Consider the following 102,397-nt stretch of genomic DNA (forward strand, 5'->3'; position numbering starts at 1 on the left):
GGTTTACGTTTTGCGATTCGTGAAGGTGGTCGTACTGTTGGTGCAGGTGTTGTTGCTAAAGTTATTAAGTAATCAAACTTACCGTAATAAAGAGCAACTATTGATGCTCTTTATAATCAGTAAAAAAGGTGCATTTAGGTGTGCCTTTTTTATTTTTTAATCAATAATTTCATATATACTTAAAGTTAACTAACCGCAGTAACCTTATATTTTCTACAGCATTATAAAACGTCAAGCCTCGAACATATTTCCGTTAAAAGAAAGCCTTTAGCCAATTATTCTAAATGTCTATTAATACTTTTACTAATTTATCTAGCATGTTTTTAGTACTTCATTGATATTAAAAATAAATTTCACTATTTACAGTTATACATAAGGTTGTTATTAGTGAATTTAATTCATGATACTATCAATTAGAAACTTATTTATTTCAATAAATATAAGGGTTAGAATAATTTATCGAAAATATATTATTCGCTTATTGTTAGATGGATAAAATTTATTCAAATTAATTTTTACAAGGGAGGATTTTATGGAATATTTACAACTTGGCAACTCTGATATTAAAGTGTCTCGTCTTTGTTTAGGATGTATGAGTTTTGGTGATCCTGCCAGTAAAATGCATGCATGGACACTTAATCCCGATCAAAGCGAAACAATTATTAAACATGCACTAGATTTAGGAATTAATTTTATTGACACTGCCAACACTTATTCTGCCGGTACAAGCGAAGAATATTTAGGACGAGCAATCAAAAAAAATATCGCTCGCGACAAAGTCATATTGGCAACGAAAGTCTATTTTAACGAAGGACACCTATCAAAATCCGCAATTGAAAGGGAAATCGATGGATCGCTTAAACGACTTGGCACTGACTATGTCGATTTATACATCATTCATCGCTTTGACTATACAACACCAATGGAAGAAACAATGCAAGCTTTACACAATCTTGTCAAGGCAGGAAAAGTCAGAGCTTTAGGAGCTTCGGCTATGTATGGATACCAATTTTATAACATGCAACTTGTGGCAAAGCAAAATGGTTGGACGCCTTTTATTTCTATGCAAAATCACTATAACCTACTGTATCGTGAGGATGAGCGTGAATTAATTCCTATCTGCCATCAATTCAATGTTTCACTAACCCCATATAGTCCTTTGGCTGCTGGTAGACTTGCTCGTTTAGAGTGGCAAACCGATACACTACGCAGTAAAACTGATCAGACCTCTATTGCCAAATATGATGGTACGCAAAAATTGGATGCCAATATTGTACAAAGAGTCCATCAACTTTCGGAGAAATACGGTGTGACTATGACACAAATAGCATTAGCTTGGCAATTTGCTAAAGGAGTCACTTCACCAATTATTGGTGCAACTAAAACCAAATATCTCGATGATGCTGTTGGTTCGCTTAAAGTATCTTTATTAAAGGACGATATTGCATATTTAGAAGAACAATACACGCCACATCGTGTTGTTGGTGCGCTTTGATTTGTGATATGGAAGGTTATTTTTAATAAAACAAAGCATTAATAAAATAATTATAACATTTAGCCTTTCTAAAAGGCTATTTAGGGTTTAGTTAGGTTAGGATGCTTTGTCATTTTGATGAAAAATACTTACCATGATAATTTCAGAGTGTGAGAGGGGGTGTAAAATCCTCTCGTTTCGCTAATTAGTATTTAGTGGAAAGTATTGGAATGTATTTCCCTGTACATCAAAGGCTTATTAATCTTTCCGCCAAATGTTCTATACCATATTAACTTGCCCAGCAAAACTTAGAAAGAAAAAAGTTAGGCTAAGGTTACGTGAAACCCTAAAAATATCATATTAATCTAATTATATTTTTTGCTTTATCATTATTTAATGAAAAATAAAAGAGTGCTAGTTTTTAAAAAGGGAAAAATATTGGCACTAAAGCAATATCCACCGCCATTACTAAAAAAGTTAACGGTACGCCAATTTTGACAAAATCGCCAAAGTTGTATCCTCCTGGTGCTACCACCATGGTTTTAATCGGTGAGGATACGGGCGTAATAAATGACGCTGATGTGGCAATTGCCACCGTCATGGCAAATGGATAAGGTGAATAACCAAATTTTAGTCCTAAATCAATAGCGATTGGCGCAATTAAAATTGCTGTTGCAGTATTGGATATAAATAATCCAATTGTTGAGCATAATAAGAAAACAAATGTTAACACCATGTATGGGCCGAAAGAGCGTAAGTGGACTTCAAGCCAAGCTGATATGAGCGAAATCCCCCCCGTTTTATTGAGTGCTAGTGCAAAAGGCATCATACCTATAATTAGAATTAAGGTTGGCCAATGTATGGATTTATAGGCATTGGCCATGTCAATGCATCGTGTTGCCCCCATCAGTAAGCAGGCGACTAATGCCGCAACCACATTAGGCACAATACCTGTCACCATTAAAATAATCATAATGGCTAGGTTAATTAAAGCCGCTGGTGCTTGTGAGCTTGCTGGTGCAATGTCGTCGATATCTGCCGGAAAGTCTAATACAACAAAGTCATTGGTTCGAGTTTGTAGTTTTTGGATCGAACCCCAGTCACCACAAACTAATAATGTATCACTCATTTCTAAACGTTCTTGGAATAAGTTGTTTGTTTCAACCGGTGCATGATTACGCCAAATACCAATTACAGTCAGGAAATATTTTCCTCTAAAATCAATTTCATTAAGTGTTTTTCCACACAGTGTCGATTCTGGGAGCAGGGCAACTTCGGCCATGCCGACTTGTTTAACCTGTTCTGAAAAATATTCACCTCGTAATACTTTCGGTTCAAGGTTGTTGGTGTTTAAAAAGGTTCGATAATCGGCTTCGGAGTGTGACATATCGAGTAATAAAATATCATTTTCACGAAATTCGGTTGAGCCATTAACGGGGATTAGTACTTTGTGGAATTTGCGCCAACGTTCAATACCAATAACATTTACACCATGTTCACTACGCAAATGTAAGCCATCAATTGTGCGCCCAACAAAAGGTGAGCCAGCTAGTATTTGTGCTCGATGGGCTCGGCCAATTAATTTATAGTCTCGAATTAAATCGGTGATTTTTCGTCTTTGTGGTTGGGTATTAGTTGGGGTAACTTGTTCTGCTGTGAGTAACCAATTGCGTGTTAATATGCAATATATAACCCCGACAATTAAAACACCAATACCAATTGGGGTGATCGAGAAAAAACTGAATTCAGTCAAAGCGGCACGGTTTAATTCACTGTTTACCACAAGGTTTGGTGCGGTGGCAACCAGTGTCATCATGCCACTTATTAATGCCGCAATACAAAGTGGCATCATTAATTTTTTTACATGAATACCGGTATGGTTAGCAATGCTAATGGCAACGGGTATAAAAATTGCAACTACGCCAGTTGAGCTCATCACTGAGCCAAGCAAAGCAACGCCTAACATGATACAGGTGATAATGCGAATATCGTTTTTGCCTGCGACTTTTAATATGTATTCGCTCATTTTGTATGAAATACCTGTTCTAACCAAGCTTTCACCAATAATAAATAGAAGGGCAATTAAGATAATATTAGGATCGCTAAATCCAGCGAGGGCTTCAGCTGGTGTTAATACGCCTGTGATGGTGATTGCCGCGATTGTGAGCAATGCAATAATGTCCATTCTTAATTTGCTGAACGAAAACATTAAAATTGCTATTAATAATAATATGCAGACAGTAATAAGTGGGTAATATTCAATAAAATAGTTAGGTAAGAATTTAGCGATTGATGATACTAAACTATCCTCAGATGACAAATGTTCCACAAAAAGTAGCTCTATGATACAGATTACATTTTGTACATAATACCTTGATTTATTGTAATAGGGAATATCTCTAAATGAAGTTTATATGACTATAATTACTTTGTTGTTAATTTTCTTTAACATTATTTTACATTTTTTAACATTTTTTGCTGTTTTCTTTATGACCTATTCGCATTATCGAAAAGTAGGTGTAATTTAAGCAACTAAACCTATTTAATCGTTAACTCTTTAGGAGAGAATATGTCATCAAAAAAATCTGTTGCACAAATTATAGTTGATGTTTTGTCTGAAGCAGGTGTTAAGCATTGTTATGGTATTGTTGGGGATACTTTAAATCATATTACTTCTTCTATTAAAAAAAGTAATATTGAATGGGTACACGTTCGTCATGAGGAAGTCGGTGCTTTTGCCGCAGGGGCAGAAGCTTATTTAACAGACCAAATTACAGCTTGTGCTGGATCTTGTGGTCCAGGAAGTTTGCATTTTATTAACGGTATTTATGAAGCACACCGTAATAAAGTACCTGTTGTTTTATTGGCAAGCCAATTGGTGACTTCGCAACAAGGTACCGATTTTCCGCAAGAAGTTGATTTTGAATCTATTTATAAAAATTGTTCTGTATTTTGTCAGCAAATTAATGATCCAACCCAAGCAAGACAAATAACAACCGCAGCAGTTCAAACTGCAATTAATCAACGAGGTGTAGCTGTTTTAGTGATACCTTATAATATTAGTTTAATTAAGGTTGAAGATAATAGTGGGCATAAGATTTATCACCCTAAACCTATTATTCGTCCGTCAAATGAAGAACTGAACCAAATCGCAGAAATACTTAATAATAATCATAAAATAGCTATCTTTGCTGGGCAAGGAGTGTGTGAGGCTCACGATGAGCTTATTGCCTTTGCTGAAAAATTAAAATCACCTATTGTGCATACATCAAGGGGTAAAGATTTTGTTGAGTATGATAATCTTTATAACGTTGGTATGACTGGTATGTTTGGTATGGAGTCAGGAACAACAGCGATTAAAGAGTGTGATGTGTTAATTATGTTAGGTGCTGATTTTGCGTGGTCACAATTTTATCCTGATAAAGCGATTATTATTCAAGTTGATATTGATGCAACTCATCTTGGACGGCGTCATCCAGTGAGTGTGGGGGTTGTTGGTAGTAGTAAGCCAACGTTAGCTGCTTTAATTCCTTTAGTTGATAAAAAACAAGATTCTAAGTTTTTAGAAAAATGTCGCCAATTGTATATAAAAGCAATGGATAAATTGAATAAGAAAGCTGTACCTTCTCAAACAATGATTCATCCTCAATATTTAACCGAGCTTGTTGATAAATATGCGACACAAGATGCTGTGCTTTGTGCTGATGTTGGCTCAGCTATGGTTTGGGCTTGTAGGCATTTTAATACCAATGGAAAAAGACGTACGGTAATTAGTTTGAAACATGGCACAATGGCAAATGCAATGCCGCAAGCGTTAGGTGTGCAAAAAGCATTTCCTAATCGTCAGGTAATTACTTTATCAGGTGATGGTGGTATTAGTATGTTATTAGGCGATTTGTTAACTACAATTCAAGAAAATTTGCCAATTAAAATTATTGTGCTTAATAATAGTTCACTTAATTTTGTTGAATTGGAACAAAAATCAGAAGGTTTAGTTGATCACTATACCGATTTACAGAATCCTAATTTTGCAAAAGTTGCTGAGTCGATGGGATTATTTGCGATAAGAGTCGATAATTCTGATTCTCTTGATGAAGCAATGCAATCATTTTTATCACATCAAGGTCCTGCATTATTAGATGTTAAAACCAGCTCTAATGAATTAGTTATGCCGCCTGAAATTCAAGCATCGCAGGTTATGGGGATGGCGCTTTACAGTGTAAAAGCTTCTTTGCAAGGGAAAATGGGCGATGTAGTAAATCTATTGGTGGATAATTTTATCAAGAAATAGTTTATATTATTTTTTATATTTATTTTAAATGACAAGTTTACAGAGAGTTTTTGTTAAAAACTTTCAGAAAATAGGGGTGTTTCAGTATAATTTGGGGGGGGAGCTGCCGCTGATTTGCGGCAGAATAAATGAATTAAAAACTAACGGCGCCTTCTTCTGCGGAAGTTAAATTTTCTCGGATAACGGTAAATAGTTCACGCCCATAACCTAGATGTGAATCCGTTAAGTCGAAAGAATAAGGTTCACGTTTGGCTAATTCTGCTTCGTCTACTAATAATGTTATTTCGCCAGTTTGACCATTAACACGGATCATGTCGCCTTCTTGAACTTTACTTAGTAAACCGCCATCATAAGCTTCTGGTGTGACATGAATAGCAGCAGGAACTTTGCCTGAAGCCCCCGATAATCGACCATCAGTTAATAACGCAACTTTGTAACCTTTATCTTGCAGAACACCTAGCGGTGTTATTAGTTTGTGCAATTCTGGCATGCCAATTGCTTTTGGTCCTTGATAACGGACAACAACTACGCAGTCTTTATCTAGTTTGCCAGCTTTATATTCAGCATCTAAATCATATTGGCTATTAAAGATGACTGCTGGTGCTTCAATAATTTGATGTTCAGGTGCAACGGCTGATGTTTTCATAATTGCACGACCAAGATTTCCTGACATCACTTTTAATCCACCATGAGAATTAAATGGTTTTTTGATTGATGCAATGACGCTGTCATCTAATGATTTTGTTGGACCTTCACGGAAAGTGAGTTTGCCATTTTCTAAAATAGGTTCTTGAGTATAACGACTAAGTCCACGCCCTACTACAGTTTCAACATCTTCATGTAATAAACCACCATATAATAGTTCGCGAACCAACAAAGATGTACCTCCAGCTGCTTGAAAGTAGTTTATATCGGCTGGACCATTCGGGTAAATTCGGCAAAGTAGTGGTACTGCCGTTGATAGGTCTGAAATATCATCCCAATTAATAATTATGCCGGCTGCTTTAGCCATCGCCACAATATGCATGGTTAAATTAGTTGAACCACCAGTTGCGAGTAGTGCAACTAGACCATTGACAATCACCTTTTCATCTACCATTTTACCAATAGGCATATAGTTGCCTGATTGGTTGGTTATTCGGGTAATTTGTTTAGCAGCAGCATTAGTTAATTCAAAACGTAGTGCCGTTTCAGGATGAACAAAAGCTGCTCCAGGCAAATGTAGTCCCATTAATTCAATAACCATTTGATTAGTATTTGCTGTACCATAAAAAGTACAAGTACCACTAGTGTGATAAGATGCCGATTCTGATTCAAGTAAATCTTCACGTGAAGCTTTACCTTCCGAGTAAAGCTGTCGGATACGCACCTTTTCTTTATTGGATAAGCCTGATGGCATTGGTCCTGCAGGTACAAAAATAGCAGGTAAGTGACCAAACGTTAATGCGCCAATAAATAAACCTGGTACAATTTTATCGCATATTCCAAGATATAGAGCACCATCAAACATATTATGCGAAAGTCCGACAGCAACCGACATCGCAATCACATCACGGCTTGTTAATGACAGCTCCATTCCAGGTTCTCCTTGAGTTACACCGTCGCACATAGCTGGTACTCCGCTAGCCATTTGCCCAACAGCACCAATTTTGTGAAGTGCTTTTCGGATTTGTTCAGGATAAAACTCATACGGTTTATGGGCTGATAACATATCATTATAAGAACTAATAATCCCTATATTACTTTTTAAGATATTTTTTAGATCTTTCTTATCATTGGTACAACAAGCCGCAAAACCATGAGCTAAATTACTACATGGTAAACTAGATCGAGTTACTTTATTATGCATAGCACGTTCTATTTTTTGCAGATAAGTGGTACGAGATACCCTAGAACGCTCAATAATTCGTTGAGTTATAGCCTGAATAGTCGGATTCACATTGACCTCGTTTATTTTTTCTATTTTTTAACAATGACATATTGTGCGTATTACTTGTTCAGCATCTTGCACAACCTTTCTTAGTGGTTGTTCAATATTAATATTGTAGACATCTTTTTCATCGGTAGTTGGTTCTTCTAGAGTATCAAATTGCGATTGAAGCATACCTGTCTTTTGGTAGTGTCCTTTACGTTTAGCTAACCTTTCTGCGATTACATCGAAACTTCCTTTCAAATAAATAAAATGTACATTTTCATTTTCACCGCGAATAATATCTCGATATTTTCGTTTTAATGCCGAGCAGATAATAATTGAGACATCGTTAACATTACTCATAGCAAATGCCGCATTACTTATTAAGCTAAGCCAAGGCATTCGATCTTCATCGTTTAATGGCGTACCGCTCCGCATTTTTAAAATATTAGCTTTTGGATGTAGAAAATCGCCATCTAAAAAAGCAGCATCTAGATTGTAAGCAACTTGTTTGGCAACTGCTGATTTACCACATCCTGATACTCCCATTAATACAAAAACTTGTTTGTTTTTTTTAGTCATTATTTATCCTTCGTACATCCAACTAGTTACGGGTAACATTTTGACATGTTAACCCCTATTTGCAATATAAAAAAATTTTTTTTGTGATCTGGATCGGGTTTTACTTTTAATTCTTCAATTAATAGTAAGTTACCTATTGGTTAATCTTTATTATTGAAAATTAGATTCCGATCACAAATATATAAAATCTTATTTGCTTTTTAATTCGAAAGTAAATAATCTTTCGTTATTATTTTGTTTTCGAAAGTTAAATTCGAAAAGTAAACTATAAAAAATAGTGGAGAATAAATATGAATAAATTTCAGCTTTTTTTCGAAAACAATCTTAAATTTGATAATGAATTAGAAGCATTAACTTATATTAGTGAGCAATTACAACAAAAGGGCATTGTTAAAAAAAGTCATTTAAAAGCCTTAATCGAAAGGGAAGCATTATTCCCAACGGGTATTGCTTTCGATGGTTATGCTGTGGCTATTCCTCATTGTGAAGCAAAGCATGCAAATACTCCTGCAATCTTTATTATTCGCACTCAATCCCCAGTTGCTTTTAATCGAGCTGATGATGATAGCAATATTGATATTTCATTAATTATTTCACTTGTTGTGACTTCACCAGAAGATCAAATTGAGTTATTAAAAGCGCTTTTTTCAAATTTACAAAATAAAGACTTCTATCAATTTTTATTAAACGCTCCGCAAAATGAAATTGTGGGTCATTTTAATAACGTGATATTTAATCAATAAGTTTCAGGAGGCATTATGAAAAAGAAGATTATTGTTGCTTGTGGTGGTGCTGTTGCAACCTCCACTTTGGCTGCTGAAGAAATAAAAGAATTGTGCAACGAGAATAATATTCAATTTGATCTTATTCAATGTCGCATTAATGAAATTAATACTTTTATTGATGATGTTGATTTGATCTGTACTACAGCCAGAATAGATCAGAATTTTGGTGATATTCCAATTGTTCATGGAATGCCTTTTGTATCAGGGGTTGGTATTGATCAACTAAAAGAAAAAATATTATCTATTTTAAAAGGATAAATCTATGTTTACTGAAATTATGCAGTACATTCTCGATCTTGGTCCATCGGTGATGCTACCCATTATGATTATCTTGTTTTCATTAGCTTTAAGAATGAAGTTGGGTGATGCACTAAAAGCTGGAATTCATATAGGAATAGGGTTTGTTGGTATAGGACTAGTTGTTGGTTTGTTAACCAGTTCTGTTGGGCCTGCTGCTCAAGCGATGGCTGAAAGATTTGATATTAGTCTAAATGTTATCGATGTTGGTTGGCCTGGTGCAGCGCCTATGACTTGGGCTTCACAAATTGCTTTAGTAGCCATTCCCATCGCTATTGCAGTAAATATTATTATGTTAGTTTTAAGATTAACTAGGGTTGTTAATGTTGATATTTGGAATATATGGCACATGACATTTACTGGTGCGCTTGTTTACATTGCAACAGGCTCTTACTGGCTTGGTATTGTAGGGGTTATTGTTCATGCCATTATTGCTTATAAACTGGGTGATTGGTTTGCCAAAGATACCAAAGATTTTTTTGAGTTTGACGGTATTGCGGTTCCTCATGGTACGTCTGCATATTGTGGTCCAATTGCTGTTTTTGTTGACGCTGTCATTGAAAAAATCCCAGGCATTAATAAGATTAATTTTAATGCTGTTGATATGCAAAAGCGGTTTGGTGCGTTTGGTGAGCCTGTTACCGTTGGCTTACTCATGGGCATCATATTAGGTTTATTAGCAGGGTATGGTGTGAAAGAAACGCTACAACTAGCGATTCAAACTGCAGCGGTAATGTTATTAATGCCACGCGTAATTAAACCTATTATGGATGGATTAACACCGATCTCTAAACAAGCTCGTAAACATTTGCAATCAAAATTTGGTGGGCAAGATTTTCTTATTGGTTTAGATCCAGCATTGTTATTAGGGCATTCAACGGTAGTATCGGCGAGTTTAATTTTTATTCCATTAAGTATTTTTATCGCCATCATCCTACCTGGTAATGAAGTTTTACCTTTTGGTGATCTGGCAACTATTGGCTTTTTTATCGCAATGGGGGTAGCGATTCATCAAGGTAACTTGTTTAGAATCATTATTTCTGGTTCTATCATTATCGCCATTACGCTTTGGCTTGCCACCCAAATGGTTCCATTGACTACTCAACTAGCCATTAATGCAGGCACGATGACTACGAATAATGGCGTTTCAGTTGGTGCAATGGATCAAGGTGGGTCACCCATAACTTATCTTATGGTTCAGTTGGTCAACTTGAAACAACCTATTGGTTTTGCCCTTATTGGATTGTTTTACCTTTTCTGCTTATTTTTGACATGGAGACGTGCCCAAAATACCAGTTATTTATGAAAAATTAACCATTAGATCAAGAAGATGGAGTAATAAAATAATCCCAAAACAGTCATCACCAAAATCAATCAAAAAGCTTTTACTCAGTAACGAGTGAAAGCAATACATCAACGTAATTTGTTTACCAATAAAGGAAAATAACATGAAAGCGGTTGTTGTCAATGAAGGGGGAGCTTTATCTATACAAAATATAGAAATACCCAAAATAACATCTCCAGATCAAATCTTAGTAAAAGTTGCTTATTGTGGTTTATGTGGTTCAGATATTCCGCGTATATTTCACCATAGTGCTCATTTTTATCCCATTACATTGGGACATGAATTTAGTGGTACAGTTGTTGAAATTGGGTGTGGTGTGACTGAATTTGAGATTGATGATTTAATATCTTGCGTGCCATTGTTACCATGTTTTAAATGTGATGAATGCCAAAATCATTATTATTCACTTTGTAAGAATTATACTTTTGTTGGTTCAAGGATAACAGGCGGTTTTGCTGAGTATATTGTGTTAGATAAGAAAAATGCGTTTAAATTACCTAAAGGTATCAGCCCGCTTGAAGGTGCATTTTTTGAACCAATGACTGTTGGAATGCATGCTTTGTTATTGGCTGATGGATGTGAGGGCAAAAATGTTGTCATCGTTGGCGGTGGTACAATCGGATTACTTGCTATGCAATGTGCCAAGGCAATGGGGGCAAAATCAGTTGCGGTGCTTGATATTAACCAGCACCGCCTCGATCTAGCCAAACAACTAGGCGCTGATGCGGTATATCATTCTCAAGATCTTAGCACCGACGCGATTTACCAAGCTTTATCTTCATCTCGTTTTAATCAAATTGTATTAGAAACGGCGGGTTCACACGTTACGGTCAACTTAGCCATTGAAATTGCAGGCTCTAGAGCGAAGGTAGCCTTAGTGGGTACATTTCATCATGATATTACAATTCCAGAAAAAACATTTGGACTGATTTTACGAAAAGAGTTACAAATTTTAGGCAGTTGGATGAACTATTCAGCGCCATGGCCAGGTAAAGAGTGGCAATTAGTGAGTCAGTACTTTATGGATGGAAAAATTAAACTTGATGAGCTGATTGCTGGCATAGAGGACTTTGATTCATTTATTAAACAAGTGACTGCCTTAAATGGTCGTCCTATGAATGGCAAAATTTTATTAAATTGCATGTAATTATTTTGATTTAAGTCAGCGATTGAAAATGAAATCTTATCTTTTGTTTCTGTTTGTTATACACTGCTAAAAAATTTTCGAAAAAGGAAATATTATGAATGCAAGTGAAAGACGCCAACAGATAGTAGAACTTCTTAATATGAAAGGAACTGTGTTAGTTTCTGATTTGTCGGAACAGTTCAATGTTTCTGAGGTCACAACCAGAACCGATCTGAGATTGCTAGAAAAACAAGGAGTGCTAACACGATTTCATGGCGGAGCAACCAGAATCATGAATAACGGTGACTTAAAATCATTTAAAGAGCTGCAATTAGAAGAACGTTATCAGCGATTTATAGAAGCTAAAAAACGTATTGCAATTGAAGCGGTTAAACATGTTAAAGAAGGTGACACTATTATTTTAGATAGTGGTAGTACTACCATGTTGATAGCTGAAGAACTCGTAAAATTGAAGCATATTACTGTGATTACCAATAGTCTTACTTCTGCATTTATATTATCAGACAATAGTGACATTATGCTATTTATGTGTGGTGGTACACTTAGACATAAAACGCGTTCTTTTCATGGAAAAATTGCTGAGCAATCGTTAACTGGCATCTCTGCTGATATTTTGTTTGTTGGTGCAGATGGAATTGATGCCAAAAGAGGAATAACAACGTTTAACGAAGGTTACACTATCAGCAGTATTATGGCTAATGCCGCTAAGAATGTGATTGCCGTACTCGATTCATCAAAATTTGGTCGTAATGGGATTAATGTTGTGTTACCACTTAACCAACTCAATACCATTATTACCGATATTGATGTTGACAGTAGCTGTAAACAAGAATTTGTGGCAAAGGGTATTAAATTAATAACGGTTTAATATTTGCGCTTACACTCGTATGTTTTTTTATATCTTAATTGGTCATAAATATTAAACACCATTACTCGTTTAGGTTGAATATCCTAAACGATAAAAGTTTTTGCTTCTAGCCAAGCCGATTTAATGATAGTGATCATTTAAGCTTGTTATTTCTCCCAACGATATCAATGCGTAGGTGAGAATATGATATTAACAATTACGATGAACCCTTCGGTGGATATATCTTATCCATTAAATAAATTAGCGATTAATGATATTAATCGAGTCTCAGAGGTAAAAAAAACCGCAGGAGGTAAAGGTCTTAATGTAACTCGAGGCATTAAATATTCAGGTATTCCCGTTCTTGCATCAGGCATTATTGGTGGAACAACGGGTGAGTATATTCAAAAACAATTAGATAAAGATAATATTAATTACAACTTTTATATCACCCAACATGAATCAAGAAACTGCATTGCCATTTTACATGAGGGAAATCAAACTGAAATCCTAGAGTCAGGCCCAGTATTAGATAATCATGATGTCAATGTTTTTTTGGAACACTACCAGAATTTGCTTAACCAAGCGCAGGTTATTGTTATTTCAGGGTCATTGCCACAAGGATTTCCAGTCGGTTTTTATACTCAATTAATTGAAAAAGCAAATAAGTATCAGATCCCAGTATTGCTAGACTCATCAGGTAAAATGTTATTAGAAACGCTCGTTTCTAAAAATAAACCTTTTTTAATCAAACCGAATAAAGATGAACTACAGCAGATTATTCAAATGGATATCGATCCAAATGATGTAACTTCATTAGTTAAAGCCGTCAATCATCCTTTACTGAATGATATTGCTTTTATCATCATCTCATTAGGTAAAAATGGCGCTTTTGCTCGTTGCCATCACAACTATTACCAAGTTTCAATTCCTAAAATTAATGTGGTGAATCCTGTTGGATCGGGGGATGTTACGTTAGCTGGGCTTGCTATTAGTATCCATGAAAATGAAACTGTAGATGTAATGTTTAAACGTGCGATGACTATGGGAATGCTAAATGCAATGGAATCGCAAACTGGTTTTGTCAATATGGATAATTATGACAAGTATTATCAATACGTTAAAGTGAAAAAAATCGTTGCAAAATAATAGATTAATGAGGATTAAATTATGTATCTTATTTCTAGTCAGGAGATGTTAAAAAAAGCTCAACGTGAATGTTATGCTGTGCCCGCATTTAATATACACAACCTTGAAACTATTCAAGTTGTTATTGATACCGCTAAACAGATGCAATCCCCCGTGATACTTGCAGCAACGCCAGCAACTTATAGTTACGCAGGAATACAGTATTTAATCGGTATTTGTGAAACAGCAGCAAGCATTCACCATTTTCCTTTTGTGTTACATTTGGATCATCATGAAAATATCAGTGATATTCAAACAAAAATAGGGGCAGGAATTCGCTCGATTATGATTGATGCCTCGCATCACCCCTTTGAGGAAAACATTGACATAGTTAGTAAAATGGTTGCTTTTAGTCATAAATATAATGCTAGTGTTGAAGCCGAATTAGGGCGGCTTGGTGGGCAAGAAGACGATCTTATTGTCGATAACAAAGATAGTGCTTTTACAGATCCCAATGCGGCAAAAGAGTATGTCGAACGCACAGGAATAGATTCACTTGCGGTAGCTATTGGTTCAGCTCATGGTATGTACAAAGGTGAGCCTAAACTCGATTTTGAACGATTAGCCAAAATTCGAAATAAAGTTGATATTCCACTAGTGTTACATGGTGCATCGGGTATACCTGAGGCGATGGTAAAAAAATCGATTTCATTGGGTATTTGCAAAGTAAATGTGGCAACTGAATTAAAAATTGCCTTTTCAGATGCTTTAAAACAAGATTTTAAACTCCATCCTGACGTCAACGATCCAAGGCACTATATGCAGCCAGCAAAAGCCGCCATGAAAAAAATTGTTGAAGATAAAATTCGTATTTGCGGTAGTGCAGGTAAATTATAATATGAAAGATTAAGGCGTTATTTTGAATTAGCAAGAACGTACAATTTATTACCAGCAGTTGAACGCTGCTGGTTAAAATGTGTTAAGTGACAGCACATTAAGTATTTGTAGGAATGACTTGCGTTGTTTACCGTAATTTGAAAAACGATTGAAATGCATAGACATAATGCTGTATCACAAACAGATAAATCATAAAGAAAAATCACCGTCACTGATTTTGGCTAAACGCTTTATGGTCAGTCGGCCTACGATTTATAATGTACTAAAGAAAGCCCGAATGAAGCTTTTTGTGCCTTTAACCAGTAAAAATGAATGTTATAAAACTATTTGTTATGGTATTAAACGTCTGGTTAAAGTCGAAAAATCGATTGAAGATAAATTAAGGCGGCAAGCTAAATGCTATAACAAAACCTATCCGCGTGAAATTCTACACGTTGATACCAAACGTTTACCTTTACTTAAAATTAAACAAAACAAAAAACTAGAGAATATTTATTTGTCGGCATTGATGATTTTTCACGTGAGCTTTATGCGGGTATTTACCCTGATAAATCCCAATTTAGCTCGGCACAGTTTTTACAAAACGATGTGTTAGTCCAATGTCCTTATATCATTGAATGTATTTATTCCGATAATGGACGTGAATATCAAGGTACCAGCGAACACTTATTTGTTAAAACGTGTAATAACCATCGTATTAATCAAAAATTCACCAAACCCGCCAGCCCACAAACGAATGGGAAAGCCGAAAAGAGTGACACGAACTTTGAATTGAGATGTGGCATAATCAGCAAATATTTAGCAATTTAAAAAATAGAAAATAAAAATTTAAACGCTTTATTAATTTTTATAATACCGTTAAACCGCATAAAGCGATTTCAAGGAAAACGCTTTATGAGTTTTTATAGGATTATTTTAATTATGAAGTGTAAACAACTCGGCGTTTTTTACAAATTAGAATTATTTTTACAATAATGCTTAAAATGCTCGAAATTAAAACTACCAATGAATTATGATGCATTAACTGCCTTTTTTGCTCGTTCAACAAACATCATCACAACAAAAGCAATGATCGTTAAGTAGATAATGAAAGCGCCATAAGTCGCAAACATATCAATTAGTGAACGCCCTCGCATGGCAAAATCGCGGAAAAATTTAAATAACCAAACTAATGGGAAAGCATGGCTAACATAGTAAGTCCAAATTGGCATTATTCCCACAGCCATTGTTGAACCGCCCATGATAAACCCTGGAGGTACTAAGAAAATCATTCGACCAGCGCCTTCTCCTGGGTTGTTAGTTTTCCAAGACAGTAACAATCCTAGCCAACCAAATGCTAATCCTGTCATAAATATGCTTGGTACAAAAGCAAAATAGTTACCGTCAAAACGCAGTTGTCCAAATATAACAAGTATGGCTGTGATAAGCGTTAATGCTGTTGTAAAAAATAGTGCATAAGGGATTGTTTTTGCTAATAAAGGTAAGAGTCCTCTTTCTATTGTTTGTTCCCACATGCCAGTTACTTTCAAGCGGCCAATAATCATTAATGAGGTTAGGCCGTAAGTCAGTGACGAGAAAAAGTAGACAAAATATATAATCGTCGATATGGTGGACGAGCTTGCTGGATTAAACATATATCGTGTTTTAAGTTGCATTGGTGATAAAGTTGCTTCAATGCCTTCTTTACCAAGTCCTAATGCTGCAACTTTACCAACACTAAGTTCAGCCCCCAATTCTGGAATATATTCATTAAGGCTTTGTAGTACTTTGGCATTTTGTGCATCGTTTGTATCATCAGCAAAATAGCCTAGGCGTACGGTTTGATCGCCTTTTTTTAAGCTTTTTTCTAGACCTTTAGGAATATATAAAACACCTAAATTACGGTCGTGTGAAACCAATGTTATTGGATTTACTGGCGATCTTATTACTTCTGTCACTTCAATATAAGGCGATGTATTGACTTTGCTAATTAATTCAGTCGAATAATGAGAACCATCAAGATCAATAACCGCAATTTTTCCTTCAAACACAGCTCCATGACTTAATACAATTGAAAAAACAAGCGAAACAATAGCAGCTAAGCCAAGCGAAACTTTATAATAAGGTATAAAATGGCCAGACAACATGGCGTCAAGCTCTTCAAGCATGGATTTAATGATGTTTTGCATCATTTTTCAACCTCAAGTGTCATTCCAGTTAATAGTTTAGGAATTGATTTTATGTAAATTCTGACTTGATAAGAGGTTAAATCAGCTTGACCTCGTTCTCGTGTCATGCGTAAGTCAGCAAATGATGGTGCAGCGGTGGCAAAGCGAACTTTTCCTTTTACTTCTTTGTTAAGTGCAATTACATTTGCTGTAACCGTTGTGCCTGGTTGATAATCATTAACCATTTTTTCATTCACATAAATGTCGATATATTTACGATCGGTTTCTAATAAGACTGCTGGCGCACCGTTTGGTACCATTTCGCCATCTTCAAACATAAGTTTTAATACTTTTCCATCTTCAGGTGCTCTTAATGTTAGTCGATCATAATTAAGCTGTAGTTGTTTTAATTCAGCTTCGCCTTGCGCGAGTTGTGATTGAAGCTGTGTTAATTGATTTTGGCGGTTTTGCAGTTTTTGTCGTGCAATTAAGATTGATTGTATTGTCATTCCTGTTGCATTTTTTGTTTGTTCAAATTGGCTAATTTGTTCAGGCGTCGCACCAATCATTAAGGTAGAAAGTTGACTTTCAATTTGAATAACTTGCATTTTTGCATTAATAAAAACATTACGAGCATTATCAAGTTGTGACTGCGAGTTTCCCCCCGATTTACGTAATTGGGTTTGGCGATCAAATTCAGTATTAGCTAGGTATCGAGCCGATTTCGCTGCTTCTAAATTGGCTTGCACTTCTTCTATTTTTCGCCAAGTTGATAATTCTGAAAGGTTGGTTTCACTTTCAGTGATTTCAATATTTTTTTGTTCTTGGTTTACTGCCGCCTTTTGGCTATCAACTAAAGCTTGTAGTTGATCGATAGCTAGTTTGGTATCGATATCTTCTAATTGCATTAAAGGATCACCTTTTTTTACTATTTGTGATTCTTCTACAAATCGCTTGGTGACTTTTCCGCCGACATTTTGAAAGGCAATATTAATCTCATCGGCAGTTAATACACCAGATTTGATGCTTTTGGCAACCGAGACCGCATCATTTCTTGAACCTAAAAAGATTAAAAATGAGCCAAAGATTAGCAGGAGTAAAAAGATAACAGGAATTTTGACATTTTTTTTCATATATAGCTTATTTTCCATTTATTTAGTCAGCTAACTATTTAAGTGAAATGAAGAACTTTAATGATTAAAGTCCGTTATTTTCGTAATAATTTACGTAACATCAATATTAAAGACTCTTGTTCTTGCGAATTGAGTACTTGTGCAAAAGCGCGAATTGATTTTAGGTGATTGGGTAATGCATTTTGAATCAGCTTTTCGCCTGTATGTGTTAAAGTGATTAATCGAGAACGACCATCATCACCACTTTTTGACATCGAGATTAAAGGCTCTGGCGCTGCCAGCATTCGTTTAACCATTACTGATACTGTTGCTGGTGTTACACCAATGCGCAAAGCAAGATCACTGGCACAGGTTTCACCTTCTGAAAACAATGACATCAATAAGGCAAACTTACCTTCAGAAACGCCGTAATCTTTATCTAATTGCGCATAGATATTAGCACGAATTAGATCGGCCGTTGTTATTAAGCTCAAAACCAGATCAACACCAGAAACATCAACGATGTCATTATTAAATCTTTGTGCTCGAGCTAAGGTTTCACGTGAAGGCAGCTTTCTTGAATTGTAATTCAATTATCATTACTCAATTTATTTAGTCGGCTAATTATAAACATTTAATTATGGTTGGCAACTTTTTTAGCTGTTTTTATCGATTTGCAGGGTAATTAAGTAATTTTTTTGAGAGGTATTTTCGATCCTCGCCAAAAATTCGCCTCTATGATATAAACAAAAATCATAGGAGACAAATATTATGGTCAAAAAATTTAGTATCGAATTCAAACAACAATCAGTGGATTATGCGTTATCTAATGCACACCTTTCTATCAGCGAACTTGCCAATCATCTAGGTGTGGGTAAATCAACCCTAGATAAATGGATTAGGCAACTTTCCCCGAATAAACTGTAACTATCCCCCTAAAATAGTACAGCAAAAAAGTAGAAAATTCTCTATGATAAAAGAAAAGGGGATTTAATTATGAAAAAAATGACTGAACATCAAATCGTCGATATTTTAAAAGAAGCTGAAGCGGGTATTCCCGTTAAAGAACTGTGCCGTAAATATGGCGTGTAGGAAAACGCCGAGTTGTTTATACTTCATGGTTAAAATAATCCTCTAAAAACTCATAAGGCGTTTTCCCTGAAATCGCTTTATGCGGTTTAACGGTATTATAAAAATTAATAAAGCGTTTAAGCTTTAGTATAAGGACATTGGGCTAACACATCGTTTTGTAAAAATTGTGCTGCGCTAAATTGGGATTTATCAGGGTAAATACCCGCATAAAGCTCACGTGAAAAATCATCAATACCGACAAATAAATATTCTCTAGTTTGCTGTTTCGTTTCATTTTTAAGTAAAGGTAAACGTTTGGTATCAACGTGTAGCATTTCTCCCGGATAGGCTTTGTTATAGCGTTTAGCTTGCCGTCTTAATTTATCTTCAATCGATTTTTCGACTTTAACCAGACGTTTAATTCCATAACGAATGGTTTTATAACGTTCATTCTTACTGGTTAAAGGCACAAAAAGCTTCAATCGGGCTTTCTTTAGTACATTATAAATGGTAGGCCGACTGACCATAAAGCATTTTGCCAAATCAGTGACCGTTATTTTTTCTTTATGATATAAGCGCCATATTTCTTGTTTGTGATAAGGCGTTAGTTTTGTTTTTTATGTATATTCATTACAGTAGTTTCTCAAATTACTGTAAACAACGCTAGTAAATCCTACATCTTATACAACTTAATTCAATTCTTATCTACATCAAAATATCTTAATAAGCTCTCAACCTTTGATTTATTTTCAAAAAAACGAGGAATCATGATACTTGCATCAAATTTTTCTTCTATATAACTTATTATTTTATCTAACGTTTCTACATATGCATCATTTACAGCACATTCATCTATTTTTATTAGTTCTGAGTCTATTTTCATGTTTGACAAAAATTTATTCAATAATATAGCAGTGATTACTCTATTGCTATGCGTTAATATTCTTTCTTTTTTGGGTTCTTGAATATCAGTTTTTCGAGCCAATAAATTTATTTTAACTGATTCAATTTGACGATATAAAAGCACAAGATTAATAGTTTTTATTCCTGAAACTCTATCATTAAAAATTGAAGTGTATGTTGTGCTTGTAAAGTTCTCAAAAAATTTACCTCTCCCCTTTTTTAAAGTTGTTATTGCTGTAGCCTTTTTGCTAAAACACACTAAAGCATCTAATGCTTCATCCAAATCAATAGTCTTATCTTCTGGGATAGATTCTTCTTTATTGGATCTAAGCAATTTATACTTATACCCTTCAATTAAAATTTCTTTTTGTAATCTTTGTTGATTTTCTTCTTGAGAAGCAAAATCTCTACCAGAAACTGCATTTTGATGGTTAGTTGCTCTAGTAATTTTATAAATTAAATCATTGATTGCATCAGTCTGAATAACTTTTATATATACTTTAATTTTACTCAATGCGTCCTTATCAGTAATTTTACCAATAGTACTGACTGTTTGAGCACCATTCACAATAGTAATATTTTCAAGAGTAAACAAACCATTAGGGTTATTATTAGCATTACGTTTATGAGGACCAATACTTTCAACTAAAACAGTTATGCCATTATTAAAATACCAAAACAATTCTGGTTCAGTTAAAATTGTATCTTTGATAGATTGATTGACAGGTGTATCGCCTAGTAATCCCCTAATATTCTTCTCAAATAAAGATATATTATGCAAATCCCACCATTCCTTTAGTTGGATACCATCAATATACCCATATATCGAAGTATAAGGCTCATCAAGTCTTCCATATGAAAATAATTGCGCATCTTTGATAGTTATTGCTGTTCTTGAAGCTCCGGATAACCCTTCGACAATATTTTCTCTAGAAAATAGATGAACTTGAAAAGGAAGTGAATTACTATCAGAAATATCATCAATACACGCACTCTTATTAAGTTCATTTTGCCAATCTTTCATCAACTCAAGAATATCAGATGCTCCACCTACTTTACCCGTGTGAGACATAATAAATAGACATTTGTAATCCATTTCACCGAATGCGAATTCAATATCAGAGATTTTAGGTTGTAGCTTACTAGACAAACGTTCATATTTTCCAGACAAAAGATTTTCACATGCTAGTTTAAAATTTAAAAACTCATCTTTTTTCCATGTAGCAGTTCCAGATTTATTATATTTTGACTGAACAACGATTAAAATTTTAACTGAATGAGAAACATAAATAGCATCAATACCTCCATCATCGCTGCCGTCACATACAGAATAGGAAGCTTCTTCATCACTTGCTCCAGTAAAAAAAGATACCGTGTATGCCGCAATAGATCTACTGATTAATTCATCTTCAGAATTAGTTCTTGTTAAATACTGCTCAAATCTGTCTTTCAATCGATTACCAATTCTGGTAGCTGTTCTATTAGCAGTAGTGTCTTGAAAAGAATCACCGTCACTATTATATAACTCTGAAACTAATGTCATAAACCCTCTTTACTAATAAAAAATTAAAATTTAATTAATATTAATATTACACACACCTATCAATAGACGCCTACTGTTCTTTACAACCAATTAGATTTATTCACTTAATTATTTAATTATATCAAATGTTCTAAATTATAAAAAATTTTAATTAAAATAAAGAGGTATTTTATAGTTTTTTTCGAATATTTATTTACGTGATCCTCAACAAAATATTAGATAGTGCGTACCTCTATCATTTTGTTGTTTCAGTAATATTATTGTTCATATTGTTCAGGTGATATCCAGCCGTTGGCTGAATGAATTTCTTTTTCTAAAACCATAATCCGTTGTACTCAACCGTTACTCCTCAACGGCTGGTTTTATTCGGAGCTAGTTGTCTAATTCTCTTACCTAGGATTGATTTACCTATGCTTAGATGGTTGGCAAGTTTACTTATAGAAAGGTGTACATGAGATAACGCATAATCGACTGATTGTTGTTTGAATTCGACGCTAAATTTTCTGATCATGATATTTTTCTCCTATGATTTGTATTTATATCATAGAGGTGACTTCTTCCAATTTTTTGGGTGAGGATCATTTTTAAACAAGCCTTATCTTGAAATTATGACTTAAACAATCACTCCTACCACTAAAGTAGTAATCCTTGAGGGTAGTTATATTCTATGCACAGTTTCATACAATGTTATTAAATTAAAATTTTTTAGCAATTTAATTAAATTAAAATTGGAGTTATGTATGAGTAAAACCAACCTCGTTATTATTGGTAATGGGATGGTTGGGCATCGTTTTATTGAAGAGTTAATTGATAAAATGCAGCCCAATCAATTCAATATTACTATTTTTTGTGAAGAACCTCGTCTTGCCTATGATCGGGTACACCTTTCTTCTTATTTTTCTGGTCACACAGCAGAAGCGCTTTCTCTAGTTCGCGAAGGTTTATACGAAGAGAATAATATTAAAGTCTTACTTAATGAACGGGCTATTTTAATTAACCGTCAGCGTAAGGAGATTCACTCTCAACAAGGGCGAATTGTTGCTTATGATAAATTGATTATTGCGACAGGATCTTATCCTTGGGTACCACCGATTAAAGGTGCTGATGGTTCGGATTGTTTTGTTTATCGTACGATTGAAGATCTTGATGCTATTCAAGAATGTGCAAAGCGTTGTCAAAAAGGCGCTGTTGTGGGTGGTGGATTGCTTGGACTTGAGGCTGCTGGAGCTTTAAAAAACTTAGGTATGGAAACGCATGTGGTTGAGTTTGCTCCAGTGCTTATGGCTGAACAGCTGGATGTGCAGGGTGGAGAACAACTACGTCGTAAAATTGAGGAGATGGGGGTAGGTGTTCATACCAGTAAAAATACTCAAGAAATTATTCACACACCTGCTGGGAAAATCATGCAATTTGCGGATGGCTCGGCACTTGAAGTCGATTTTATTGTTTTTTCAACTGGCATTAGAGCAAATGATAAATTAGCTCAAGAATGTGAGTTAGAAATCGGTCCTCGCGGGGGCATTGTTATTAATGATTATTGCCAAACTTCGGATCCTGATATCTATGCTATTGGTGAATGTGCTTGTTGGCAAAACAAGGTGTTTGGTTTAGTTGCACCAGGCTACAAAATGGCTCAGATTGCCTTAGCGCATTTAATGGGACAAGCAGATAAATTTGAAGGCGCCGATATGAGCGCTAAGCTAAAGCTTATGGGAGTCGATGTCGGTAGTATTGGCGATGCTAAAGCAAAAACAATAGGGTGTCATAGTTATGTTTATTTAGATGAAACAACGCCAGTTTATAAAAAATTGGTTGTTTCGAATGATAATAAAAAGCTTTTGGGTGCGGTATTGGTTGGCGATACGTCAGATTATAGTAATTTATTGCAATTAATGCTTAATGATATGGATCTACCTGAACATCCAGATACGTTGATACTGCCTGCACATGCAGGAGCAAAACCAGCTATGGGGGTTGATGCGCTTCCCGATTCAGCACAAATCTGCTCTTGTTTTGATGTGACTAAAGAAAAAATTATTAATGCCATTAATGCTGGTTGTCATACGGTTGCAGCAATCAAAGCTGAAACTAAAGCTGGGACTGGGTGTGGAGGCTGTATCCCACTTGTTACACAAATTCTTAATTTAGAGTTAGCTAAACAAGGCATTGAGGTCAGCCATGCATTATGCGGACATTTTAAATATTCGCGTCAGGAGTTATATCATCTTATCCGTGTTGAGGGCTTAACGTCTTTTGAGCAAGTAATTAAGAAACATGGTAAAGGCTATGGCTGTGAAATTTGTAAACCTACCGTCGGATCTTTATTAGCTTCATGTTGGAATGATTATATTCTTAAAGATAATTTGATTCCTCTACAAGATAGTAATGATATTTTCTTAGGTAATATTCAAAAAAATGGTACTTATTCGATAATTCCGCGTAGTGCTGGTGGTGAAATTACTCCAGAAGGATTAATTGCTGTTGGTCAAATAGCTAAAAAATATCAGCTCTATTCTAAAATTACCGGTTCACAGCGCATTGGCTTATTTGGAGCTCAAAAAGACGATCTTCCAGCTATTTGGAAGGAGCTTATTGAGGCTGGTTTTGATAGTGGTCATGCTTATGCCAAAGCATTAAGAATGGCAAAAACTTGTGTAGGTAGCACTTGGTGTCGATTCGGTGTCGGAGATAGTGTTGGTTTAGGCGTTGAGCTAGAAAACCGTTATAAAGGCATTCGTGCACCACATAAATTTAAACTAGGCGTATCAGGTTGTACGCGTGAATGTGCCGAAGCGCAAGGTAAAGATATCGGTGTTATTGCTACTGAAAAGGGATGGAATCTTTATGTGTGTGGTAATGGTGGTATGAAGCCTCGTCATGCTGATTTACTTGCTGCTGATCTCGATAAAAATACACTAATTCGATATATTGATCGTTTCCTTATGTTTTATATTCGTACCGCAGATAAATTACAACGGACGTCAGTCTGGCTTGAAAATTTAGATGGCGGTATTGATTATTTACGTAGTGTTATTATTGGCGATAAATTAGGCATAAATGCTGAGTTAGAAAGTGAAATGACACGCTTACGTAAATTAATGGTATGTGAATGGAAGGAAGCTGTTGAAAATACAGAAGGCCAAATTCGATTTTCTCATTTTATTAATAGTAACAAACGTGATGAGAATGTCCAAATCGTACCTGAGCGTGATCAGCATCGCCCAGCAACAGCAGAAGAACGTAAAGTAATGTTAGGGGAATAATATGAGTCAATGGATAACTATTTGTAAACTTGATGAGATTTTACCAGGCACAGGAGTTTGTGCTCTTGTTGGTAATGATCATGTGGCTATTTTTCGCCCTTATAATAATGCTGAGCTTTATGCGATTAGTAATATTGATCCATTTGCTAAAGCAAGTGTTTTATCCCGAGGCATTATAGCAGAACATGAAAATGAGTTATGGGTGGCAAGCCCGCTTAAAAAGCAACGCTTTCGTTTAAAAGATGGTTATTGTTTTGAAGATGAACAATATTCAATCCTCCATTATGAAGTAGATGTTAATGACGGTGGGATCGTACAAGTAAAGTCGCGCTAAATGTATTTTTAAAAGGATAAATTCATTATGTATACAGAGACAATTAATAAATGTGCAGCAAATGCTGCGCGTATTGTTCGTTTGACAAAAACGAATCCATTTGGTTTTTGGCTAAGTTCTGCTATGGCTGGGGCTTATGTAGGAATAGGTATTATTTTGATTTTTACTTTAGGAAACCTTGTTGATCCATCAATAAGACCTTTACTTATGGGGGCAACATTTGGTATTGCTTTAACGTTGGTTGTAATTGCAGGTTCTGAATTATTTACAGGGCATACCATGTTTTTAACCCTAGGAGTAAAATGCAAAAAAATTACTCATACCCAAATGTGGACAGTATTGCCACAAACATGGTTAGGAAATTTATTAGGTTCAATTTTTGTTACTGCATTGTATTTTTATGCTGCAACACCGCTATTATCAACGGATACTAGTTTGGTTCATGCAGCGGCTTTAGCAAAAACATCTGCTTCAGCTTCGGCATTATTTTCTAGAGGTATTTTATGTAACTGGTTAGTTTGTTTAGCGATTTGGATGGCTAATCGAGTTGAAGGTTTGGCAAAGTTTATCGCTATTTGGTGGTGTTTGTTAGCATTTATTGCTTGTGGTTATGAACACTCCGTTGCGAACATGACACTTTTTTCACTTTCATGGTTTGGTCATCATAGTGATGCTTACACATTAACTGGAATTGGTCATAATCTATTATGGGTTTCATTAGGAAATATTGTTTCTGGCGCATTATTTATGGGGCTGGGATACTGGTATTCAACACCCAAAGAAGATCGACCTTAATAGCTGTTTAATTCAGAAAATGTGGTTAAAATAACCTAATATAAGGAGAGAGCATGGTAAGCAATCCCCCAAAAGGTGTTAAATTAATGAGGATTATATTTTGTTTTAATCGTAATTAGTAATAAAAAATAACGAAGCAATTAAAAATAGGATAATTAATAAATTTCTATTATTAGAGGTTAGTTGTTAATAAATTTTTAAACAGATAATGTTTTATTTTGAGGTATTATGGATTATTTCCCCTTATTTTGTAAGCTAGAAAACCGTGATTGCTTATTAGTCGGTGGCGGTGAAGTTGCTGAGCGTAAAGCTCGATTATTACTTGAAGCTGGTGCACGCTTAACTGTCAATGCGCATGAATTTAACGAGCAATTCATATGTTGGAATGAACAAAAACAACTAGTTTTAGTTCAAGGGGAGTTTAATGCCGAATTACTGAATGATAAATGGTTAGTTATTGCGGCAACAGACTGTCAGGAAACTAATCAAAGGGTGAGTGTTGAGACGGAAAAAAAGCGTATTTTTTGTAATGTGGTTGATTCTCCAAAAGATGCGAGTTTTATTATGCCCTCAATTATTGATCGTTCGCCTATTATGGTTGCAATATCTTCAGAAGGGCATGCTCCTGTTTTGGCTAGATTATTGCGTGAAAAACTAGAGTCCATTTTACCCCAACATTTAGGAAAATTAGCTAAATATGCCGGTTATTTACGTAATAAAGTTAAAACAACCTATCAAACAGTGACGGAACGTCGTCGTTTTTGGGAAAGGTTATTTTCTCATGATAGGTTAGCTCAAGCGATTGCTAATAGCGATTCAGATCATGTTGAAAAACTCACTAATGAGTTATTTGATACTTCACTTGATTCGCGTGGAGAGGTTGTATTAGTTGGCGCTGGTCCGGGTGATGCAGGCTTGTTGACTTTAAAGGGATTACAACAAATCCAACAAGCAGATATTATTGTCTATGATAGATTAGTATCGGATGAAATTATGAATTTAGCCCGTCGAGATGCTCAACGTATTTTTGTTGGTAAGCGAGCAGGATTTCATTGTGTACCTCAAGAACAAATAAATCAGATTCTTTTACAACAAGCTAAAAAAGGTAAACGTGTTGTACGTTTAAAAGGTGGAGATCCTTTTATTTTTGGTCGAGGTGGTGAAGAGCTCGAAACATTATTTAATGCTGATATTCCATTTTCTGTTGTGCCAGGAATTACTGCAGCTTCAGGTTGTTCTGCTTATAGTGGAATTCCATTAACGCATCGAGATTATGCTCATAGCGTACGTTTAATTACTGGTCATTTGAAAGATGGTAGTCATCTTGATTGGAAAAGTTTAGCCGCTGAAAAACAAACATTAGTTTTTTATATGGGATTATCTCAAGCTAGTAACATCGAAAAACAATTAATTAAATACGGTATGAATGCAAATACGCCAGTTGCAATTGTTGAAGAAGGTACAACAACAAAGCAAAAAGTAATATCAGGTCTGTTATGTGATTTAGCACAATTGTCTTTGCAGGCTTATAGTCCTAGTTTAATTATTATCGGGCCTGTTGTAGCATTCCGCGAAAAGCTGAATTGGTTTTCTGAGTATTAATAGAAATAAATAGATGAATTTTCGTGAACACCATCCTATATTTTGTGTTATAAATTGTTTTACCTATTTAAGGTAATGCGTTATGATTTATCTATTTTTAAGTAAATAACATTATTCCTTACTTTGTAAATACCATACTGTCATTTCCATTCGTGATTTAAAATTAAGTTTTTTGAATATACTTTTGATATGTACTTTGACGGTGCTTTCTACGATACCTAAATCTCTTGCAATTAGCTTATTTGATAGTCCTTGTACTAATAAATTAAAAATTTCATTTTCTCTTAGTGTCAACAAGCTGACATCATGCATCTGTTTTGCAATTGGTTGTTTGTTATGACGCATGTAATTGAGGATAATATGCGAAATAGCATTATCCATAACTAGTTTTCCAATCGAGATTTCTTGTAGTGATTTTAGAAAATCTTCAGGCTCCATATCTTTTAATAAATAGCCATCAGCACCTGTTTTTAGTGCGGTGATTATATCTTCTTTTGCATCTGATACTGTAAACATAATAATTCGACTCGATATGTTTTTTTGGCGCAAATAGTGTAATATTTCTAATCCATTAACGTCTTGCATATTGATATCAAGTAAAATAATATCAGGATCAAGCTCTTCGGCTAATTTAACGCCTTCTATTCCAGAGCCAGTTTCTCCTACAATGTCAAAATGGTTGACTGTATTTATCAGCTGTTTTACGCCATTTCTTAACATTGGATGATCATCAATAAGAAGTATTGAGCAATTTATTTGTTCCATTTTTACTCTTCTGTTGTTTTGAATGAAATGGTTTTATTAACCTTAAATGCTATCATAACTTGTGTTCCTTGGAGAGGTTTGCTATTTATTGTTAAATTACCATTTAGTATTTCAACTCTATCACGCATAATGATTAGACCATAGCTATTATCTAGTCTAATATTGTTTTGTAAACCAATTCCATTATCCTCAATACAAACAGAAATAATTTGATGGTCATCAATTTTTAAACTAACAATAATCTGTGTAGCTTTAGCATGTTTGTATATGTTATTTAGTCCTTCTCGAATTATTTGCAATAAATGAAATGCATATTTACTATTGATAATATTCAGCGGTAATAAATATTCAAACTGAATATTGAATTGTAATTTTTGATTAAATTCCTCAATTAATTCCAGTAAATTTGCATAAAAACCCGTTTGGTTAAGGCGTAAGCGAAAAGAGGTAATTAGTTCTCTTAGTTGTGAGTAGGTTATATTGACTTCTTTACGCATTGTTGACAATAAATCAATACTGCTTTGTGATGTTAAATCTGATTGCATTTGTAAGCAGTTGAGGTGTATTTTTAAACAAGATAGAGATTGAGCAATGGAATCATGCAGCTCTCTGGCCATTGCTGAGCGTTCTTTTATTAATAAATATTGTTTTTGTTGTTCAATTTGTCTATCGAGCTTCATTGCGGTAGTCATTTGCTTGATGACTCCTATAATTAAGTTTTCTTGTTCATTGGTTAATATGATATTTTCTGGCTGTAAAGCAAATAATATCCCATATTTTTCTCCATTTTCTTGAAGGTGCCAATGGCGTTGAAAGTTATTTTTTTGAGAAGTTTTTGATGAGATTAAACAAGCGTTGCATTTAGGACCTTGGCAATAAGGTAATTTTTGTTCATTATTGTAACTAATTTGTTGATAATGATCAGTATTATTTGATTCATAAAAACGAATTTTAAATTGAGTTAATGGTACTAAATCTTCTAATTTGTGTAGTATTTTTAGAAAACGTTCACACAATGGTTCTGAAGTATGCAGTTGCTTAATTGTTTGATATTGAAATGAAACGATTTTATTGGTTTGTTGTAATTTATCTGTTTTTTCTGCGACTTGTTTTTCTAACAATAAATATTGTGATTCGATTTGCTCGGACATTTTGTTAAAAGCAAGCCCTAATAGATCAAATTCATTTTTTCTACCTTTAATATTAAAACGCGCTTTAAAATTGTGGTTAGAAATTGCTTCAGCCATACTAATTAGTTTCTGCCATGGCGCAAGGAGGTAGTAGCGTAAGTAATAAATTTGAACAGCTAAAAAAATTACGATAATAACAATAAATAATTGTTGTAATTGAGAAATATAATAAATTTTGTTTTCGGTTTTTTGATCAATCTTATCTACTAAATTGTTGATACGAGCAACATAGTTTTCAATATCAATTTTTATTTCATCGATTTTTTGTGCTTGCTGTATTTTAGTAATAAGTCGAGTATTCCAATCGGTTTCTAACTGATTAAATTCATTAATTAAATCGTAACGTTTTAAAAGCGTTAAATGTTTTTGTGATGAAGAAATATTAATAAAAATATTTAAATTATCATAATCTTCCTTATTGAGTGGAACCATTGTTAGTATTTGGTAGTTCTTCATTCTTAGTAAGCCTAATTGATTAACCATATACGCTCCACCTTTTGTATCATTGGCAATCTGGATTGAAAACGATAATGCAACTAAAGCAATAGCGCCTAAACAGAGCAGCAATAGTGTTAAACGATTAATAATTGATTCGGTGTAGCGAATTTTTATTTTCGACATATAAACACTTAACGTTATTTTTAAATTTTATTCTGGCTAAATAGTAATTTATGATTATTGTAGCTTGAAAAGAGTATCTCGCTGATCTTTTTTATAACTTTTTGCGATCTTTTGTTAAAGAGCGCTTGCAACAAGAATAAAATTTGCGTAAAATTCACGCCCTATAAGATTAATCACGCAGACATATATGTTTAATCAAGTAATCGTCTGCTTTTTATTGCGGAGTTAAGTATGTACGCAGTTTTCCAAAGTGGTGGTAAACAACACCGAGTTAGCGAAGGACAAGTCGTTCGCTTGGAAAAAATTGAAGTCGAAACAGGTGCAGAAGTTGTTTTCGATAAAGTTTTAATGGTAGCAAATGGTGAAGACATCAAAGTTGGTGCTCCGTTTGTTGAAGGTGCAACAATTAAAGCAGAAATTGTTGAGCACGGTCGTGGCGATAAAGTGAAAATTGTTAAATTCCGTCGTCGTAAACACTATCGTAAACAACAAGGTCACCGTCAGTGGTTCACTGATGTGAAGATCACTGCAATCGCTTAATAGGAGTATCGAACAATGGCACATAAGAAGGCTGGTGGTTCATCACGTAATGGTCGTGATTCCCAAAGTAAACGTTTAGGTGTTAAACGTTATGGTAGTCAAGAAGTTCTTGCTGGTAACATTTTAGTTCGTCAACGTGGAACTCAATTCCACCCAGGCACTAATGTAGGTTGTGGTCGTGATCATACTCTATTTGCCTTAATTGATGGACAAGTAAAGTTTGAAGTTAAAGGACCTAAGAATCGTCGTTATGTTAGTGTAGTTGCTAACAGCTAATTCATAAACGATTCAAAAAGTTTTAGAAGCCTCACAATTATTGTGGGGCTTTTTTCATTTCTTGAAGTTAATATAAAATTGATGGTGATATGATAAAGCAGCAAAATGTTAAATTAGGTTTTGCACTTGCCATGTTAACCGCAGTGATGTGGGGCATTGTGCCAATTGCAATGAAATACGCACTAGTAGTTGTTGATCCATTGACATTAGCTTGGTCTAGACTAGCTATTTCAGCGCTTGGTATTACCATCTGGTTGGCTTATAAAAAGCAATTTCCTAATTTAATGATGTTTAGAAAATGTCGTCGTTTTGTTTTAGTGATGATTGCAGGTTTTGGGTTGTTGGGTAATTTTGCACTGTTTGCTAATGCACTTCAGTATCTTTCAGCTACAACCGCTCAGGTTGTTGGGCAAACAGGCATTGTGATTTTTATGATTTCAAGTGCTTTTATTTTTAGAGAGCGACTCAGACCGACTCAGATTATTGGTATTTTAGTATTATTAGTTGGGCTGGGGTTATTTTTTAATAAAAATATTGTAGATCTGTTTTCTAATATGTCTTCATATGGTATTGGCGTGTGGCTTGGTTTACTGGCTTCGGTATCATGGGCTTGTTATGCGCTTGCTCAAAAAGTACTATTACAGAAATTACGTGCAGAACAGTTACTTTGGTTGATTTACCTTATTTGTACTGTTTTTTTGTTGCCTTTTACGTCGCTAAGTAAAATTACAAATGCTGATGCAACTCAACTGTTTGCTATCATATTTTGTGGTTTAAATACTATTATTGCTTATGGCGCATTAGTGATGGCTATGGAAAGATGGCAAGCAGCACAAGTGAGTGCAATAACAACCCTAACGCCATTGTTTTCGCTGATCTTTTCAGATTTGTTTGCTTTAATTTGGCCTGAAAAGTTTGCTATGCAATATTTAAATATTTTAGGTTATATTGGTGCAGTATCTGTTGTTGCGGGTGCTATGTTTGCGACCATTGGGCATTATATTTGGCATCCAAGAAAAGGCTGGCTAATTAACCGCAATAAAGGGGAAGAATAATGAAATTTGTTGATGAAGCATCAATTCGCGTTGAAGCTGGAGATGGTGGAAATGGTTGTGTCGGTTTTCGCCGAGAAAAGTATATACCTAAAGGTGGTCCTGATGGTGGCGACGGTGGCGATGGTGGTGATGTCTTTTTTATCGCTGATGAGAATTTAAATACACTAGTTGATTTTCAGTTTGAAAAAAATTACCGTGCTGAGCGTGGCCAAAATGGACAGGGTTCTGATTGTACGGGTAAGCGTGGCCGAGATATTACCGTTAAAGTACCGGTGGGGACACGAATTACCGACAAATATACAGGTGAAATTATTGGTGATTTAACCCATCACCAACAAAAAGTATTGGTTGCCAAGGGCGGTTTTCATGGGCTTGGAAATGCGCGTTTTAAATCATCGGTAAATCGTGCGCCAAGACAAAAAACTGATGGTACTCCAGGTGAAAAGCGCGATGTATTATTAGAATTGTTGTTACTTGCTGATGTGGGGATGTTGGGCTTGCCTAATGCTGGTAAATCAACTTTTATTCGCTCAGTTTCAGCTGCTAAACCAAAAGTTGCCGATTATCCATTTACTACTTTAGTGCCTAGTTTAGGTGTAGTAAGAATGGATAATGAACAAAGTTTTGTTGTTGCTGATATTCCTGGTTTAATAGAGGGGGCATCAGACGGTGCAGGACTTGGTATTCGTTTCTTAAAACATCTTGAACGTTGTCGTGTTTTAGTTCATTTGATCGATATGGCACCAGTAGATGAATCAGATCCGGTAGAAAATGCTAAAGTGATAATCCAAGAGGTTCAACGATATAGTGAAAAATTAGCTAATAAACCACGTTGGTTGGTGTTTAATAAAATGGATGTATTAGGTCCTGAAGAGAGCGCTAAACGTGCGGCTGAAATAGCTAAGACACTTGATTGGCAAGATAAATATTATATTATTTCAGCCATTAATCAAGAAGGTGTAAAAGCCTTGTGTTGGGACTTAATGGAATATATCAATGCGCATCCACGTGAAGCAGAACAAGAAGTGTCATCGCCTGAAAAAGTGGAATTTATGTGGGATGATTACCATCAACAAGTAATGGATGAGGCTTTTGATGATGGCGATGATTTTGGTGACTGGGACGAAAGCGATGAAGAGGGTGTTGAATTTATTTATCAAAAATAATGAGTACTATACTCTGTTTTATTTCGCCTAAATTAGCCATTGCGTAGAATTTTTTATAAAAGCAGAATAGGAATATTCTGCTTATTTTTTATATTGTTAAATATGAATCCTCTTATTATGAAATTAGAGAATAAAGGATTTATTTTTATCTAGCTTAGAAAATAAAAAAATGCTTGATATTGTTAATGATAATCATTATCATTATTGTCGTACTTTGTTAGAGCTTTAGAGGCTTCAGAAAAAGTATGACATTGCTCACATTGCTTCCAATGTTTACCAGCTTGACGTTATCGCTAAGCTGGTTTTTTTGTTTTGCGTTATTAACAATTATTTTTAAACATTAACCTCTAGTTAAAACTATTTTAATTGTTGTTTTTATCTACATGCTAATGTCGTCACAAAGGCTTAAATAAATTGACGGAAGAAGAGTAAAAATTATTTTTATGATTACCCAGATGGTTGGTTAAGTTTTCAAAAACTAGCTATTTATTAGTTTGTTTTCAATATCAAATAAAATGAGAAGTGCTGCGTTGCCACCAAATTCTTTAGGGGCTTGATGAAAACAGATAACATGAGGATGCTGAGCTAGCCACATGGGTGTTTGTTTTTTTAAGATGTTTTTCCCATGTCCATACATGATACAAGCACAATGCGTTCTTTCACGTAAACATGCTGCGATAAGAGCGGCAATTTCTTTTTTAGCCTCTTGTTGAATTAACCCATGTAGGTCTAAAAAGAATTCTGGTTCATAAAATCCACGACGCAATTTTTTTACTTCGTAGGGATCTGCATTTTCTCGGCTATAGCAAATAGGGTCTTCTTGCAATAGCGGCTGATAATCATCAGAAAAATAAAATTCAGCATTAATTTTTTCATATTGCTGTTTTTGGGTTTCTATTACTTTTTGTGAACGTTTTTGTGGTTTATGAACGACAGTATCTTGTTTTAGTTTTTTGGTGATGCTACCAATACTATTTTTAAACAAGTTTATATCATCTTGGTCTAAATTAAATTTATTTGGCATTGATTTCTACTCTGGATAAGTTTTTTCTTTAAATTCGCACAAATCTTCTATAACACAGGATCCACATCTAGGCTTTCTGGCAATACAGGTATAACGGCCATGTAATATTAGCCAGTGGTGACAATTTATTTTATATTCTTTGGGTACGACTTTCAGCAATTTTTCTTCAACAACCTCTACTGTTTTACCTGGTGCAAAACCTGTACGGTTGCTTACTCTAAATATGTGTGTATCAACGGCAATGGTAGGCCAACCGAAAGCGGTGTTTAACACAACATTTGCCGTTTTACGACCAACACCCGGTAATTCAATTAGTGCATCAAAACGTTCAGGAACTTCACCCTGATATTTATCTACCAAAATTTGACACGTTTTTATTATATTATCCGCTTTACTGTTATAAAGCCCAATGGTACGGATATAGCTTTTTAGTTTATCAATACCAAGAGCCAAAATTTGTTCAGCAGTATTAGCAATAGCAAACAGCGGTTTTGTGGCTTTGTTTACACTAACATCAGTCGCTTGGGCTGAAAGTACTACTGCGATTAATAGTTCAAAAGGTGTTTCATACACTAGTTCTGTTGTTGGATCTTTAATATGATCTTTTAATCTTTCTAAAATTTGAATTCGGGTTGATTGTTTCACAAAATAATTTTATTAAAAAATAGTAAGACGCATATTATATACTTTTATTTACTGTTTATCTGTAAGTTGCATTTATTTTTTTATATGGATGAGAACGATGAAATGTACTGATTAATAATTGTAAGACAATTTTATTTTTAATGTTGCTTAGTTTTTTGTTATTTGTATATTCACATTTATACTCACTGACTTTTTAGCATAGTCATTTTATGATAAGCTAGCGTACTATTTCTTAATTTTATCAAATAAGGTTTTTTAAAGATATGCCCTTACCAATGATTGTCACCTTTGCTGTATATATTTTAGGCATGATTGCCATAGGTTTTTTTGCGTTTCGTTCAACGCAAAATTTTGGTGATTATATTTTAGGTGGGCGTCGTATCGGTAGTGTTGTGACTGCGCTTTCAGCTGGCGCATCAGATATGAGTGGTTGGCTATTAATGGGATTACCTGGTGCTGTTTTTTTGTTTGGTATTTCACAAAGTTGGATTGCAATCGGATTGATTATTGGTGCTTATTTAAATTGGCTACTCATTGCAGGACGATTACGAGTCTTTACTGAAATCAATCATAATTCATTAACTTTACCCGATTATTTTGCTCGTCGATTTGATGATAAAAGCTCACTTCTACGCATTATTTCAGCTGTCATTATTCTAATATTTTTTACTATTTATTGTGCTTCTGGCGTAGTTGCGGGTGCAAAGTTATTCGAGAGTACATTTGGTATGAGCTATGGCTGGGCGATGTTAGCGGGTGCAGGTGCAACAATTGCCTATACGTTTATCGGTGGTTTTTTAGCAGTAAGCTGGACTGATACTATTCAAGCTAGTTTAATGATGTTTGCACTTATTCTAACGCCAATTATGGTTATGGTGAATGCTGGTGGGCTTTCTGATGCATTGATATATATTGAATCGCTCAATTCAGATTATACCAATTTATTTGCTCATATGGATTTTATTGCCATTATTTCATTATTAGGTTGGGGGCTTGGATATTTTGGGCAACCTCATATTTTAGCCAGATTTATGGCTGCTGATTCACATGAAGTAATGAAAAACGCTCGACGGATTAGTATGACATGGATGGTTTTGTGTTTAGCTGGCGCAATCACGGTTGGTTTTTTTGGTATCGCCTTTTTTGCTCATAATCCAGATTTATCTTACTTGATTAATGATGGTAAACATGAACGTATTTTTATCGAATTGTCGAAATTACTTTTTAATCCTTGGATTGCTGGTATTTTGTTGGCCGCTATTTTAGCAGCGGTCATGAGCACATTAAGTTGTCAATTATTAGTTTGTTCAAGTGCTCTAACGGAAGATTTTTATCGTGCGTTTTTTAGACCAAAAGCAAAACAAAAGGAACTGGTATGGGTTGGTCGTATAATGGTGCTATTAGTTTCAGTTATTGCTATTTTATTAGCTATTAATCCAAATAATAGCGTACTTGATTTAGTAAGTCATGCTTGGGCTGGATTTGGTGCGGCGTTTGGTCCTATAATCGTATTTTCTGTTTTTTGGTCGCGTATGACACGTAATGGAGCACTAGCTGGAATGATAACTGGTGCCGTAACTGTGTTGCTATGGATTAATTTTAATTGGTTTAATTTGTATTCGCTTATCCCTGGATTTTTATTTGCTTCTATAGCTATTATTATTTTTAGTCTTTTTGATAAAAAGCCAAACGAGATCGTAGCAGATCATTTTAAACAAGCGTATAAACGTTATCACAACAAAGTAAATTAGAATAAATCTTATTTAAACTAGAATATAAATGTAATAAATTTAATAGGTAAAATATCATGACAAAAAATGTGATCAAACAACTACAAGAACGTGGGCTGATTGCTCAGCTTACTGATGAAAAAGCACTAATAGAACAAATTGAACAAAATCCTATTGCGCTTTATTGTGGTTTTGATCCAACAGCAGATAGTTTGCATCTTGGTCATTTAGTTCCATTACTTTGTTTAAAACGTTTTCAGTTAGCTGGTCATAAACCTGTTGCGCTTGTAGGGGGAGCAACAGGATTAATTGGCGATCCAAGTTTTAAAGCTGTTGAACGAAAACTTAATACTGAGGAAACAGTTATTGAGTGGAGTGAAAAGATCAAACAACAAGTGTCACCATTTTTAGATTTTAATTGTGGTGGAAATTCAGCGATTGTGGCTAATAACTATGATTGGTTTAGTGGCATGAATGTACTGACATTTTTACGTGATGTTGGTAAGTATTTTTCAGTTAATGCGATGATCAATAAAGAATCAGTTAAACAACGTATAGATCGTGATGAGGTGGGTATTTCATTTACTGAATTTTCTTATAGCTTATTACAATCTTATGATTTTGCTTGTTTGAATAAATCACATGATGTTGTTTTACAAATTGGTGGATCTGATCAGTGGGGTAATATTACTGCAGGTATTGATTTAACCCGTCGTTTACATCAAAAACAAGTTTATGGTTTGACTGTACCGTTAATCACTAAATCAGATGGTACCAAATTTGGTAAAACTGAAAGTGGTGCCGTATGGTTAGACCCTAAAAAGACAAGTCCTTATAAATTCTATCAATTTTGGATAAATACTGCTGATGCTGATGTTTATCGATTCTTAAAATTTTTCACATTTATGCCTCTAAGTGAGATTGATGCATTGGAGGAAAAAGATAAAAATAGTGGCGTTGCACCACGAGCTCAATATGTACTTGCTGAGCAAGTTACACGCTTAGTTCATGGTGAAGAAGGATTGATTGCAGCAAAACGCATTACAGAAAGTTTATTCTCTGGCAAATTAACTGACTTATCCGAAGCTGACTTTGAACAATTAGCTCAAGATGGTATGCCAACATTAGCCGTTGAGGAAAATGTTGATTTGCAACAAGCAATTGTTAATGCGGAATTTGCACCATCAAGAGGACAAGCTAGAACAATGATTGAATCTAATGCTATTTCTGTTAATGGTGAACGTAACACTACAACTGATTACCGTTTTACTGATAGTGATAAACTATATAATCGTTATACTTTACTTCGTCGTGGTAAAAAATATTACTGCTTATTAATTTGGAGTTAATTTCATGAAAAATATTTTATCTATTCAGTCACATGTTGTATTTGGTCATGCTGGGAATAGTGCGGCTGTATTTCCTATGCGTCGAATAGGTGTAAATGTTTGGCCTTTAAACACTGTACAATTTTCTAACCATACTCAATATCGACAATGGACTGGAACGGTAATGTCTGCATCACATTTAACAGAAATTGCTGATGGAATTAATGAAATCGATGAGTTGAAACGGTGTGATGCGGTATTAAGTGGTTATATGGGATCACCAGAACAAGGTAATGCAATTATAGAAATAGTTAAAAAAGTAAAAGCTGTTAACCCTAATGCGATTTACTTTTGTGATCCTGTAATGGGACATCCTGAAAAAGGATGTTTTGTTGCTCCTGGTGTTTCTGAGTTTTTATGTAATACTGTGTTGCCTGTGGCAGATATGATGGCTCCCAATATTTTGGAACTTGAAGAGCTTAATGGAAAACAACGTATTAATAATGTTGATGAAGCAATTTTAGCTTGTCGAGAGTTATGTAAAAAAGGACCTAAAGCAATTTTAGTTAAACATTTAAGCAGAGCTGGATATAAAATTAATCGTTTTGAAATGTTGCTTGTAACTAGTGACGAAGCATGGCATATTGATCGCCCGCTAGTTGATTTTGGTGTAAGACAACCCGTGGGTGTTGGTGATATGACAAGCGGGCTTTTTTTAGCTAATATTTTACTTGGGAAATCATTGGTTGAAGCTTTAGAACATACTACCTCAGCCGTGTATGCGGTTATGCTTGAAACCTTAAAGCAAGATGAATATGAATTACAATTAGTTGCAGCTCAAAATGAAATTGAAAAACCAACACGATGGATTAATGCAAACAAAATTGATTAATTGAAGAAATAAGTGAAAATCGAATTAGCTAACGATTAGTATTAAATTTATGAGGATATGATGGACGATATTTCATTAGGAGTGATGCTTGCTGATTTACGAGAAAAAATGGGATTAACTCAAGATGATATTGCCAATAAAATTCATGTGCGAAAGACAGTAGTTGTTCATATCGAAAATGATCGGTTACCTCATGCCCCGCTTGTTTTTATAAAAGGTTATATTCGTACTTATGCTGAAATAGTTGGCTTATCATCAGATTACTATCAACCTTATCTAGATGAATTAACTAAAAAATTTAAGTCTCAACAAAAGAAAGTGCAAATACAAATGTTTATAACAAAAAAACAAGGAAAAGCTCCATTTATCTTTTGGGGAATATTTATTCTTCTTTGTGCTCTTTGTATAACGTTATATTATGTTAATAAAGACAATAAAAATAATCTTATTGAAGTAAGTCATTATATTTCGCCATCCTCTTCTACTCGTGTTAATAGTTAGCAAATTTTCTTATTCTCATACAGACATTTGCCTTAAATCTTGTTAAGATTGCTGGCTAGTTATTTTGTAAAATGGTTAAATATGTATGAGTCATCAAGATTTACCAATTGTTAGACGAGAATCAACCCGAATTTATGTCGGCAATGTTCCTATTGGTAACGGAGCTCCGATTGCAGTTCAATCAATGACAAATACTCGAACCACAGATGTAGAAAAAACAGTAGCCCAAATTCAAGCACTTGAACGTGTTGGTGTAGATATTGTGCGGGTTTCCATACCTACAATGGATGCAGCTGAAGCTTTTAAATTTATTAAGCAGCAGGCAAAAGTTCCACTCATTGCCGATATTCATTTTGATTATCGTATTGCATTAAAGGTTGCCGAATATGGCGTTGATTGCTTAAGAATTAATCCTGGCAATATAGGTAATGAATCAAGAATTCGAGCTGTTGTTGATTGCGCTAAAGATAAAAATATCCCGATACGAATCGGTGTTAATTCTGGTTCTCTTGAAAAAGATATTCAAGAAAAATATGGTGAACCTACTCCAAAAGCGATAGTTGAATCAGCGATGCGCCATGTCGATATACTTAACCGACTTAATTTCGAACAGTTTAAAGTTAGTGTAAAAGCATCTGATGTGTTTACTGCAGTTGATGCTTATCGATTGTTAGCTAAGCAAATAAAGCAACCATTGCATCTAGGTATAACTGAAGCAGGTGGTGTTCGAAGTGGTGCTATTAAATCGGCCATTGGATTGGGATTATTGTTATCAGAAGGTATTGGCGATACACTTCGAGTTTCCTTAGCGGCTGACCCAACAGAAGAAGTGAAAGTTGGATTTGATATTTTAAAATCGCTGCGTATACGGTCTCGTGGTATTAATTTTATTGTGTGTCCAACCTGTTCTCGCCAAGAGTTTGATGTGATTAATACAGTCAATACATTAGAACAGCGATTAGAAGATATTATTACGCCAATGGATGTATCAATTATTGGCTGTGTGGTTAACGGTCCTGGGGAGGCATTAGCTTCAACTATGGGCGTTGCTGGCGGTCATAACAAAAGTGGTTTTTATGAAGATGGTGTACGTATTGGCCGTATTGATAATGAACAAATGATTGATAAATTAGAAGCTAAAATTCGTGCTAAAGCATTAATATTGAAAAACAGAATTGCAGCAACTGAATTATAATTTTATTAGATAGCGAATAAATAAATGACAGAGAAAAAGATCCAATCTATACGAGGAATGAACGATTTACTCCCAACAGATAGTGCAAGTTGGCAACAGATTGAAAAAATCGTTAAAGGTGTACTAAATAGTTATGGCTACAACGAAATTAGAACGCCTATTGTTGAAGATACTGCGCTATTTAAACGGGCGGTCGGAGAAGTCACCGATATTGTTGAAAAAGAGATGTATACTTTCAATGATCGAAATGATGAAAGCATCACTTTACGCCCAGAAATTACCGCAGGTTGTGTTCGAGCAGGAATTGAACACGGTCTTTTTTATAATCAAGAACAACGCCTTTGGTATTTAGGACCAGCTTTTCGTTATGAAAAACCACAAAAAGGGCGCTATCGTCAATTTCATCAATTTGGTGTTGAAGTCTTTGGGCTTGAAGGGCCAAATATTGATGCTGAGCTTATTTTATTAACGGCTCGTTTTTGGAAAGCCCTTGGTATTGAACAGCATACTTCTCTTGAACTTAATTCAATTGGTTCGCTTGAAGCAAGAGCCAATTATCGAAATGCGTTGGTTGCTTTTCTTGAGCAACATAAAGGTAAATTAGATGAAGACTGTTTACGTAGAATGTATACTAACCCATTGCGCGTACTTGATTCAAAAAATCCAGTTGTTCAAGAGTTGCTGAATCAAGCTCCAAAATTGTTTGATTATTTAGATGAAGAATCTAAAATTCACTTCGAAAGCTTATGCCGACTATTGGATAATGCTGGAATAGAATATAATATTAATCAAAGATTAGTACGCGGTTTAGATTACTATAATCGAACAGTTTTTGAATGGGTAACTAACAGCCTAGGGGCACAGGGAACAGTTTGTGGTGGTGGTCGCTATGATGGTCTTGTAGGCCAACTTGGCGGGCAACCAACACCAGCAGTTGGTTTTGCAATGGGGGTTGAGCGTTTAGTGCTATTAGTGCAAGCGGTTAATCCATCATTTTATTGTGATAATTCGATTGATATTTATATGATTTCATCTGGTGATGAAAAGACCATATCAGCTGCTCAAAGTGTTGCAGAGCAATTACGTGATGGTTTTCCTGATTGGCGAATCATGACAAATTATGGTAGCAGTAATTTTAAGAAACAATTTACCAAAGCAGATAAATTAGGTGCTAAGATAGCAGTTATTATTGGTGAAAATGAATTAGCTAATCAAACAGTAATGATTAAAAATTTACAAACAGGCGAACAATTTGAAGTGGCACAAGCAGATATTATCCAAACTTGTTTGTCTATTAAGTAAAGGAAATAGGAGAAAAACGTGAGTCATCAGTTATCCAGTGAAGAACAAATTGAAGAGATAAAAGGTTTTTTTGCTAAAACATGGAAAATTATGGTTGCCATTATTGTGATTGGATTATTGGCCTTTTATGGCTGGCGTTATTGGCAATCATATAAAGTTGAAAAGGCGATAGCATCATCAGATAAGTATGAACAATTAATTGCTCAATTAGATGATAATAAACCAGATTCTGTTAATGAATTAGTATCTTTTGCTAAAAACAATGATACTATTTATAGCGTGTTTGCTAATTTGCGTGCAGCAAAATTTTATGTTGAGGTATTAAAAGATTATTCTGGAGCTCAATCTTTGTTAGTTGATGCATTAAAGAAAACTGATTCAGAGCCTGTGAAAGCGATTACCAATATTCGTATAGCACACTTACAGTATCAACAAGGTCAATATCAAGAAAGTCTAACATCTTTAGGTAATGTAACTAATGAAAGTTGGGGTGCTGTAATTAATGATCTCCGCGGTGATGTGCTTGTAAAAATGACTCGTTATGCTGACGCAGTTAGTGCTTATAATGTTGCTTTGACTTCTTCACCAACTAAAGATTTAGAAGAAAGTATTAAAATGAAGTTGAACCAAGCTGAATATTTAAAAGCAAAACAACAAGTTGAACAAGAAGCTTTAGCTACTAAAGAAAAGGCAGAAAAAGAGGCTCAGGCAGCCAAAGAAAAAGCAGAGCAAGAAGCTAAAGCGAAACAAGCTGCATCTGAAGAAAGTAAAAATTAATTTATCCTGCTATAAGGGTCTATACAATGAAGTTATCAAAATATCTTTTTGTTGGTGTTTTTGTTTTTTCACTAGCTGGGTGTTCTTTATTCGGTAAAGAAGATGAGATTGTACAAATTGCACCGTCACCGAAAGTAGATAATCAATTTTCTATCCAACAAGTATGGAAAAATAGTACTGCTGGTAATACTCATATTTATTCATTATTAGGTCCGATTAATTATGATAATGCTATCTATGTAGCGAGTCGTAGTGGACAAGTTAAGGCAATTGATTTATCAAGCGGTAATACTATATGGGATGCTAATTTATCTAAAAGTACACTTTTCAGTAGTAAAACTGCACTATTTTCAGGTGGTGTAAGTGCTGATGATAAATATGTCTATGTAGGTAGTGAACGTGCCATTGTCTATGCGTTAGATCGTCTCAACGGTAAAGTTGTTTGGGAAAAAGCAGTGAAAGGGGAAGTACTTGCTCGCCCGGTATCTTCTGATAATAAATTAATAATTCATACTGCTAATGGTGTTCTTCAAGGTATTAATCGTGACACTGGTGATTATTTGTGGGATGTTTCCTTCGAAGTTCCAACATTATCAATAAGAGGTAACTCTACACCCACTATCGCTCATGGTGCAGCAATCGTTGGTGATGATAATGGTCGAGTAAATGCTTACTATATTAATGATGGCCAATTAATTTGGCAGCAACGCATTTCACAGCCATCAGGCTCTACAGAAATAGCAAAATTGAATGATGTTGATTCTACTCCGGTAGTTGAAGGTAATTTAGTTTATTCTGTTGGTTATAATGGTAGTGTTGTTGCGCTTGATTTAAGTAATGGTCAGACTGTTTGGCGTAAAGTACTAGGATCTATTCATAGCTTTGCTGTTGATACCGATAGATTGTTTGTTATTGATCAGGATGACAATGTTCGAGCCATCGCTAAGAGTGGTGGCGGAGAACTTTGGACTCAGTCAAACTTTACTCATCGTTTGTTAACTGATCCTGTCATCTACCAAAATTATGTCGTGTTTGGTGATTTTGAAGGTTACCTATATTGGTTAAATGCTGAAAGTGGTGAACTTGTTGCTAAAACACAAGTGAGTAGTAGCGGATTAATATCTAAACCATTAGTTGTAAGCAATAAGTTAATTGTCCAAGCTAAAAATGGTGATATTTACGCCTTTACAAAGAATTAAAGTAATCTAGAGAAGAAACATGGTACCTGTTGTAGCGCTTGTTGGTCGTCCAAATGTTGGAAAGTCGACTCTATTTAATCGGTTAACACGAACTCGAGATGCCTTAGTGGCTGACTTTCCTGGATTAACTCGTGATCGTAAATATGGAAGAGCTGAGATCAAGGGTCATGAATATATCTTGATTGATACTGGTGGTATTGATGGAACAGAAGATGGGGTTGAAAGCTTTATGGCTGAGCAATCTCTGCAAGCAATAGAAGAAGCTGATATTGTTCTTTTCTTAGTTGATGCTAGAGCTGGTACAATGCCAGCCGATCATACTATTGCAAAACATCTCCGTTCTCGCGATAAAGCTACTTTTTTAGTAGTCAATAAAATTGATGGTATTGATGCCGATACTGCGATTTCTGATTTTTATGGTTTAGGATTGGGAGAAATTCATCCAATTGCAGCTAGTCATGGTCGTGGTGTAAGTTCATTAATTGAAACTGTATTAGATCCTATTTTCCAGTTCGATAATAACTCAGATGATAATCAACAATTAGATGATCTAACTGAATTATGTGATGATTTTGTTGATGAAACAGAATCATTAATCAATCAACCTATCAAAGTTGCTATTGTTGGCCGACCAAATGTTGGTAAGTCAACACTAACTAATCGAATTTTAGGTGAAGAGCGAGTTGTTGTATATGATATGCCAGGGACAACTCGAGACAGTATCTATATACCAATGAATCGAGATGAACGTGAGTATATCTTGATTGATACGGCTGGTGTACGTAAACGAGGAAAAGTTACTGAAAAAGTTGAAAAATTTTCAGTTATTAAAACGTTACAAGCAATTGAAGATGCTAATGTAGTTATTTTAGTTATTGATGCCAGAGAAGGTGTATCCGATCAAGACTTATCATTGCTTGGTTTTATTATTAATAGTGGGCGCTCACTTGTAATAGCCGTTAATAAATGGGATGGTTTATCACAAGATATCAAAGAGCAAGTTAAAACGACATTAGATGATAGATTAGATTTTATTGATTTTGCTCGTGTGCACTTTATTTCTGCGTTGCATGGTAGTGGTGTTGGTAACTTATTTGATTCGATTCAAGAAGCATATGATTGTGCAACACGTCGCGTTAATACCGCATTATTAACCAAGATTATGCAAATGGCACAAGATGACCATCAGCCGCCTTTAGTTCGAGGGCGACGTGTTAAACTAAAATATGCACATGCTGGTGGTTATAATCCACCAATTGTTGTGATTCATGGTAATCAAGTAGAAGATCTACCAGATTCTTATAAACGTTATTTGATGAACTATTTTAGACGATCACTAAAAATCATGGGGTCACCAATTCGAATTCAGTTTAAAGAAGGGGCTAACCCATTCGAAGGTAGAAAAAATACTTTAACTGCATCACAGCAACGTAAACGTCGTCGATTAATGAAGCATGTAAGAGGGCGAAATTAATTTATGTCAGGAAAATTAATAAATGATTCTGGGAAAGAAGGCCTTTGTCCAAAGTGTCATCATAAAATGAGTGTTGTTTCACCACAGAATTTTAATTGTCCTCATTGTAAGCAACATTATCTTGAACAGTATATTTGCCCGACTTGTTTGCAAAAAGCTCAAATGATCAAAGGTTGTGGAGCGGTTAACTATATTTGCCCAACTGATGGTTTGATATCCAGCAGTAAGGTGATATTTCATTACTTACCAGAATAGAAGCTTTATTTATATTAAAGCCATAAGAGGTTATTTTATGCGAATTATTTTATTAGGAGCACCAGGAGCAGGAAAGGGAACACAAGCACAATTTATTATGCAAAAATATGGTATTCCTCAAATTTCAACTGGTGATATGTTGCGAGCAGCAGTAAAAGCTGGTAGTCCACTTGGTTTACAAGCTAAGGAGTTAATGGATGCCGGTAAACTAGTTACCGATGAACTCGTTATTGCATTAGTTAAAGAACGTATTGCACAAAGCGATTGCGCTAATGGCTTTTTGCTAGATGGCTTCCCTCGCACGGTTCCACAAGCAGATGCAATGAAAACAGCTGGCATAAATGTTGACTATGTGCTTGAATTTGATGTACCAGACGCAGTGATTATTGATCGCATGAGTGGGCGCCGAATTCATGCTCCTTCAGGTCGTGTTTATCACATTCGCCATAATCCACCAAAGGTGGAAAATGTTGATGATGTGACTGGTGAACCACTTACTATTCGCAAAGATGATAACGAAGAAATCGTTCGTAAACGCCTTGTTGAATATCACGAATTGACTAAACCACTAATTAGTTATTATCAGCATGAAGCCAAAGAAGGGCGGACACAATATTTCTGTATCGATGGAACGCAAATTGTAACTGAAGTAACAAAAGAATTAGTGAAAATTTTAGGATAATTTGTTTTTTTATTAAAAGCGCAAGGCAGTTAACACTATCTTGCGTTTTATTATCTCGAATGAATTTATGTCACTACTTATACAACACTAATTTGAAAATCGTAATAAAATACATTGATTCTATAATATTTTCTAATTAATTCTTTTGTTATAATAAAGATGAATCTTTACTAAAATAACACTGGCAGAGTATTGATTTTATTTAATTTTAATCGTGTAACAGAAAGCCTTATCTATACCGATAAGACTTTCAATTTTTAGCAAAAAGTAAAACACTATAAAACCATTCTTACAATATCGATTTCGCCTAATTCTTTATAAAGACTTTCGACCTGATCGATATGCGTTGCATTAATGGTAATTGATACAGAATGATAATTACCTTTACTACTAGGTTTGATTGATGGCGTATAATCGCCAGGAGCATGGCGTTGAATCACTGATACCACTTTGTCTACAAGCTCTGGTTTTGCTTCTCCCATTACTTTATAGGTAAAAGAGCATGGGAACTCTAATAACTCATTTAATTTTGTTTTTTGCATAATTTTATTTTTCTCGTTTATTTGGTTTGGTGTATCGTTACGACTACCAAGAATAAACACTATATATAGGCAGTTTACTATTCTTCAAGTAACAAATAATAAACATTGCTTTTTAAAGTATATATTTTGATCTATGATAGAAATTATAACATAGTGTAATTAACGTATCTTGCTATTTACTAATAAGGCTAAAATAACATGTCATCTAAATCCAATAATAAAGAACCTTTTGGTACATTATTAGGGTATGCGCCAGGTGGCGTTGCCATTTATTCATCTGATTATGAAACTTTAGATCAAAAGCAATACCCTAATGATGCATCTTTTCGTAGTTATTCTGGTTATGAATATATGGGATATAAATGGCAATGCGTTGAATTTGCAAGGCGATTTTTATTTTTAAACTATGGTATTGTTTTTACAGATGTTGGTATGGCGCATGAAATTTTTTCACTACGTTTTCTAAGGAAAGTTGTTAATGAAGCGATTTTACCTTTGCAAGCTTTTGCAAACGGAAGCAAAAAAAAGCCCGAGGCTGGTGCGTTACTTGTTTGGGATGATGGTGGTTTTTTTGACCGTACAGGTCATGTAGCTATCATTACTGAAGTATTTAAAGATAAAGTACGGATAGCAGAACAAAATGTCATACATAAGCGTTTACCAATTGGGCAGCAATGGACTCGTGAACTTAAAATGACAGTGACCAGTGACGGTTACCAATTACATGACTCGTTTGATGATACGAAAATCTTAGGGTGGATGATTCAAACTGACAAGACTGAATATAGTTTACCGCAACCTAAAATTCCTAAACCGTTACTTGAAATTCATAGCGCGCATATTGAAAACCAAGGTCAATTTGATAAAAATTGGTTAAATGAATCAGATCCATTAGAAAGTGCGTATGTTTCAGCGACAGGTCATGCTATTAGTCATGATGATCACTATCGCTATTTCACTATTTCTGAAAGTGCCGAACAAGAGCTTATTCGCGCAACCAATGAATTACATTTAATGTATTTGCATGCCACAGATAAAGTATTAAAGGACGATAACTTATTACTTAATTTTAATATCCCAGAAATATTATGGCCAAGATTAAGACTTTCATGGCAGCAGCGCCGTTACCAAATGATTACTGGGCGGTTAGATTTTTGTATGGATGAACGAGGCTTTAAAGTCTATGAATATAATGCTGATTCTGCTTCTTGCCATACTGAAGCAGGTCATATTTTGCAAAAATGGGCTATTCAAGCTGGACTGAATATAGGAATCAATCCTAGTAGTGGTTTACTTAATTCTTTAGCTAACTGTTGGAAGCATAGTGATGCTCAATCTTTTGTTCATATTATGCAAGATAATGATAGTGAAGAAAATTATCATGCATTATTTATGCAAACAGCACTTACTCAAGCTGGATTTAATAGCAAGATTTTACGAGGGCTTACTGGACTAAGATGGGATAAACGTGGTCGACTTGTTGATGATGAAGATCGCCAAGTAACTTGTGTTTGGAAGACATGGGCTTGGGAAACAGTATTAGAGCAACTTCGAGAAGAAAGCGAGGCACAAATTGCAGGGTTACCAATTCGTACATGGCATCCTGAAAATTCAGTTAGATTGCTCGATGTACTTTTGCGACCGGAAGTCTCTGTTTTCGAACCACTGTGGACGGTTATTACAAGTAATAAAGCTATTTTACCCGTATTATGGTCTTTATTTCCTAATCATCGTTACCTATTAGAGTCTACATTTGAACTCAATGAAAGCCTAATTAAAAAAGGTTATGCAATAAAACCAATAGCTGGACGCCGTGGTAGTGATATTCAATTAGTGAATAATCAAGAACAGATCCTTGATAAAACAGTAGGACGATTTGCTAAACAAGAAAATATTTACCAAGAACTATGGTGCTTACCGAAAGTCGAAGATCGTTATCTACAGTTATGTACTTTTACTGTTGGTGGACATTATGGTGGGACTTGCTTACGCTCCGATCCTTCTTTAGTTATAAAAGGTGAAAGCGATATGCAACCATTACGAGTATTAACAGATGATGAGTTTTTAAAATAATTTTGTAAAAAAACTTTCAGGTAAATAGGCGTTTTAATATAAAATTTAGTTCATCATTTCTCAATGCTCCCCCGTATTGGTTACAGAATGTGGTCTTTGAATAGATATATGTATCATCCCTGATATTCTTCTTTTCAAGGCCACCATTACTTTGTTCTTATGTTAGAATTTTTTTCAGATAAATTTTTCTGCCAGTATTTGGTTTTAATACGCTGTTTATGGTTCGCTCTAGAAAAAAAAGCACAAGCTTGCCAAACATCCCATGTTTGACATGCTAACTTTACTTCGACACATTCTGACGTAGTAAAAAGACAGCCATATTAATTTTGAGTGTTATGAGAGTTTATTTTTTCTTATAAAATGGTTCAGATAGAGTATTGATTTTATTTTTAAATTAAATAGTTATAATGTATTATTGAGGAATAGATAATATTATAGTTAATTGTAGTAGCTCAGATTTAATTTGACAGACACTTATTACTCATTGGTCTTCATTTCAACAAAATGCGTGTCCGATGCGCAAAATAAATTATCCAACATTACGTTATAAAAATCACTTTGCTCATAGTCAAAAAATAAAGCCTATGCTAGACTGAACCAAACTCTGAAGCTTTTTTACCTAAGTGACATTTTCATATGGTGGATTAGCCGCGGTATAACGCAGAAATGGTTATGCTTCCCGATTTGGATAAGGTGTTTAATGTATATATGCAATTAGTTGATAATTATCAGCGTCGATTTCAATATCTGCGTTTGTCGATTACCGAGCTGTGTAATTTTCAGTGTCAGTACTGTTTACCACGTGGTTACCAGCCTAACAAGAAACATAAATTTTTGTCGCTCAGTGAAATTAATCATGTTGTGGCAACATTTACTGATCTCGGTGTACGCAAAATTCGATTAACTGGTGGCGAGCCTACTTTGCGTGGCGATTTTATTGATATCTTATCGCTCATATCCTCCTATCCCAGCGTGAAAGAACTCGCTATTACGACCAATGGTTCGCGTTTATTAAAAAATATTCACTATTGGCATCAAGCTGGTTTAAATGCGATTAATATTAGTATTGATAGTTTTTCTCCCCATTTATTTAAATTAATTACTGGTCAAGATAAGCTTAAAGAATTACTGCATTGTGTTGATAAATCGTTAGAAGTAGGTATAAAAAAAGTCAAAATTAACACCGTTTTGATGAAAAATATGAATGATAATTTAAATGATTATTTGTTATGGATTAAAAATATTCCAGTAGAGTTGCGTTTTATTGAACTTATGGAAACAGGCGAAAGCAATGATATATTTAATCGTTATCACTTGTCTGGTAGTTTTATTGAAACACAATTAATTGCGCAGGGGTGGGAGTTACAACCCAAAAAAACATTATCAGGTCCTGCTAAGATTTATGTGCACAGCGATTATCAAGGAAAAATTGGTTTGATTATGCCCTATTCAAAAGATTTTTGTAAAAGTTGCAATCGATTACGTGTATCATCTATCGGTAAGTTACATTACTGCCTATTTGGTGATGCGGCGGTTGATTTACGTGATTTGTTGGAAAGCTCAGAACAGAAACAACAATTAAAAGCAAAAATTCTTGCTTCATTAATGATTAAACCAGAAAAGCATTTGTTACATGATCATCGTGTAGGGATCACCCCTAATTTATCTTATATCGGTGGATAATTGGCTGTTCTGTTTTGGGACATTGTCAATTTGCCAATGTTGTATAGCCCAATCTAGTAACTGTTTTTGAGTGGCGTCTTGCCAATCTTCTGGCACATATTGTCCTAGAAACTGTAAAGCCTGGACGGTTAACGCTTTAAAATTTTTTAAATCAATCGGACTAGCATGATTTTGTTTTGATAGTTTATTGCCATTTTTATCTAATACTAGTGGTAAATGGCTGTAACTTGGCACAGAAAAACCAAGCAGTTGATATAGTGAGATTTGTTTTGCAGTAACAGGTAAAAGATCCGCGCCACGAACAATTTCGGTAATTCCTTGTTCATGATCGTCTAAAACTACCACTAAGTTATAGGCAGATAAGCCGTCTTTGCGGTGAATAATAAAATCTTCTTGCGCACTTGCTTTTTCAACTGTTTGTAAACCACGAATCTGATCTTTAAATTGAAAAATAGGATTATTTTGTTTTAAACGTACAGCAACTTGTTGCTTATTATTGATAGATAAATATCGTTCACGACAAAAGTTATCGTAAATACCATTTGTTAGGTTTTGAATTCGTTGTCTAGTACAGTCACAATAATAGGCTTGTTGTTTATCTATAAGTGTTTTTAAAACAGTGCGGTAACGCTCACTGCAAGATGATTGATACAAGACTGTATCATCCCAATATAAATTAAGCGCTTCAAGCGTTTTTAATATAAGTGATGATGCCCCTTTGATTTCTCGTGGTGGGTCGATATCTTCGATACGGACAAGCCATTTACCACGACAAGATTTAGCTTGGAGATAACTACCAAGAGCCGTTACCAACGAACCGAAATGTAATGGCCCGGATGGCGAAGGGGCAAAACGACCGATATAATGCATAGGTCTGATTTGGAATGATAGATAAAACTGGGATCACATACCCATTTGTTTTTCGCGAAGTTCAGCAAGCGTTTTGCAATCAATACATAAATCGGCTGTTGGCCTTGCTTCTAAACGGCGGATTCCAATTTCAACACCACAAGATTCACAATAACCAAAATCGTCTGATTCGATTTTCTTTAACGTTTTTTCAATTTTTTTGATGAGTCTTCTTTCTCTATCTCTAGCGCGTAATTCAAGGCTGAATTCTTCTTCTTGTGTTGCTCGGTCAGCCGGATCTGGAAAGTTCGCTGCTTCATCTTGCATATGTGTAACTGTTTTTCCCATTTCACCTTGTAGCTGTGTTAGCCAAGCTTCTAAAATAAGTTTGAAATGTTTCAATTGCTTAGGGTTCATGTACTCCTCATCTTTTGCCTCTTTATAAGGCTCAAGCCCAGCAATTGAAAGCAGGCTAAGAGAAGATGTATTTACTTTTTGTTCCTTTTTCACTGCAATCCCCTTAAGTAAAGATTATTTGAAAGCGCTAAACTATAGCAATAATTCAGCCTTTGGCAAATTTTTTTTATCATTTTTATAATTAAAAAATAAAAAAAATAGTACAACTATATGTTATTAATAAAGATAATTACTTATTCCACTTTTTTAATCCATTTTCAGAACATTTAGCTACTAAATCGTACAATTTGTCATTATCGGGGAAAATAAGTTCAGGACTGATATCAAATAGTGGATAGAGGACAAATTCTCTATTTTTCATATGATAATGAGGGATAGTAAGTCTTTCATTATTAATAACTAAGTCATCATAAAGTAAAATATCTAAATCTAGGGTTCTAGCACCCCAACGATTATCTTTGCGTACGCGTCCTTGTGCTTTTTCAATTACTTGTAGTTCATCAAGCAATGCTATAGGTGATAAGCTTGTCGTCAGTTTAATTACTGCATTAAGATAATCATTTTGATCTTGTGGTCCTAAGGGCTTACTTCGGTAAAATGGTGAAATATCTACCACTTTTGTGCTAGGCAAACAGCGTAATGATTCAATAGCACGATTAGCTTGTGCAAACGGATCTTCAAGGTTGCTCCCTAAAGCAACATAACAAATTGACATAATTAGACTTATTTTTTGTGATGTTAAGTACAATTTAATGGCAATATCTTAGCACATAAAACAATTGCCAAGAATAATTATATAAATAGATTCATACTTATGACTTTGTGTTATAAAAATATAACCATATAATCTTTAACTTTTTATTTATTTTTCATTATGTTACTTATGGTAAAGCAAATTATTTTATTAAATGGTTATTTTTATTACTTATTGTATTTATTGAGAATATAAAATGAATTTAGGTCAACAATTAAGTATTTTAATAAAAAATACTTCAATAATCAGTGATCCTCAAGTTATTGATTGTGCTATCAAGGGTATAACCGATTATTTTGCTTGTAGTTTACAAGCTTGTCAGAAAGATGATGTTCATAAATTACTAGCATGGATAGCAGATGAGGGTGGAAATACTAGAGCTTTGCTGATTGGTCAAAAAAAGTTAGTTACGGCAAGGCAAGCAGCACTTTTTAATGGCTTCCAAGCGCATTGTTTAGATTATGATGATGTACATTCAGATGTTAGAGGCCACCCCTCAGCCGTTATTTTATCCGCTCTTATTGCTAGTGTTCGATTAGATAGTATTGAACAAAAGGTTGATAGTCGACGTTTTTTAACGGCTTATGTTATTGGTATCGAAGTGATGGCTTTGTTGGGTAAAAGTGTTAATCCACAGCATTATGAAAAAGGTTGGCATGCAACTATTACTTTGGGTGGAATTGCCGCCACTGCTGCTATTTGTTATCTCTATGATGAACCTTTTTTATCACAGGCATTAACATTAGCAGCTACACAAGCATCAGGAATGCGTTTGTTAATGGGTACTCCGATCAAATTTTTACATGCAGGATTAGCAGCACAGCATGCTGTACAATCCGTTGAATGGTTAAGAGCTGGTATACATGCCGATCAGGATTTTTTAGATGATAAATTAGGTTTTTTGGCTATTTATGGGCAAGGTAATACACATTTTGATTTAAGTCATTGGGGTAAAACTTGGAAGATTGTGGATCCCGGATTATGGTTTAAAAATTATTCTTATTGTTCAGCTGCTGCTTATATTGCTGATGCGGGTCAATTACTTTACCAAAATCTTAGCTTTGAATTTGATAATATTAATAATATTGTTATTTATTTTGCACCGCCAAATAGTGATGCTGCACTGATATATAAAACCCCTTCATTGGCGCAGCAAGGACGTTTTTCGGCTGAATATGTTTTAGCATTAACTCTTTTAGGATTGCCACTTGGTTTTGAGCAGTTTTCATCACAACCTATTTCAAATGCAATAAAACAATTAATGCAGAAGATGAAACGAAGTTATCAAACGCATCTTACGCCACATCCCGAAGCTTATAATGGGCGTTATGTAATTATTGATATTTTTCTTAAAAATGGTAAAAAGATAAGTCAGTGTATTGATATTCCCAAAGGTTCTCCTAAAAACCCATATAGCCAAACTGAAATGTCGTTAAAATTGCATTCAGCGATTAAAGATCAAGCTAAAACAGAGCAATTATTAACAGATATTCATAAACTAGCAAAAGGTTTAGATTTTCGTCAATTTCTATTATCTTATTTATTTACTCTTTAAATATTAAATTATTATCATTAGTTAATATAGTTTTTAACTAAATTTCAAAATCAATTTCGTCAGTTAGCTGGCGTAAAAATCGTTGCGTAATTTCATTTTGAGGATTATCGATGACTGATTTTGCTGATCCCTCTTCGATAATCATTCCTTCAGCCATAAAGATAATTCTATCTGCAACGTACTTAGCGAACTCCATTTCATGAGTTACTATAATCATAGTAATACGTTCTTTTGCTAGCTGTAGCATGACTTGCAATACTTCGTGTACTCGCTCAGGATCGAGTGCAGAAGTCGGTTCATCAAATAATAATACATTTGGTTTAACAGCTAAAGCTCTTGCAATTGCAACACGTTGTTGTTGACCACCCGATAAAGTGATGGGATATTGTGTTGCATATGGCAACATACCGACTCGTTCTAATAATGATAATCCTTGTTGTTTTGCTTTGGTTTTATCCATTTTTTGACCAACAATTAATGGATAAGTTATATTTTCTAATGCTGTTTTATTTTTAAATAAATTATAGTGTTGGAAAACCATAGCGGACTGTTTTCGTAAGTTGCTTTCTTCTTTAATACTATAATGCTTACTATTAAGTGATACAGTTCCTATTTTGATAGTGCCAGTATTTGGTTTTTCTAGTAAATTTAAACAACGTAACAGAGTTGATTTTCCTGAGCCTGATGGGCCAATAATGGCAACAATTTCACCTTGTTTTATATTTAAGTTGATGTCCTTTAATACTTCATTATTTGCAAAACGTTTAGATAAATGCGAAATAGAAATCATAACCTTACTCCTTAACGATGATAAGGTATACTGAGCTTTTGCTCTAATTGTTTTTGTATCCAAGAATAGACAACAACAGTTAACCAGTAAACAATACCTACAGCTAGATAGGTTTCGAAGTAGAGGAATGAGTTAGCAGTTAACATTTTCCCCGATGCTAATAGTTCTTGCACGCCAACAAAAAAGGCAACAGATGAATCTTTAAGTAATGAAATGAACATATTACCGGCGTTTGGTAGAGCATTGACCATAGCTTGTGGTAGTATAATACCCCGATAAACTTGTATTTTACTTAAACCAACGGTTATTCCTGCCTCTTTCTGACCCTGATCAACGGACTTTAAACTTGCTCGGAAAATTTCAGCTAAATAGGACGAATATTTTAAACTGAAGCAGATAATGGCTGCTGTTGTAGCGCCCATTTGTTTTAAAATAGGAAAAATTTGTGGTAATCCGTAATAAATAATAAACAGTAAAACAACAGAAGGTATTCCTCGAAACAGTGAAATAAACAGTGCAAAAAACGAATCGATAATGATTATTTTATTGCTACGTAATAGTGCAATCGCAAGTCCAAATATAATGGCAAACATAATCGATATGATGGTAATAAAAAGTGTAACTGGCAGATAAGGTAATATCTGCGGAAACACACTTAAAAAATAGTTTACATTAAAATTCATAGGGTAATATCTTCACCAAAATATTTAATTGCAAGGTTTTTCAATGTGCCATTGGTGCGTAACTTTTCGATGGCTTGATTGAATTTTTCACGTAGTGCTTGACCTTTTTCATCTTTACTAAATGGAAAAGCAACTTGCTCAATAGTAATTGGCTCACCTACTAATTTAAACGGTAGGTTTTTACGCTTAATTTCAGCCAGTAATATTGGCTTAGAATTGACATAACCATCAACTCGTCGATACTCCGTGTCATACATTGCACCATCTCGTGTTTCATAGGTTTTGATTGTTATTTCGTTGTTAGGAAAGGCTTTTTTTAGATTGTTTATATGATTTGAGCCTAGCACACCGGCAATGGTTTTACCTTTAAAATCAGATAATTGCTTGATATCGTTGTTATCTTTGTGGGTAACAACTTGGCTACCGTAAAGGCTATAGGTATTGGAAAAATCATATTTGGCTTGACGAGCAACTGTAACCGCAACTGCATTGGCAATAGTATCTAAACGCCCTGAATCAAATTGCCCCATCAAGCCACCAAATTCAGCAATGATCCATTCGACTTTATAGCCTAATTCGTTAGCAATTGCTTCAGTAACTTCAACATCAAATCCGACTAAATTGCCATCTTGTTTATAACCGTTTGGATAGCTTTGTCCTGTGGAGCCCACTTTAATGACATTTTGCTCTGTTACTTGGTGATTGGATTTATTATCACAACCAATTAAGGCTAGGCTAGTTAATAAAAGAGCGGACAGTAACTTGCTTATTTTTTTCATTGTTTATTACTCCTTTTTTCCATTCGGTATAGTTTTTATGATTTAAGATTTTTTCAAAATAAAGCGTGGTATGATCGAGTGTTAAATTAGCTTCCCCTATTTTTTTATAGCCTCTATTAATATAAGTTTGGGCAAGCCATGGATGATTTGCAGCAGTGCCTAACGTGACAGCAGGTAATTTTAGTTGGTTAATTAGAATTTGCTGTTCAACAAAATTCCATAATGTATTACCATAACCTTTGCCTTTATATTGTGGCGCTGTTGCAAACCAACCTAAATGTGGTAACCCATAAGGTCCAGGGTTATTGCCCCACGGAAAGCGAATACTTAAGGTTGATAGTAGATCACCTTCTTTTTCTAATAGATACACGGCATTCGAATTAATATGGTCAGCAATTTGTGATTGCGTGACTGTTGCTGCGGCAAAATGGATGCCTAATTGAGTGGTAGTTTGATAAGCACTATGCAATAGCGCCTGATAAGCCGGAATGTCTTTATGAGTGATTAAGCGAAAGCTCATGCTAATACTCCACACTGTTCAGCATATTGAATAACTTGTGCTACTTTTTCCGGTGCAGAGCCAATATAGCTAATTGGATCTAACCAAGCATCAAGTTCGGATTCGGTGAATTCTTTATTTAAACGTGGTTCTTCTAATAATATATCTTTAAATGGTCGATTTTGTTCAAATGCTTTCATGGCGCTTTGGTAAACTAAATTATGTGCAGTTTGTTTACCTAATCGTTTGCCGATTTCAAACATCACTTTTTCAGATAGTAGTAAACCATTTTGTAGTGATAAATTGGTCAACATTTTGTCAGCATTGACTTTAAGTCCTTTAAGTACTGCAAGTGCTGTGTGTAATTGCGCTGAAATATAGAGATTAATTTCTGGTAGTGCGATCCATTCGGCTCGCCAACTCATGGCATCGCGCTCATGTTCAACTTTCATTGATTCGTGAATTAACGCGACGCTTTTTAAAAGTGGAGCTGTCAAACTGGCTAAACCTTCTAATGCCGCTGGGTTGCGTTTATGTGGCATGGTAGTTGAGCCTATTTTACCTTCCGAGAACGGTTCTTCAACTTCGTTAATTTCGGTACGCATTAAGTTGTAAAATTCATTGCCTATTTTACCTAATGTGCCACTAATTAGCGCAATGACTGATGCATATTCAGAAAAACGGTCACGAGCTGCTTGCCAACCGATATTAGGGATATTAAGTCCCAGTATTGTTAAAGCACGAGTTTCAATTTGTGGTCCTAACTTGCCCATTGAGGCATAAGTACAAATTGCACCACTAATATTACCGACTAATACTCGTTGTTTGATTTCACTTAAACGTTGTAAGTGCCGAATAAATTCATCTAACCATACGGCAAGTTTAAAACCAAAGGTTGTGGGGAGTGCCTGCATGCCATGGGTTCGTCCAACCATGGGTAAATACTGATACTTTTTGGCTAAACGTTTTAGTTCTAGTGCCACTAGTTTGCTATCACGTTCAATTACAGTAAAAGATTGTTTTAATTGTAAAACAGTTGCAGTATCGACGATATCTTGTGTGGTTGCGCCGTAATGAATATATTGACCTGCATCACCGACTTGTTTTTGCAGTGCATTAATTGTTGACATTAATGAATGTTTGGCTTTAGCTGCTTCTTCGGCAATTTGTTCAATTGATAATTTAGAAGCATCGGCTTTGGAAATGATTGAATTGGCTGATTCAATTGGAATAACACCTAACTTACCTTCCGCTTTAGCTAAAGCAACTTCGACATCCACCTGTTTTTGCAAGCGATTTGTCTCTGACCAAATTGCTCTCATTTCATTAGTACCAAAGTTATTGCCCAAAATTAAAAAATCTAAAATATGTGACACCACCAAACTATCCTCAATAATTGTTACTATCCTACTAAATAATTATTAGTAATTATTGGAGTATCGTCTAATAATCTGTTTTTCTATTGATATAATCAAATGGAATAAGATATTAATAAGAGAGGGAGGAGGTGTAAGTAATCATTAGGATACTTTTTGATTAATAAGGATATGTATGCCAAAGCTAAGCATATTTTTTTATAGTAAAAAACATATTAAATTTAAAGGAGGAGTAAATAGAAACACCCTTTAATTGAGCGTTTCTATTGTTATGACTGTTTATTATTAAAATTTCTATAGTACTTCAACAATTGATTCGCAAAGTCTGGACATGTTATCTAATGTCATACCAGCCACGTTGATACGTCCTGAGTTTACGATGTAGATGCCATAATCATTACGTAATTTTAGCACTTGTTCTTCGTTCAAGCCACTGAACGAAAACATGCCATTTTGTTTGGCAATAAAACTAAAATCTTGATTTGCACCTTTGTCTTGTAAGGTTTTTACAAATAGTTGTCGCATGCGGTGAATACGTTGACGCATACTTGTTAATTCATCGATCCACTCTTCTTTTAATTCTTCATTGTTTAATATATAAGAGACGATTTTAGCTCCATGGGCAGGAGGGTTTGAGTAATTAGCTCGAATAATTGTTTTAACTTGACTAAAGGCTCGATCGGCAATTTCAGCATTTGCCGCAATTAATGTAAATGCTCCCACTCGTTCGTTATATAAACCGAAATTTTTAGAGTATGAACTTGCAATAAGTAGTTCAGGATGATTATTGGCAAATAACCGTAACCCATAAACATCTTCTTCTATACCTTGTCCAAAGCCTTGATAAGCTAAATCAAACAGTGGTAACCAACCATTTTCTAAGGCAAGATCCGATATAGCTTGCCATTGTTCTGGAGTTGGATCGATACCCGTTGGGTTATGACAACATCCATGGAATAATACCGCTTCGCCAGCGGCAACTTGATTTAAGCTACTCATCATAGCATCAAAATCAAGAGTGTGCGTTTGTGCACTGTAATAATAGTATTCGCGTACTTCAAGGCCTGCCATTTGGAATACACTACGATGATTTGGCCAAGTTGGATTACTTACCCAAACTCGTTTTATTTTGGTTCGACGAGCTAAAAAGTCTGCCATAATGCGTAAAGCCCCTGTTCCTCCGGGGGATTGTGCAGTTCTTGCTCGTTCATTTTCACTACCAAAAAGCAAAATTTGCGTTGCGATATTGAAAGATTTTAGACCGTCAATAGGGAAATAACTTTTGGTGATTTCGTCATTTAGTAACAAATGCTCTGCTTTTTTTATACTTTCTAAAATAGGGGTTTTTGTCGTATCATCTTTATAAATACCGACGCTTAAGTTAATTTTATTGGTGCGTTCATCTTTATTATAAAGGTCAGCTAGCCCTAAAATGGGATCGGTTGGCGCTGCTGTCAAATTTTCAAACATAATCCACCTATTTAATTGATTATTATTACTGCATTATATACACATTATTTTGTAAGTTACAATTTCAAATAGGTATACGAAAAAATAGATTTTTGTAAACATTTTTAACTTTCTTATAGTTACTGAAAAACTGTAAGTTGATTAAAAAATGAAATCAAATCATTAGTTAATGTCGTTAGTTCTCCTGTAATTAAGTCCTCTTTTACTATTTCGCCCGTTAAATTGTTTAATGAAATTATTTTTGTGCTGTCATCCGTTGTAGCTATAAAAATGGTTGGTGTTCGTTTTAATCTTTTTTGTTGGGATAAATGAGCTATTAAATTTTGTTCTAAAGTTGAAAAGTCATCATCGTTCCATGCTTGAATTAAGGTTAAATGTGTGTCGGTAAATTTAGCCGTCATATTGCCTGCATATTGTGTACCATAAAAAATGTGAGCAGATGGATGTAAAATGATACCAATAACTTGTTCAACAATCGAGAGATCTCTTGGCGGTTCTAATAAGAATGGTTGCCAAAATACCGTGAGATGGTCAGTTTTTAAAATACAAGGCGAGGGGATGGCATGTAGTTCTTCGCTTTGTGGTGCGTATTTGAATTGCTCAATCCAACGAGTAGTAAAATTAAGTAAGGCAATTTTATTGGCAGAGTTCATAAACAGATATATCCTATATTTAAATTATAATGTCATTTTATTGTAATTATACTGATTAGGATTTGTTATGCATAATTACATCGGCGTTTTATTTTTAAGTAATGAAATAATTAGTAAAAAAATTTTATAAAAAAGTTTCAGGTAACTAGGTGTTTTAATATAAAAATTTAAGCAAATTAAATAATTTATTTATCTTGTGGTTAAAGCTAGTTGAATGTAGTCAAAAATGAATTTTTAACTGATTGTAAAATAGTCAGTTTAATTTACTTGCTATCCTTGACTGAAACGTTAATAATAGTGGCGGATAATTTTATCCTTGTAATGCAGCAATGGCGTTAGACATTACAGTTTGTAAAAATAAAATAGCGTAAGTAGAATCATTATAATTAGATAATATGTTTATTTTAAACAATTGCATAAAGATTTAGTTTATTTGCTAAAGCCGGTAAGACACAAAGGTTTGCAAATTATCCACATTAATAGTGTCGATAAATTATATAATTAGGTTTTTTTAAAGTATTTAGTGCTTTTAATTTAGCATTTTGCTTAATGTATTATATTAATGTTGTGTAAGCGGTGTCAGGTTCACATAAAATAATAACAAAAATAACAGAAATAAAATAATGAATGCTGTATACCAATATTTAGTTAAGTACCATTATTCATCATTGTTAAAATAATCACTTATCAATAATAAGATTCTACCTAACTGTTAATTAAGATTAATCAAGAGTGTAGAATAATGAAAAGAATGCTAATCAATGCAACCCAGCAAGAAGAGCTGCGAGTTGCGCTTGTTGATGGTCAACGATTGTATGATTTAGATATCGAAAGCCTTGGGCATGAACAAAAGAAAGCGAATATTTATAAAGGTAAAATCACTAAAATTAATCCAAGTTTAGAAGCCGCTTTTGTTTCGTATGGTGGTGAGCGTGATGGTTTCTTACCTTTAAAAGAGATTGCTGAAAGCTATTTCCCATCTAATATTTCTGGTCGTCGTAGTATTAAACATCTACAGGAAGGTCAAGAAGTCCTTATCCAAATTGAAAAAGAGATTCGTGGCAAAAAAGGTGCGGCTTTAACTACCTATATTAGTTTAGCTGGTAGCTATTTGGTATTGATGCCTAATGATCCTCGTGCTGGTGGTGTTTCACGCCGTATAGAAGGTGAGGAAAGAGCAGATCTTAAACGTATTATTGATGCAATTGAAAAGCCAAAAGGTATGGGCGTTATAGCTAGAACGGCGGGCGTTGGTAAAAGCCAAGAGGAGTTGCAACAAGATTTAGATGCATTAGTTAACTATTGGACAGCAATTCAAAACGAAGCAAAAAAACATCCTGCACCAAGTTTGATTCATAAAGAAAGTGATATCATTACTCGCGCGTTTCGTGATTATTTGCGTGATGATGTTGGTGATATTTTAATTGATAATTCTAAAGTACTTGAGATTGCTAAAAAACGTTTAGCTGATTTGGGACGTGTTGAGTATATCAGTCGCTTAAAGCTTTATGAGGGTGATGTGCCATTATTTAATCATTTCCAAATTGAGGGGCAGATTGAGTCGGCATTTCAGCGAGAAGTTCGCTTACCTTCTGGTGGTTCAATTGTTATTGATGCCACAGAAGCGCTTACAGCAATCGATATTAACTCGGCTAAATCCATTCGTGGTAGTGATATTGAAGAAACAGCATTTAATACTAACCTTGAAGCAGCCGAAGAAATAGCTCGTCAACTACGTTTACGCGATTTAGGTGGTTTGATTGTTATCGATTTTATTGATATGACACCGGTCCGCAATCAGCGTGAGGTAGAAAATCGCTTAAAAGAAGCGATGAAAACCGATCGTGCACGAATTCAAACTACGCGAATTTCACGCTTTGGTCTACTTGAAATGTCGCGCCAACGTTTAAGCCCATCATTACGTGAAGCAACGCATCATATTTGTCCTCGTTGTCAAGGTACAGGTACAGTTCGGGACAATAATTCATTGTCTTTATCTATTCTTCGATTGATTCAAGAAGAAGCAATGAAAGATAATACAGTACAAATCGATGTCATTGTTCCTGTGCCAATAGCAAGCTATTTACTCAACGAAAAACGTCGTGCTATCACAAATATTGAAAGCATGCATCCTGATGTCAAAATTGTGATTGCTGGCGATGAAGAGATGGAAACCCCATTGTATAAGGTGATTCGTAAGCGTAGAGGAGAAGAAACAGATGTGCTGAGCTATAATCTTCCAAAATTGATTCGTGAACTTGAGGAAGAGGAAGAAGAGCAACAAGCTGTTGAAGTTATTGTTGAACAAGCTGTATTATCAGGTCCTAAAGTTGAAGCATGTGCAACACCAAAAGAAAAGGTAGAGTTAAAAACTAAAAAATCAGATGGTCTGTTTAGTGGGTTATTTGGTAAATTACGTAAACTGTTTGTTACTGAAAAAGTAGAACCTCAGCCAGAAGTTAAAACAAGATCGACCAAAAGACGGGATAATCAACGTTCAAACAATCGACGTCAACGTAATAACCGAAATAACAATGCAGCTAATAATGGTAATGTTGTTGCCGTAGGCAATACTAATGAGGTTAAAGAATCAAGTCGAAATAATAATCGCAGAGCTAAACAAAATAGTAATTCAAATACTAATTTAGTAACCCCCGAAAATAATCTTAAGGCAGATAGGGTTGTCGATGAAGAGGTACAACCAAAACTGCGTGAAGCTAAGCCAAGGCGTCAACAACGAACATTAACTAAAAGTGTTCGTGTGAAAAATAGTAATGCCATGGCTATGGTGCAAACTGAACTAGAACGAGTTGTTATTCCTTCTTTATTATTACCTATTATTGTTTCAGAATCAGCTGAGGACAATATTGTATCAGAAATTCAACCGAAACGTCAGCGTCGTACTTCAAGACATTTACGAATGAATGGCCAACGTAATAAACGTCGTGTTCGTAATGTAGAACTAAAACAGTCTCCAATGCCATTACCGTTTGCCGCAGCATCATTGGAATTAGCTTTAGGTCGCGTTGTTGTTGATTACAGTCAAATAACTAATGAAGAGCAAAATAATGTGGTACCTGTCATTCCATCGCTTTTACTTCCTGTTATTGTTAAAAATGAGGAAGATGTAAATAGTACTGATACTGCTAATGTTGATGAGGTATCAAAAGCTCCGTTATTTGTAAGTGCTCAAGAGGATTTTAACGTTAGTGAGCAAAATGGTAATTATATTGATCTGGTAAGCAATGATTTACACTCAATAGGTTATTCTTCTTCAGCGATGACTAAAGCTCCTGCACCAGAATATGTGACTTCTGATGTCGGAATAAAATCGCGTGAAGAATTGGACTATCATTTTGAAGGTAAAGGTAATGCTGGTGGTTTAAGTGCTCAGGATCATGCTTATGCTGCAGCAAGTAAACCGGTAATACCGGACAATCAATAAAAATAGATTAAAACACGGTAGTGTGTTTATGTCGCCGTGTTTTAATTAATTATAATAGCGATAAAGATAAACAATGATTATCTATATTTTCAAAAAAATAGTAACGTTTTTGTTTATTATCTGCGTATTAGCTCAGATCAGTTTTTGTTTAGTTTATTTTAGCCCTCACTCAACATTTAATATTAATAATTTAAGCTTTTTGGATGCCTACAGTGCTTTTTTTAAACAGTTACCGCAAGGTCAATTCAGATTGTTAACTGGAGAAGCAGTACCGTTTTTCCATATATTATTGGCTACATTTGAACTGTGTATTCTCGCTTTATTCGTTGCTTTACTGATTGGATTGCCATTGGGAATTTTTCTTGGACTTAGTAATATTCATTGGTTAAATAATATTATCCGTTTAGGATCTTTATCATTGTATTCTTGCCCTATAGTTATGGTTGTTATTATCGTTATGTATTGGTTATCGCCAACTTGGTTGATATCGATAAATTTTGATGTATCGCCATCAATAGCTGGAACTTCGTTATTGGATCTTTTGATTTCATCAAAAATAGGTAAATGGCATATGATATTGGGTCAACTTCACTATTTGTTTTTGCCAATCATTATTTTAGCTATTCAACCAAGCATTATGACTATTCAACTTGTTAGCCAGAATGTAAGAAATATATCACGACAGAATTTTATTAAAATGGCAATTATTCGTGAGCGCTCGCCGTTCAAAATTTTACGCCGCCATTTATTACCTAATTCCATTCCCGCGACTATTCCACAGCTGACTTATAATACGACAACACTACTTTTTTCAACTATGGTAATTGAAATTTTATTTAATCGAGTAGGATTAGGGCAATGGGTGATGCTTGCTTATCATCATCATAATTATTTTGTTATTTCTATTGCCATTTTAGCCTGTGGCACTGTCATCAGTTTGTTAACGTTATTGGGCGAAATTTCAGCGGTAGTTATTTATCCTTTACGTCATAAGGAACATTATGTCTAGGCAAGCAAGATTGCTTAAAAATGTTAATTTAAGCTTTAATCGGTTGCATAGCAATCTTTACTTAATTGTTGGCTTTTATGGCATATTAGCAATCTCATTTGTGGCATTATCAACCAAATGGTTCTTTCATGCTCATTTAAACCCTATTTACCCAACTTCATTACCACCTGCTTGGTGGTCTAATGGTGATATTAATCATATATTAGGTACAAATGCTAAAGGACAAGATATTTTTGGTTATTTGTTAATTGGTTATCGTTCAACCATGTCAATGACATTAAAGGCGGTTTTTTATGTGGCTGTCATTGGTGGGCTAATTAATTACTTAATGTTTTTTATATCATTTATACGCCCTTTTATATTATTTGTTTTTAAATTTTTTATGGTAGTACCACCGTTACTTGGTGTGATTGTGATTAGCTTATTATTAGAAGATGACATTACTAATATTTTATTGATAATAGGGTTATCTTATACGCCACGCTTTATTTATAATATTCATCAGCGTGCTATCAATGAATGGAATAAAACGTATATTACGGCCTATAGGCTTGATGGTTTATCTTCCTTGGCAATTTTTAATCATTATATTTTACCTAATATTTTACCTATTTATTTGACTGAAATTGTTTCGCTATTTGGTTCGATTATTTTAGCTATTACTACCATAACTTTTTTAGGTTTTGCAAATGATATTTCTCGACCAGATTTAGGTATGATGATGTTTCAAATGAAAGATATCATTGCAACTAATTATTTAGCCTTTTTATCTCCGGGAATTGCAGTTTCTGCTACAATTATTTTGGTTTATTTATTCAATTTTGGATTATATGGCCGTCGAGCAGGAACTTAATTATGGCATTATTAGATATTCGTAATTTAACCATTGAGTTTATTACACCAGATGGTCTTTTGCGCGCAATTGATCGCGTAAATTTAAAGTTGTCAGAAGGTGAAATTCGAGGTTTAGTTGGTGAGTCAGGATCAGGAAAAAGCCTTATCGCTAAAGCTATTTTAGGTGTGACTAATCATAATTGGAAGATTTCAGCTGATCGATTTTATTTTAATGACATTGATTTACTTAAACTCACTCCTAGACAGCGCCGAAAAGTCATTAGTGCCAATATATCGATGATATTCCAAGAACCACAATCTTGCTTAGATCCTTCCATGAAAGTAGGACAACAATTAATTAGTGCAATTCCAAGAAGGACATTTAAGGGGCATTGGTGGCAAAGGTTATTTTGGCGTAAACATCGAGCGATTGAGTTATTGCATCGGGTAGGAATTAAGAATCATAAGGAGATATTAAAATCTTATCCGTTTGAATTGACTGAAGGTGAATGTCAAAAAGTCATGATTGCAATTGCGTTAGCTAATCAGCCTAAGCTACTTATTGCTGATGAGCCGACAAATGCGATGGAAGCAACTACTGAAGCACAAATTTTTAGGTTGCTAGCTAGTATGAATCAAAATGTGGGTACCACTATCTTATTTATTAGTCATGATCTGCAAATGGTTACCAGATGGACTGATCGTATCAATGTTTTATATTGTGGACAGACAGTTGAAGTCGCTGATAGTAAAGATTTAATTAAATCGCCTTATCATCCTTATACTCAGGCGCTAATTTATGCAATTCCTGATTTTGGTAAAGCGATGCCGCATAAAAGTCCTTTAAATACTTTGCCTGGAGTGATTCCATCATTAGAACACCTACCAATAGGTTGTCGATTAGGGCCTCGTTGTCCATATGCCCAGAAAAAATGTATTTTGGCTCCAGAATTGATACCGATAAAAGATCATTTCGTAGCCTGTCATTTTCCGTTAAATACAGATGAGTAGCCATAAATAATAGGAATATACGATGAATCCAATATTAAGAGTGCGTAACTTATCTAAGCAATTTAAAATTCCTAAAGGTTTTCTGGGGCATTTATACATTAATGCAGTGAAGCCATTATCGTTTTCTCTTAATGAAGGTAAAACGCTTGCAATTATCGGACAAAATGGCTCTGGCAAATCGACACTCGCAAAAATGTTAGTTGGTATGATAAAGCCTGATAGTGGAGATATCTGGATTGACGGTAATAAAGTTCAATACGGCGATTATAGCTATCGTTGTCAACTAATTCGTATGATATTTCAGCATGTAGAAAGTTCATTTGATCCAAGATTACGTATTGGGCAATTGCTTGAAATCCCATTAAAGTATAATGTTAATTATGATGCTCATGAACGCGAAAAGTTAATTAGAGATGTATTGAAGCAAGTTGGATTGTTACCTGAACATGCCTCTTATTATCCTTCGGTGATGGCTGCGGGGCAAAAACAGCGAGTGGCATTAGCTCGAGCATTGATTTTAAAACCCAAAGTGATAATTTTAGATGAAGCATTAGCTGCACTTGATATTTCGATGCGTTCACAAATTGTTAATTTAATGCTGATGTTACAAGCTGAACAAAATATCTCTTATGTATATGTAACTCAAGATATTGGGATGATGAAACATATCAGCGATGAAATTTTAGTTATGCATAATGGCGAATTGGTTGAATATGGTAATACTGCTGAAGTATTAGCTTCACCGCTGAGTGATATTACCCAAAAATTAATCAATAGCTATTTTGGTGAAGCGCTTACCGCAGATACTTGGCGTACCGATACTCGTACTTTTTAATCAACAATTCTATTCGAGTTATTTTGATTTTTGCATGAAGCAATACACATTTCTTTAGAATGTTCGTCAATTTGTAATTTGATTATTCTGATGATTTTGTTAAATAAAAAATCTCGACAAATAAATTAAAAGATACTATATTTAGCTATATGGATTTCTAGACGTCTATTTGATGTTTAAAAATAACTTATCGATTTAGGAGTTTTTATTATGCCTATTTGTATTCCTGACTCATTACCTGCGGTTGATGTATTACGTAATGAGAATGTATTTGTTATGACGTCATCGCGTGCTAATACCCAAGAAATTCGACCTCTTAAGCTTCTTTTTTTAAATTTAATGCCTAAAAAAATCGAAACAGAAAACCAATTTTTGCGCTTACTTTCTAATTCATCTTTACAAGTTGATATTCAATTATTACGTATTGATCAGCGAGAGTCTAAAAATACGCCAATTGAACATTTAAATAGTTTTTATTGTGATTTTGATGATATTTGTGAGCAAAATTTTGATGGGTTAATTATAACAGGTGCCCCACTAGGGAAAGTGGCTTTTTCCGATGTTGTGTATTGGTCTAAGTTAGCCGAAATTATTACTTGGGCAAAGGATCATGTTACTTCAACTATGTTTGTTTGTTGGGGTGTTCAAGCTGCTTTGAATGTCTTATATGATTTACCAAAATTTACTCGCACGCAAAAGTTATCGGGTGTTTTTCAGCATCATATTGTGCAATCTAATGCGATTTTAACACGCGGTTTTGATGATACCTTTTGGGCTCCCCATTCTCGTTATGCTGATTTTCCAATTGATAAAATAAAAACATATACCGATTTATCTATTTTAGCTGAGTCTGATATTACTGGTCCTTATTTAATGGCTACAGCTGATAAGCGAATGGTGTTTGTAACAGGTCATCCTGAATATGATTCTTCAACGTTGGCAAATGAATATTATCGAGACTTAAATGCAGGTATTAATCCTGATATGCCATATAATTATTTTCCTGATAATAATCCTCATTTAACACCAAAAGCCACATGGCGTAGCCACGCTTACCTATTATTTAGTAATTGGCTCAACTATTATGTTTACCAGTTAACTCCATTTGATTTAACTACTCGAAATTTAACAATTGATGACTAATAAAGGTTAGCCGCATCTTATAATCAAATTTTGTTAGGTTGTTGCTAGATTTATTTAACAATAACCTATTTAAATTGGATCTTACAATGCCAAATATTAAATAATAATTGGTAAAACTTGCGGAATATTATCTGAATGTAATTTTAGTTATATAACTAGACTTGCAACCAGAATGTTACAGGACCATCATTAATCAATGATACTTGCATGTCGGCTGCAAATTGGCCAGTTTGAGTTGTTATTTTTTGTTGGCATTGTTCTACAAAAAACTGGTAAAGCCTATTTGCTTCATCGGGTTTAGCGCCTTTTGTAAAGCTTGGTCGCATTCCTTTTTTAGTGTCTGCAGCTAGGGTAAATTGAGAAACAACTAATACTTCGCCATTAGCTTGGTTAACATTTAAATTCATTTTTCCTTCATTATCGCTGAAAATACGATAACCTAAAACTTTGTCACATAAACGAATTGCTTTTTGTTCGTCATCATCTTGCTCAACTCCGAGGAAAATCAGTAAACCCTGATTAATCTGTCCAATGATATTATTGTCTACTGTAACACTAGCTTGTTTTACTCGTTGGATTAAGGTGATCATAATTTAATTACTCTGGTAAAGAAGGGTTGTTAACTATATGTTTTTTTGTCGGTTATAGTCAGTTAAGGTTGCTGCAAATTCGGCCCCAAACAAGACAATGCACCAAGAAAAATAGATCCAAACTAACATAATGGGGATTGATGATACTACTCCGTAAATGAGTTGATATGTTGGAAACGAAGTAACATATAGAGCAAATGCGCGTTTACCTATTTCAAATAAAACTGCAGCGACAAACGCTCCAACCATCGATTCTTTTAAAGGTACAGATTCGGTCGGGATAATGCTATAAAGTAGCCAAAATCCAACCACAGAAATAAAAAATGGTAAACAATTAAGTAGTATATTGCCAGCTGTTGCTGTAGATAGCCATTTCAATGAAAAGATATAAGAGCTAACTGCTATACTAGAACCAATTAAAATTGGACCTAAGGTTAGTATCGTCCAATACATAGTTAAATTGTACATAAAGGAACGTTTGTGTTTAGTTTGCCAAATATGATTAAGCGCTGCATTAATTGAGTTGATAAGTAACAGTGATGTAACAATCAGACCAATTACACCAATAAAAGTCATTTTTTTTGTATTGGAGATGAATTGTTCTAAATAATTTTGGATGATGTCGCTCGCTGTAGGAACAAGATTCTTATAGATTAGTTGTTTCAATAAATGGCTAACTTCATTAAATATAGGAAAAGCTGAGAGTAGAGAAAAAATAACGGTAATAAGTGGAACTAGTGCTAGAATGGTAGTATAAGCAAGTCCCGCAGAATAAGTTGTTAGTTGGTCGTGATTAACACGATGCCATAACATTTTTATAAAGATCTGTATTTGCGTCATTGATTTCATTGGCTTATTTATATTCTAGTTAGAAATAACACAACCATTAATTCCATTAATATTTAATAAATTTAATGCGTTATCTGCTTCCTTTTTACTGGTATATGGTCCAGCTGTAACTCGATATAATTGACCTGAAGAAATATTGCCACTAACACCAGTCATTGCAAGCTTAGCTTTTAGTTTATCAGCATTAAATTTATCTTTAAATGCACCACATTGTAATAGCCATTTGTTTGTAATAGCTTGTGTTGGCTGTGATTGTGATGTTACATTTGATGTTTGGTTTTTCGTTGTTGCTTCTTTTTGAGAAGGCGTTACAGTGCGTGCATTATTGACAAAGCTATTTAAGATTTGCTCTCTTTCACTAGCAATTGAACTTGACGCGGAACCATAATTAGCATTAGGGGTTTCTAATTCCTTAAGGTATGTCCAACGCTCTTGAGGTTGTTCAGGTAAAGTTATTGAAGGAGGTTGAGTTTTTGCTTTTGGCGGTTCAGCGGTTTTTTTAGGTGTATTATTTGCAACAAAATAGAGAATAGCAGAAAATAAAATAATAATTATAATAGCCAAAAATATCATAAAATTAGGCTTGTTTCGTGACTTATTTTTTTTTGATTGGCTCTTTTTCCTGACATAATCACGCTGAACCACAATAAACTCTCTTTTTTAATAATATTGTATAAAATAAAACTAGTATATAAATAAAAAAAGTGGCTTACACCACTTTTTTTCGTATTTCTTTAACTATGTTAGTTAAAAAATTAATGTATTAAGCCAATGCTTTAATTTGTTTGATTAAATTTGCTTTATGACGTGCAGCTTTATTTTTATGAATTAAGCCACGAGCCGCTTGACGGTCAACAACTGCTTGCATGTCTTTGAATGCCACTTCAGCTGTTTGTTTATCACCAGCTGCAACAGCTGCGTAAACTTTCTTGATATAAGTACGCATCATTGAACGGTTACTAGCATTATGTTTACGGCGTTTTTCGGATTGAACCGCGCGTTTCTTAGCTGATTTGATATTAGCCAAAGTCAACTCCCAAGTTTAGATAAAAATTATATATTAATAAGGTGGCAGAATATGCCTTAATTTCTTTCCATTGTCAATGGCGCCGCATAAAAAAATATGATTGGTAGTTTTTGTATTTATTATTGATGTTTACTATTTGAACAGTATTGCCTATAACTTAGAAAGAATTTTTATGTTAGAATAACAAAGGTTTTATTTTTTTATATTTTACAAGGGGAAGTATCATGTCTATTATTAGAATGCAAGATCTTGATCTAAAAGGAAAAAGATTATTTATTCGCTCAGATCTTAATGTGCCTGTTAAAAATGGTAAGGTAACTTCCGATGCGCGTATTAAAGCATCATTACCTACTATTGAAGAAGCCATTAAAAAGGGAGCTAAAGTTATGGTTACCTCTCATATTGGTCGTCCAAAAGAAGGTGAGTATAACCCAGAGTTCTCTTTACAACCCGTTGTTGATTATTTAAAAGAACATGTGTCATTCCCTGTTCGTTTAGTAAAAGATTACCTCAATGGTGTAGATGTAAAAGAAGGCGAGTTAGTTGTACTTGAAAACGTTCGTTTCAATGTAGGCGAAGGTAAAGATGATGAAACTTTGTCTAAAAAATACGCTGCTCTTTGTGATATTTATGTAATGGATGCATTTGGTACAGCTCACCGAGCTCAAGCTTCGACTCATGGTGCTGGTAAATTTGCTCCAGTGGCTTGTGCTGGTCCATTGTTAGCAGCTGAACTTGATGCGTTAGGTAAAGCATTAGATAATCCAGAAAGGCCAATGGTTGCTATCGTTGCTGGTTCTAAAGTATCAACAAAATTAACCGTACTTGATTCTTTATCAAAAATTGCTGACCAAATTATTGTCGGTGGCGGTATTGCTAATACTTTTATTGCCGCTGAAGGTTATAATGTAGGTAAGTCTCTTTATGAAGCAGACTTAATTTCAGAAGCTAAAAAATTAATGGCTAACTGTGAAATCCCAGTTCCAACTGATGTTCGTGTTGCAACAGAATTTAGTGAAACAGCAACAGCGACTGAAAAATCAGTTAAAGATGTTAAAGAAAATGAACAAATTCTTGATTTAGGTGATAAATCAGCAGAAGTATTAGCAAGTATTATTAAAAATGCTAAAACCATTTTATGGAATGGTCCAGTGGGTGTTTTTGAATTTCCTAATTTCCGCCGTGGTACTGAAATTGTAGCAAAAGCAATTGCCGATAGCGAGGGTTTTTCAATTGCTGGTGGTGGAGATACATTAGCTGCAATCGATCTATTTGGTATTGAAGATAAAATCTCTTATATTTCAACTGGTGGTGGGGCTTTTCTTGAGTTTGTTGAAGGTAAAAAACTCCCCGCTGTTGCGATGCTAGAAGCTAGAGCAAAGGCCTAGTATTTGAGTTCAGTAAAAGGATGAGATAATTACTAATCCTTTAATTTTTATAAATAAATTTATAGGTAATAAAATGGTTACTAAGATTTCTGATGTTGTTAAACCTGGTGTTGTCACTGGTGATGATGTTCAAAAAGTATTTCAAATCGCTCGCGAAAATAACTTTGCATTACCTGCGGTTAACTGTGTTGACACAAATACTATCAATGCCGTTATTGAAACAGCCGCAAAAGTAGGTTCTCCTGTTATTGTTCAGTTTTCTAACGGTGGAGCTCAATTTATTGCTGGTAAAGGCCTAAAATTAGAAGGTCAAGAATGTGCTGTGTTGGGTGCTATTTCTGGCGCAAAACATGTTCATCTTATGGCTGAAAAATATGGAGTCCCTGTTATTGTTCATACTGATCACTGCGCTAAAAAATTACTTCCATGGGTTGATGGCTTACTGGATGCAGGTGAAACTCATTTTGCTAAAACAGGTAAACCATTATTTTCATCTCATATGATTGATCTTTCAGAAGAGTCATTAAAAGATAATATTGATATTTGTTGTCAATATCTTGCTCGTATGTCAGCAATGAAAATGACTTTAGAGTTAGAGCTAGGATGTACTGGTGGTGAAGAAGATGGTGTTGATAATAGTCATATGGATAGCTCAGCACTTTATACTCAACCAGAAGATGTAGCTTATGCTTATGAGCGTTTAAGTGCTATCAGTCCTCGTTTTACTATTGCAGCTTCATTTGGTAATGTGCATGGAGTTTATAAACCAGGTAATGTTAAATTAACGCCAAAAATTTTAGATAACTCACAAAAATATGTATCTGAAAAATATAATCTACCAGCTAAATCATTAAACTTTGTCTTCCATGGCGGATCAGGTTCTACGCCAGAAGAAATTGCTGAAGCAGTTAGTTATGGTGTAATTAAAATGAACATTGATACAGATACTCAATGGGCTAACTGGTCTGGTATTTTAGATTACTACAAAGCAAATGAAGCTTACTTACAAGGGCAATTGGGTAATCCTGAAGGTGTTGATGCCCCAAATAAAAAATACTACGATCCTCGCGTATGGCTACGTAAAGGCCAAGATTCTTTAGTCGCTCGTTTAGAACTTGCATTTAAAGAGCTTAATGCAGTTGATGTTCTTTAATTCTTATACTGTTTAAGTTTAAAGCAAGGTAAATATCTTGCTTTTGAATTATCCTATAACTTAAATAAATCTTGCATTTTTATTTAAGTTATAGGATAATTCTGCCCTCATTTAACTTAGGGGAGCTGTCTATTTATTAGTAATTATTATTAATAGAGGCGTTTGCACCCGAGCAAAGGAAACTAAAAATGGCAAAAAAAGTACAAGCTTACATCAAGTTGCAAGTTGCAGCTGGTGCAGCAAATCCTAGCCCACCAGTTGGTCCAGCACTTGGTCAACATGGTGTGAATATTATGGAATTCTGTAAAGCATTTAATGCAAAAACAGAAAGCATGGAAAAAGGATTACCAATTCCTGTAGTAATTACAGTCTATTCTGACCGTTCATTTACATTCGTAACTAAAACACCTCCAGCAGCTGTTTTGTTAAAGAAAGCGGCTAAAATAAAATCTGGTTCAGGTGAACCTAATAAGAAAAAAGTAGGTAAAGTAACGAGTGCACAAATTCGCGAAATCGCTGAATTGAAAGCTGCAGATATGAATGGTGCGACCATTGAAACGATGATGCGTTCTATTGAAGGAACAGCTCGTTCAATGGGCTTGGAAGTGGAGGGTTAATTCATGGCTAAATTATCTAAGAAGGCTAAACTTATCCGCGAAAAAGTAAATGCAACTAAACAATATGAAATCAATGAAGCAATTACTTTATTAAAAGAATTAGCTACAGCTAAATTTACAGAAAGTGTTGATGTTGCTGTGAATTTAGGTATTGATTCACGTAAATCAGATCAAAATGTTCGTGGTGCAATCGTTCTTCCTCATGGTACTGGACGTAGTGTGCGTGTTGCTGTCTTTACTCAAGGTGCAAATGCAGAAGCGGCAAAAGAAGCAGGTGCTGAATTAGTAGGTATGGACGATCTTGCTGATCAAATCAAAAAAGGCGAAATGGATTTTGATGTTGTAATTGCATCACCAGACGCTATGCGCGTTGTTGGTCAATTAGGCCAAATTTTAGGCCCACGTGGTTTAATGCCAAACCCTAAAGTTGGAACTGTAACTCCTAACGTTGCAGAAGCTGTAAAAAATGCTAAAGCTGGTCAGATCCGTTACCGTAATGATAAGAATGGTATTATCCATACTACTATTGGTAAAGCTGATTTTGATGCAGATAAGCTTAAAGAAAATTTAGAAGCATTACTTGTTGCGTTAAAACGTGCAAAACCAGCCTCTTCTAAGGGTGTATTTATTAAGAAAGTTAGCCTTTCTACTACAATGGGTGCTGGTGTTGTTATTGATCAAGCAACATTAAATGCAACTGTTTAATTAATTTTATAATTAAATAGCGAAATCGGTTGGTGTCTGGCCTTAACCAGACCCCGTCCAAGACCGTAGGTGTGGTTGATGTTTGACTACTTAATTTTCCTACGTAGACGGTGACAGAACCTGATAAGATATAATAGAAGGATTCTGCTCATCGTGGTTGTGCTAGTTACATTTGTAGCTAGCTTGAATAAGTCTAGGCTTTTGCCTAGTATAATCCAGGAGCAATACCAATGGCACTAAATCTTCAAAATAAACAAGAAATTGTTGCTGAAGTTAATGAAATCGCCAAAGGTGCGCTATCTGCAGTTGTTGCTGATTCTCGTGGCGTAACTGTAGAAAAAATGACTGCATTACGTAAATCTGCTCGAGAAGCGGGTGTTTATATGCGTATTGTTCGTAATACGCTATTACGCCGTGTCGTTGAGGGCACTCAATATGAGTGTTTAAAAGATACGTTTGTAGGTCCAACTCTAATTGCATTTTCAAATGAGCATCCAGGTGCTGCAGCGCGTATTTTTAAGGCGTTTGCGAAAGAAAATGAAAAATTTGAGATTAAAGCCGCAGCCTTTGAAGGTGAGTTGATTACTGCAGCGAATATTGATCGCTTAGCAACATTACCTACATATGAAGAAGCATTAGCTCGCATGATGTCAACCATGAAAGAAGCCGCAGCTGGCAAGTTGGTTCGTACTCTTGCAGCGGTTCGCGATCAAAAAGAAGCTGCTTAATTGGCAGCCTGATTGTGAATTTTATTAATTAGAAATGTAAATTTGGGAAACTATATTATGTCTATCACTAAAGAACAAATTTTAGATGCAGTTGCAGAAATGTCTGTTATGGATGTTGTTGAACTTGTATCAATGATGGAAGAAAAATTTGGTGTTTCTGCAGCGGCAGCTGTAGCTGTTGCAGCAGCAGGTCCTGCTGAAGCTGTAGAAGAAAAAACTGAATTTGATGTAATCTTAAAAGATGTTGGTGCTAATAAAGTAGCTGTTATCAAAGCAGTACGTGGTGCAACAGGTTTAGGCTTAAAAGAAGCTAAAGATCTTGTTGAATCAGCTCCTGCAACAGTTAAAGAAGGCGTTAGCAAAGCCGATGCAGATGAACTTAAGAAAGCACTTGAGGAATCTGGTGCAGTTGTTGAACTTAAATAAGTTTATCAAAAGCAATCTAAATGGCTGGGGGTTTTTGCCTCCAGCCTTTTTGCGCTATAATAAGATAAAGAATTTTATTTGAAGATTATCAATAAAAAATAATAAAGAAATAGTATATTTATTAAGCCTAATCAATTGATATTTATAGATATTTTCGATGAGGTGTCAGGTGTATCAGTTGGCAACAACAACCTGATGAATATTTAATCATGCTAAAATAGCAGATAAGCAAGTTGAGGAACTAATGGTTTACTCTTATACCGAGAAAAAACGAATTCGTAAGAATTTTGGTAAGCGTCCACAAGTCTTGGATATACCGTATCTTCTTTCTATTCAACTTGATTCGTTCCAGAAATTTATTGAGCAAGATCCAGAAGGACAATATGGCTTAGAAGCTGCATTCCGTTCAATATTTCCGATAAAAAGTTATAGTGGTAACGCTGAGTTACAATACGTGAGCTTTATGATGGGCGAACCTGTGTTTGATGTTAACGAATGTCAAATTAGAGGGATCACTTACTCAGCGCCGTTGCGCGTAAAATTACGTTTAGTTATTTATGATAAAGATGCGCCAGAGGGAACAGTTAAAGATATTAAAGAGCAAGACGTCTATATGGGCGAAATTCCTTTAATGACAGACAATGGGACTTTTGTGATCAACGGTACAGAACGTGTAATCGTTTCGCAGTTACATCGTAGTCCAGGTGTGTTCTTTGATAGTGATAAAGGTAAAACGCACTCTTCTGGTAAAGTTTTATATAATGCTCGGATTATTCCTTATCGTGGTTCTTGGCTTGATTTTGAATTTGATCCAAAAGATAATCTTTTTGCTCGTATTGACCGTCGTCGTAAACTTCCAGCAACAATTATTTTACGTGCATTAGGTTATGAAACAGAAGAAATTTTAGATATCTTCTTCGAAAAAACTATTTTTGAAGTAAGTAAATCTAAGTTAAAAATGGATCTTGTTCCTGAGCGTTTACGTGGCGATACTGCGCTATTTGATATTGAATCAAAAGGTAAAGTTTATGCTGAAAAAGGTCGACGTATTACAGCTCGTCACATTCGTGAGTTAGAAAAAGATAAAGTTAGCAAAATTGATGTACCAGTTGAATATATTGTTAATAAAGTTCTTGCTAAAAATTATGTTGATGAAGAAACGGGTGAAGTAATTGCTTTTGCCAATACTCCGATTTCATTAGAAATCTTGCTTCAATTAACTAATGCTGGATATAAAAAGATAGAAACATTATTCACTAATGATTTAGATCATGGTGCATTTATTTCTGAAACTTTAAATGTTGATTCAACTCGTGACCGCCTTGGTGCATTAGTTGAAATTTATCGCATGATGCGCCCGGGTGAGCCACCTACAAAAGAAGCAGCTGAAGCTTTATTTGATAATTTATTCTTCTCTGACGAACGCTATGATTTATCTGCTGTTGGTCGAATGAAGTTTAACCGTTCATTAGGGCGTGATGACATTGAAGGCGAAAGCGTTTTAACGAAAGATGATATCGTTGACGTAATGAAGAAATTAATCGCTATTCGTAATGGTCACGGTGAAGTTGATGATATCGACCATTTAGGTAATAGACGTATTCGTAGTGTTGGTGAAATGGCAGAAAACCAATTTCGTATTGGTTTAGTTCGTGTTGAACGAGCAGTGAAAGAGCGCTTATCTCTAGGTGATCTTGATTCACTAATGCCACAAGATATGATTAATGCTAAACCAATTTCAGCAGCGATTCGTGAATTCTTTGGTTCAAGTCAATTATCTCAGTTTATGGATCAAAACAATCCACTATCCGAAATTACGCATAAACGTCGTATTTCAGCTTTAGGACCAGGTGGTTTAACGCGTGAACGAGCAGGATTCGAAGTGCGTGACGTACATCCAACGCATTATGGACGTGTATGTCCAATCGAAACGCCTGAAGGTCCAAATATTGGTTTGATTAATTCATTAGCAGTTTATGCTCGTACCAATGAGTATGGCTTTTTAGAAACACCATACCGTCGTGTTATTGATGGTATTGTAACTGATGAAATTAATTACTTATCTGCGATTGATGAAAGTGAATTTGTCATTGCACAGGCAAACTCAAATCTTGATGAAAATGGTCGTTTTAAAGAAGATTTAGTAACTTGTCGTTTAAGTGGTGAATCGGGTTTATATAGTCCTGAACAAATTCATTATATGGATGTATCAACTCAACAAATCGTATCAGTTGGTGCTTCATTAATTCCGTTCCTTGAACATGATGATGCGAACCGTGCCTTAATGGGTGCGAACATGCAACGTCAAGCAGTACCAACGTTAAAAGCTGAAAAGCCGTTTGTTGGAACTGGTATGGAACGTGCAGTAGCTGTTGACTCGGGTGTAACAGCGGTTGCTCGTCGTGGTGGTACAGTTCAATATGTTGATGCATCACGTATTGTGGTTAATGTTAATGCTGATGAAATATATGCAGGTGAAACAGGCATAGATATTTATAACTTAACTAAATATACTCGCTCTAACCAAAATACTTGTATTAACCAAATTCCATGTGTGAAATTGGGAGAAAAAGTTGAACGTGGTGATGTACTTGCAGATGGTCCATCTACTGACTTAGGTGAATTGGCATTAGGTCAAAATATGCGAGTGGCATTTATGCCATGGAATGGTTATAACTTTGAGGATTCTATTTTAGTTTCTGAAAAAGTGGTACAAGACGATCGTTTTACTTCGATTCATATTCAAGAGTTATCTTGTATTTCTCGTGATACGAAATTAGGTGCAGAAGAAATTACTGCGGATATTCCAAACGTAGGTGAAGCCGCACTGTCTAAACTTGATGAGTCTGGTATTGTATACATCGGTGCTGAAGTAAAAGGCGGTGATATTCTAGTTGGTAAAGTGACACCTAAAGGTGAAACACAATTAACGCCAGAAGAAAAATTACTACGTGCTATTTTTGGTGAAAAGGCGTCTGACGTTAAAGATACTTCATTACGTGTGCCAAATGGTGTTTCAGGTACTGTTATTGATGTTCAAGTGTTTACTCGTGATGGCGTAGAAAAAGATAAGCGTGCAATTGAAATAGAAGAGATGCAACTCAAACAGGCAAGAAAAGATTTAACAGAAGAACTTAAAATCTTAGAATCTGCATTGTTTGCTCGAATTCGTGATGTATTAATTTCAGGTGGAATCAAAGCGGATAAATTAGATGCTTTACCACATGAAAAATGGCTAACAATTGGTATCACAGACGAAGATAAACAGGCTCAATTAGAACAGTTGGCTGAACAGTACGACGAAATTAAAACAGATTTTAACAAAAAACTTGAAGCTAAACGTATGAAGATTACTCAAGGCGATGATCTACAGCCTGGCGTTCTTAAAATCGTTAAAGTTTACTTGGCAGTTAAACGTCAAATTCAGCCTGGTGATAAGATGGCTGGTCGTCATGGTAACAAAGGGGTTATTTCAAAAATTAACCCAATTGAAGATATGCCATATGATGAAAAAGGTCGTCCAGTTGATATCGTATTGAATCCGCTAGGTGTTCCGTCCCGTATGAATATTGGACAGATCTTAGAAACTCATTTGGGTATGGCTGCTAAAGGTATTGGTCAGAAGATCGATGCTATGCTAAAAGAACAGCAGGAATTAGCTAAATTACGTGAATTTATTCAAAAAGCGTATGATCTTGGTTTAGGTGCTGCGCAAAAAGTTAATGTTGCAGAATTTACTGATCAAGAAGTGATGACTTTAGCACAAAATTTACGTAATGGTATGCCATTAGCAACACCTGTATTTGATGGTGCTAAAGAACGAGAAATTAAGGCATTACTTGAGCTGGGTGACTTACCAACTTCTGGCCAAATTACTTTGTACGATGGTCGTACAGGTGAAAAATTTGAACGTCCAGTTACTGTAGGTTATATGTATATGCTCAAATTGAATCACTTAGTTGATGACAAAATGCATGCTCGTTCTACTGGTTCATACAGTCTGGTTACTCAACAACCATTGGGTGGTAAAGCTCAATTTGGTGGTCAACGTTTTGGTGAGATGGAAGTATGGGCACTTGAAGCATATGGTGCAGCTTATACCTTACAAGAAATGTTAACCGTTAAATCTGATGACGTAAACGGTCGAACTAAGATGTATAAAAATATTGTAGATGGCGATCATCGTATGGAGCCTGCGATTCCAGAATCATTTAATGTACTATTAAAAGAGATTCGTTCGCTAGGTATAAATATAGAGTTAGATGAAGAGTAATTTTCTCTAACTTAAATGATTTCTATTTATAGGGATAACTTATTAGTAATAATAAGTTATCTAATTGGTTTAACTCCATAGGAGTCAATTGTGAAAGACTTATTAAAGTTTCTAAAAGCACAAACAAAAACTGAAGACTTTGATGCTATCAAGATAGGCCTTGCTTCTCCTGATATGATTCGCTCATGGTCTTTTGGTGAAGTCAAAAAACCTGAAACAATCAATTATCGTACGTTCAAACCTGAACGTGATGGATTGTTTTGTGCACGTATTTTCGGACCAGTAAAAGATTATGAATGTTTATGTGGAAAATATAAACGTCTAAAACACCGTGGTGTTATTTGTGAAAAATGTGGAGTTGAAGTAACTCAAGCTAAAGTACGTCGTGAACGTATGGGGCACATTGAACTTGCATCTCCAACTGCTCATATCTGGTTTTTAAAATCATTACCTTCTCGCATCGGCTTATTGCTTGATATGCCACTTCGCGATATTGAACGAGTGCTTTATTTTGAGTCATTTATGGTTCTTGATGGTGGCATGACTAATTTAGAGCGAGGTCAGATTTTAACCGAAGAGCAATATCTTGACGCGTTAGAAGAGTTTGGTGATGAGTTTGATGCTCGTATGGGTGCTGAAGCTATCCAAGAATTATTGCGTAATATTGATGTGCAAGCAGAATGTGAAGCTCTACGCGATGAGCTAGCAACTACTAATTCTGAAACTAAGCGTAAAAAACTAACTAAACGTATTAAGATTATTGAAGCATTTATTCAATCAGAAAACAAACCTGAGTGGATGATCTTAAACGTATTACCTGTGTTGCCACCAGATTTACGTCCATTGGTTCCACTAGATGGTGGGCGCTTTGCAACATCAGATCTAAATGATCTTTACCGTAGAGTTATTAACCGTAATAACCGTTTAAAACGTTTATTGGATTTAGCTGCACCAGATATTATTGTACGTAATGAAAAACGTATGTTACAAGAATCTGTTGACGCATTATTAGATAATGGTCGCCGAGGTCGTGCGATTACAGGTTCTAACAAACGCCCATTAAAATCCCTTGCCGATATGATCAAAGGTAAGCAAGGTCGTTTCCGTCAAAACTTGTTAGGTAAACGTGTTGACTATTCGGGTCGTTCTGTAATTACTGTAGGTCCATACTTGCATTTGCATCAGTGTGGTTTACCGAAGAAAATGGCACTTGAATTATTCAAACCATTTATTTATGGGAAATTAGAACGTCGCGGTTATGCAACAACCATTAAAGCTGCGAAGAAAATGGTTGAGCGTGAAGATGCAATTGTTTGGGATATCTTAGATGAAGTTATTCGTGAACATCCAGTATTATTAAACCGTGCTCCAACGTTACATAGATTAGGTATTCAAGCGTTTGAACCTATCCTAATTGAAGGTAAAGCGATTCAATTACACCCACTAGTTTGTGCGGCATTTAATGCTGACTTTGATGGTGACCAAATGGCGGTTCACGTTCCATTAACGTTAGAAGCTCAGTTAGAAGCACGTGCGTTAATGATGTCAACCAACAATATTCTTTCACCAGCAAGTGGAGAACCTATTATCGTTCCTTCTCAGGACGTGGTTTTAGGCCTTTACTATATGACTCGTGATAAAGTTAATGCCAAAGGTGAAGGCATGGTATTAACTGGTCCTAAAGAAGCTGAAAAACTATACCGTTTAGGCCTAGTTGAATTGCATGCTAAGGTTAAAGTTCGTATTACTGAAAGCCAACGAAATAGTGTAGGTGAGTGGGAAGATACTACCTCGATTGTTGATACGACTGTCGGTCGTGCAATTCTATGGTTAATTATGCCAAAAGGAATGAACTTCTCTGTTATTAATCAGCCTCTTGGTAAAAAAGCGATCTCTAAGATTTTAAATATTTGTTATCGCCAATTAGGTATGAAAGATACGGTAATTTTAGCCGACCAAATTATGTACACTGGATTTGCTTATGCAGCACGTTCAGGGGTATCTGTTGGTATTGATGATATGGAGATTCCAGCTAAGAAATCACAAATCATCAATGAAGCTGAAATTGAAGTTGCTGAAATCCAAGAGCAATTCCAATCAGGTTTAGTAACTGCTGGTGAACGTTATAATAAAGTTATCGATATTTGGGCTGCAGCTAATGAACGTGTTGCTAAAGCCATGATGGATAACTTATCAACTGAAAAAGTCATTAACCGTGAAGGTGAGGAAGAAGTTCAATCTTCTTTCAATAGTATTTACATGATGGCCGACTCAGGTGCACGTGGTTCTGCTGCACAGATTCGTCAGCTTGCTGGTATGCGTGGTTTGATGGCAAAACCAGATGGTTCGATTATCGAAACACCTATCACAGCGAACTTCCGTGAAGGATTAAACGTACTCCAGTACTTTATTTCTACTCATGGTGCGCGTAAAGGTCTTGCCGATACTGCATTAAAAACAGCAAACTCAGGTTACTTAACTCGACGTTTAGTTGACGTTGCACAAGATCTAGTGGTAATCGAAGACGACTGTGGCACCTTAGAAGGTGTGGTCATGACACCAGTTATTGAAGGTGGTGATGTTAAAGAACCACTTCGTGAGCGTGTATTAGGTCGAGTTACAGCTGAAGATGTATTAAAACCTGGTAGTGCAGATATCTTAATTCCACGTAATACTTTGCTCGATGAAAGTAAATGTGACTTACTTGAATCAGAATCGGTAGATAGCGTTAAAGTACGTTCAGTTGTTTCGTGTGATACTGATTTTGGTGTTTGTGCAAAATGTTATGGACGAGATTTGGCTCGAGGTCACTTGGTTAATAAAGGCGAAGCCATCGGTGTTATTGCTGCGCAATCAATTGGTGAACCAGGTACTCAGTTAACCATGCGTACGTTCCATATTGGTGGTGCGGCATCGCGAGCTGCTGCTGAATCAAGTGTACAAGTTAAAAACAAAGGTAGTATTAAATTAACTAATGCTAAATTTGTAATTAACCCAGATAAGAAATTGGTTATTACTTCGCGTAATGCTGAATTAACCATTATTGATGAATTAGGTCGAATGAAAGAAACTTATAAAGTTCCTTACGGTTCGATTTTAAGTAAAGGTAATAGTGTAGCAGTTGATGCGGGTGAAACTGTTGCTAACTGGGATCCGCATACAATGCCAGTTATTTCTGAAGCAAAAGGTTTTGTTCGTTTTGTTGATATGGTTGATGGGCAAACTATTACTCGCCAAACTGACGAATTAACTGGTTTATCATCTATTGTGATATTAGATGTGGCAGAACGTACTGGTGTGGGTAAAGATTTACGTCCAGCAATTAAAATTGTTGATGCTAAAGGCAAAGATATCTATCTTTCTGGTACAGAAATGCTTGCACAATACTTTTTACCAGGTAAAGCGCTAGTACAGTTAGAGGATGGTGCAGAAATCAATATTGGTGACACACTTGCTCGTATTCCACAAGCATCTGTTGGTACCAAAGATATCACCGGTGGTTTACCTCGTGTTGCTGATCTATTTGAAGCACGTAAACCAAAAGAGCCTGCTATTTTAGCTGAAATTGATGGTATCATTTCATTTGGTAAAGAAACGAAAGGTAAACGTCGTTTAATTATCACTCCGTTAGATGGTAGTGAACCATATGAAGAAATGATTCCAAAATGGCGTCAACTTAACGTGTTTGAAGGTGAACAAGTTGGTCGTGGAGATGTAATTTCTGATGGACCTGAATCGGCTCATGACATTTTACGTCTACGTGGTGTTAATGCTGTAACACGCTATATTGTAAACGAGGTTCAAGAAGTTTATCGTCTACAAGGTGTAAAAATTAACGATAAACACATTGAAGTTATCGTGCGCCAAATGTTACGTAAAGCAACAGTTATTCATCCTGGTGGCTCTCGCTTGCTTGAAGGCGAACAACTTGAAGTTTCACGCTTGAAGATTATCAACCGTGAACTTGAGGCTCAAGGTAAAGAACCAATTGTTTATCTACACGATCTACTTGGTATTACCAAAGCATCATTAACGACTGAATCGTTTATTTCTGCAGCTTCGTTCCAAGAAACGACTCGCGTCTTAACTGAGGCAGCGGTAGCTGGTAAAAATGACGAATTACGTGGCTTAAAAGAAAACGTAATTGTTGGTCGATTAATTCCAGCTGGTACAGGTTATGCTTACCATAAGGAACGTTTACGTAAACGAGCAATGCCATCGACTGATGAGATTCAAACAACAATTTCAGCAGAAGAAGCTACAGCTAATTTAGCTGAGTTACTCAATTCTGCTGAACAGAATCAATAGTTTCATTAGATTTGATTTATAAATAGCACGCACAGCGTGCTATTTTTTATATTGTAAATACCCCCCCAAACTTAGTACACAACTCACGTAGAAAATTAAGCTGCTTGTTAGTGTTTTATACTCAATCGGTGTCATGTTATTTAATGCCTCATGCGGTCTTTCCGTGTTATCAATCGTTAACCATTCTTCGGTTACCTTCCTTACCTGTTCCAGATTATTAAAAAGATATAAATCCAATACCTCTGTATGGTACGAACGGTTAAATCGTTCAATAAAGCCATTTTGATAAGGGCTACTAGGCTTTATATAATCAATGGTTATATCATGTGATTTAGCCCAGTTTATTAAGGTTTTTCCTGTAAATTTTGGCCCATTATCGACCCGTATTTTTAATGGATACCCATGATATTCGGCCAGTTTATCTAAGTAACGGGTAATTCTTCCTGCTGGTAAGCTCACTGCAATATCAATACCTAACGCCTCACGATTAAAGTCATCGATGACATTGAATGTTCTAAAGCGACGTTGATTACGGCTACTGTCACTCATAAAATCCATTGACCAACATTCACCTTGTTTATTAGGAACCAATAGCTTTTCTGGTGTTCATGAGGGGGATACGTTTTTTAACGTTTAGCTCTAATATTAAGTTTCAACTCACAATATACCCGATACACTCGTTTATGATTCCATTTATAGCTGAGTTTTTTGATATGATTAAAGCATTTAGGAAAGCCCCAGCGTAAATGCCGGTCTGTGATAGCATTCAACACCGAAACAATCACTGAATCATCCTGTAACTTAGGTTGATAATAGTAAGCACAACGACTTAAGCCAACAATGGCACAATTCATAGCAATACTAACCGAATGATTTTGTTGTAGTTGCTGTGCCCACGTTTTACGTGCCTTTTTGTGAGCACTAAAGCTTTTTTATGATTTCTTCCTGAAGCTGGGATTTTAAGCTCAGTTCGGCAAACATCTGCTTAAACTTGCGGTTTTCAGCCTCTAGCTCCTTTAAGCGTTTGATATCCGAAGTTTCAATTCCGCCGTATTTTTCTCACCATTTATAAAAAGTTGAATTACCCATTCCATATTTATGGCACAGCTCTTTAACGGGAAGACCAGCTTCAGCTTCTTTTAAAATAGCTACGATTTGATGTTCAGTCATTTTTTCATAATTAAATCCCCTTTATTTTTATCATAGAGAATTTTCTACTTTTTTGCTGTACTATTTTAGGGGATAGTTACATGATGATTTTCGAGCGATTATGAAAGATAGTTTGTGTCGATTATCATAATAAATGAAAAGACCAAAATAACTACTTTTATACTGAAATATGGGTGTTTTCTGAAAAAACTTTACAAGAAAAAAATAATCATTAACAAAATGAATATTAAAGTAATAATCAACAACTCAAACAAATTATATTGTGTGATCCCATTGACGAAACCTTGATTTAAAGGTAATATGCGCGCCTTATGGCATTGTGTAGTTTTTAACTACACTAAAAAAATTTTTTAAGGTAGTATGCATATCTTATGCAAAATAAATTACCATTTACTATTGACCCGATTAAATCGGCACAAAAACGACTTGATTATATTGGATATTATCCACTTCAAGCGGTAAATAGGGTTGATAGCCCAAAAAGTGATATTGAGTGTAGTTTGTCTTTTTATTATGATGAACAAAAACTCTGCATTATCAATATTGATGCAAAATTAACGTTAGAACAAACTTGTCAACGTTGTTTTAAACCTTTTGTCACTGAAGTTCATGTGACGAATAAATTTAGTCCTGTTAAGAGCGATGCTCAAGCAGAGACGCTACCGGAACATTATGAACCCGTTTTGATGAACGAGTTTGGTGAAGTAGATATATTAGCGTTACTTGAGGACGAAATTATTCTCTCGTTACCAATTGCGCCGGTACATGATAGTAAACACTGCGAAGTGTCAGAGGCAGATATGGTATTTGGTGAAATTCCTACTGAGAATGAAAAAACAAATCCATTTGCAATTTTAGTTAGTTTAAAGAATAAGGGGTAAATCCATGGCTGTTCAACAGAATCGTAAAACTCGTGCAAAACGTGGTATGCGTCGTTCTCATGATGCATTAACTGTTGCTAATATCTCAGTTGATGAATCAGGTAAAACACATTTGCGTCATCACGTAACCGCTGATGGTTATTATCGTGGTCGTAAAGTGATTTCTAAATAATTATTTAGTAATTAGAAATCCTCAGGTGACATTTTGGATAATCTAACCATTGCGTTAGATGCTATGAGCGGGGACTTCGGTCCTCGTATTGTTGTTCCTGCTGCAATACAAGCACTAAATAATTATCCAACTCTTTCAATTTTTCTGGTAGGGTGTCTAACAGAAATCAATCCTTTTTTGCCTAAAGAAAAAGCAAAGTTAATTACTCAATACCAACAAGAAGGTCGATTAATGTTGATAGAATCGACATCAGTAATAGCTAATGATATGAAACCTTCTTATGCAATTCGTAATAGTCAAGGATCTTCTATGAGAATTGCGCTTGAACTAGTTAAAGATAATAAAGCTCAAGCATGTGTAAGTGCTGGTAATACTGGTGCGTTAATGGGGCTGTCAAAACTACTTTTGCATTCATTGATGGGTATAGATCGTCCTGCACTCGTTGCTATAGTTCCAGCATTAAACAATCAAAATACAGTAGTATTGGATTTAGGAGCTAATGCTGAGTGTGATAGTGATATGTTAGTTCAGTTTGCGATAATGGGTGAAATTTTAGCTAAAACAGTGCTTAATATTGAATATCCTCGTGTTGCATTACTTAATATTGGTGAAGAAGACATTAAAGGTTTGGATAAAATTCGTGCGGCTTCTGCTATTTTGAAATCAAATAACAAAATTAATTATATCGGTTATTTAGAAGGTAACGAACTTTTAACGGGTAAAACTGATGTACTCGTTTGTGATGGTTTTGTGGGTAATGTAACGTTAAAAACAGTGGAAGGCTTAATAAAAATTTTTATGTCTTCTTTTAAATTATCGTTAGGCCATAATTCATTATTATTGAAATTATTGAGTAAATGGCTACAAAGAAAAATTGCAAAAAATTTTGGTTATTTAGATCCCGGACGATATAATGGCGCTTGCTTGCTTGGACTTCGAAGTATTGTGATTAAAAGTCACGGTAGTGCCAATCAAAAATCATTTTATGCAGCAATAGAACAAGCTATTTTGGCTATACAAACAAATATACCTGAGAAGATAGCAACGAGCCTTTCTTCCGCACTACCCGAGAGCGAATAATTAGATGTATACAAAGATATTAGGAACTGGGAGTTATCTTCCAAAACAGATAAGAACTAATGCAGATCTTGAAAAAATGGTTGATACCAGTGATGAATGGATCACAACGCGTACTGGTATTAAAGAAAGACGTATCGCAGAGCCAGATGAAACTGTAACGAGCATGGCTTATGAAGCTGCTATAAATGCAATTGAAATGGCCAATATCGATAAAAAAGAAATCGGTATGATTATTGTTGCAACAGCAACTTCGGTCAATGCATTTCCAAGTTCTGCAACAGAATTACAAGCCAAATTAGGTATTGGTGATGTCGTTGCTTTTGATGTGTCAGCTGCTTGCTCTGGGTTTATTTATGCGCTTGATATTGCCGACAAATATGTTAAAAGTGGTGCAATTAAATATGCTTTAGTTGTTGGTTCTGACATGTTAACCCGTGGTGTTAATCCAAAAGATCGAGGCACCATCATTATTTTTGGGGATGGTGCAGGAGCGGTTGTTGTCGGCGCATCAGAAGACCCAGGTATTATTGCTTCGCATCTTCATGCTGATGGTCGTTATGGTGATCTATTAAAATATCCATATGTTGATCGTCGTAATATGAATGATCCTGTTTATATGACAATGCATGGCAATGAAGTGTTTAAAGTGGCAGTTAAAGAGCTGTCAAATTTGGTTGACGAGCTTTTAACTGAGAACACGCTCAACAAAGCAGATTTAGATTGGTTAGTCCCCCATCAAGCTAATTTAAGAATTATTTCTGCAACCGCAAAACGCCTAGATATGGATATGAATAAAGTTATTGTCACATTAGATAAGCAGGGTAATACTTCTGCTGCTTCTGTGCCTTGTGCTTTAGATGCAGGTGTAAGAGATGGACGAATTCAAAGAGGCCACCTAATTTTATTAGAAGCCTTTGGTGGCGGATTTGTTTGGGGATCTGCACTAGTTAGATTTTAGTTTATGAAGTATTTTTAATGATCAAGGATTTAATAATGACCAAATTTGCAATGGTATTTCCAGGACAAGGCTCTCAAGCTGTCGGTATGTTAAAAGATCTTGCTGATAATTTTCCGATTGTCAAATCAACATTTGATGAAGCTTCTGATGTGTTAGGTTATGATTTGTGGGATTTAGTACAAAAAGGTCCAGTAGAAGAACTAAATAAAACATGGCAAACACAGCCAGCGCTACTTGCTTCATCTGTTGCAATATTTAGAGTATGGCAAAGTGTTAATGGTACTCAACCCGATTTTATGGCAGGTCATAGTTTAGGCGAATATTCTGCTTTAGTTTGTGCAGGCGTGATTGATTTTAAAGATGCGATTAAATTAGTCGAATTACGCGGAAAATTAATGCAAGAAGCCGTGCCAAGCGGCACAGGTGCAATGTATGCTATTATTGGATTAGATAACGAATCAATTAGCAAAGCATGTGAACAAGCGGCTCAAGGGCAGATTGTTGCGCCAGTGAATTTTAATTCACCTGGCCAAGTAGTTATTGCTGGTAATAAGGAAGCTGTTGAACGTGCAGGCTCACTATGTAAAGATGCGGGTGCTAAGCGTGCATTACCGCTTGCTGTTAGCGTGCCATCACATTGTGCGTTAATGAAGCCAGCAGCTGACAAATTAGCCACTACATTAAATGATATTGAATTTAACACACCAAAGTTTGCTGTTATCAATAATGTTGATGTTAAAGTTGAAACATCTGCAGAAAAAATTAAAACTGCATTAATTGCTCAGCTTTACAGCCCTGTACGTTGGGCTGAAACTGTTGAGTATATGGCAAAACAAGATGTAAAACTTTTAGTTGAAATGGGGCCGGGGAAAGTATTAACTGGATTAACTAAACGTATTGTTGATACACTTTCTGGTCTTGTGGTTAATGATAAAGTATCATTAGAAACGGCATTAGAAAACACAAAGTAAAATGGTAAAAGAGGTGGTTATGAACCTATCAGGAAAAATTGCTTTAGTTACGGGCGCAAGTCGTGGAATTGGTAAAGCAATTGCAGAAAAATTAGTTGCTTGTGGCGCAACTGTTATTGGTACGGCAACAACAGAAAAAGGTGCTGAAGCTATTAGCCATTACTTAGGAGCAAATGGTAAAGGTCTTGCGTTAAATGTGACTGATGAAACATCAATTGAGTCGGTTATTGGTGCAATTAAGGCTCAATTTGGTGATATTGATATTTTGGTTAATAACGCAGGTATTACTCGTGACAATTTATTAATGCGGATGAAAGAAGATGAATGGCAAGATATTTTGGATACAAATTTAACATCTGTTTTTCGCTTATCTAAAGCATTATTGCGCACAATGATGAAAAAACGCTATGGAAGAATTGTAACCATTGGCTCAGTAGTAGGCACAATGGGAAATGCCGGCCAAGCTAACTATGCGGCAGCTAAAGCTGGATTAATTGGTTTTAGTAAATCATTAGCACGTGAAGTTGCATCACGAGGTATTACTGTTAACGTGGTTGCACCTGGTTTTATTGCAACTGATATGACTGATGCATTAACTGATGAACAAAAATCTTTAACATTAGCACAAGTTCCTGCTGGACGATTAGGTGAACCAGTAGAAATAGCTAATGCAGTAGCATTTTTAGTATCAGATGAAGCATCTTATATTACTGGTGAAACTTTACATGTCAATGGTGGCATGTATATGGTGTAATTGGTTAGAATAGTGTAAAATAAGCCATTATTTTAACGTTTTGAACAAAAATTAAGCAATTGGGTTGAAAAATGATTGGCATCTTTTTCAACATTTTATAAACTTACATTCACCGCCACTTTCGGCGATTTTTATAGGAAAAAAAAGAGTATGAGCACTATTGAAGAGCGAGTTAAGAAAATTATTGTTGAGCAACTTGGTGTAAAAGAAGAAGAAGTTAAAAACGAATCTTCTTTCATTGAAGATCTTGGCGCTGACTCTCTTGACACCGTTGAATTAGTTATGGCTTTAGAAGAAGAATTTGATACAGAAATTCCAGATGAAGAAGCTGAAAAAATTACAACTGTTCAATCTGCAATTGATTATATCACTGCAAATCAATAAGGTTAGTAGAGTTTTCATGATAGGCGGTCAAATGATCGCCTAGTTTGTATTTATATCTTTAATTATTAATTTATAGACAACTTGATATAAATTTATAGAAAACTCCAAATAAAATTTTTCAATGATTCAAATTTCATTTCAATCCTTTCCTGGAGGGCAATGTGTCTAGACGCAGAGTTGTTGTTACTGGAATGGGCATGATATCTCCTGTAGGTAATACAGTTGAATCCACTTGGCAAGCTTTGTTAGCTGGGCAAAGTGGTGTTGAACTCATAGAGCACTTTGATACAGCCCCTTTCGCAACGCGCTTCGCAGCGATGGTAAAAAACTTTAATGGCGAAGATTATAATATTTCACGCAAAGATGCACGTAAAATGGATTATTTTATCCAATATGGCATTGCTGCAGGTATGCAGGCAATGCGAGATGCAGGCATTGAAATCACGAATGAAAACGCAGAACGAATCGGTTGTGCTATAGGTTCTGGTATTGGTGGGCTTGGGTTGATTGAAGAAAACCACAGTGCATTAGTAAATGGTGGTCCACGCAAGATTAGCCCGTTTTTTGTACCATCAACAATTGTTAATATGATTGCAGGTCACTTATCTATTATTTATGGATTAAAAGGACCGAGCATTACTATTGCAACAGCTTGTTCTTCAGGTGTTCATAATATTGGGCACGCTGCACGCATGATTGCTTATGGTGATGCTGATGCGATGTTAGCTGGTGGCGGCGAGAAAGCGAGTACTCCATTGGGTATCGGTGGTTTTGGTGCAGCTCGTGCTTTATCAACTAACAACGACAATCCTAAAGCAGCAAGCCGACCTTGGGATAAAGATCGTGATGGTTTTGTGTTGGGTGATGGTGCAGGAATCATGTTCTTAGAAGAATATGAACACGCCAAAAAACGTGGAGCTAAGATTTACGCTGAACTAGTTGGGTTTGGTATGAGTGGTGATGCTTATCATATGACTTCGCCTCCAGCCGATGGTAGTGGTGCTGCCTTAGCAATGAAATGTGCGCTGCGCGATGCAGGTATTACTCCAGAACAAGTTGGTTATATTAATGCTCATGGTACATCGACCCCTGCTGGTGATAAAGCTGAAACTGAAGCGGTAAAAAGTATTTTTAAAGAAAATGCTAGTAAAGTGATGGTAAGTTCAACCAAATCTATGATAGGGCATTTATTAGGTGCTGCTGGTGCGGTTGAATCAATTTTTACTGTCCTAGCATTGCGTGATCAAGCTGTTCCGCCGACAATTAATCTTAATAACCCTGATAAAGGGTGTGATCTTGATTATGTCCCCAATACAGCGCGTCAGGTTAAAAATTTAGAATATGCACTTTGTAACTCTTTTGGTTTTGGTGGAACCAATGGTTCGGTACTATTTAAAAAAATATAATTTTTAGTTATTCTCCCATCACTGAAAGTGGTGGGGATTTATTCATCTCTTGTTAAAGTGTTGTCAATAATAGTCCATTTTTATTAAGTAAAAATGTAGCGTATTCCTCATTTTTCCAACATTCTATTTGGTAAATTGAATGTTGAAGCTTATTTTATATTTATACCAACAAATATACATTCTCCTTGATTGAAGACGATATGTTTAGTGTGTGTTCAAATTTTATTCTAATATTTTAGGAGCTTTAAATGTGGCAGATGGCTGTTGCTCATGCTATTCATAATGGCTTTACTGTATCAGAAGCAACACAAGATTATTGGCTGGAGAAACAGTAGCGATAGGTACTTTGGTAATGTTAATCGATAGTGATCCAGATATGATTGAAACTGTATATAATTTCTGTGAATCTGTCGGTTTACCAATTGCTCTGGCTGAAATTGACTTAACTAATGCCAGTGATGAAGACTTGATGAAAATCGCTACAAAAGTAGCAAATACAGAGGGATTACGTCGTAAATAGCTTTGCACTTTTTTAGATTAATTGTGCTAACTTTAAATGTACTCTGGTTGGTTTTTTACATCAAGAGTTTTTATTTCTTTTACATTTTGTTGTAAGTTCATGTAGGTAAAGAGAATAAGAAAATTCTTCTTGCTTGTGTTATAATTCAAAGCTAATTTTATCGCTTCATTTCTGGTAATTATGGCAGAACCAAAATTTATTCATCTTCATTTGCATAGTGATTTCTCTATGATTGATGGAATTGCTAAGGTAGGTGCATTAGTAAATGAAATGAGCAAGTTGCAGATGCCTGCATTTGCAATCACTGATTTTACTAATCTTTGTGGACTGGTTAAGTTTTACGGCTCAGCAATGTCAAAAGGTATTAAACCTATCATTGGTGCAGATCTCGCTATTAGAAGTTCTCAATTGCCTGATGATATTTATCATCTAACTCTTTTAGCAGCTAATAATCAGGGATATCAAAATCTTACTTTATTGATTTCTAAAGCCTATCAGCGAGGATACATTGGAGATTTGCCTGTTGTTGATAATGAGTGGTTAATTGAGCATCGAGAAGGATTAATTGTATTAGCTGGACGAGAAAGTGATATTGGTATCGGTATCGTTCGCAATAATCAAACTATTATTGAGCATGCTATTAATTTTTACCTTGAAAATTTTAATGAGCATTTTTATTTTGAGCTAGTACGGACTAAACGAATCAATGAAGAGCTATTTATTCATAGTGCAATAAGATTGGCTGAACAGTATCAATTACCCGTGGTTGCTTCTAATGATGTTCGTTTTTTAAAAGCTTCAGATTTTGAGGCTCACGAAATTCGTGTTGCTATTCATGATGGAAATACACTTGAAGATCCTTCCCGACCTAAAAATTACTCAGCAGAGCAATATTTACGATCTGAACAGGAAATGTGTGAACTATTCTCTGATATACCAGAAGCGCTTGAAAATAGTGTTGAAATAGCAAAGCGCTGTAATGTAACCATCCGGTTAGGTGAATATTTTTTACCTAAATTTCCTACTGGTGATATGTCGACCGAAGATTTCTTAGTGCATAAATCGCGTGAAGGTTTAGAAGAAAGACTTGAGTTTTTATTTCCCGATCCAAAAGTTAGAAAACAAAAAAGACCTGAATATGATGAGCGTTTAGAAACAGAATTAACGGTTATTAATCAGATGGGTTTTCCTGGATACTTTCTAATCGTTATGGAATTTATTCAATGGTCGAAAGATAATGATATTCCCGTGGGACCTGGGCGTGGTTCAGGTGCGGGTTCACTAGTTGCGTATGCTTTAAAAATTACCGATTTAGACCCACTGGCGTTTGACTTACTTTTTGAACGATTTTTGAATCCAGAACGTGTTTCAATGCCTGATTTTGATGTCGACTTTTGTATGGAAAAGCGAGATCTAGTAATTGATCACGTTGCTGATATGTATGGTCGTGATGCGGTCTCTCAAATTATTACTTTTGGGACTATGGCGGCTAAAGCGGTAATCAGGGATGTTGGCCGAGTACTTGGACATCCTTATGGTTTTGTTGATAGAATTTCCAAATTAATTCCCTTAGATCCAGGAATGACATTGGCTAAAGCTTTTGAAGTTGAGCCTCAACTTCAGGAGTTATACGATAATAATGAAGAAATTAAATCATTAATTGATATAGCACGTCAATTAGAAGGCGTAACTAGAAATGCAGGTAAGCATGCTGGGGGGGTTGTCATTTCCCCAACTAAGATTACAGATTTTTCGCCAATTTATTGCGATCCAGAAGGAAATCACCCAGTAACCCAGTTTGATAAAAATGATGTTGAATATGCAGGTCTTGTTAAATTTGACTTTTTAGGACTAAGAACATTAACCATTATTGATTGGGCAATCAAAATGATTAATGAACGTCAGTTAAGAGAAGGAAATAAACCAGTCGATATTACTCGAATTCCTCTTGATGATCAGCCGTCATTTGATTTGTTATTGAAAGCTGAAACAACAGCTGTGTTCCAGCTTGAATCTCGAGGTATGAAAGACTTAATAAGGCGATTAAAACCTGACTGTTTTGAGGATATGATCGCTTTAGTTGCTTTATTTAGACCAGGTCCGTTACAATCAGGCATGGTAGACAACTTTATTGACCGTAAACATGGCAGAGAAGAAGTATCCTATCCTGATATAAAATATCAACATGAATCATTAAAACCTATCTTAGAACCAACATACGGTATTATTTTGTACCAAGAACAAGTTATGCAAATTGCTCAGACTTTGTCCGGTTATACCTTAGGTGGTGCGGATTTATTACGTCGAGCTATGGGGAAGAAAAAACCTGAGGAAATGGCAAAGCAACGCTCTGTCTTTAAAGAAGGTGCCGAAAAGCAAGGTATCGATGGTGAGCTTTCCATGCGCATTTTTGATTTAGTGGAAAAATTTGCCGGTTATGGTTTTAATAAATCCCATTCAGCAGCTTATGCGCTTGTTTCTTATCAAACATTATGGTTAAAAACTCACTATCCAGCAGAATTTATGGCTGCAGTTATGACTGCAGATATGGATAATACTGATAAAATTGTCGGTTTAGTTGATGAATGCTTACGGATGGGATTAAAGGTTAACCCTCCAGATATTAATAGTGGCCTTTATCACTTTCATGTGAATGATAAAGGTGAGATTGTTTACGGGATTGGAGCTATAAAGGGTGTCGGTGAAGGGCCTATTGAGGCAATTGTTGAAGCACGTAATAGTGGTGGATATTTTAAAAATATATTTGAACTTTGTGCTCGAACAGATATGAAAAAGATCAACCGCCGTGTACTTGAAAAACTTACTATGGCAGGGGCATTTGATAAATTAGGCCCTCACAGAGCAGCTATTTTGCATAGTATTAATGATGCAATGCAGGCAGCGGATCAATATGCAAAAGCTCAAGATATTGGTCAAGAAGATATGTTTGGAGTCTTAGCGGAAGAACCTGAACAAGTTGAGCATGCTTATGCTGCGGTACCTGAATTACCCGATCAAGTTTTGCTTGATGGCGAGCGTGAAGCTTTAGGGCTTTATTTAACAGGGCATCCTGTAACGCAATATTTAAAAGAATTAAATCGTTATACTGGTGGATTGCGAATTAGTGAAGCATCTCCGACAGGCTGGGGAAAAACGGTCACTTTTGCTGGTATTGTTACTGATGCTAGGACCAGAATTACTAAAAAAGGTAAAAAAATTGGCTTGTTTACTTTGGATGATCGTTCAGGCCGTATTGATGGTATGCTTTTTGCAGAATCTTTGGAAAATTTTGGACATTTACTCGTAAAAGATAAGATCTTAATTGTTACAGGCCAAGTTAGTAATGATGATTTTAATGGTGGTTTTAAAATGTCAGTGCGGGATATTGTTGATCTAAAAGATGCCCGTGCTAAATATGTAAAAGGACTGTCCATTACATTAACTGAAAGCGAAGCAAATCAAGCGATATTGCAGCGTTTACAACAACTTTTAGAACCTTATCGTCATGGTAGTGTGCTTGTCAACTTATATTATCACCGAGATGATTCGGTTGTTAGAATTCAATTCGGCACGACATGGAGAGTTATTCCAGAGGACTCTCTAATTGTTGAATTAAAGACACTTATTGGCATTGATCGTATTGAATTTGAGTTTGAATAAGAAAATAAACTTATTAATAGTATTCTGATTGATTAATTGAATTTATTAAATAAATGATGTTACTTTAATTATATGTAAGTGGTATAACATTTTGAATAGTTGAAGTCTAATAATATAAATTTAAGTGACTTTAATGAGTATTACATAGTAGAATTGGCTTAATTTTATTTTAAGAATTAGCCAGTATACTGTATTAGATGTGTATTTTATTAAAATACCAAATAAATTAAGAGGCAATTACAAGCGTTATGAACAATTTTTTGGAATTTGAAAAGCCGATAGCGGAATTAGAAGCAAAAATTAATTCCTTAAAGAATATTGATTCGCAACAAGTTGAATTAGATATTAATTTAGATAAAGAGATTAAGCAATTACATAAAAAAAGCCGTGAATTAACAAAAAAAATATTTGCTAATTTAACTCCTTGGGAAATTGCGCAACTAGCAAGACATCCAAATCGTCCTTATACATTGGATTATCTGAAAGAAATTTTTACTGATTTTGATGAATTAGCTGGTGATAGGGCTTATGCTGACGACAAAGCAATTGTTGGTGGAATAGCTCGTATTGATGGAAGATCTGTGGTGGTTATTGGGCATCAAAAAGGTCGAGAAACAAAACAGAAAATTTACCGAAATTTTGGTATGCCTGCTCCAGAAGGGTATCGAAAAGCTTTACGATTAATGCAATTAGCGGAGCGTTTTAAATTACCAATTATTACTTTTATTGACACTCCAGGCGCTTATCCTGGTATTGGTGCTGAAGAAAGGGGGCAAGCAGAAGCTATTGCTCGTAATTTAAGAGAAATGTCACGTCTTAAAGTACCTACTATTTGTACAGTAATTGGAGAGGGAGGCTCTGGGGGCGCTCTTGCTATTGGGGTTGCCGATAAAGTTAATATGCTTCAATATAGTACTTACTCTGTTATATCGCCAGAAGGTTGTGCTTCGATTTTATGGAAAAGTGCTGATAAAGCACCAGTTGCAGCTGAAGCTATGAATATGACTGCAGATAAATTACTAAAATTGAATCTTATTGATTCGATTATACCTGAGCCACTGGGCGGTGCCCACCGTGATTATGCTGTTGTATCTAATTCACTCAAAACACAGTTACTTAGTGATCTTGATGAACTTGAAAGTATGGATTTATCTGTATTACTAGAAAGAAGATATCAACGCTTGATGAACTATGGCTACGTAAGGTAATTTGGAATATTGTAATGAAAAAATCGACAGGTTTACTACGTATCCTTAAGGCAGCAAAATATTCTTTAAAAGGTTTGAAATCAGCTATCAAACATGAAGCCGCATTTCGCCAAGAGTTAATTCTATTAATTGTGGCTTATATTATTGTAATGCTAGTCGATTTTTCTATTTATGAACGTATTTTATTACTTAGTTCAATTGGAGTTGTGATGATTACTGAGTTAATAAATAGTGCAATAGAGTGTGTAGTTGATCGGATTGGTTCTGAAAGGCATGATTTATCTGGCCGAGCAAAGGATTATGGCTCGGCTGCTGTATTTTTGTCGTTATTATTGACTATTATCTTGTGGATTTATCTATTTTCTTGTCACTTTTCATCATAATTTTTTATTTAAACGTAGGTTTTCCGGAAAGTTTTGACAATAGTTTAATTACCCAAAATCTATTCGGTAACTAGTTCTCTAATGATGAAATTTCCTGTTTGTTCAACGTCTAAAGTTGTTTTTAGCCATGGTAAAATTGTACGCATTTGTTCGTGTAATTTCCATGGAGGATTAATTACTATCATTCCTGATGCTGTCATGCCTTTTTGGTTATTATCAGGCTTTATTGCCAGCTCAAATTGTGAAATTCGTTTTATGCCTAAATTAATAATATTATCAATCATTTTTTGAGTTTGTGTACGAGATACCACAGGATACCAAATTAAGTAAACACCTGTTGCAAAACGTTTATATGCTTCAAATAATGCTGCAGGGATTTTTTGATAATCGTCTTTAATTTCATAAGAAGGATCAATCAATATTATTCCACGACGAGATAGTGGAGGTAACTTTGATTTTAATTGGGAAAATCCATCTTCACGTAAAACTTTTGTTCGTTTATCTTTACTAAATTCTTGTTTTAATAAAGGGTAATCAGTTGGGTGTAACTCTGTAAGGTTGAGCTTGTCTTGTTCACGTAATAATTGCTTGGCAATTAATGGTGAACCTGGATAATATTTTATTTCCTCAAAAGGATTATAGCGTCTTAGTACCGATATATATGTATTAAGCAATTCAGGAATATTAGATTGTTGCCATAGTAAATTAATTCCTGATAAATATTCACCCGTTTTTTCTGCATGCTCACTTCTTAACAGATATCGTCCAGCCCCCGAGTGTGTATCTAAATATAAAAAAGGCTTTTCTTTTTCTTTTAATGATTCAATACATAACGTTAAAACAATATGTTTTAATATATCTGCATGATTTCCAGCATGGTAACTGTGGCGGTAGCTTAGCATAGGGAATCTACTCCCTTTTGTTCATTTTTTTGCATATAAAAGGTTATTAAGGATAAGCAAAGAAGACAAGGAATTTCCATTAATTCTTCAATGAGATCTTTTCGCTCTTTTGTTATAACTAGAAATTCATGTCCAATACGGTGATGTTCTGCAATATCAGCTATACCTAAGAATAAAAAAGCAAAGAATATATGCCAAAATGGTATTTTTTCGTATTTGTAGCGACGAGCAATTTCTCGGCGAATCGTGGGTAAAAATATACTTAGTATTGGGATCGCTATTAATATACTAGCAATGATTTTATAATAGAAACGAGGTACCTCAGGAAAAAAGTCTCGTCCCCAACTAATTCCTCGACCAAAAAGCATAAACCACCAGAAAATTGTCCAAACCCAAAATCTATAAAGCTCAGAATGTTCAGATACTCGTTTTGCATAATAATAGGTATAACAGCACATAAATAATAAGAAGAGAGATTGAATATGTTCAATCACTACAACCGTCATTCCATTGTATAAAGGTATAAAGCAATTTCCCGTCATATAAAGGATAATGCCAAGAGTGATAATTAATAACGAACTTTTGTAAAAATGAAAATCTAACTTACACATACAATATCTTATTATTAAAAAGCGCTTTTAAGTTTGAGTATAGTACCGCATTTACGACACAAATAACTAGTTTTATTCTTTTGAATTTTGTTGTGTCTTATCGAAGTTAAGTGATGTTGTTGACAATTGCAGTAGTATAAATAAGTATTGCGTTGAATGGAAAAACGGTGAGTTGTCACAGGGCTTTTTTCTAATATTTCTGACATAATATATTGCCATTCTTTGCCATGTGGTTTTACTTTGCCAAACTTTTTAAACACAATGAGATGAGCTAATTCGTGAGGCACAACTTCCTCAATAAATTGAGTACCATTATCTAGCAACATAATCGAATTAAGTTGAATTTCCCAACGTGTTAAAAAGGCACTACCAGCAATACTGCCTTTGGGTTTATAAATGATCTTAGGTTCTTTATATTGGGAATGTAGACGTTGATTGGCTTGCATTAAGTGAGTTCTTAGACAAGCCATAGTTTGATTATGTAAATAAATTGGTATGCGTTTATAATCCTGCTGCATCACGTAGTAGTGCCGCTTTATCAGTTTTTTCCCAAGGGAATATATCTCGACCAAAATGACCGTAACTTGCAGTTTGTTGATAGATCGGTTGAATTAGATCAAGCATTTGGATCAATCCATAAGGTCTTAAATCAAAGAATTCTTTAATAAGCGATACAATTTTATTGTGATGGATTTTTTCTGTGCCGAAAGTATTGACATAGATTGATGTAGGATTGGCAATACCAATTGCATAAGATATTTGTAATTCACATCTGTCAGCAAGTCCTGCAGCAACAATATTCTTTGCAACATAGCGTGCGGCATAAGCTGCTGAGCGGTCAACTTTTGAAGGATCTTTTCCAGAAAAGGCCCCACCACCATGATGAGCTGCTCCACCGTACGTATCGACAATGATTTTTCGTCCAGTTAGTCCACAGTCTCCCATAGGGCCACCAATAACAAAACGCCCAGTAGGATTAATAAAGTATTTTGTTCTAGATGTTAACCATTCGGCTGGTAATGTTGGTTTAATGATTTCTTCCATGACGGCTTCATGTAATGCTTTTTGCTCAATATCTTCTGAATGCTGAGTTGATAGAACGATTGTATCAACACCTTTTATCTGACCGTCTTGGTAAATTAATGTTACTTGGCTTTTTGCATCAGGTCTTAACCAAGGAAGTGTACCATTTTTTCTAACTTCTGCTTGGCGGCGCATTAAGTCATGAGCATAGCTTATAGCAGCAGGCATTAGATTTGGCATTTCATTTGTAGCATAACCAAACATAATACCTTGGTCACCAGCACCTTGCTCTAAAGGATCGTTTCGATCAACTCCTTGATTGATATCCGGAGATTGTTTACCAATAGCATTAAGTACAGCACATGAATTTGCGTCAAATCCCATTTCTGAACTGGTATATCCAATATCATTAATTGTTTTTCGAGTTAATTCTTCAATGTCTACCCAAGCTGAAGTAGTGATTTCACCACCCACTAAAGCCATACCTGTTTTTACATATGTTTCGCAAGCAACACGCGCTTTTGGATCTTGTTTTAAAATTGCATCAAGTACAGCATCAGATATCTGATCGGCAATTTTATCTGGATGACCTTCTGAAACAGATTCGGAAGTAAATAGAAATTCTGACATAGAATACCTTCTTAACTTAATTTTTGCATAAGTATATCTAGTTATTTTAGCAGTTTTACCGTCTAGACGTCTAGTCCATAATTTATGGAACTAAATGCAACATTAGCTTAGGTAAAATAGTTGCATTAATTTTTAATCGATTTACGATATGACGCGTTTCTAATTTATTACTTAATGTCTTATAGCTAAAATGAATATCGTAAAACAATCGCCTTCAGTGTTAGTATTTGATTCAGGTATTGGTGGTCTATCTGTTTATAATGAAATTTACAATAAAATACCTAATGCACACTATATCTATGTATTCGATAATGAGATGTTCCCTTATGGAGATAAATCATCAGAGTTTTTAATTAATAGAGTGAACTCTGTCATTGAGGCTGTTAATAAATTTTATCCAATTGATTTAGCAGTTATTGCTTGCAATACAGCTAGTACTATTTGTTTGCCTAGTTTGCGTGCTAAATTTTCTTTTCCTATTATTGGTGTTGTACCAGCGATTAAACCAGCTAGCTTACTTACTAAAAATAAATGTATAGGATTATTAGCTACAAAAGCAACAGTTGAAAGAACTTATATAGCCGATTTAATAAAGCAATTTGCCTCGCATTGTACTGTTAAAATGTTAGGTTTATCGGAATTAGCAATTATAGCCGAAAATAAATTACAAGGCATTAATGTAGATATGAAACAGTTAAAAGAACTAATGCAACCTTGGCTTGGACTACAAATAATCCCCGATACAATAGTTTTAGGTTGTACGCATTATCCTTTTATTAAAACAGAATTACAGACGCTTTTTCCTCAGGCGAGTCTAATAGATTCAGGTTATGCGATTGCAACAAGGGTCTGTAATTTACTAAATGATAAATATAATCTGGACCAAATAATTCCTTCTGCGTCCGAAAATATTGTATTAAGTACAGTTTATACTCAGTCTGTAGAAAAGTTGATTGAAAAACTATCGGATTATAATCTTAATAAATATCATGCCATTAAAGTTTATAAAGGTTAAAACTTGCGCAACCGGGTAACTATTTTATCTTTTTTGCTTGCACAAAAATTTTAAGCCCCTATAATGCGCATCCACTGACACGCAATCAGCGACAAGCAGGCGGGGAGTTGGTG

Annotated in this window: 94 protein-coding genes, 2 pseudogenes and 1 riboswitch; of the genes and pseudogenes, 62 read left to right on the forward strand and 34 right to left on the reverse strand. The window is 35.1% G+C overall.

Annotated features, from left to right (window positions below):
* A pseudogene (locus ACGH49_RS07520) lies at window positions 1–72 on the forward strand (elongation factor Tu); the annotation flags it as partial.
* Window positions 73–532: 460 nt separating this feature from the next.
* Entirely contained in the window at window positions 533–1,495 is a 963-nt protein-coding gene (locus ACGH49_RS07525; protein ID WP_411588899.1) for an aldo/keto reductase, read from the forward strand.
* 400 nt (window positions 1,496–1,895) lie between these two features.
* On the opposite strand, the gene ACGH49_RS07530 is transcribed toward ACGH49_RS07525, so the two are convergent.
* Complete coding sequence (locus ACGH49_RS07530; RefSeq protein ID WP_411588954.1) at window positions 1,896–3,737, reverse strand: SLC13 family permease; 1,842 nt, start codon at window positions 3,735–3,737, stop codon at window positions 1,896–1,898.
* Window positions 3,738–4,043: 306 nt separating this feature from the next.
* Here ACGH49_RS07530 and ACGH49_RS07535 point away from each other — a divergent pair, with 306 nt between their 5' ends.
* A complete protein-coding gene (locus tag ACGH49_RS07535) occupies window positions 4,044–5,765 on the forward strand; it encodes a thiamine pyrophosphate-dependent enzyme (RefSeq protein WP_411588900.1) in 1,722 nt (573 codons plus the stop codon).
* 133 nt (window positions 5,766–5,898) lie between these two features.
* Here ACGH49_RS07535 and edd read toward each other — a convergent pair whose 3' ends face one another.
* Window positions 5,899–7,704, reverse strand: a complete 1,806-nt coding sequence (gene edd / locus ACGH49_RS07540) for a phosphogluconate dehydratase (protein ID WP_411588901.1) — start codon at window positions 7,702–7,704, stop codon at window positions 5,899–5,901.
* A gap of 27 nt (window positions 7,705–7,731) precedes the next feature.
* The gene (locus ACGH49_RS07545; protein ID WP_411588902.1) at window positions 7,732–8,259 is read right to left on the reverse strand and encodes a gluconokinase, GntK/IdnK-type; all 528 of its coding nucleotides are present in this window, start codon (window positions 8,257–8,259) and stop codon (window positions 7,732–7,734) included.
* A 290-nt stretch (window positions 8,260–8,549) separates the two neighbouring features.
* Here ACGH49_RS07545 and gatA point away from each other — a divergent pair, with 290 nt between their 5' ends.
* The 8 genes from gatA (at window position 8,550) to ACGH49_RS07585 (ending at window position 15,300) form a co-directional block, all read left to right on the forward strand.
* Window positions 8,550–9,002 carry a PTS galactitol transporter subunit IIA gene (gene gatA / locus ACGH49_RS07550; protein WP_296206854.1) on the forward strand — a complete coding sequence of 151 codons (453 nt, stop codon included), beginning with the start codon at window positions 8,550–8,552 and terminating at the stop codon, window positions 9,000–9,002.
* 15 nt (window positions 9,003–9,017) lie between these two features.
* The gene (gene gatB / locus ACGH49_RS07555) at window positions 9,018–9,302 is read left to right on the forward strand and encodes a PTS galactitol transporter subunit IIB (protein WP_296206852.1); all 285 of its coding nucleotides are present in this window, start codon (window positions 9,018–9,020) and stop codon (window positions 9,300–9,302) included.
* 4 nt (window positions 9,303–9,306) lie between these two features.
* On the forward strand, window positions 9,307–10,647 hold the full coding sequence (locus ACGH49_RS07560; protein ID WP_296206850.1) for a PTS galactitol transporter subunit IIC: 1,341 nt from the start codon (window positions 9,307–9,309) through the stop codon (window positions 10,645–10,647).
* Window positions 10,648–10,789: 142 nt separating this feature from the next.
* On the forward strand, window positions 10,790–11,833 hold the full coding sequence (locus tag ACGH49_RS07565; RefSeq protein ID WP_296206848.1) for an alcohol dehydrogenase catalytic domain-containing protein: 1,044 nt from the start codon (window positions 10,790–10,792) through the stop codon (window positions 11,831–11,833).
* Between the two features lie 94 nt (window positions 11,834–11,927).
* Window positions 11,928–12,701 (forward strand): DeoR/GlpR family DNA-binding transcription regulator, encoded by a 774-nt coding sequence (locus ACGH49_RS07570; protein WP_296206846.1) that lies wholly within the window; start codon window positions 11,928–11,930, stop codon window positions 12,699–12,701.
* Between the two features lie 183 nt (window positions 12,702–12,884).
* Window positions 12,885–13,829, forward strand: a complete 945-nt coding sequence (locus ACGH49_RS07575) for a hexose kinase (protein ID WP_411588903.1) — start codon at window positions 12,885–12,887, stop codon at window positions 13,827–13,829.
* 21 nt (window positions 13,830–13,850) lie between these two features.
* Window positions 13,851–14,705 (forward strand): tagatose bisphosphate family class II aldolase, encoded by an 855-nt coding sequence (locus tag ACGH49_RS07580; protein WP_411588904.1) that lies wholly within the window; start codon window positions 13,851–13,853, stop codon window positions 14,703–14,705.
* Between the two features lie 232 nt (window positions 14,706–14,937).
* Complete coding sequence (locus ACGH49_RS07585; protein WP_411588905.1) at window positions 14,938–15,300, forward strand: hypothetical protein; 363 nt, start codon at window positions 14,938–14,940, stop codon at window positions 15,298–15,300.
* Between the two features lie 415 nt (window positions 15,301–15,715).
* On the opposite strand, the gene ACGH49_RS07590 is transcribed toward ACGH49_RS07585, so the two are convergent.
* The 3 genes from ACGH49_RS07590 to ACGH49_RS07600 all read right to left on the reverse strand — a co-directional run bounded on the left by ACGH49_RS07590 (window position 15,716) and on the right by ACGH49_RS07600 (window position 18,557).
* Entirely contained in the window at window positions 15,716–16,876 is a 1,161-nt protein-coding gene (locus ACGH49_RS07590; protein ID WP_296318431.1) for an ABC transporter permease, read from the reverse strand.
* Window positions 16,873–17,985, reverse strand: a complete 1,113-nt coding sequence (locus ACGH49_RS07595) for an HlyD family secretion protein (protein ID WP_411588906.1) — start codon at window positions 17,983–17,985, stop codon at window positions 16,873–16,875. The genes ACGH49_RS07590 and ACGH49_RS07595 overlap by 4 nt, the downstream gene beginning before the upstream one ends.
* A gap of 74 nt (window positions 17,986–18,059) precedes the next feature.
* Window positions 18,060–18,557, reverse strand: coding sequence for a MarR family winged helix-turn-helix transcriptional regulator (locus tag ACGH49_RS07600; RefSeq protein ID WP_065609361.1), 498 nt, complete (start codon window positions 18,555–18,557; stop codon window positions 18,060–18,062).
* 178 nt (window positions 18,558–18,735) lie between these two features.
* Here ACGH49_RS07600 and ACGH49_RS07605 point away from each other — a divergent pair.
* A pseudogene (locus ACGH49_RS07605) lies at window positions 18,736–18,879 on the forward strand (transposase); the annotation flags it as partial.
* Window positions 18,880–18,960: 81 nt separating this feature from the next.
* On the forward strand, window positions 18,961–19,056 hold the full coding sequence (locus tag ACGH49_RS07610; RefSeq protein ID WP_411588955.1) for a transposase: 96 nt from the start codon (window positions 18,961–18,963) through the stop codon (window positions 19,054–19,056).
* 116 nt (window positions 19,057–19,172) lie between these two features.
* Here ACGH49_RS07610 and ACGH49_RS07615 read toward each other — a convergent pair whose 3' ends face one another.
* Together ACGH49_RS07615 and ACGH49_RS07620 are read right to left on the reverse strand one after the other, a co-directional pair.
* Window positions 19,173–19,562: a hypothetical protein gene (locus ACGH49_RS07615; protein WP_411588907.1), complete on the reverse strand. Its 390-nt coding sequence runs from the start codon at window positions 19,560–19,562 to the stop codon at window positions 19,173–19,175.
* Window positions 19,563–19,729: 167 nt separating this feature from the next.
* Complete coding sequence (locus tag ACGH49_RS07620) at window positions 19,730–21,481, reverse strand: AIPR family protein (RefSeq protein WP_411588908.1); 1,752 nt, start codon at window positions 21,479–21,481, stop codon at window positions 19,730–19,732.
* Window positions 21,482–22,221: 740 nt separating this feature from the next.
* Between ACGH49_RS07620 and nirB the strand changes: the two genes are divergently transcribed.
* The 4 genes from nirB (at window position 22,222) to cysG (ending at window position 27,475) form a co-directional block, all read left to right on the forward strand.
* Window positions 22,222–24,744: a nitrite reductase large subunit NirB gene (gene nirB / locus ACGH49_RS07625; RefSeq protein WP_411588909.1), complete on the forward strand. Its 2,523-nt coding sequence runs from the start codon at window positions 22,222–22,224 to the stop codon at window positions 24,742–24,744.
* Window position 24,745: 1 nt separating this feature from the next.
* The gene (nirD, locus tag ACGH49_RS07630; RefSeq protein WP_411588910.1) at window positions 24,746–25,078 is read left to right on the forward strand and encodes a nitrite reductase small subunit NirD; all 333 of its coding nucleotides are present in this window, start codon (window positions 24,746–24,748) and stop codon (window positions 25,076–25,078) included.
* A gap of 27 nt (window positions 25,079–25,105) precedes the next feature.
* Window positions 25,106–25,873, forward strand: a complete 768-nt coding sequence (nirC, locus tag ACGH49_RS07635) for a nitrite transporter NirC (RefSeq protein ID WP_411588911.1) — start codon at window positions 25,106–25,108, stop codon at window positions 25,871–25,873.
* A gap of 228 nt (window positions 25,874–26,101) precedes the next feature.
* A complete protein-coding gene (gene cysG / locus ACGH49_RS07640) occupies window positions 26,102–27,475 on the forward strand; it encodes a siroheme synthase CysG (RefSeq protein WP_411588912.1) in 1,374 nt (457 codons plus the stop codon).
* Window positions 27,476–27,586: 111 nt separating this feature from the next.
* Here cysG and narL read toward each other — a convergent pair whose 3' ends face one another.
* A complete protein-coding gene (gene narL, locus ACGH49_RS07645; RefSeq protein WP_411588913.1) occupies window positions 27,587–28,240 on the reverse strand; it encodes a two-component system response regulator NarL in 654 nt (217 codons plus the stop codon).
* A gap of 2 nt (window positions 28,241–28,242) precedes the next feature.
* Window positions 28,243–30,051, reverse strand: a complete 1,809-nt coding sequence (locus tag ACGH49_RS07650; protein WP_411588914.1) for a histidine kinase — start codon at window positions 30,049–30,051, stop codon at window positions 28,243–28,245.
* Between the two features lie 231 nt (window positions 30,052–30,282).
* Here ACGH49_RS07650 and rplU point away from each other — a divergent pair, with 231 nt between their 5' ends.
* The 4 genes from rplU (at window position 30,283) to cgtA (ending at window position 33,088) form a co-directional block, all read left to right on the forward strand.
* Window positions 30,283–30,591 (forward strand): 50S ribosomal protein L21, encoded by a 309-nt coding sequence (rplU, locus tag ACGH49_RS07655; protein WP_025314436.1) that lies wholly within the window; start codon window positions 30,283–30,285, stop codon window positions 30,589–30,591.
* Window positions 30,592–30,606: 15 nt separating this feature from the next.
* A complete protein-coding gene (gene rpmA, locus ACGH49_RS07660) occupies window positions 30,607–30,867 on the forward strand; it encodes a 50S ribosomal protein L27 (RefSeq protein WP_034915250.1) in 261 nt (86 codons plus the stop codon).
* Between the two features lie 89 nt (window positions 30,868–30,956).
* Window positions 30,957–31,922, forward strand: a complete 966-nt coding sequence (locus ACGH49_RS07665) for a DMT family transporter (RefSeq protein ID WP_411588915.1) — start codon at window positions 30,957–30,959, stop codon at window positions 31,920–31,922.
* Window positions 31,922–33,088 (forward strand): Obg family GTPase CgtA, encoded by a 1,167-nt coding sequence (gene cgtA / locus ACGH49_RS07670; RefSeq protein WP_411588916.1) that lies wholly within the window; start codon window positions 31,922–31,924, stop codon window positions 33,086–33,088. The genes ACGH49_RS07665 and cgtA overlap by 1 nt, the downstream gene beginning before the upstream one ends.
* 478 nt (window positions 33,089–33,566) lie before the next feature.
* Here cgtA and smrB read toward each other — a convergent pair whose 3' ends face one another.
* Window positions 33,567–34,112 carry an endonuclease SmrB gene (gene smrB / locus ACGH49_RS07675; protein WP_411588917.1) on the reverse strand — a complete coding sequence of 182 codons (546 nt, stop codon included), beginning with the start codon at window positions 34,110–34,112 and terminating at the stop codon, window positions 33,567–33,569.
* A 6-nt stretch (window positions 34,113–34,118) separates the two neighbouring features.
* Window positions 34,119–34,757: an endonuclease III gene (gene nth, locus ACGH49_RS07680; RefSeq protein ID WP_065606541.1), complete on the reverse strand. Its 639-nt coding sequence runs from the start codon at window positions 34,755–34,757 to the stop codon at window positions 34,119–34,121.
* 263 nt (window positions 34,758–35,020) lie between these two features.
* Here nth and putP point away from each other — a divergent pair, with 263 nt between their 5' ends.
* The 11 genes from putP (at window position 35,021) to adk (ending at window position 46,092) form a co-directional block, all read left to right on the forward strand.
* Complete coding sequence (putP, locus tag ACGH49_RS07685; protein WP_411588919.1) at window positions 35,021–36,508, forward strand: sodium/proline symporter PutP; 1,488 nt, start codon at window positions 35,021–35,023, stop codon at window positions 36,506–36,508.
* 56 nt (window positions 36,509–36,564) lie between these two features.
* Window positions 36,565–37,836 carry a tyrosine--tRNA ligase gene (gene tyrS / locus ACGH49_RS07690; protein WP_218058596.1) on the forward strand — a complete coding sequence of 424 codons (1,272 nt, stop codon included), beginning with the start codon at window positions 36,565–36,567 and terminating at the stop codon, window positions 37,834–37,836.
* A 4-nt stretch (window positions 37,837–37,840) separates the two neighbouring features.
* Window positions 37,841–38,707, forward strand: a complete 867-nt coding sequence (gene pdxY / locus ACGH49_RS07695; RefSeq protein WP_411588920.1) for a pyridoxal kinase PdxY — start codon at window positions 37,841–37,843, stop codon at window positions 38,705–38,707.
* A 57-nt stretch (window positions 38,708–38,764) separates the two neighbouring features.
* The gene (locus ACGH49_RS07700) at window positions 38,765–39,208 is read left to right on the forward strand and encodes a helix-turn-helix domain-containing protein (RefSeq protein ID WP_081298003.1); all 444 of its coding nucleotides are present in this window, start codon (window positions 38,765–38,767) and stop codon (window positions 39,206–39,208) included.
* Between the two features lie 85 nt (window positions 39,209–39,293).
* A complete protein-coding gene (ispG, locus tag ACGH49_RS07705) occupies window positions 39,294–40,403 on the forward strand; it encodes a flavodoxin-dependent (E)-4-hydroxy-3-methylbut-2-enyl-diphosphate synthase (protein ID WP_411588921.1) in 1,110 nt (369 codons plus the stop codon).
* Window positions 40,404–40,427: 24 nt separating this feature from the next.
* Window positions 40,428–41,705, forward strand: a complete 1,278-nt coding sequence (gene hisS, locus ACGH49_RS07710; RefSeq protein WP_411588922.1) for a histidine--tRNA ligase — start codon at window positions 40,428–40,430, stop codon at window positions 41,703–41,705.
* Between the two features lie 18 nt (window positions 41,706–41,723).
* Window positions 41,724–42,482: a tetratricopeptide repeat protein gene (locus tag ACGH49_RS07715; RefSeq protein WP_411588923.1), complete on the forward strand. Its 759-nt coding sequence runs from the start codon at window positions 41,724–41,726 to the stop codon at window positions 42,480–42,482.
* Between the two features lie 26 nt (window positions 42,483–42,508).
* Window positions 42,509–43,681: an outer membrane protein assembly factor BamB gene (gene bamB / locus ACGH49_RS07720; protein WP_034913301.1), complete on the forward strand. Its 1,173-nt coding sequence runs from the start codon at window positions 42,509–42,511 to the stop codon at window positions 43,679–43,681.
* A gap of 19 nt (window positions 43,682–43,700) precedes the next feature.
* Complete coding sequence (der, locus tag ACGH49_RS07725) at window positions 43,701–45,155, forward strand: ribosome biogenesis GTPase Der (protein ID WP_411588924.1); 1,455 nt, start codon at window positions 43,701–43,703, stop codon at window positions 45,153–45,155.
* Between the two features lie 3 nt (window positions 45,156–45,158).
* Window positions 45,159–45,410, forward strand: coding sequence for a zinc-ribbon domain-containing protein (locus ACGH49_RS07730; RefSeq protein ID WP_081297592.1), 252 nt, complete (start codon window positions 45,159–45,161; stop codon window positions 45,408–45,410).
* A gap of 37 nt (window positions 45,411–45,447) precedes the next feature.
* Window positions 45,448–46,092, forward strand: a complete 645-nt coding sequence (gene adk / locus ACGH49_RS07735; RefSeq protein ID WP_411588925.1) for an adenylate kinase — start codon at window positions 45,448–45,450, stop codon at window positions 46,090–46,092.
* Between the two features lie 275 nt (window positions 46,093–46,367).
* On the opposite strand, the gene ybeD is transcribed toward adk, so the two are convergent.
* Window positions 46,368–46,634, reverse strand: coding sequence for a DUF493 family protein YbeD (gene ybeD / locus ACGH49_RS07740; protein WP_411588926.1), 267 nt, complete (start codon window positions 46,632–46,634; stop codon window positions 46,368–46,370).
* Window positions 46,635–46,832: 198 nt separating this feature from the next.
* Here ybeD and gss point away from each other — a divergent pair, with 198 nt between their 5' ends.
* Both gss and moaA read left to right on the forward strand, forming a co-directional pair.
* Window positions 46,833–48,707 (forward strand): bifunctional glutathionylspermidine amidase/synthase, encoded by a 1,875-nt coding sequence (gss, locus tag ACGH49_RS07745; RefSeq protein WP_065606521.1) that lies wholly within the window; start codon window positions 46,833–46,835, stop codon window positions 48,705–48,707.
* Window positions 48,708–49,297: 590 nt separating this feature from the next.
* A riboswitch (molybdenum cofactor riboswitch) is annotated at window positions 49,298–49,419 on the forward strand.
* Window positions 49,416–50,390 (forward strand): GTP 3',8-cyclase MoaA, encoded by a 975-nt coding sequence (moaA, locus tag ACGH49_RS07750; protein ID WP_411588928.1) that lies wholly within the window; start codon window positions 49,416–49,418, stop codon window positions 50,388–50,390. Its footprint overlaps the riboswitch before it by 4 nt.
* On the opposite strand, the gene gluQRS is transcribed toward moaA, so the two are convergent.
* The 3 genes from gluQRS to folK all read right to left on the reverse strand — a co-directional run bounded on the left by gluQRS (window position 50,370) and on the right by folK (window position 52,371).
* Complete coding sequence (gene gluQRS / locus ACGH49_RS07755) at window positions 50,370–51,260, reverse strand: tRNA glutamyl-Q(34) synthetase GluQRS (protein WP_065606516.1); 891 nt, start codon at window positions 51,258–51,260, stop codon at window positions 50,370–50,372. The genes moaA and gluQRS overlap by 21 nt on opposite strands.
* A 33-nt stretch (window positions 51,261–51,293) precedes the next feature.
* Window positions 51,294–51,749: an RNA polymerase-binding protein DksA gene (gene dksA / locus ACGH49_RS07760; protein WP_065606514.1), complete on the reverse strand. Its 456-nt coding sequence runs from the start codon at window positions 51,747–51,749 to the stop codon at window positions 51,294–51,296.
* A gap of 136 nt (window positions 51,750–51,885) precedes the next feature.
* Window positions 51,886–52,371 carry a 2-amino-4-hydroxy-6-hydroxymethyldihydropteridine diphosphokinase gene (gene folK, locus ACGH49_RS07765; RefSeq protein ID WP_065606512.1) on the reverse strand — a complete coding sequence of 162 codons (486 nt, stop codon included), beginning with the start codon at window positions 52,369–52,371 and terminating at the stop codon, window positions 51,886–51,888.
* Between the two features lie 235 nt (window positions 52,372–52,606).
* Here folK and ACGH49_RS07770 point away from each other — a divergent pair, with 235 nt between their 5' ends.
* Window positions 52,607–53,965 carry an MmgE/PrpD family protein gene (locus ACGH49_RS07770; protein WP_065606510.1) on the forward strand — a complete coding sequence of 453 codons (1,359 nt, stop codon included), beginning with the start codon at window positions 52,607–52,609 and terminating at the stop codon, window positions 53,963–53,965.
* Window positions 53,966–54,002: 37 nt separating this feature from the next.
* Here the strand turns inward: ACGH49_RS07770 and ACGH49_RS07775 are convergent, their stop codons facing one another.
* The 7 genes from ACGH49_RS07775 to syd all read right to left on the reverse strand — a co-directional run bounded on the left by ACGH49_RS07775 (window position 54,003) and on the right by syd (window position 60,215).
* Window positions 54,003–54,755, reverse strand: coding sequence for an amino acid ABC transporter ATP-binding protein (locus ACGH49_RS07775; RefSeq protein WP_411588929.1), 753 nt, complete (start codon window positions 54,753–54,755; stop codon window positions 54,003–54,005).
* 11 nt (window positions 54,756–54,766) lie between these two features.
* Window positions 54,767–55,438: an amino acid ABC transporter permease gene (locus ACGH49_RS07780; RefSeq protein ID WP_065606506.1), complete on the reverse strand. Its 672-nt coding sequence runs from the start codon at window positions 55,436–55,438 to the stop codon at window positions 54,767–54,769.
* Window positions 55,435–56,217 (reverse strand): amino acid ABC transporter substrate-binding protein, encoded by a 783-nt coding sequence (locus ACGH49_RS07785; protein ID WP_065606504.1) that lies wholly within the window; start codon window positions 56,215–56,217, stop codon window positions 55,435–55,437. The genes ACGH49_RS07780 and ACGH49_RS07785 overlap by 4 nt, the downstream gene beginning before the upstream one ends.
* Window positions 56,174–56,737, reverse strand: coding sequence for a GNAT family N-acetyltransferase (locus ACGH49_RS07790; RefSeq protein WP_081298002.1), 564 nt, complete (start codon window positions 56,735–56,737; stop codon window positions 56,174–56,176). Before ACGH49_RS07790 ends, ACGH49_RS07785 begins: the two co-directional genes overlap by 44 nt.
* Window positions 56,734–58,095 (reverse strand): adenylosuccinate lyase, encoded by a 1,362-nt coding sequence (purB, locus tag ACGH49_RS07795; RefSeq protein WP_411588930.1) that lies wholly within the window; start codon window positions 58,093–58,095, stop codon window positions 56,734–56,736. The genes ACGH49_RS07790 and purB overlap by 4 nt, the downstream gene beginning before the upstream one ends.
* A gap of 291 nt (window positions 58,096–58,386) precedes the next feature.
* Window positions 58,387–59,562, reverse strand: coding sequence for an aromatic amino acid transaminase (locus tag ACGH49_RS07800; protein ID WP_411588932.1), 1,176 nt, complete (start codon window positions 59,560–59,562; stop codon window positions 58,387–58,389).
* Between the two features lie 119 nt (window positions 59,563–59,681).
* Window positions 59,682–60,215, reverse strand: a complete 534-nt coding sequence (gene syd / locus ACGH49_RS07805; RefSeq protein WP_065606498.1) for a SecY-interacting protein — start codon at window positions 60,213–60,215, stop codon at window positions 59,682–59,684.
* A gap of 742 nt (window positions 60,216–60,957) precedes the next feature.
* On the opposite strand from syd, the gene rne reads away from it, so the two are divergent.
* The 6 genes from rne to metA all read left to right on the forward strand — a co-directional run bounded on the left by rne (window position 60,958) and on the right by metA (window position 68,492).
* The gene (gene rne, locus ACGH49_RS07810; protein WP_065606496.1) at window positions 60,958–63,660 is read left to right on the forward strand and encodes a ribonuclease E; all 2,703 of its coding nucleotides are present in this window, start codon (window positions 60,958–60,960) and stop codon (window positions 63,658–63,660) included.
* Window positions 63,661–63,733: 73 nt separating this feature from the next.
* Window positions 63,734–64,669 carry an ABC transporter permease subunit gene (locus ACGH49_RS07815; RefSeq protein ID WP_065606494.1) on the forward strand — a complete coding sequence of 312 codons (936 nt, stop codon included), beginning with the start codon at window positions 63,734–63,736 and terminating at the stop codon, window positions 64,667–64,669.
* Window positions 64,662–65,522 carry an ABC transporter permease subunit gene (locus tag ACGH49_RS07820; RefSeq protein WP_411588934.1) on the forward strand — a complete coding sequence of 287 codons (861 nt, stop codon included), beginning with the start codon at window positions 64,662–64,664 and terminating at the stop codon, window positions 65,520–65,522. Before ACGH49_RS07815 ends, ACGH49_RS07820 begins: the two co-directional genes overlap by 8 nt.
* A 2-nt stretch (window positions 65,523–65,524) precedes the next feature.
* Window positions 65,525–66,514: an oligopeptide/dipeptide ABC transporter ATP-binding protein gene (locus ACGH49_RS07825; RefSeq protein WP_065589644.1), complete on the forward strand. Its 990-nt coding sequence runs from the start codon at window positions 65,525–65,527 to the stop codon at window positions 66,512–66,514.
* Window positions 66,515–66,536: 22 nt separating this feature from the next.
* Complete coding sequence (locus ACGH49_RS07830) at window positions 66,537–67,349, forward strand: ATP-binding cassette domain-containing protein (RefSeq protein WP_411588935.1); 813 nt, start codon at window positions 66,537–66,539, stop codon at window positions 67,347–67,349.
* A gap of 210 nt (window positions 67,350–67,559) precedes the next feature.
* Window positions 67,560–68,492 (forward strand): homoserine O-acetyltransferase MetA, encoded by a 933-nt coding sequence (gene metA / locus ACGH49_RS07835; protein ID WP_065606488.1) that lies wholly within the window; start codon window positions 67,560–67,562, stop codon window positions 68,490–68,492.
* A gap of 155 nt (window positions 68,493–68,647) precedes the next feature.
* Here the strand turns inward: metA and dtd are convergent, their stop codons facing one another.
* From dtd to rpsT, 4 genes are all read right to left on the reverse strand, one after another.
* Window positions 68,648–69,082 (reverse strand): D-aminoacyl-tRNA deacylase, encoded by a 435-nt coding sequence (dtd, locus tag ACGH49_RS07840; protein WP_411588937.1) that lies wholly within the window; start codon window positions 69,080–69,082, stop codon window positions 68,648–68,650.
* A gap of 33 nt (window positions 69,083–69,115) precedes the next feature.
* A complete protein-coding gene (locus ACGH49_RS07845) occupies window positions 69,116–69,922 on the reverse strand; it encodes a virulence factor BrkB family protein (protein ID WP_411588938.1) in 807 nt (268 codons plus the stop codon).
* 24 nt (window positions 69,923–69,946) lie between these two features.
* Window positions 69,947–70,495: an SPOR domain-containing protein gene (locus tag ACGH49_RS07850; protein ID WP_176701687.1), complete on the reverse strand. Its 549-nt coding sequence runs from the start codon at window positions 70,493–70,495 to the stop codon at window positions 69,947–69,949.
* Window positions 70,496–70,694: 199 nt separating this feature from the next.
* On the reverse strand, window positions 70,695–70,958 hold the full coding sequence (rpsT, locus tag ACGH49_RS07855; protein ID WP_025316521.1) for a 30S ribosomal protein S20: 264 nt from the start codon (window positions 70,956–70,958) through the stop codon (window positions 70,695–70,697).
* A gap of 224 nt (window positions 70,959–71,182) precedes the next feature.
* Between rpsT and pgk the strand changes: the two genes are divergently transcribed.
* From pgk to rpoC, 8 genes are all read left to right on the forward strand, one after another.
* The gene (pgk, locus tag ACGH49_RS07860; protein WP_065606480.1) at window positions 71,183–72,346 is read left to right on the forward strand and encodes a phosphoglycerate kinase; all 1,164 of its coding nucleotides are present in this window, start codon (window positions 71,183–71,185) and stop codon (window positions 72,344–72,346) included.
* Between the two features lie 73 nt (window positions 72,347–72,419).
* A complete protein-coding gene (gene fbaA / locus ACGH49_RS07865; RefSeq protein WP_034910416.1) occupies window positions 72,420–73,499 on the forward strand; it encodes a class II fructose-bisphosphate aldolase in 1,080 nt (359 codons plus the stop codon).
* Window positions 73,500–73,687: 188 nt separating this feature from the next.
* Window positions 73,688–74,116 (forward strand): 50S ribosomal protein L11, encoded by a 429-nt coding sequence (rplK, locus tag ACGH49_RS07870; protein ID WP_034884321.1) that lies wholly within the window; start codon window positions 73,688–73,690, stop codon window positions 74,114–74,116.
* 3 nt (window positions 74,117–74,119) lie between these two features.
* On the forward strand, window positions 74,120–74,821 hold the full coding sequence (rplA, locus tag ACGH49_RS07875) for a 50S ribosomal protein L1 (protein ID WP_411588940.1): 702 nt from the start codon (window positions 74,120–74,122) through the stop codon (window positions 74,819–74,821).
* 230 nt (window positions 74,822–75,051) lie between these two features.
* On the forward strand, window positions 75,052–75,549 hold the full coding sequence (rplJ, locus tag ACGH49_RS07880; protein ID WP_065606478.1) for a 50S ribosomal protein L10: 498 nt from the start codon (window positions 75,052–75,054) through the stop codon (window positions 75,547–75,549).
* Window positions 75,550–75,606: 57 nt separating this feature from the next.
* Window positions 75,607–75,975: a 50S ribosomal protein L7/L12 gene (gene rplL, locus ACGH49_RS07885; protein WP_065606476.1), complete on the forward strand. Its 369-nt coding sequence runs from the start codon at window positions 75,607–75,609 to the stop codon at window positions 75,973–75,975.
* 244 nt (window positions 75,976–76,219) lie between these two features.
* A complete protein-coding gene (gene rpoB / locus ACGH49_RS07890; RefSeq protein ID WP_296207528.1) occupies window positions 76,220–80,248 on the forward strand; it encodes a DNA-directed RNA polymerase subunit beta in 4,029 nt (1,342 codons plus the stop codon).
* A gap of 90 nt (window positions 80,249–80,338) precedes the next feature.
* Window positions 80,339–84,556 (forward strand): DNA-directed RNA polymerase subunit beta', encoded by a 4,218-nt coding sequence (gene rpoC, locus ACGH49_RS07895; RefSeq protein WP_411588942.1) that lies wholly within the window; start codon window positions 80,339–80,341, stop codon window positions 84,554–84,556.
* Window positions 84,557–84,595: 39 nt separating this feature from the next.
* Here the strand turns inward: rpoC and ACGH49_RS07900 are convergent, their stop codons facing one another.
* From ACGH49_RS07900 to ACGH49_RS07910, 3 genes are all read right to left on the reverse strand, one after another.
* Complete coding sequence (locus ACGH49_RS07900; protein WP_411588943.1) at window positions 84,596–85,147, reverse strand: integrase core domain-containing protein; 552 nt, start codon at window positions 85,145–85,147, stop codon at window positions 84,596–84,598.
* 35 nt (window positions 85,148–85,182) lie between these two features.
* Window positions 85,183–85,410, reverse strand: coding sequence for a hypothetical protein (locus tag ACGH49_RS07905; protein WP_411588944.1), 228 nt, complete (start codon window positions 85,408–85,410; stop codon window positions 85,183–85,185).
* A gap of 205 nt (window positions 85,411–85,615) precedes the next feature.
* Complete coding sequence (locus ACGH49_RS07910; protein WP_081298001.1) at window positions 85,616–85,726, reverse strand: transposase; 111 nt, start codon at window positions 85,724–85,726, stop codon at window positions 85,616–85,618.
* A 371-nt stretch (window positions 85,727–86,097) separates the two neighbouring features.
* Here ACGH49_RS07910 and yceD point away from each other — a divergent pair, with 371 nt between their 5' ends.
* The 12 genes from yceD (at window position 86,098) to ACGH49_RS07970 (ending at window position 98,103) form a co-directional block, all read left to right on the forward strand.
* On the forward strand, window positions 86,098–86,607 hold the full coding sequence (gene yceD, locus ACGH49_RS07915) for a 23S rRNA accumulation protein YceD (protein WP_065561382.1): 510 nt from the start codon (window positions 86,098–86,100) through the stop codon (window positions 86,605–86,607).
* Between the two features lie 4 nt (window positions 86,608–86,611).
* Window positions 86,612–86,779 carry a 50S ribosomal protein L32 gene (gene rpmF / locus ACGH49_RS07920; RefSeq protein ID WP_025316508.1) on the forward strand — a complete coding sequence of 56 codons (168 nt, stop codon included), beginning with the start codon at window positions 86,612–86,614 and terminating at the stop codon, window positions 86,777–86,779.
* A gap of 33 nt (window positions 86,780–86,812) precedes the next feature.
* Window positions 86,813–87,859, forward strand: coding sequence for a phosphate acyltransferase PlsX (plsX, locus tag ACGH49_RS07925; RefSeq protein ID WP_065575130.1), 1,047 nt, complete (start codon window positions 86,813–86,815; stop codon window positions 87,857–87,859).
* A gap of 4 nt (window positions 87,860–87,863) precedes the next feature.
* On the forward strand, window positions 87,864–88,817 hold the full coding sequence (locus tag ACGH49_RS07930; RefSeq protein WP_411588945.1) for a beta-ketoacyl-ACP synthase III: 954 nt from the start codon (window positions 87,864–87,866) through the stop codon (window positions 88,815–88,817).
* A gap of 35 nt (window positions 88,818–88,852) precedes the next feature.
* Entirely contained in the window at window positions 88,853–89,788 is a 936-nt protein-coding gene (gene fabD, locus ACGH49_RS07935) for an ACP S-malonyltransferase (protein WP_411588946.1), read from the forward strand.
* Window positions 89,789–89,807: 19 nt separating this feature from the next.
* Window positions 89,808–90,542 carry a 3-oxoacyl-ACP reductase FabG gene (gene fabG, locus ACGH49_RS07940; protein ID WP_065561385.1) on the forward strand — a complete coding sequence of 245 codons (735 nt, stop codon included), beginning with the start codon at window positions 89,808–89,810 and terminating at the stop codon, window positions 90,540–90,542.
* 150 nt (window positions 90,543–90,692) lie between these two features.
* The gene (acpP, locus tag ACGH49_RS07945; RefSeq protein ID WP_034910452.1) at window positions 90,693–90,926 is read left to right on the forward strand and encodes an acyl carrier protein; all 234 of its coding nucleotides are present in this window, start codon (window positions 90,693–90,695) and stop codon (window positions 90,924–90,926) included.
* A gap of 161 nt (window positions 90,927–91,087) precedes the next feature.
* Entirely contained in the window at window positions 91,088–92,332 is a 1,245-nt protein-coding gene (gene fabF, locus ACGH49_RS07950; protein ID WP_411588947.1) for a beta-ketoacyl-ACP synthase II, read from the forward strand.
* Window positions 92,333–92,678: 346 nt separating this feature from the next.
* Window positions 92,679–92,852 (forward strand): hypothetical protein, encoded by a 174-nt coding sequence (locus ACGH49_RS07955; RefSeq protein ID WP_411588949.1) that lies wholly within the window; start codon window positions 92,679–92,681, stop codon window positions 92,850–92,852.
* A 180-nt stretch (window positions 92,853–93,032) separates the two neighbouring features.
* Complete coding sequence (dnaE, locus tag ACGH49_RS07960) at window positions 93,033–96,512, forward strand: DNA polymerase III subunit alpha (protein ID WP_411588950.1); 3,480 nt, start codon at window positions 93,033–93,035, stop codon at window positions 96,510–96,512.
* A 248-nt stretch (window positions 96,513–96,760) separates the two neighbouring features.
* Entirely contained in the window at window positions 96,761–97,720 is a 960-nt protein-coding gene (accA, locus tag ACGH49_RS07965; RefSeq protein WP_034910462.1) for an acetyl-CoA carboxylase carboxyl transferase subunit alpha, read from the forward strand.
* Window positions 97,721–97,734: 14 nt separating this feature from the next.
* Window positions 97,735–98,103, forward strand: a complete 369-nt coding sequence (locus tag ACGH49_RS07970; protein ID WP_411588951.1) for a diacylglycerol kinase — start codon at window positions 97,735–97,737, stop codon at window positions 98,101–98,103.
* 59 nt (window positions 98,104–98,162) lie between these two features.
* Here the strand turns inward: ACGH49_RS07970 and ACGH49_RS07975 are convergent, their stop codons facing one another.
* The 4 genes from ACGH49_RS07975 to metK form a co-directional block, all read right to left on the reverse strand.
* Complete coding sequence (locus ACGH49_RS07975) at window positions 98,163–99,005, reverse strand: 23S rRNA (adenine(2030)-N(6))-methyltransferase RlmJ (protein ID WP_065561390.1); 843 nt, start codon at window positions 99,003–99,005, stop codon at window positions 98,163–98,165.
* The gene (locus ACGH49_RS07980) at window positions 98,999–99,547 is read right to left on the reverse strand and encodes a hypothetical protein (protein WP_065590411.1); all 549 of its coding nucleotides are present in this window, start codon (window positions 99,545–99,547) and stop codon (window positions 98,999–99,001) included. Before ACGH49_RS07980 ends, ACGH49_RS07975 begins: the two co-directional genes overlap by 7 nt.
* Window positions 99,548–99,630: 83 nt before the next feature.
* Window positions 99,631–100,134 carry a SprT family zinc-dependent metalloprotease gene (locus tag ACGH49_RS07985; protein WP_065561392.1) on the reverse strand — a complete coding sequence of 168 codons (504 nt, stop codon included), beginning with the start codon at window positions 100,132–100,134 and terminating at the stop codon, window positions 99,631–99,633.
* Window positions 100,118–101,269: a methionine adenosyltransferase gene (gene metK, locus ACGH49_RS07990; RefSeq protein ID WP_065561393.1), complete on the reverse strand. Its 1,152-nt coding sequence runs from the start codon at window positions 101,267–101,269 to the stop codon at window positions 100,118–100,120. The genes ACGH49_RS07985 and metK overlap by 17 nt, the downstream gene beginning before the upstream one ends.
* 190 nt (window positions 101,270–101,459) lie before the next feature.
* Here metK and murI point away from each other — a divergent pair, with 190 nt between their 5' ends.
* Window positions 101,460–102,284 (forward strand): glutamate racemase, encoded by an 825-nt coding sequence (gene murI, locus ACGH49_RS07995; RefSeq protein ID WP_411588953.1) that lies wholly within the window; start codon window positions 101,460–101,462, stop codon window positions 102,282–102,284.
* Window positions 102,285–102,397: the final 113 nt, after the last annotated feature.

Origin of the sequence: Gilliamella sp. BG7 (assembly GCF_046635565.1) — a bacterium.
Lineage (GTDB): Bacteria > Pseudomonadota > Gammaproteobacteria > Enterobacterales > Orbaceae > Gilliamella > Gilliamella apicola_P.

What these genes read in the sequence shown, in the direction of transcription:
- ACGH49_RS07525 (WP_411588899.1), top strand. Translation starts at nt 533, where the DNA reads ATGGAATATTTACAACTTGGCAACTCTGATATTAAAGTGTCTCGTCTT.
- ACGH49_RS07535 (WP_411588900.1), top strand. Translation starts at nt 4,044, where the DNA reads ATGTCATCAAAAAAATCTGTTGCACAAATTATAGTTGATGTTTTGTCT.
- ACGH49_RS07545 (WP_411588902.1), bottom strand. Translation starts at nt 8,259, where the DNA reads ATGACTAAAAAAAACAAACAAGTTTTTGTATTAATGGGAGTATCAGGA.
- gatA (WP_296206854.1), top strand. Translation starts at nt 8,550, where the DNA reads ATGAATAAATTTCAGCTTTTTTTCGAAAACAATCTTAAATTTGATAAT.
- gatB (WP_296206852.1), top strand. Translation starts at nt 9,018, where the DNA reads ATGAAAAAGAAGATTATTGTTGCTTGTGGTGGTGCTGTTGCAACCTCC.
- ACGH49_RS07560 (WP_296206850.1), top strand. Translation starts at nt 9,307, where the DNA reads ATGTTTACTGAAATTATGCAGTACATTCTCGATCTTGGTCCATCGGTG.
- ACGH49_RS07565 (WP_296206848.1), top strand. Translation starts at nt 10,790, where the DNA reads ATGAAAGCGGTTGTTGTCAATGAAGGGGGAGCTTTATCTATACAAAAT.
- ACGH49_RS07570 (WP_296206846.1), top strand. Translation starts at nt 11,928, where the DNA reads ATGAATGCAAGTGAAAGACGCCAACAGATAGTAGAACTTCTTAATATG.
- ACGH49_RS07575 (WP_411588903.1), top strand. Translation starts at nt 12,885, where the DNA reads ATGATATTAACAATTACGATGAACCCTTCGGTGGATATATCTTATCCA.
- ACGH49_RS07580 (WP_411588904.1), top strand. Translation starts at nt 13,851, where the DNA reads ATGTATCTTATTTCTAGTCAGGAGATGTTAAAAAAAGCTCAACGTGAA.
- ACGH49_RS07585 (WP_411588905.1), top strand. Translation starts at nt 14,938, where the DNA reads ATGGTCAGTCGGCCTACGATTTATAATGTACTAAAGAAAGCCCGAATG.
- ACGH49_RS07590 (WP_296318431.1), bottom strand. Translation starts at nt 16,876, where the DNA reads ATGATGCAAAACATCATTAAATCCATGCTTGAAGAGCTTGACGCCATG.
- ACGH49_RS07595 (WP_411588906.1), bottom strand. Translation starts at nt 17,985, where the DNA reads ATGAAAAAAAATGTCAAAATTCCTGTTATCTTTTTACTCCTGCTAATC.
- ACGH49_RS07610 (WP_411588955.1), top strand. Translation starts at nt 18,961, where the DNA reads ATGAAAAAAATGACTGAACATCAAATCGTCGATATTTTAAAAGAAGCT.
- ACGH49_RS07615 (WP_411588907.1), bottom strand. Translation starts at nt 19,562, where the DNA reads ATGGTCAGTCGGCCTACCATTTATAATGTACTAAAGAAAGCCCGATTG.
- ACGH49_RS07620 (WP_411588908.1), bottom strand. Translation starts at nt 21,481, where the DNA reads ATGACATTAGTTTCAGAGTTATATAATAGTGACGGTGATTCTTTTCAA.
- nirB (WP_411588909.1), top strand. Translation starts at nt 22,222, where the DNA reads ATGAGTAAAACCAACCTCGTTATTATTGGTAATGGGATGGTTGGGCAT.
- nirD (WP_411588910.1), top strand. Translation starts at nt 24,746, where the DNA reads ATGAGTCAATGGATAACTATTTGTAAACTTGATGAGATTTTACCAGGC.
- nirC (WP_411588911.1), top strand. Translation starts at nt 25,106, where the DNA reads ATGTATACAGAGACAATTAATAAATGTGCAGCAAATGCTGCGCGTATT.
- cysG (WP_411588912.1), top strand. Translation starts at nt 26,102, where the DNA reads ATGGATTATTTCCCCTTATTTTGTAAGCTAGAAAACCGTGATTGCTTA.
- narL (WP_411588913.1), bottom strand. Translation starts at nt 28,240, where the DNA reads ATGGAACAAATAAATTGCTCAATACTTCTTATTGATGATCATCCAATG.
- ACGH49_RS07650 (WP_411588914.1), bottom strand. Translation starts at nt 30,051, where the DNA reads ATGTCGAAAATAAAAATTCGCTACACCGAATCAATTATTAATCGTTTA.
- rplU (WP_025314436.1), top strand. Translation starts at nt 30,283, where the DNA reads ATGTACGCAGTTTTCCAAAGTGGTGGTAAACAACACCGAGTTAGCGAA.
- rpmA (WP_034915250.1), top strand. Translation starts at nt 30,607, where the DNA reads ATGGCACATAAGAAGGCTGGTGGTTCATCACGTAATGGTCGTGATTCC.
- ACGH49_RS07665 (WP_411588915.1), top strand. Translation starts at nt 30,957, where the DNA reads ATGATAAAGCAGCAAAATGTTAAATTAGGTTTTGCACTTGCCATGTTA.
- cgtA (WP_411588916.1), top strand. Translation starts at nt 31,922, where the DNA reads ATGAAATTTGTTGATGAAGCATCAATTCGCGTTGAAGCTGGAGATGGT.
- smrB (WP_411588917.1), bottom strand. Translation starts at nt 34,112, where the DNA reads ATGCCAAATAAATTTAATTTAGACCAAGATGATATAAACTTGTTTAAA.
- putP (WP_411588919.1), top strand. Translation starts at nt 35,021, where the DNA reads ATGCCCTTACCAATGATTGTCACCTTTGCTGTATATATTTTAGGCATG.
- tyrS (WP_218058596.1), top strand. Translation starts at nt 36,565, where the DNA reads ATGACAAAAAATGTGATCAAACAACTACAAGAACGTGGGCTGATTGCT.
- pdxY (WP_411588920.1), top strand. Translation starts at nt 37,841, where the DNA reads ATGAAAAATATTTTATCTATTCAGTCACATGTTGTATTTGGTCATGCT.
- ACGH49_RS07700 (WP_081298003.1), top strand. Translation starts at nt 38,765, where the DNA reads ATGATGGACGATATTTCATTAGGAGTGATGCTTGCTGATTTACGAGAA.
- ispG (WP_411588921.1), top strand. Translation starts at nt 39,294, where the DNA reads ATGAGTCATCAAGATTTACCAATTGTTAGACGAGAATCAACCCGAATT.
- hisS (WP_411588922.1), top strand. Translation starts at nt 40,428, where the DNA reads ATGACAGAGAAAAAGATCCAATCTATACGAGGAATGAACGATTTACTC.
- bamB (WP_034913301.1), top strand. Translation starts at nt 42,509, where the DNA reads ATGAAGTTATCAAAATATCTTTTTGTTGGTGTTTTTGTTTTTTCACTA.
- der (WP_411588924.1), top strand. Translation starts at nt 43,701, where the DNA reads ATGGTACCTGTTGTAGCGCTTGTTGGTCGTCCAAATGTTGGAAAGTCG.
- ACGH49_RS07730 (WP_081297592.1), top strand. Translation starts at nt 45,159, where the DNA reads ATGTCAGGAAAATTAATAAATGATTCTGGGAAAGAAGGCCTTTGTCCA.
- adk (WP_411588925.1), top strand. Translation starts at nt 45,448, where the DNA reads ATGCGAATTATTTTATTAGGAGCACCAGGAGCAGGAAAGGGAACACAA.
- ybeD (WP_411588926.1), bottom strand. Translation starts at nt 46,634, where the DNA reads ATGCAAAAAACAAAATTAAATGAGTTATTAGAGTTCCCATGCTCTTTT.
- gss (WP_065606521.1), top strand. Translation starts at nt 46,833, where the DNA reads ATGTCATCTAAATCCAATAATAAAGAACCTTTTGGTACATTATTAGGG.
- moaA (WP_411588928.1), top strand. Translation starts at nt 49,416, where the DNA reads ATGCAATTAGTTGATAATTATCAGCGTCGATTTCAATATCTGCGTTTG.
- gluQRS (WP_065606516.1), bottom strand. Translation starts at nt 51,260, where the DNA reads ATGCATTATATCGGTCGTTTTGCCCCTTCGCCATCCGGGCCATTACAT.
- folK (WP_065606512.1), bottom strand. Translation starts at nt 52,371, where the DNA reads ATGTCAATTTGTTATGTTGCTTTAGGGAGCAACCTTGAAGATCCGTTT.
- ACGH49_RS07770 (WP_065606510.1), top strand. Translation starts at nt 52,607, where the DNA reads ATGAATTTAGGTCAACAATTAAGTATTTTAATAAAAAATACTTCAATA.
- ACGH49_RS07775 (WP_411588929.1), bottom strand. Translation starts at nt 54,755, where the DNA reads ATGATTTCTATTTCGCATTTATCTAAACGTTTTGCAAATAATGAAGTA.
- ACGH49_RS07780 (WP_065606506.1), bottom strand. Translation starts at nt 55,438, where the DNA reads ATGAATTTTAATGTAAACTATTTTTTAAGTGTGTTTCCGCAGATATTA.
- ACGH49_RS07785 (WP_065606504.1), bottom strand. Translation starts at nt 56,217, where the DNA reads ATGAAAAAAATAAGCAAGTTACTGTCCGCTCTTTTATTAACTAGCCTA.
- ACGH49_RS07790 (WP_081298002.1), bottom strand. Translation starts at nt 56,737, where the DNA reads ATGAGCTTTCGCTTAATCACTCATAAAGACATTCCGGCTTATCAGGCG.
- ACGH49_RS07800 (WP_411588932.1), bottom strand. Translation starts at nt 59,562, where the DNA reads ATGTTTGAAAATTTGACAGCAGCGCCAACCGATCCCATTTTAGGGCTA.
- syd (WP_065606498.1), bottom strand. Translation starts at nt 60,215, where the DNA reads ATGAACTCTGCCAATAAAATTGCCTTACTTAATTTTACTACTCGTTGG.
- rne (WP_065606496.1), top strand. Translation starts at nt 60,958, where the DNA reads ATGAAAAGAATGCTAATCAATGCAACCCAGCAAGAAGAGCTGCGAGTT.
- ACGH49_RS07815 (WP_065606494.1), top strand. Translation starts at nt 63,734, where the DNA reads ATGATTATCTATATTTTCAAAAAAATAGTAACGTTTTTGTTTATTATC.
- ACGH49_RS07820 (WP_411588934.1), top strand. Translation starts at nt 64,662, where the DNA reads ATGTCTAGGCAAGCAAGATTGCTTAAAAATGTTAATTTAAGCTTTAAT.
- ACGH49_RS07825 (WP_065589644.1), top strand. Translation starts at nt 65,525, where the DNA reads ATGGCATTATTAGATATTCGTAATTTAACCATTGAGTTTATTACACCA.
- ACGH49_RS07830 (WP_411588935.1), top strand. Translation starts at nt 66,537, where the DNA reads ATGAATCCAATATTAAGAGTGCGTAACTTATCTAAGCAATTTAAAATT.
- metA (WP_065606488.1), top strand. Translation starts at nt 67,560, where the DNA reads ATGCCTATTTGTATTCCTGACTCATTACCTGCGGTTGATGTATTACGT.
- dtd (WP_411588937.1), bottom strand. Translation starts at nt 69,082, where the DNA reads ATGATCACCTTAATCCAACGAGTAAAACAAGCTAGTGTTACAGTAGAC.
- ACGH49_RS07845 (WP_411588938.1), bottom strand. Translation starts at nt 69,922, where the DNA reads ATGACGCAAATACAGATCTTTATAAAAATGTTATGGCATCGTGTTAAT.
- pgk (WP_065606480.1), top strand. Translation starts at nt 71,183, where the DNA reads ATGTCTATTATTAGAATGCAAGATCTTGATCTAAAAGGAAAAAGATTA.
- fbaA (WP_034910416.1), top strand. Translation starts at nt 72,420, where the DNA reads ATGGTTACTAAGATTTCTGATGTTGTTAAACCTGGTGTTGTCACTGGT.
- rplK (WP_034884321.1), top strand. Translation starts at nt 73,688, where the DNA reads ATGGCAAAAAAAGTACAAGCTTACATCAAGTTGCAAGTTGCAGCTGGT.
- rplA (WP_411588940.1), top strand. Translation starts at nt 74,120, where the DNA reads ATGGCTAAATTATCTAAGAAGGCTAAACTTATCCGCGAAAAAGTAAAT.
- rplJ (WP_065606478.1), top strand. Translation starts at nt 75,052, where the DNA reads ATGGCACTAAATCTTCAAAATAAACAAGAAATTGTTGCTGAAGTTAAT.
- rplL (WP_065606476.1), top strand. Translation starts at nt 75,607, where the DNA reads ATGTCTATCACTAAAGAACAAATTTTAGATGCAGTTGCAGAAATGTCT.
- rpoB (WP_296207528.1), top strand. Translation starts at nt 76,220, where the DNA reads ATGGTTTACTCTTATACCGAGAAAAAACGAATTCGTAAGAATTTTGGT.
- ACGH49_RS07905 (WP_411588944.1), bottom strand. Translation starts at nt 85,410, where the DNA reads ATGAATTGTGCCATTGTTGGCTTAAGTCGTTGTGCTTACTATTATCAA.
- ACGH49_RS07910 (WP_081298001.1), bottom strand. Translation starts at nt 85,726, where the DNA reads ATGACTGAACATCAAATCGTAGCTATTTTAAAAGAAGCTGAAGCTGGT.
- yceD (WP_065561382.1), top strand. Translation starts at nt 86,098, where the DNA reads ATGCAAAATAAATTACCATTTACTATTGACCCGATTAAATCGGCACAA.
- rpmF (WP_025316508.1), top strand. Translation starts at nt 86,612, where the DNA reads ATGGCTGTTCAACAGAATCGTAAAACTCGTGCAAAACGTGGTATGCGT.
- ACGH49_RS07930 (WP_411588945.1), top strand. Translation starts at nt 87,864, where the DNA reads ATGTATACAAAGATATTAGGAACTGGGAGTTATCTTCCAAAACAGATA.
- fabD (WP_411588946.1), top strand. Translation starts at nt 88,853, where the DNA reads ATGACCAAATTTGCAATGGTATTTCCAGGACAAGGCTCTCAAGCTGTC.
- fabG (WP_065561385.1), top strand. Translation starts at nt 89,808, where the DNA reads ATGAACCTATCAGGAAAAATTGCTTTAGTTACGGGCGCAAGTCGTGGA.
- acpP (WP_034910452.1), top strand. Translation starts at nt 90,693, where the DNA reads ATGAGCACTATTGAAGAGCGAGTTAAGAAAATTATTGTTGAGCAACTT.
- dnaE (WP_411588950.1), top strand. Translation starts at nt 93,033, where the DNA reads ATGGCAGAACCAAAATTTATTCATCTTCATTTGCATAGTGATTTCTCT.
- accA (WP_034910462.1), top strand. Translation starts at nt 96,761, where the DNA reads ATGAACAATTTTTTGGAATTTGAAAAGCCGATAGCGGAATTAGAAGCA.
- ACGH49_RS07970 (WP_411588951.1), top strand. Translation starts at nt 97,735, where the DNA reads ATGAAAAAATCGACAGGTTTACTACGTATCCTTAAGGCAGCAAAATAT.
- ACGH49_RS07975 (WP_065561390.1), bottom strand. Translation starts at nt 99,005, where the DNA reads ATGCTAAGCTACCGCCACAGTTACCATGCTGGAAATCATGCAGATATA.
- ACGH49_RS07980 (WP_065590411.1), bottom strand. Translation starts at nt 99,547, where the DNA reads ATGACGGGAAATTGCTTTATACCTTTATACAATGGAATGACGGTTGTA.
- ACGH49_RS07985 (WP_065561392.1), bottom strand. Translation starts at nt 100,134, where the DNA reads ATGCAGCAGGATTATAAACGCATACCAATTTATTTACATAATCAAACT.
- metK (WP_065561393.1), bottom strand. Translation starts at nt 101,269, where the DNA reads ATGTCAGAATTTCTATTTACTTCCGAATCTGTTTCAGAAGGTCATCCA.
- murI (WP_411588953.1), top strand. Translation starts at nt 101,460, where the DNA reads ATGAATATCGTAAAACAATCGCCTTCAGTGTTAGTATTTGATTCAGGT.